The organism is Sporanaerobium hydrogeniformans (assembly GCF_002735925.1).
GTDB lineage: Bacteria > Bacillota > Clostridia > Lachnospirales > Cellulosilyticaceae > Sporanaerobium > Sporanaerobium hydrogeniformans.
Genome location: NZ_PEDL01000003.1, coordinates 1 through 115,343, shown reverse-complemented (window position 1 = coordinate 115,343; position 115,343 = coordinate 1). Strand labels below are relative to the sequence as shown.

92 protein-coding genes, 2 pseudogenes, 1 riboswitch and 1 other annotated feature (1 of these 96 running past the window's edge) are annotated in these 115,343 nt (G+C 36.1%); of the genes and pseudogenes, 16 read left to right on the top strand and 78 right to left on the bottom strand.

What is annotated here, in order from left to right:
* Window positions 1-1,081: the 3' portion of a tyrosine--tRNA ligase gene (gene tyrS, locus CS063_RS05275; RefSeq protein ID WP_099448648.1), read on the top strand. The gene continues 146 nt to the left of window position 1, outside the view; the window shows 1,081 of its 1,227 coding nt (coding positions 147-1,227); its start codon lies beyond the left edge, outside the window; its stop codon occupies window positions 1,079-1,081.
* A gap of 62 nt (window positions 1,082-1,143) precedes the next feature.
* Here tyrS and CS063_RS05270 read toward each other — a convergent pair whose 3' ends face one another.
* From CS063_RS05270 to CS063_RS05145, 27 genes are all read right to left on the bottom strand, one after another.
* Window positions 1,144-2,346, bottom strand: coding sequence for an AI-2E family transporter (locus CS063_RS05270; RefSeq protein ID WP_099448647.1), 1,203 nt, complete (start codon window positions 2,344-2,346; stop codon window positions 1,144-1,146).
* A gap of 12 nt (window positions 2,347-2,358) precedes the next feature.
* Entirely contained in the window at window positions 2,359-3,810 is a 1,452-nt protein-coding gene (locus CS063_RS05265; RefSeq protein WP_099448722.1) for an aminoacyl-histidine dipeptidase, read from the bottom strand.
* A 35-nt stretch (window positions 3,811-3,845) separates the two neighbouring features.
* Window positions 3,846-5,204 carry a PFL family protein gene (locus CS063_RS05260; protein ID WP_099448646.1) on the bottom strand — a complete coding sequence of 453 codons (1,359 nt, stop codon included), beginning with the start codon at window positions 5,202-5,204 and terminating at the stop codon, window positions 3,846-3,848.
* Between the two features lie 31 nt (window positions 5,205-5,235).
* The gene (locus CS063_RS05255; protein ID WP_099448645.1) at window positions 5,236-5,505 is read right to left on the bottom strand and encodes an ACT domain-containing protein; all 270 of its coding nucleotides are present in this window, start codon (window positions 5,503-5,505) and stop codon (window positions 5,236-5,238) included.
* A 16-nt stretch (window positions 5,506-5,521) separates the two neighbouring features.
* Window positions 5,522-7,549 carry a cell division protein FtsA gene (locus CS063_RS05250; protein WP_099448644.1) on the bottom strand — a complete coding sequence of 676 codons (2,028 nt, stop codon included), beginning with the start codon at window positions 7,547-7,549 and terminating at the stop codon, window positions 5,522-5,524.
* 4 nt (window positions 7,550-7,553) lie between these two features.
* Window positions 7,554-8,474 carry a galactose-1-phosphate uridylyltransferase gene (locus CS063_RS05245; protein ID WP_180270701.1) on the bottom strand — a complete coding sequence of 307 codons (921 nt, stop codon included), beginning with the start codon at window positions 8,472-8,474 and terminating at the stop codon, window positions 7,554-7,556.
* 65 nt (window positions 8,475-8,539) lie between these two features.
* Window positions 8,540-10,162: a peptide ABC transporter substrate-binding protein gene (locus CS063_RS05240; protein WP_180270700.1), complete on the bottom strand. Its 1,623-nt coding sequence runs from the start codon at window positions 10,160-10,162 to the stop codon at window positions 8,540-8,542.
* 10 nt (window positions 10,163-10,172) lie between these two features.
* Window positions 10,173-10,712, bottom strand: coding sequence for a lytic transglycosylase domain-containing protein (locus tag CS063_RS05235; RefSeq protein WP_099448641.1), 540 nt, complete (start codon window positions 10,710-10,712; stop codon window positions 10,173-10,175).
* A gap of 12 nt (window positions 10,713-10,724) precedes the next feature.
* Window positions 10,725-11,318, bottom strand: a complete 594-nt coding sequence (gene coaE, locus CS063_RS05230) for a dephospho-CoA kinase (RefSeq protein WP_099448640.1) — start codon at window positions 11,316-11,318, stop codon at window positions 10,725-10,727.
* Window positions 11,319-11,329: 11 nt separating this feature from the next.
* Window positions 11,330-13,978, bottom strand: a complete 2,649-nt coding sequence (polA, locus tag CS063_RS05225) for a DNA polymerase I (RefSeq protein ID WP_099448639.1) — start codon at window positions 13,976-13,978, stop codon at window positions 11,330-11,332.
* 134 nt (window positions 13,979-14,112) lie between these two features.
* Window positions 14,113-14,880, bottom strand: coding sequence for a DNA repair protein RecO (gene recO, locus CS063_RS05220; RefSeq protein WP_180270699.1), 768 nt, complete (start codon window positions 14,878-14,880; stop codon window positions 14,113-14,115).
* On the bottom strand, window positions 14,877-15,020 hold the full coding sequence (locus CS063_RS17600; RefSeq protein WP_180270698.1) for a hypothetical protein: 144 nt from the start codon (window positions 15,018-15,020) through the stop codon (window positions 14,877-14,879). The genes recO and CS063_RS17600 overlap by 4 nt, the downstream gene beginning before the upstream one ends.
* A 98-nt stretch (window positions 15,021-15,118) precedes the next feature.
* Window positions 15,119-16,030, bottom strand: a complete 912-nt coding sequence (era, locus tag CS063_RS05215; protein ID WP_099448637.1) for a GTPase Era — start codon at window positions 16,028-16,030, stop codon at window positions 15,119-15,121.
* Between the two features lie 12 nt (window positions 16,031-16,042).
* Window positions 16,043-16,450, bottom strand: coding sequence for a cytidine deaminase (locus CS063_RS05210; protein WP_099448636.1), 408 nt, complete (start codon window positions 16,448-16,450; stop codon window positions 16,043-16,045).
* Between the two features lie 11 nt (window positions 16,451-16,461).
* Complete coding sequence (ybeY, locus tag CS063_RS05205) at window positions 16,462-16,962, bottom strand: rRNA maturation RNase YbeY (protein ID WP_099448635.1); 501 nt, start codon at window positions 16,960-16,962, stop codon at window positions 16,462-16,464.
* Window positions 16,963-18,957, bottom strand: coding sequence for an HD family phosphohydrolase (locus CS063_RS05200; RefSeq protein WP_099448634.1), 1,995 nt, complete (start codon window positions 18,955-18,957; stop codon window positions 16,963-16,965).
* Between the two features lie 79 nt (window positions 18,958-19,036).
* Window positions 19,037-19,993, bottom strand: a complete 957-nt coding sequence (locus CS063_RS05195; RefSeq protein WP_099448633.1) for a PhoH family protein — start codon at window positions 19,991-19,993, stop codon at window positions 19,037-19,039.
* On the bottom strand, window positions 19,986-21,206 hold the full coding sequence (gene yqfD / locus CS063_RS05190) for a sporulation protein YqfD (protein ID WP_099448632.1): 1,221 nt from the start codon (window positions 21,204-21,206) through the stop codon (window positions 19,986-19,988). Before yqfD ends, CS063_RS05195 begins: the two co-directional genes overlap by 8 nt.
* A gap of 14 nt (window positions 21,207-21,220) precedes the next feature.
* Window positions 21,221-21,526, bottom strand: a complete 306-nt coding sequence (locus tag CS063_RS05185; RefSeq protein ID WP_099448631.1) for a YabP/YqfC family sporulation protein — start codon at window positions 21,524-21,526, stop codon at window positions 21,221-21,223.
* Window positions 21,527-21,634: 108 nt separating this feature from the next.
* Window positions 21,635-23,188: an ABC transporter substrate-binding protein gene (locus CS063_RS05180; RefSeq protein WP_099448630.1), complete on the bottom strand. Its 1,554-nt coding sequence runs from the start codon at window positions 23,186-23,188 to the stop codon at window positions 21,635-21,637.
* Window positions 23,189-23,246: 58 nt separating this feature from the next.
* Window positions 23,247-24,152, bottom strand: a complete 906-nt coding sequence (locus CS063_RS05175; protein WP_099448629.1) for a carbohydrate ABC transporter permease — start codon at window positions 24,150-24,152, stop codon at window positions 23,247-23,249.
* Window positions 24,153-24,167: 15 nt separating this feature from the next.
* The gene (locus CS063_RS05170; RefSeq protein ID WP_099448628.1) at window positions 24,168-25,151 is read right to left on the bottom strand and encodes an ABC transporter permease; all 984 of its coding nucleotides are present in this window, start codon (window positions 25,149-25,151) and stop codon (window positions 24,168-24,170) included.
* A gap of 213 nt (window positions 25,152-25,364) precedes the next feature.
* Window positions 25,365-26,981 carry a response regulator gene (locus tag CS063_RS05165; RefSeq protein WP_099448627.1) on the bottom strand — a complete coding sequence of 539 codons (1,617 nt, stop codon included), beginning with the start codon at window positions 26,979-26,981 and terminating at the stop codon, window positions 25,365-25,367.
* A complete protein-coding gene (locus tag CS063_RS05160; RefSeq protein WP_099448626.1) occupies window positions 26,974-28,761 on the bottom strand; it encodes a sensor histidine kinase in 1,788 nt (595 codons plus the stop codon). Before CS063_RS05160 ends, CS063_RS05165 begins: the two co-directional genes overlap by 8 nt.
* 21 nt (window positions 28,762-28,782) lie before the next feature.
* Window positions 28,783-30,117 (bottom strand): ABC transporter substrate-binding protein, encoded by a 1,335-nt coding sequence (locus tag CS063_RS05155; protein WP_180270696.1) that lies wholly within the window; start codon window positions 30,115-30,117, stop codon window positions 28,783-28,785.
* Between the two features lie 163 nt (window positions 30,118-30,280).
* Window positions 30,281-32,881: an ATP-dependent chaperone ClpB gene (gene clpB / locus CS063_RS05150; protein WP_099448624.1), complete on the bottom strand. Its 2,601-nt coding sequence runs from the start codon at window positions 32,879-32,881 to the stop codon at window positions 30,281-30,283.
* Between the two features lie 21 nt (window positions 32,882-32,902).
* On the bottom strand, window positions 32,903-33,550 hold the full coding sequence (locus CS063_RS05145) for a hypothetical protein (RefSeq protein WP_099448623.1): 648 nt from the start codon (window positions 33,548-33,550) through the stop codon (window positions 32,903-32,905).
* A 160-nt stretch (window positions 33,551-33,710) separates the two neighbouring features.
* Between CS063_RS05145 and pdaA the strand changes: the two genes are divergently transcribed.
* Entirely contained in the window at window positions 33,711-34,511 is an 801-nt protein-coding gene (pdaA, locus tag CS063_RS05140; RefSeq protein ID WP_099448622.1) for a delta-lactam-biosynthetic de-N-acetylase, read from the top strand.
* 116 nt (window positions 34,512-34,627) lie between these two features.
* On the opposite strand, the gene CS063_RS05135 is transcribed toward pdaA, so the two are convergent.
* The 6 genes from CS063_RS05135 to CS063_RS05110 form a co-directional block, all read right to left on the bottom strand.
* The gene (locus tag CS063_RS05135; protein WP_330400978.1) at window positions 34,628-35,995 is read right to left on the bottom strand and encodes a [Fe-Fe] hydrogenase large subunit C-terminal domain-containing protein; all 1,368 of its coding nucleotides are present in this window, start codon (window positions 35,993-35,995) and stop codon (window positions 34,628-34,630) included.
* 494 nt (window positions 35,996-36,489) lie between these two features.
* Window positions 36,490-38,478, bottom strand: coding sequence for a methyl-accepting chemotaxis protein (locus CS063_RS05130; protein WP_099448621.1), 1,989 nt, complete (start codon window positions 38,476-38,478; stop codon window positions 36,490-36,492).
* A gap of 124 nt (window positions 38,479-38,602) precedes the next feature.
* The gene (locus tag CS063_RS05125) at window positions 38,603-39,271 is read right to left on the bottom strand and encodes a helix-turn-helix domain-containing protein (protein ID WP_099448620.1); all 669 of its coding nucleotides are present in this window, start codon (window positions 39,269-39,271) and stop codon (window positions 38,603-38,605) included.
* 1,256 nt (window positions 39,272-40,527) lie between these two features.
* The gene (locus CS063_RS05120; protein WP_180270695.1) at window positions 40,528-40,818 is read right to left on the bottom strand and encodes a TnsA endonuclease N-terminal domain-containing protein; all 291 of its coding nucleotides are present in this window, start codon (window positions 40,816-40,818) and stop codon (window positions 40,528-40,530) included.
* Between the two features lie 185 nt (window positions 40,819-41,003).
* Window positions 41,004-42,833: a glutamine--fructose-6-phosphate transaminase (isomerizing) gene (glmS, locus tag CS063_RS05115; RefSeq protein ID WP_099448618.1), complete on the bottom strand. Its 1,830-nt coding sequence runs from the start codon at window positions 42,831-42,833 to the stop codon at window positions 41,004-41,006.
* 312 nt (window positions 42,834-43,145) lie between these two features.
* Window positions 43,146-43,550 carry a hypothetical protein gene (locus CS063_RS05110; protein ID WP_099448617.1) on the bottom strand — a complete coding sequence of 135 codons (405 nt, stop codon included), beginning with the start codon at window positions 43,548-43,550 and terminating at the stop codon, window positions 43,146-43,148.
* Window positions 43,551-43,709: 159 nt separating this feature from the next.
* Here CS063_RS05110 and CS063_RS05105 point away from each other — a divergent pair, with 159 nt between their 5' ends.
* Entirely contained in the window at window positions 43,710-43,904 is a 195-nt protein-coding gene (locus tag CS063_RS05105) for a hypothetical protein (protein ID WP_099448616.1), read from the top strand.
* A 55-nt stretch (window positions 43,905-43,959) separates the two neighbouring features.
* Here CS063_RS05105 and CS063_RS05100 read toward each other — a convergent pair whose 3' ends face one another.
* The 4 genes from CS063_RS05100 to CS063_RS05085 form a co-directional block, all read right to left on the bottom strand.
* A complete protein-coding gene (locus CS063_RS05100) occupies window positions 43,960-45,273 on the bottom strand; it encodes a transglutaminase domain-containing protein (RefSeq protein WP_099448615.1) in 1,314 nt (437 codons plus the stop codon).
* Window positions 45,274-45,301: 28 nt separating this feature from the next.
* Window positions 45,302-45,859, bottom strand: coding sequence for a GerMN domain-containing protein (locus tag CS063_RS05095; RefSeq protein ID WP_180270694.1), 558 nt, complete (start codon window positions 45,857-45,859; stop codon window positions 45,302-45,304).
* 119 nt (window positions 45,860-45,978) lie between these two features.
* Window positions 45,979-47,634 carry a SulP family inorganic anion transporter gene (locus CS063_RS05090; protein ID WP_099448613.1) on the bottom strand — a complete coding sequence of 552 codons (1,656 nt, stop codon included), beginning with the start codon at window positions 47,632-47,634 and terminating at the stop codon, window positions 45,979-45,981.
* 172 nt (window positions 47,635-47,806) lie between these two features.
* Complete coding sequence (locus CS063_RS05085; RefSeq protein WP_180270693.1) at window positions 47,807-48,970, bottom strand: ATP-binding protein; 1,164 nt, start codon at window positions 48,968-48,970, stop codon at window positions 47,807-47,809.
* Between the two features lie 173 nt (window positions 48,971-49,143).
* Between CS063_RS05085 and CS063_RS05080 the strand changes: the two genes are divergently transcribed.
* Entirely contained in the window at window positions 49,144-50,310 is a 1,167-nt protein-coding gene (locus CS063_RS05080) for an aminotransferase class I/II-fold pyridoxal phosphate-dependent enzyme (RefSeq protein ID WP_099448611.1), read from the top strand.
* Between the two features lie 115 nt (window positions 50,311-50,425).
* On the opposite strand, the gene CS063_RS05075 is transcribed toward CS063_RS05080, so the two are convergent.
* Together CS063_RS05075 and CS063_RS05070 are read right to left on the bottom strand one after the other, a co-directional pair.
* Entirely contained in the window at window positions 50,426-51,847 is a 1,422-nt protein-coding gene (locus CS063_RS05075; protein ID WP_099448610.1) for a L,D-transpeptidase, read from the bottom strand.
* 58 nt (window positions 51,848-51,905) lie between these two features.
* Window positions 51,906-54,824 (bottom strand): insulinase family protein, encoded by a 2,919-nt coding sequence (locus CS063_RS05070; protein WP_099448609.1) that lies wholly within the window; start codon window positions 54,822-54,824, stop codon window positions 51,906-51,908.
* Between the two features lie 163 nt (window positions 54,825-54,987).
* Between CS063_RS05070 and CS063_RS05065 the strand changes: the two genes are divergently transcribed.
* On the top strand, window positions 54,988-55,413 hold the full coding sequence (locus CS063_RS05065) for a Fur family transcriptional regulator (RefSeq protein ID WP_099448608.1): 426 nt from the start codon (window positions 54,988-54,990) through the stop codon (window positions 55,411-55,413).
* Here CS063_RS05065 and CS063_RS05060 read toward each other — a convergent pair.
* The 5 genes from CS063_RS05060 to CS063_RS05040 all read right to left on the bottom strand — a co-directional run bounded on the left by CS063_RS05060 (window position 55,410) and on the right by CS063_RS05040 (window position 60,837).
* Window positions 55,410-56,264, bottom strand: a complete 855-nt coding sequence (locus CS063_RS05060; protein WP_099448607.1) for a metal ABC transporter permease — start codon at window positions 56,262-56,264, stop codon at window positions 55,410-55,412. The two genes, CS063_RS05065 and CS063_RS05060, sit on opposite strands and share 4 nt — an antisense overlap.
* Window positions 56,261-57,019, bottom strand: coding sequence for a metal ABC transporter ATP-binding protein (locus CS063_RS05055; protein WP_099448606.1), 759 nt, complete (start codon window positions 57,017-57,019; stop codon window positions 56,261-56,263). Before CS063_RS05055 ends, CS063_RS05060 begins: the two co-directional genes overlap by 4 nt.
* A gap of 21 nt (window positions 57,020-57,040) precedes the next feature.
* Complete coding sequence (locus CS063_RS05050; RefSeq protein WP_099448605.1) at window positions 57,041-57,937, bottom strand: metal ABC transporter substrate-binding protein; 897 nt, start codon at window positions 57,935-57,937, stop codon at window positions 57,041-57,043.
* A gap of 164 nt (window positions 57,938-58,101) precedes the next feature.
* Entirely contained in the window at window positions 58,102-59,835 is a 1,734-nt protein-coding gene (locus tag CS063_RS05045) for an ABC transporter ATP-binding protein (RefSeq protein ID WP_099448604.1), read from the bottom strand.
* A gap of 117 nt (window positions 59,836-59,952) precedes the next feature.
* Entirely contained in the window at window positions 59,953-60,837 is an 885-nt protein-coding gene (locus CS063_RS05040) for a fumarylacetoacetate hydrolase family protein (protein ID WP_099448603.1), read from the bottom strand.
* A gap of 181 nt (window positions 60,838-61,018) precedes the next feature.
* Between CS063_RS05040 and CS063_RS05035 the strand changes: the two genes are divergently transcribed.
* The 3 genes from CS063_RS05035 (at window position 61,019) to CS063_RS05025 (ending at window position 64,380) form a co-directional block, all read left to right on the top strand.
* Window positions 61,019-61,411, top strand: a complete 393-nt coding sequence (locus tag CS063_RS05035) for a hypothetical protein (protein WP_099448602.1) — start codon at window positions 61,019-61,021, stop codon at window positions 61,409-61,411.
* Between the two features lie 93 nt (window positions 61,412-61,504).
* A complete protein-coding gene (locus CS063_RS05030) occupies window positions 61,505-63,109 on the top strand; it encodes a peptide chain release factor 3 (protein ID WP_099448601.1) in 1,605 nt (534 codons plus the stop codon).
* A 161-nt stretch (window positions 63,110-63,270) separates the two neighbouring features.
* Window positions 63,271-64,380 (top strand): glucosaminidase domain-containing protein, encoded by a 1,110-nt coding sequence (locus tag CS063_RS05025; protein WP_099448600.1) that lies wholly within the window; start codon window positions 63,271-63,273, stop codon window positions 64,378-64,380.
* A 5-nt stretch (window positions 64,381-64,385) separates the two neighbouring features.
* Here the strand turns inward: CS063_RS05025 and CS063_RS05020 are convergent, their stop codons facing one another.
* Complete coding sequence (locus CS063_RS05020) at window positions 64,386-65,216, bottom strand: helix-turn-helix transcriptional regulator (RefSeq protein WP_180270692.1); 831 nt, start codon at window positions 65,214-65,216, stop codon at window positions 64,386-64,388.
* A gap of 164 nt (window positions 65,217-65,380) precedes the next feature.
* On the opposite strand from CS063_RS05020, the gene CS063_RS05015 reads away from it, so the two are divergent.
* Window positions 65,381-66,778, top strand: coding sequence for an MATE family efflux transporter (locus CS063_RS05015; RefSeq protein ID WP_099448598.1), 1,398 nt, complete (start codon window positions 65,381-65,383; stop codon window positions 66,776-66,778).
* Between the two features lie 55 nt (window positions 66,779-66,833).
* On the opposite strand, the gene CS063_RS05010 is transcribed toward CS063_RS05015, so the two are convergent.
* The gene (locus CS063_RS05010; RefSeq protein ID WP_099448597.1) at window positions 66,834-67,817 is read right to left on the bottom strand and encodes a D-isomer specific 2-hydroxyacid dehydrogenase family protein; all 984 of its coding nucleotides are present in this window, start codon (window positions 67,815-67,817) and stop codon (window positions 66,834-66,836) included.
* Window positions 67,818-67,964: 147 nt separating this feature from the next.
* On the opposite strand from CS063_RS05010, the gene CS063_RS05005 reads away from it, so the two are divergent.
* The 3 genes from CS063_RS05005 to CS063_RS04995 all read left to right on the top strand — a co-directional run bounded on the left by CS063_RS05005 (window position 67,965) and on the right by CS063_RS04995 (window position 69,830).
* The gene (locus CS063_RS05005) at window positions 67,965-68,498 is read left to right on the top strand and encodes a cupin domain-containing protein (RefSeq protein WP_180270691.1); all 534 of its coding nucleotides are present in this window, start codon (window positions 67,965-67,967) and stop codon (window positions 68,496-68,498) included.
* 175 nt (window positions 68,499-68,673) lie between these two features.
* Window positions 68,674-69,267, top strand: a complete 594-nt coding sequence (locus CS063_RS05000; protein ID WP_099448595.1) for a chromate transporter — start codon at window positions 68,674-68,676, stop codon at window positions 69,265-69,267.
* A gap of 2 nt (window positions 69,268-69,269) precedes the next feature.
* Window positions 69,270-69,830 (top strand): chromate transporter, encoded by a 561-nt coding sequence (locus CS063_RS04995; RefSeq protein ID WP_099448594.1) that lies wholly within the window; start codon window positions 69,270-69,272, stop codon window positions 69,828-69,830.
* A gap of 9 nt (window positions 69,831-69,839) precedes the next feature.
* Here CS063_RS04995 and CS063_RS04990 read toward each other — a convergent pair whose 3' ends face one another.
* From CS063_RS04990 to hcp, 16 genes are all read right to left on the bottom strand, one after another.
* The gene (locus CS063_RS04990; protein WP_099448593.1) at window positions 69,840-70,718 is read right to left on the bottom strand and encodes a LysR family transcriptional regulator; all 879 of its coding nucleotides are present in this window, start codon (window positions 70,716-70,718) and stop codon (window positions 69,840-69,842) included.
* A 92-nt stretch (window positions 70,719-70,810) separates the two neighbouring features.
* A complete protein-coding gene (locus CS063_RS04985) occupies window positions 70,811-72,409 on the bottom strand; it encodes an amidohydrolase (protein ID WP_099448592.1) in 1,599 nt (532 codons plus the stop codon).
* 167 nt (window positions 72,410-72,576) lie between these two features.
* Window positions 72,577-74,058 (bottom strand): xylulokinase, encoded by a 1,482-nt coding sequence (gene xylB, locus CS063_RS04980; protein WP_099448591.1) that lies wholly within the window; start codon window positions 74,056-74,058, stop codon window positions 72,577-72,579.
* Between the two features lie 24 nt (window positions 74,059-74,082).
* Window positions 74,083-74,754, bottom strand: coding sequence for a fructose-6-phosphate aldolase (locus CS063_RS04975; protein WP_099448590.1), 672 nt, complete (start codon window positions 74,752-74,754; stop codon window positions 74,083-74,085).
* Window positions 74,755-74,952: 198 nt separating this feature from the next.
* Entirely contained in the window at window positions 74,953-75,723 is a 771-nt protein-coding gene (locus CS063_RS04970; protein WP_099448589.1) for a DeoR/GlpR family DNA-binding transcription regulator, read from the bottom strand.
* Between the two features lie 200 nt (window positions 75,724-75,923).
* On the bottom strand, window positions 75,924-78,563 hold the full coding sequence (locus tag CS063_RS04965) for a translation factor GTPase family protein (protein WP_099448720.1): 2,640 nt from the start codon (window positions 78,561-78,563) through the stop codon (window positions 75,924-75,926).
* 332 nt (window positions 78,564-78,895) lie between these two features.
* Window positions 78,896-79,507 (bottom strand): nucleotidyltransferase family protein, encoded by a 612-nt coding sequence (locus CS063_RS04960; protein ID WP_099448588.1) that lies wholly within the window; start codon window positions 79,505-79,507, stop codon window positions 78,896-78,898.
* On the bottom strand, window positions 79,504-81,783 hold the full coding sequence (locus CS063_RS04955) for a xanthine dehydrogenase family protein molybdopterin-binding subunit (RefSeq protein WP_099448587.1): 2,280 nt from the start codon (window positions 81,781-81,783) through the stop codon (window positions 79,504-79,506). The genes CS063_RS04960 and CS063_RS04955 overlap by 4 nt, the downstream gene beginning before the upstream one ends.
* Before the next feature lies 1 nt (window position 81,784).
* Window positions 81,785-82,237 (bottom strand): (2Fe-2S)-binding protein, encoded by a 453-nt coding sequence (locus tag CS063_RS04950; RefSeq protein WP_099448586.1) that lies wholly within the window; start codon window positions 82,235-82,237, stop codon window positions 81,785-81,787.
* A gap of 59 nt (window positions 82,238-82,296) precedes the next feature.
* Window positions 82,297-83,073: an FAD binding domain-containing protein gene (locus CS063_RS04945; RefSeq protein WP_099448585.1), complete on the bottom strand. Its 777-nt coding sequence runs from the start codon at window positions 83,071-83,073 to the stop codon at window positions 82,297-82,299.
* Window positions 83,074-83,086: 13 nt separating this feature from the next.
* The gene (locus CS063_RS04940) at window positions 83,087-83,884 is read right to left on the bottom strand and encodes an ABC transporter ATP-binding protein (RefSeq protein ID WP_099448584.1); all 798 of its coding nucleotides are present in this window, start codon (window positions 83,882-83,884) and stop codon (window positions 83,087-83,089) included.
* Complete coding sequence (locus CS063_RS04935; RefSeq protein WP_099448583.1) at window positions 83,881-84,882, bottom strand: FecCD family ABC transporter permease; 1,002 nt, start codon at window positions 84,880-84,882, stop codon at window positions 83,881-83,883. Before CS063_RS04935 ends, CS063_RS04940 begins: the two co-directional genes overlap by 4 nt.
* Window positions 84,879-85,958: an ABC transporter substrate-binding protein gene (locus CS063_RS04930; protein ID WP_099448582.1), complete on the bottom strand. Its 1,080-nt coding sequence runs from the start codon at window positions 85,956-85,958 to the stop codon at window positions 84,879-84,881. The genes CS063_RS04935 and CS063_RS04930 overlap by 4 nt, the downstream gene beginning before the upstream one ends.
* Window positions 85,951-86,484, bottom strand: a complete 534-nt coding sequence (locus CS063_RS04925) for a nucleoside-triphosphatase (protein WP_099448581.1) — start codon at window positions 86,482-86,484, stop codon at window positions 85,951-85,953. Before CS063_RS04925 ends, CS063_RS04930 begins: the two co-directional genes overlap by 8 nt.
* 230 nt (window positions 86,485-86,714) lie before the next feature.
* Window positions 86,715-87,446, bottom strand: a complete 732-nt coding sequence (locus tag CS063_RS04920; protein WP_099448719.1) for a ZIP family metal transporter — start codon at window positions 87,444-87,446, stop codon at window positions 86,715-86,717.
* A 214-nt stretch (window positions 87,447-87,660) separates the two neighbouring features.
* Window positions 87,661-89,313, bottom strand: a complete 1,653-nt coding sequence (gene hcp, locus CS063_RS04915; RefSeq protein WP_099448580.1) for a hydroxylamine reductase — start codon at window positions 89,311-89,313, stop codon at window positions 87,661-87,663.
* A gap of 230 nt (window positions 89,314-89,543) precedes the next feature.
* On the opposite strand from hcp, the gene CS063_RS04910 reads away from it, so the two are divergent.
* A complete protein-coding gene (locus CS063_RS04910) occupies window positions 89,544-90,428 on the top strand; it encodes a hypothetical protein (RefSeq protein WP_099448579.1) in 885 nt (294 codons plus the stop codon).
* Window positions 90,429-90,514: 86 nt separating this feature from the next.
* Window positions 90,515-90,752 (top strand) — a binding site (T-box leader).
* An 86-nt stretch (window positions 90,753-90,838) separates the two neighbouring features.
* Window positions 90,839-92,176: a sodium-dependent transporter gene (locus tag CS063_RS04905; protein ID WP_099448578.1), complete on the top strand. Its 1,338-nt coding sequence runs from the start codon at window positions 90,839-90,841 to the stop codon at window positions 92,174-92,176.
* A 104-nt stretch (window positions 92,177-92,280) separates the two neighbouring features.
* On the opposite strand, the gene CS063_RS04900 is transcribed toward CS063_RS04905, so the two are convergent.
* On the bottom strand, window positions 92,281-93,627 hold the full coding sequence (locus CS063_RS04900; protein WP_099448577.1) for a diguanylate cyclase domain-containing protein: 1,347 nt from the start codon (window positions 93,625-93,627) through the stop codon (window positions 92,281-92,283).
* A 172-nt stretch (window positions 93,628-93,799) separates the two neighbouring features.
* A complete protein-coding gene (locus CS063_RS04895; RefSeq protein WP_099448576.1) occupies window positions 93,800-94,417 on the bottom strand; it encodes a cyclic nucleotide-binding domain-containing protein in 618 nt (205 codons plus the stop codon).
* Window positions 94,418-94,519: 102 nt separating this feature from the next.
* Between CS063_RS04895 and CS063_RS04890 the strand changes: the two genes are divergently transcribed.
* Window positions 94,520-95,194 (top strand): YjjG family noncanonical pyrimidine nucleotidase, encoded by a 675-nt coding sequence (locus CS063_RS04890; RefSeq protein ID WP_099448575.1) that lies wholly within the window; start codon window positions 94,520-94,522, stop codon window positions 95,192-95,194.
* A 156-nt stretch (window positions 95,195-95,350) separates the two neighbouring features.
* Here CS063_RS04890 and CS063_RS04885 read toward each other — a convergent pair whose 3' ends face one another.
* Entirely contained in the window at window positions 95,351-96,091 is a 741-nt protein-coding gene (locus CS063_RS04885) for an alpha/beta fold hydrolase (RefSeq protein WP_099448574.1), read from the bottom strand.
* A gap of 99 nt (window positions 96,092-96,190) precedes the next feature.
* Window positions 96,191-96,805 (bottom strand): class I SAM-dependent methyltransferase, encoded by a 615-nt coding sequence (locus tag CS063_RS04880; RefSeq protein WP_099448573.1) that lies wholly within the window; start codon window positions 96,803-96,805, stop codon window positions 96,191-96,193.
* Window positions 96,806-97,251: 446 nt separating this feature from the next.
* On the opposite strand from CS063_RS04880, the gene CS063_RS04875 reads away from it, so the two are divergent.
* Entirely contained in the window at window positions 97,252-97,668 is a 417-nt protein-coding gene (locus tag CS063_RS04875; protein WP_099448572.1) for a pyridoxamine 5'-phosphate oxidase family protein, read from the top strand.
* A gap of 67 nt (window positions 97,669-97,735) precedes the next feature.
* Here CS063_RS04875 and CS063_RS04870 read toward each other — a convergent pair whose 3' ends face one another.
* The 12 genes and pseudogenes from CS063_RS04870 to CS063_RS04815 form a co-directional block, all read right to left on the bottom strand.
* Window positions 97,736-98,374 (bottom strand): YcxB family protein, encoded by a 639-nt coding sequence (locus CS063_RS04870; protein ID WP_099448571.1) that lies wholly within the window; start codon window positions 98,372-98,374, stop codon window positions 97,736-97,738.
* A gap of 437 nt (window positions 98,375-98,811) precedes the next feature.
* Window positions 98,812-99,669 (bottom strand): AraC family transcriptional regulator, encoded by an 858-nt coding sequence (locus CS063_RS04865; RefSeq protein ID WP_099448570.1) that lies wholly within the window; start codon window positions 99,667-99,669, stop codon window positions 98,812-98,814.
* A gap of 104 nt (window positions 99,670-99,773) precedes the next feature.
* Window positions 99,774-100,040 (bottom strand): annotated as a pseudogene (locus CS063_RS04860) (glyoxalase); the annotation flags it as partial.
* Window positions 100,041-100,056: 16 nt separating this feature from the next.
* Window positions 100,057-100,464, bottom strand: a pseudogene (locus CS063_RS04855) (YoaP domain-containing protein); the annotation flags it as partial.
* Window positions 100,465-100,487: 23 nt separating this feature from the next.
* Window positions 100,488-101,015, bottom strand: coding sequence for a DUF2284 domain-containing protein (locus tag CS063_RS04850; protein ID WP_099448567.1), 528 nt, complete (start codon window positions 101,013-101,015; stop codon window positions 100,488-100,490).
* A 381-nt stretch (window positions 101,016-101,396) separates the two neighbouring features.
* Complete coding sequence (locus tag CS063_RS04845) at window positions 101,397-103,346, bottom strand: S-layer homology domain-containing protein (RefSeq protein ID WP_143452447.1); 1,950 nt, start codon at window positions 103,344-103,346, stop codon at window positions 101,397-101,399.
* Entirely contained in the window at window positions 103,328-104,731 is a 1,404-nt protein-coding gene (locus CS063_RS04840) for an Ig-like domain-containing protein (RefSeq protein ID WP_099448565.1), read from the bottom strand. Before CS063_RS04840 ends, CS063_RS04845 begins: the two co-directional genes overlap by 19 nt.
* A 5-nt stretch (window positions 104,732-104,736) precedes the next feature.
* Window positions 104,737-105,006, bottom strand: a complete 270-nt coding sequence (locus CS063_RS04835) for a hypothetical protein (protein ID WP_308415431.1) — start codon at window positions 105,004-105,006, stop codon at window positions 104,737-104,739.
* A gap of 8 nt (window positions 105,007-105,014) precedes the next feature.
* Window positions 105,015-105,569, bottom strand: coding sequence for a LemA family protein (locus tag CS063_RS04830; RefSeq protein ID WP_099448564.1), 555 nt, complete (start codon window positions 105,567-105,569; stop codon window positions 105,015-105,017).
* 386 nt (window positions 105,570-105,955) lie between these two features.
* Window positions 105,956-107,518 carry a bacterial Ig-like domain-containing protein gene (locus CS063_RS04825; RefSeq protein ID WP_099448563.1) on the bottom strand — a complete coding sequence of 521 codons (1,563 nt, stop codon included), beginning with the start codon at window positions 107,516-107,518 and terminating at the stop codon, window positions 105,956-105,958.
* Window positions 107,519-108,406: 888 nt separating this feature from the next.
* Window positions 108,407-110,020: a methyl-accepting chemotaxis protein gene (locus CS063_RS04820; RefSeq protein WP_099448562.1), complete on the bottom strand. Its 1,614-nt coding sequence runs from the start codon at window positions 110,018-110,020 to the stop codon at window positions 108,407-108,409.
* Window positions 110,021-110,157: 137 nt separating this feature from the next.
* Window positions 110,158-110,245, bottom strand: a riboswitch (cyclic di-GMP riboswitch).
* A gap of 702 nt (window positions 110,246-110,947) precedes the next feature.
* A partial coding sequence (locus CS063_RS04815; protein ID WP_180270690.1) for an S-layer homology domain-containing protein occupies window positions 110,948-115,343 on the bottom strand: 4,396 nt, incomplete at its 5' end.

The window sequence follows — 115,343 nt, the reverse complement described above, 5'->3', positions numbered from 1 at the left end:
TGTAACTGTTATGGCAATGAGTCATATGCAAAAAGCTGGTCATAAACCTATTGCTTTATTTGGAGGCGGTACTGGTATGGTAGGCGACCCTACTGGAAAATCGGATATGCGTCAAATGTTAACTGTAGAAATGATTGACCATAATGTAGAGTGCTTTAAAAAACAAATGTCACGTTTTATCAGTTTTGAAAATGATGAGGCCATTATGGTCAATAATGCTGATTGGTTGCGCCATTTAAATTATATTGACTTCTTAAGAGAGGTAGGTGTGCACTTTTCTGTTAATCGCATGCTCACCTTTGAATGTTTTAAACAACGTCTTGAAAAAGGTCTTTCCTTTTTAGAATTTAATTATATGCTTATGCAATCCTATGACTTTTTAGAACTCTACCGTCGTTACAATTGTAAATTACAACTGGGTGGTAACGACCAATGGTCTAATATATTAGGTGGTGTAGAACTTGTTAGAAAACTTCATGGAGATCAATCTTTTGGTATGACCTTCTCCCTGCTTACTAATAGTGAAGGTAAAAAGATGGGAAAAACAGAAAAAGGAGCTATATGGCTTGATCCTGACAAGACATCTCCTTATGAATTCTACCAATATTGGAGAAATGTAGCTGACGCTGATGTTAAACGTTGTTTATCTCTTCTTACTTATGTTCCAATGGAAGAAGTAAATGCTCTTACAGCCGTAGAAGGTTCTGAGATGAATAAGGCTAAAGAGCGCTTAGCCTTTGAAGTAACTCAAATTGTACATGGAGAAGAAGAAGCTCAAAAAGCTCAGGTGGCTGCTAAATCTCTCTTTGGCGGCGCAGCTTCAGGTGGTTCTATCCCTACCACTACTTTGGAAGCAAGTGAATTCGAAGGTGGTATGGACATTATTACTCTTCTTCAAAAAACAAATCTTGTTCCTTCTCGTTCAGAAGCAAGACGTCTTATCCAACAAAATGGTATAAAATTAGACGGTACACCTATTACAGATATAGACTACCTTATTAAAGCAGATGTGGATTTTAAAGAAAATACACTTATGATTCAAAAAGGTAAAAAGATTTTCCATCGTGTAACTCTTAATTAAATAAATTTCTTATCGGTTATAAGAATACGCCTGTACCCTTTCGAAAGTGGTACAGGCGTATTTTATTTTTTATTTGTATCAAAAAGCTGTACATAGCGCAGTAAAAGCACACGAATAAAGGCAGCTATAGGTACGCCTAAAAGCATTCCTAAAAGTCCAAATAAGTTCCCACCAATAACAACAGCTAATAGAACAACCACTGGATGTAGCTTTACACTTTCCCCCACTACTTTAGGTACAATGATCCACCCGTCTAGCTGCTGAATAATCATCAGTGCAATTACACCATAAACGGCTTTCATTGGATTGGGGTCAAGAAGTCCAATAAGTCCTGCAAGTATAAAGCCCACTACTGGTCCAAAATAAGGAATCAGATTAAAAAGACCTGCCACAAGACCAATGATTACTGCAAAATCCAAACGGATTAAAGTTAATGCTAAGCTAGTAAGCACAGCTATGATGACGGTATCTAACAATTGTCCTCTAATATAACCTGAAAAAACACTATCAACATCTCTTCCTAGACTCCTTAAATTGTCACTTGCCTTCTTATGAAACACTGTCTTTAATGTTTTACGCCAAAAGCTCAATACACTTTCTTTATCTTGCAAAAGATAAAAAGCAATAACAAAAGCTAAAACAATATTCATTGCATTGAGTCCTATTGCTTTGATATAATAGAGAAATTTAGCAGATATTAAGTTAAAAATCGCATTAAGCTCACCATATATTCTTTGTACCATTTCTACCTTATTAAGTCCTACTGGCAAGTTTTCTGCCACTTGGGCAACCTGCATGAGCATATTTTCAAAGTATCGTATATATCTATCCATACTTTGCCTAATATTTCTAATAGATGCTGAACCTAACACTTCTTTCATATTGGTTACAATAATTAAAACAAAAAGCCCCACTAAGGCTAAAAGTGTTAAATACGCAAGAAGGGTGGCAAGTGTCCGATGTGAACTCTTTTTAGCCATCTTCTCTTTTTTTGCTTGAATCCCCCCATGAATATTCCATTTTTTAAAATGTGTACTTTGACATTTTCTATGGTAAAAAGAAACAATAGGATCGAGTAAATAGGCAATGATAATGCCTAATAAAAGCGGCATTAAAAGTACCCAAATTCCTACTAGAAGCTTTTTAATGAATAGTGTTACAGCTTGATAATGCCAAATGCCAATAGTTACTGCAACAAAAATTAAAGCGGTAACAAGCGTATAAACTGCTAGTGTAAAGTAATGGTCATTTTTTTCAAATTTCATGGGGTTTCCTCCTTACTGTATACTTGCGAGTAAGTGAAGCAAGTAGTCATAGACTCTTGCCATTGAGGAAATACTTACACGTTCTTCAGGTGAATGAATATCTTTTACATTGGGTCCAAAAGAAATCATATCTAGGTCTGAAATCTTCTCTGCAATAAAGCCACATTCTAGTCCTGCATGAATAGATGTCACATGTGGCTCTTGATCATAAAGCTTTTTATATACTTTTAATGCTAGGTCACGAAGAGTGGATTCCTCACGGTATTCCCATGCTGGATAATCCCCTTGTACAGTAAGCTCTGCACCTAGAAAACGACTGAGTGTTTCCAGTTTAGCTACAATTTCTAATTTTTTAGAAGGCACTGAGCTCCTCACTGCACTTCCTAAACGCACCTTGTCATCTCCTACTTGAAGGATTCCAAGGTTTAAAGAGGTTTGTACAAGTCCCTTCATATTTTGATCAAAACCCATAATACCATTTGGAATGAGCACAAGGGCATCAATTATTTGATCGGTTAAAACTTTTGTAAAAACTTCATCCTTTAAAGTAGTCTCTTCACAGTAGAAACAAATTCCTGCATCTTGAGCTGCAAATTCCTTTTGTATTGTTTCTTGAATACCTAAAACAAGACGTTTTACACGTTCCTTTTGTTCCTTGGAAATAGCTAATACCACTTCACATTCACGAGTAATCACATTATCCTTAGAACCACCTATTAACTCTTGAACTTGGAAAGGAACCTCCTCACGCAAGTTATAAAGAAGTCGCCCCATTAAAAGATGAGCATTCGCTCTTTCAAAATGAATATCTGCTCCCGAATGACCACCTAATAATCCTTTTATAGTAATGCGTAATCCTTCTTCTAATAAAGTCTTCTCTGTTTGTAATGGCAAATCAATATACGCTTTTAATCCACCTGCACAACTTACTAAAAATTCTCCCTCTAAATCTGTATCCAAGTTAATCAGGAGTTTTCCCTCTAAATACTCAGGATGCATATTAGCAACTCCAGTCATACCACGTTCTTCATCTGTTGTCATCAGTATTTCAAGTGCAGGATGTGGATGCTCTGTGTCAGCTAATACTGCCATTTGATAAGCAATGGCAATCCCATTATCTGCACCTAATGTCGTACCACGCGCACGAATATAATCTCCCTCAATATAAAGCTTTAATCCTTCTTTTTCAAAATCATGCACTGTTTCTTTATTTTTCTCACATACCATATCTAAATGCCCTTGTAAAATCACCGTTGGGGCTTTCTCATAACCAGGCGTTGCTGGCTTCTTGATATAGACATTGTACGCTTCATCCTGTTTTACCCAAAAACCTAGATCTGTTGCAAATTGTACCATATAATCACTAATAGCTTTTTCCTTGCCTGACCCTCTGGGAATGCAGCTTATCTCTTCAAAGTAATGAAAAATGTTTTGGGGCTCTAAACCTTTAAGTTGTTGTGTCATTTCCATTCACCTTATCTTCTCTTAATTTTTAACTGTCAGTTTTTAAAACTATGAATTGGAGCAGGTATTCTGCCTCCTCTTGCAATAAAGGCATCACATTTATAGTTATTAACGGGCATAATAGGTGCATAACCTAACAAACCACCAAATTCTACCTGATCACCTACACGCTTCCCTTGAACAGGAATAATACGTACAGCCGTTGTCTTTGCATTAATCATCCCAATAGCCATTTCATCTGCAATAATACCTGAAATAGTTGCTGCACTTGTATCACCGGGAATAGCAATCATATCAAGTCCTACTGAACAAACACAAGTCATCGCTTCTAACTTTTCAAGTGTTAAAGCACCCTTTTCAGCAGCACGAATCATGGCGTGATCTTCACTTACTGGTATAAAGGCACCGCTTAATCCTCCTACAAAAGAAGAAGCCATTACTCCTCCCTTTTTAACACAGTCATTGAGAATAGCAAGTGCTGCTGTTGTCCCTGGAGCACCTGTCATTTCGAGCCCCATTTCTTCTAAGATTTCTGCAATACTATCTCCTACTGCTGGTGTTGGTGCTAATGAAAGATCAATAATGCCAAAAGGTGTATCAAGAAGTCTTGATGCTTCCCGTGCCACCATTTGACCTGTACGTGTAATCTTAAAAGCTGTTTTTTTAATGGCTTCACAAACACTTTCGAAATCTTGTCCTTTTACAGCTTCTAAAGCTTTTTTAACCACACCAGGCCCACTAATTCCTACATTAATGACGGCTTCCCTCTCTCCTACACCATGAAATGCACCTGCCATAAAAGGATTGTCTTCTGGTGCATTACAGAAAACTACAAATTTTGCACAGCCAATACCATCACGATCAGCTGTACGTAGGGATGTCTCACGTATAAGTTCTCCAACACGTTTTACTGCATCCATGTTAATCCCTGTACGCGTGGTTCCTACATTAAGAGAAGAACATACATTGCTTGTCACATCCAGTGCCTCTGGGATAGATTCCATAAGGACAGTATCTGCATTTGAACAGCCTTTATGCACAAGAGCAGAAAATCCACCGATAAAGTTAACACCTACCGTTTGAGCTGCACGGTCGAGAGCCTTTGCAATGGGTACATAGGAGGAACTTTTAGTAGCTCCCCCAATTAAAGCTATAGGTGTAACAGAGATTCGTTTATTTACGATAGGAATACCATATTTCTTAGAAATATCTTCACCTGTAGATACTAATTTTTCAGCACGCTTTGTTATTTTATCATACACATTGTCACACAATTTATTCATATCATCTGTAATACAGTCCATTAAGCTAATACCCATTGTAATCGTACGAATATCTAGGTTTGCTTCCTGAATCATTCGATTAGTTTCTTGTACTTCATATCTTGAAATCATCTTTTTTCCCCTTTGTCTCTTTTATTTCTTTCTAAATACGATGCATACTATTGAAGATATCTTCATGTTGTAATTTAATGTCTACCTCAATGTTTTTTCCAAGTTCACTTAGTTTATCTACGATTTGTGTAAATTCTGTTTCGGTTGCTCCTAAATCCACAATCATCATCATATTAAAGTATCCTTGAAGAATGGTTTGTGATATATCTAATATATTTACATTTTCTTCACTCAGCAAAGTACATACCTTGCCAATAATCCCTACTTTATCTTTTCCTACTACTGTAATAACACCTTTCATTTTCTCCTACCTCCTACTAATTTTTCCAAAATATATCTAATTCATCCTGATTGCATAAATTATCTGTTAAAGCTGCAGCTTTTCCGTTACGTATAAGCTGAATAGTACCTCTTGGTGTACTCAAATCAAAATCTATGTAATCAAAAATATTAGCAAACATATAAGGTACTCCTTTTTGGGGGAGCTCAATAGTTTGTCCATTAACCTTAAGGATTAGTTTTTCCTCTTTCAATTCTTCAGTTGCTACCATAAACTCTTCTTGTGGCTCCCCTGCTGCTCCTTTGAAAGATCCATCTAAAGAAAAACTTTTATTATCTATTAAAAAAGAGTCTTTGTTTTGAAGGATATGCGTTCCTTCTACTAGCTTAAAATCAGAAGTAATTATCTTTTTACTGCCCTCAATTTGTAAAGCATTTAAAAGCTCATCTAAAGTAGAAGGACAAATCACTTCTACTTGATCACCTTCTTGAATGCGATAATTAGTTGGTACATAATCACCATTAACTAAACAAAACGGAATTTGAATCGTTTCTCCTTCCATAAATACAGTTAAATTCTTACCTCCCATATAATCTTTAATAAAGGCTTCTCCATCTTTCCCTTGCAATGCTAGCTCTAAAGTAATCTCATCACCTTCTGTAATGAGGTCATTTATAGTAGCCTTCTTCTGATTAAGCCAGATTTGAGCAGGTATACCTGCTTCTCCTTTAATGCGTACACGTTGCCCATTTAATCTAAACATTAGCGTATTTCCTCGTTTAGGGAAAATAGCTGTATGGCTAATACCTGCTGCAATAATAGCATCACATATTGTTAATTTTTTAGCATTTAGAAGTTGAATCTTTTGACCATTTAAAGTAAGAGTAGTAAACTCACTGTACTTATTTTTCATACTTGTTAAGCAAATTCCTATTGGTGTAATCATATCTGGTGAATTGGTTAAAGAGGCTTCATCCTTTATGGACGATACATGAGATACCTTTCGCATAGCTACTCTTTGAGAGGGGAGCCCTAGTTTCTCTGCTAGCTGACTTTCTACCCCATACATCTCACTTCCTCCACCTACACAAAATACCGCATTAGTAGGTTGTCCACCATTAAGTTCTACCATTTTTTCAGCAATACTTGTAGTAAGAGTTTCTAACGTTGTATGAATGACCTGCTCCAGTTGTGAGACTGTTACCTCTTGTGGGAAGCCTAAAATATCTTCAAAGGCAATCAGTTCACTCTGTTTCATTTCATATTTTATTTTTTCAGCAGTATTAAAATCAACTAAGTAATGATGTACAATGGCTTCTGTGACCTCATCCCCAGCAATAGGAATCATCCCATATGCAACTACACTTCCTTCTCTTGTAATGGCAATATCTGATGTTCCTGCTCCAATATCTACTAAAGCTAAGTTAAGAAGTCTTAAGTTTTCAGGAATAATAGCATTAATGGCTGCAATGGGTTCCAAGGTCAAATGGCTTACTGTTAAGTCACAACGTTCTACTACTGCATACAAACTATCAATAACAGGTTTAGGTAAAAAGGTAGCAATAACCTTTGCTCCAATACTATTTCCCTTATGCCCCTCTAAATTACCCATAACATAACCATCTAAATAATAGTTAATCACTGAATAGGCCACGCAAAAGTATTCTACTTGATGATTCTTTTTTTCCTGCTCCTTCTTAGCTTTTTCTACACCAAATAGCTCTAAGTTATGTATGTCTGTTAAAGCAATTTCTTGTATTTCATTAAAGCTTGTCTCTACAGAAACAATTTGTGTATTCAAGGTTCTACCTGCCGCAGCAATTGCGACCTCTCTCAATGAAATATTTAGTTTCTTTTCAATTCTATTTTTTGCTTCTGCTACAGTTTTAGCCACCTTATGTATATCATGAATTTGACCATCTAGCATAGCTCGTTCTTCATGTGCAATGCGCTCATAAGCAATGGTTACAAACTGCTCTCCTTTTTTATAGCCTACTATGCCAATAACAGTACGTGTACCGATATCTAAGCCAAAAATAAGTTCTTCATTGGTATATTCTTGCATTTGTCTACCTCCTTGTTTCTACTAATTGCCTTAAAGCTGTCGCATGGGTTTTAGGGTGAACAGTGTTTATATAGCATCCTGTAGCTACCTCAAAGCCGCCCATTGGGACTAATCTTGGAATAAGCTGTATATAAAAATGTAAATACGGTTCTTCGTTCATTGCATTACTCATAAAACATATATTATAAGGCACCTTGGGAAGAAGCTCATTATAAGCATTAAGTAACTTCTTTAAGAGTTCTCCTGCACCCTGTAATTCTTTAAGATTAAGCTGACCATATTGAGATTTATGCGTTTTTAGAATGAGCCATGTTTCATGTGTATATTGAGAGACGGCAGGCGCTACAGCCTGCCATTCACTATTTTCTATAATCAGCTCATGTACCTTATCATGAAGCTGCTCACAGATATAACACTGTTTTTCCTCTTCATAATAGTGCATTAAAGCAATGTTTTGTTCTTTTTGTTTTAAAGGAAGGGTATCAAAAGCAGCTATTTGCCAGTGAGAATGTATAATGCTTGCACCTGCACCACTGCCGTTATTCTTAAAAATTTGAGTAAACTTCACTTGAGCATCTTTTTGGAGTTGATACCATCTTTTTTGCATCACTTCTAGAAGAAGTACCCAATGCGCACTTGAAAAATCTTTAGGTTCTTTTTTATGAGACAAAGTATCAATAACTACATCATGAAAACCATAATTTCCTTTAATTGGTTCGCAAAAAGGATACTTATTTTTAACAATACGAATCCTCTCTCTCTCCTCTGGCAAGTGGACTTCCAAGTAAATCTCCTCTAATTGTCTTTCTTTCCCTTTACAAAAAGGACATTTCTCCTTCTCACCCATTATAAAAGGACGTTTTGCTCTATTTTCCGTAATCTTACTATTTCTTTTTAGATAGCTATCTTCTTGAAGCATAGGCATCTTATTCCTCTCCTTCCCCATTTTACATCAATGCTACATTATTGAAAAGTAAACACGCAATAAACTTATTCAATCATCCATTTTTCAATATTTGCAAATACTTGTAAAGGAAGAGGTTGAACAGGACCTTTAATCTTCTTGTGTGTAATAAAAACATTCTTTTTAAAATACAAGCTGATATAAGGTGTTTGCTCCACAAAATATTTTTGTAAATCAGAATAAATACCTATTTTACTAGATTCTGTTGCTAAAAAGGCTTGCCTTAACACTTCATCCATCTTAGTATCATTGAAGCTTACATAATTTTCACCACTTGTAATCATACTAGAGTGTAGGGCAAAACTCAAATCTTCTATATAAGAAAGCTGCCATCCTCCTAAGAAAGCATCAAATTGTTTTGTCTCTATTTTTGATAAATAGGTTTCTTTATCTACCGCTTCAATATGCATATCAATGCCTATCTCTTTATATTGTCTTTTTATCTCTTCTGCTATTTTCATTCGATCCTCATTCTCTATGTTTACTAATAAAGAAAACGAAAAGGGTATACCATTTTTACTTAAAAGTCCTGTTGTTGCATCTTTTTCATAACCTTCTTGTGCAAATAAAAACTTCGCTTTTTCTTTATCATAGTCACAGGGTACTAATGATTTGTCTGCTAGATAAGAATTGGGACGAATGGGAGTATCCGTCACGACTGCATGATCCAAATAGTATAGATTAATCATTTTTTCTCGATCTAGAGCATAAAGTAGTGCTTTTCGCACATTAGGATTTTGAAACATTAAAAGCTTCATATTCATTCCCATAAATTCATAAATATTACTCAGCATCTCATAGGAAGTGGAAGTTTTATCCTTAACATATTTCCCCCATTCTGTTACTTCTGTAAAAATAGCATCTATAAGACCTTGTTTATAAGCATGCAGACTACTCGCTTCATCAGGCACAATCATTACTTCAATTCTCTGTATAGAAGGCCTTCCTTTAAAATAACTTGGGTTTGCCTCTAGTTCTAATTTTTTAGAAGGTGTTAAAGTCACAAACTTATAAGGACCAGATCCAATGGGTGTTATGCTTAAGGAATTATTATCAGGCACATCATAAATATGCTTTGGAATAATAGGAAAAAATAAGGTTTGCAAAATACCACTAAAAGACTGTTTGTAATTAATTTTAAGGGTCGTATCATCTACCTTTTCTACACTAGCAATGTTTTCTACTGCAAGCTTATAAGGTGTCTCCTGTATACTCTGTATTTGATGAATGGTAAAAAGTACATCTTCTGAAGTTAAAGGTTCTCCATCTTGCCAGCGAAGCCCTTGATTTAAAGTAAGTGTTAAAGCTGTATTTGTCTCATTAATTGACCATGAACTTGCTAAGTTTCCACTTATTCGCCCATCTTCTTCGATATTAACAAGGGGATTAAAGATAAGATAAAGAATTTGCTGAACACTTTTTTGTGCAGTATAGAGTGGATTAAGGGAAACAGGTGCTTGCATAGAAAGCTTTAATAGAGGATCTTTCTCAGATACTGTTTGCTTTTTCATTTCGTCACCTTGCTCCTTTATTTCTGGAGAAGTTACTTCATTTGTCTTACTCCCACCTACCTCTTGACTGGTACATCCCATAATTCCTATACATAGACTTAATAGAATTGCTAGCAGTTTATATTTTTTTTCATTCATTATTGCCTCCTTAATCCCCATATAAACATTTATAAAAGGTATAGTACCTCTTTACTTTGTTGATATATTTTTCTGTTTCTTTAAAAGGAATGGTATGTAAATGCTTGCCGTCCAAACTATATGCTAGATTACTACGCCACCTTGCAACATGACCTGAACCTGCGTTGTACGCTGCTAAAGCAAGTTCTAAATCTCCATCATACTGTTTTAAAAGTTTAGCAATATACCAGCATCCAATCTGAATATTAACATCTGGCTTAAAAAGCCTATCATTTGCATAATCTACCAATCCTATTTCTTGAGCTACCCATTCTCCTGTCTTGTCCATAATCTGCATAAGCCCTTTGGCCCCACTTCTTGAAATAGCATCTGTATCATATCTACTTTCTGCTTTTATAATGGCATAAACAATAGCTGGATCCACTCCGTAAAGCTCTGAGTAGTTAAGTACTTGTTGTTTATAGGGTCTTGGATAAATTACAAAAGGAAGAAGAAGTCCTAAACATCCCCCTATGACAAGATAGACTATTAAATACTTTCTCTTTTTCACAAGGTTCTCTCCTTAAAATTGTACAACTATTTTTTTTATCTGTTCACAAGTTTTTTCTAAAGAAATACCATTATCAATTACAAAATCAGCAGCCTCTTGAAATTCTTCCCATTTTTTTTGTGCTTTAAACCGACTGAGGACTTGTTCCTTTGTAAAACCTTCTCTTAGCATTACACGTTTAATGCGTGTCTCTTCATCAGCATAAACAGCTATAATAATATCCATTAATTTACCCAGCCCTACCTCTAAAAGTAGGGCTCCTTCTACTACAATAAAATCATAAGCTGCTTGTTTTTTACACCAATTAATTTGTCTTTCCACTTCTTCACAAATTAAAGGATGGGTCAAAGCATTCAGCTTTTCTAGCTGCTTTGCATCCTTAAAGACAATTTCTCCTAAAGCTTTTCTGACGATTTCCCCTTTACTATCTAGGATACCTTCTCCAAAAGTTTCTATAACTGGTACATAGGCAGGCTGTCCCTTTTTTAAAATCCCATGACCAATACAATCTGCGCTAATTACATAGGTTGCAGTATATTCTCTTATTTTTTCAATAACGGTACTTTTTCCAGCTCCTATTCCACCGATAACACCTATTACTTTCATTTTCTTAACTCCTACTTCACTTCTAACCAATTTTCACCACTATGCACTTCTACCTCTAAAGGTACCAATAATTTTACTGCTTGCTCCATCTCTTCTTTTAAAAGCTTTTTAACAGCCTCTACTTCTGTCAGATGTGCTTCAATCAACAGCTCATCATGCACTGTAAGAATAAGACGTGACTTTCTTTTTTCTTTTTTTAACCTTTGATACACTTTTACCATAGCAATTTTAATAATATCTGCTGAGGTCCCTTGAATAGGTGTATTCATGGCTACACGTTTACCAAATTCACGCATATTATAATTACTTGCTAATATTTCTGGAATCTCACGTTTACGATTAAATAATGTTGTGACATATCCTTTTTTCATAGCAAGGGCTATACACTCTTCTAAATATGCTTTAACCTGTGGATATTTTTCAAAATAGCCGTCAATATAAATTTGAGCTTCCTTAGTAGAGATTTTTAGATCCTCGGAAAGAGAAAAAGCTCCTATCCCATAAATAATACCAAAATTAACGGCCTTTGCATTGCTACGTTGTAAAGGAGTTACTTGATTAAAAGGTATATGAAAAACTTGAGAAGCTGTTAATTTATGGATATCTATATTTTCTTTGAAAGCATTAATAAGCACTTCATCCTGTGCCATATGGGCTAGTACCCTTAGTTCGATTTGTGAATAGTCACCATCTAAGAAAATATAATCCTTAGAAGAAGGAATAAACATCCCTCTAATCTTCTTACCCATTTCAAATTTAACAGGAATGTTTTGCAAATTAGGTTCAGTGCTACTCAAACGCCCTGTTGCTGTAATCGTTTGATTAAAAGTAGAGTGGATTTTATGCTGCTCATCCAATACAGCCATTAAACCATCAACATAAGTAGATTTTAGCTTAATATACTGTCGGTACTCCAATATTTTAGCTACAATAGGATACTCTTTTTGTAAGGTTTCTAGAACTTCTGCCGCTGTGGAATAACCTGTTTTCGTTTTTTTAATAACTGGTAAGTTAAGCTTTTCAAAAAGAATACTACCTAATTGTTTAGGTGAATTAATATTAAAGGCCTCTCCTACTTCTTCATAAATGGTTTTTGTAAGGTCTTCTATTCGTATATCCAATTCCTTACCATAAGCCATTAATCTTTCTTTATCTACTGAGATACCTTGAATTTCCATACTAAAAAGAACTTCAATAAGAGGGAGTTCTATTGTATAGAAAAGTTCCTCCATATTTTCCTGTACTATTTTTTCTTTTAAAAGAGGATAACACGCCCAAAGAAGAGCTGCCGCTCTTCCAAAGTAATTTAGACGCACTCCTTCCTCTAAATCCATCCAACTTTTTTTATTTTTACCCTTTCCTAAAAGAGTTTCTTCTGAAGCTAAGGTTTCTGAGCCTAGCAAATGTTCTTCTATTACTTCCATTGCATAAGAAGACTCTGTTGGATAAAGAAGGTAGGCTGCTATAAAAGGATCAAAACATACACCTTCTATATTGATCCCATAAGGATAAAGTAAATGTTTTAACTTCTTACTATCATGAATAATTTTGGGATAACATTTGTCCTCAAAAAAAGTCTTTAAGAGCTTCTGCATCTGCTCATTTTGAGGACCTACCTCAAAATAAGCAATCTCTTCTTGGGTAGCTATCCCAAATCCCCATTTACTTTCTTCTATAAAATAAGTGACAACAACTTCTTTATCCTTTTGTTCTTCTATAAATTTTTTGAGTTCTAGAAATTCCCAACGACTTATATTTACTTCCTTTTCTTTCTCTTGTCTCTCTTGTGCTTGACGTGGCAAGCGATTTAAAAGTGATTTAAACTCTAGATTTTTAAGAAGATCATAGGCCTCCTCACTTAAAGTGAGGTCATAATGAAAGTCATCCCATTTATAATTTAAAGGTACTTCACAAACAATCGTTGCAAGCATTTTACTATCCCGTGCATCTTGGCTATAAGCTACTAGATTTTCCTTTAACTTTTTTTGTTTTAATTCACTTACATGGTCAAGTAAATTTTCCATACTTCCATATTCTTGAATAAGCTTTATTGCTGTTTTTTCACCAATTCCAGGAACCCCTTTAATATTGTCCGATGTATCTCCCATAAGTCCTTTTACATCTATAAATTGAATAGGAGTTACACCATAAGTAGCTTCTACATCTTTGGCGAAGAAACTTTCAATTTCTGTTCCCGTTTTCTTTGTGCGAGGGATTTTAATTTGAATGTGATCACTTGTAATCTGAAAAAGGTCACGATCTCCTGAAACGACTACTACCTCCATCCCTTCTTTCTCCGCACTTTTAGCAAGTGTACCTAAAACATCATCCGCTTCAAAACCTGGTTTTTCTAACATATGAATAGACATAGCCTCTAATACTTGTTTAATCAGTGGAATTTGGGGCCTTAACTCTTGGGGCATTCCTTTACGATTTCCTTTATATTCTGCTGAAAACTCATGTCTAAAGGTAGGCGCACTTACATCAAAGGCAACTCCCAAATAATCAGGTTTTTCTTTCTCTATAATACTTAATAATATATTTAAAAAACCATAAACAGCATTTGTATAAACGCCCTCTTTGTTAGTTAATAGCGGGATTCCATAAAAAGCGCGATTGGCCATACTATGTCCATCAAATAAAAGTAATTTAGATTTCATTTTACACCTCATCCTCAATCATTACGTCCATTTACATTCCTATAATTTTTATTTATTATAGCATATTTAGTACTTATTTAAACATTAATTTCCAAAGATTCTCCTAACAAAAAAAGAAGTAGTACCTTTTTGACCTACTTCTTCTCTAATTGATGCAATTTAGAAATGAAATCTAATGTTTTAAAAGACTTATCAATATAATAGGATCGGTAATCCTCACTAATATGCTCTAATTCCTTTAATACCTGCTCACTTACTTCAAATTTAAATAATCTCTCAACAGGAGTAGCCATAATATATCGTAATGTATAAAGAGTTCCATAGCTTATTTTTAAAGTATGAATATAATGTTTTTGACAGTTCGAACATAAAATTCCTCCTGCTTCCACATGAAAATCATACGTTGTTTGTTCTGTTTCAGTTAAGAATACTTCACAATCTACACATTTTTTTATTTGTGGCATAAATCCTAGTAATGAAAGAGCTCGTAGTTCAAAAATACGCCTTACTAAACGTAACCTCTTCTCTTCTTGCGATAGATTTTTAAGTGTTATGAGTGTCAGTAGCAAGAGCTCCTCTTGTACTAAAGCTTCCTCTGTAACAGCAGCCACAAACTCTACAATATAACTACTATACGTTAAGCAAAAGAGGTCTTTTCTAAGATCATGAAACATATCTAAGATATCTACACTGAGCAAACGATATGTATCCTTGTATTGGGTGAGCATGAATTCACCATACACAAAAAGTTGAGTGCCCGTAGCTAACCCTCCACTATACTTTTTAGCTTTAGGCGCTAATGCTTGTATTTTTCCCAAATCCTTTGTAAAGAGAGTGACATATTTGTCACTCTCGCCTACAATATATTCTCTTATCACCAGTGCTTTTGTTTTTATTGTCACATCATCTCTTCCACTTCTTGAGTAGACTGAAGAGGCAATGCCTCTATTCTACTATTGTATAAACTTTCATATTCTTTAAAGCCTAAGTACAAGTTAATGTCACCTGTTTTCAAAAAGTAATTCCATAATTCTTGTAACATTTGAAAGACCCCCTATAGAATATCTTACTTATTAAGGTGTACAAATTAAGTCTTTCTATCCTACAAAAAATCTACCAGTACTAGGACCCTTGACATTTTTATTCATCTAACTCTCGTTTATTATAACCGTAATTTTTAATTAAAAAATCACTATCTCTCCAATTTTTCTTAATTTTTACCCATAAAGTTAAATAAACTTTCGAGCCTAATAAACGTTCCATATCAAAACGTGCCTTAGAACCAATCTCTTTGATCATCTGCCCATTCTTCCCAATTACAATTCGTTTATGTGAATCACGCTCACATACAATGGTAGCTTCAATATCCACAATCTCTTTACCTTCTCTTTTAGTCATGGTTTCAATTTCTACTGCAATCCCATGGGGAATTTCTTTATCTAAAAGATGAAGCGCTTTTTCACGAATAATTTCAGCTACTAATTGTCTTTCTGGTTGATCTGTAATCATATCCTCTGGAAAGAACTTAGGCCCTTCTTGCAAATAGCGAGGTAAACACTCTAAAACTGCTTGAATATTGGTCCCTTCATAGGCTGAAAGTGGAATAATTTCTGCAAAATCATATAGGCTACGATAAAGATCTATCGTTTTTAAAACGGCTTCCTTTCCCACACTATCAATCTTATTAATACATAAGAAAACAGGTGTTTGAACAGTCTTTAAGCGTTCAATAATCTCTTCATCACCTTTACCAATATAGGGTTCTGGCTCCACAAGATAAAAAATAGCATCCACTTCATTAAGGGTAGTGGTTGCAGCTTTTACCATATACTCACCTAACTTATTTTTAGGGGTGTGGATACCAGGTGTGTCAATAAAAATAGCTTGAAAAGCATCTGTTGTTAGGATTGTTTGGATACGATTACGTGTTGTTTGGGGTTTGTTAGACATAATGGCTATCTTCTCCCCTATCAATTGATTCATGAGTGTAGATTTACCTACATTGGGTCTTCCAATAATAGATACAAAACCTGATTTAAATGCTAAATTCATTTTTTCCTCCGTTTATTGTTTTTCTTTTATTAAGTCCTTCTTCGTAAAAGTATAGGGAAATACTGTACTAAGTGGCATGGTTTGCATCTCACCCTTTTCATTTTCAAAGATGAGTGTCCCTTCCTCCATAAATTCTGCAATAACTTGTCTGCAAATACCACAAGGATAGGTGATCGCCCCTGAGCTGCTGACAATAGCTATAGCTATAATCTCCTTCTCACCTTCCGATACCGCTTTAAAAATAGCTGTTCGCTCTGCACAGTTGGTGGCACCATAAGAGGCATTTTCAATATTACAACCTGTATAAATTTTTCCTGACTTGCTAAGTACTGCAGCACCTACTTTAAATTGAGAATAAGGAACATAGGCATACGCCATTGCTTCCCTTGCTTTATCTAAAAGTATGTGATAATTTTCCATATAAATCCTCCTTATCGACTTATATCAAGGGTCTCTAAAACTGCTTCTTGCTTTTGCATCATCTCTTCTTCATCCTCTTCATTCATATGGTCGTATCCGAGAAGATGAAACATACTATGTGCTACTAAGAAACATATTTCTCTTTTAAGAGAATGTCCATAGTCTTCTGCTTGCTCTTTTGCCTTATCCACACATAGAACAATATCACCTAGCATCAATTGCTGTGTATCTAGGTTCATGACTTCCATCTCATCGAGATTGCTCCAATCGATTTTACCTTGACCAGTGGCTTCCAACTGAGGAAATGATAGGACATCTGTTGCCTTATCTATTTGGCGATATGCTTTGTTCATTTTTTGTATCTCTTCTTTATTCACGACTGTTAAACTTAATTCTACCTCATAAGGTACCTTTTCCCTTATAAGACACTCTTCTATTACTTGATAGATAAGAGATAGTATCTCCTGATTACTTTCAAAAAAATCATTTTCATCTTCTATATAAATTTGCACTTATTTTTCATCCCTTTCTGGATATTGTACTCTTTCATGATACATACCCTTTAGCATCTTTGTAAAGGACTGTATAATCTTCTCAATATCAGAAATATACAGTTCACATTCATCAAGTTGTCCTTCATCAAGCTTCTGTTTTACCATTTTACGTACTAATTGTTCAATTGTTAAATCTGCACCTAATTTTTCTTGCATGGCTCTTACAGTTGCCTCTACGACATCTGCTAACATCACAAGAGCTGCTTCTTTCGTTTTAGGTTTAGGGCCTTTGTAGCTAAATTGCTCTTCTTTTATTAAATCCCCTTTTTCTTTTTTGGCTTTTACATAAAAAAACTGCATAAGGCCTGTTCCATGATGCTGTGTAATCATATCTTTAATATAGCTCGGCAAACGATACTCATTTGCTAATTTTACCCCACTTGTCACATGAGAAGAAATAACTTCATAGCTTTTAAAAGGATCCATTTGATCATGCGGATTGCCAAGTACCTGATTTTCTTTAAAATAATTACTACAAGTTAATTTTCCTATATCATGATAATAACCACCTACGCGGGCCAAAAGTGGATTCGCCCCAATTACACTCGCAGCTGCTTCTGCTAAATTAGCTACAAGCAAACTGTGATAATAAGTTCCTGTAGCTTCTAAAAGCAAACGTTTTAAAATAGGCTGATTGGGATTTGTAAGCTCTAATAGTTGCATGGGCGTAATATAGCCAAAAGCAGATTCTAAAACAGGTAAACTTCCTACTACAAGTACTACTGAAATAACACCTATTACAAAGGCTATACTTGCTTCTACCCCTATACTCATAGTCATATCCGTTCCGATAAAAAGCTTTAGTGCCATATAAGCTCCAAACTGAATACCTCCTACAAATAAAGCACTTACCATTGTCTTTTTGCGTTCTTGCATATGACTAATAATAAGAATATCTATAATACCTGTTAAAACAAAATAGATAATCGAGATACTATCACTCTTTAAAACCAAAGCACTAAATAATGTCAAAATAATATTTAAAACAATAGCTACTGGTATGCCCATAAGTACTGCTACAAGCATAGGAGCAATACTAAGGGGGATATATACAAAGGGGGCCTTTACTAAAACTCTTACCATCATAATGGATACACTATAGAGAATAAGTAGTAGATTTATTTCTTTCACAGGTAATAATTTAGAATCTAAACCAGACTTATTCGTATAGATTGTCCAAAAGTAAACAACAAATGCTATAAGGAGGAGAACTCCTGCATATTGTTTATAACGGTCATTTTTATTAGTGTCCAGATAACCTACTTTTTCAAGTAATGTATAAATCTCTTCGGTTACAAGCTTTCCCTTTTCTACAATAATTTCTCCAGGTAAAATACAAATGGCTTCTACCTTTTCACGTTCTAACTTTTTAGCTTCTTCTGTAGCTATTTCATCTAATATCACATTGGGCTTAATCACACTTAAGATAATACTTTTAGCAAGACGTTGATGTGCCATACTTAATGTACTTTGGCTTAAAAGACTTCTGATTTCTGCTTCCTTATTGTCATTTTCCTGTATCCCCGCTTGAAAAAGCTCTGCTGCAAGGGCAATGCACGTTTCCTTTATAGCAGCTAGTTCCATTTGTGAGGTGGCTAAAAGATTCTCGAATTCTTCGTTATACAGTGCAACAGGTGCCCTTGCCTTTAGGGCTTCTAATGGTGTTTTATTAAGACGCTCTGCTATATCAGTTGTCTGGATTGTTTGTGTAAAGTTAAATAAGGTTTCCATATCTGAGATGGCTTTTTCCTGTACTTTGATATCCGACTTATAGACAGGCTCTACACTTTTTTCTTGCAGTGCACGTTTTCTTTCTGTTGCTATTTCGTTTTCTACTAAGAAAGGGGCATAATAGGATTCACTTGCAATCTGTCCAACCTGTATGGATACACGTTTTGCAAAAAAGTTACCTGTAATAACTGAAAAAAATGTGGTGCACAATGCAATCGTCAAAAATAAAAGCCACCAATAACCTTTTTTTTTTCATCATTTGTCCCCCTCACACATTTAACACTTTCTTACTTGACTAATCCTATTTTTTCTCGAATGTTTCATACGCCTCTACAATTTTTTGCACAATGGGATGACGTACAACATCTTGCTTCCCTAGATAACAAAAACCTATCTCTTCTACTGGAGCGAGTATCCGCTCCGCCTGTTGCAAGCCACTCTTTTTCTCATTCGGTAAATCAATCTGAGTCAGATCCCCTGTAATCACAACTTTAGAATTAAAACCAATACGTGTCAAAAACATCTTCATTTGCTCAGGTGTTGTATTTTGTGCTTCATCAAGTACGATAAAAGCATTATTCAGTGTACGCCCTCGCATATAAGCCAGTGGTGCTACTTCAATAAGTCCTTTTTCCATATTTTTTTCAAAATTATCAGGTCCCATGATTTCAAACAAAGCATCATAAAGTGGACGTAAATAAGGATCTACCTTACTCTGTAAATCACCTGGTAAAAAACCCAACTTTTCACCCGCTTCAATAGCAGGTCTTGTTAAGATAATCTTACTTACCTCATTTTTTCTAAAAGCGCTTACTGCCATAGCCATAGCCAAATAAGTTTTTCCAGTTCCAGCAGGACCTACTCCAAAAACAACTGTCTTCTTTTTAATTTGCTCCACATAATGGTTTTGACCTGCTGTCTTGCATTTAATGGGTTTGCCTAAATAAGTAAGTGCCACTACTTCATTATTTATTTTTTGTAAATCTTGTTCGTGACTTTTTTTAATCGCATCCATTGTGTATTTGACCATCTGCAAGTCTATCGACTCTCCCTGTTCACAAAAATCCACTAGTTTTTTAAACAGTTGCTTTGCTTTTTTAACAGCTTCTAGATTGCCTGCCAGTTTGATTTTATCATCTCTTAAAATCACACTAACCTCTAATTCTTTTTCAATCAACTTTATATGTTCATCAAACTGCCCAAATACCCCTGCTATATAATAAGAAGGGATTTCAAGTTTTTCTTCTACTTTATTCACTTTGTTTGTCTCCTTCATTTTGCAATTCTACAGCTTGTAATTCTATAGCATATCCAATATCTTCTTCAGCTACAACTTGAAAGCTTGCATGTATAGCATTGCCATTTTTCGTAAAAATGATTTCTCTTTTTAAAATCTCTGCATTAGGAGAGAGTTGCTTACTTATTGCCTCCCATAAACTAACTGTTAAATAATCCTTCGCTTCTTCTTCTGTAATCTTCTTTTTTATAGGTTCATACTCTACTCTTTCTTCCACTTCTAGAGCAAAGGGTAAAGGGAATAGCTTTGTAATACTTAACTGATGACAGGTAATCATTGAATCCCAATTTTTGAAGGTATTCTTCTGGTTCTTCAGAACAAATCTTTGATTAAAAAACTTAAAGCTCCACTTTTTATTAGAACGAGAAGTATAGTTTTTTTCAACTTGTTCTAATTGATAAGCACCTTCGCTACGATAAAATGTCTTACCTTTAATTTGTGCTTTTGCCTGTGTCACATAAAGATTAGGATTATCTGGTCCTAAAGGCATTTGCCCTGATACAAGAACCTCTCCCTTCTTAACAATATCACCTTTTTTAACATAAGGTTTTCCCTTATAAGTAGCAATATAGGTTACTAATGCATCACGTTTAGCTACTAAATGACACGGTGTATGATCTGTATGCATTTCTGGCTTTTTTACCATCTCACTTACTTGTACGACTAAACGTGTTCCTTGAAATTTAATTCCTGTCCATATAATCTCAGGATACTTATTTACAAGAAGTGCCTCGGCTTGTCTTAAATTAAGGCTAGGCTTAAATTGTCCCACGCCATATCCTGCTTCCTCTAAAGTAAGGACAATATCTAAAGCTTGAACCTGTTCATTTCCTTCTACATCCACAAGCCATATAAATGAAGATAAGGCCCACAAAATAGCAATAAATACAAAAATACCTAGTGTAAATACCTTTCTTTTCTTATAACGATGCAGCTTAAAAGGTATACCTATCTTTCGGGCAATGTGTAACTTACAACGTGATTTTTTTGCATAAGGTTTTAGCTTTTTAAAATCACCAATGCTTATCTTAAAACAGAGTCGGTCACTTTGTTTTTTAACATCCCATAAATAAATGCCACCGTGAACAGCTAAATTAATAAAACGCTCAAGTGCAAGGCCTCTTACTTCTACTATAACATACCCACGTAAATAATTCCATATTCCTACAAACAAAGTCCTTACCTCCTTTACAGCTTACTAAAATGAATAACTTGAATTCTTCCCTTAATCGTTAACATTTCAGCGGTCATGCTTTTTGCTTCCAAGGCTTTCCCTTGAATGGTCAATAGACCACATTTTGTTTCCAAACGCATTATTTCCTCTGTGTATTCTATTAAGCGACTGAAATTTTCTATGTTGAGTTCTTTATCACCTACTAAAGTGATAACGGGCAAATCACTTACTACTTCTCTAGGCACCTCTAATGCTTCTGTGAATTGCTCACGTAAATTATAATTTCGCTTAGCTTTATGTGACTTTGCTTGTTTCATCATTGATCCCCTCCTTTTTTATCATATGCATGCCTAAGGACAAGTAGAATAAAAAAGACTTCTAAGCTATAAAAATATAGCCTAGAAGTCTTTAAAGAATAATTTACTTTATTATTTAGCTGCTAACCATGCATCTAATTGAGCTTGTTTTTCAGCCATAATAGCATCTGAACCAGCAGCTTTGAAAGCTTCAATTGCTTTTGGAAGCTCTACTTCTGGGTCAGCTGTACCTGTTTCAAGTGGAGCAACGTATTGATCCCAAATACTTGCACATTGAGCAATTTCTGTTTTAACTTTATCAGGATTGAATACAAAACCTAATGTTTTTGTAGGTGTAGCAGCAGCGTTAAATGCTTCAAATTTTGCCCATTTTTGAGGATCTTCATTATCCATTAAATAGTTGATAAATTGGTTACCATACATCCATCCAAGACCACTACCATATTTTGCACTATCTGGAAGGGCTTTGATTACATTGTCACTTACTTTTTCATAATGAATACCTTCAATACCATAGTTAATTAAGTTATTAAGTGCTGGATCTGTGTTAAATAATTCTAAGAACATTAAAGCTCTTTCAGGATTTTCAGATGTTCTAGAGATAGCTTGCATAGAGCCTGTTGTTTCTCTGTTTGACATAACAGGAGGTGTTAATTCTAATTGCATATATTGTTGACCCATTGCGTTACTTTCTTCTGCATCTTTTCCTGGTTTTAATGAACGAACAGCTGCAAAGATTTTACCTGCTTTTTGGTCAGCAGAATAGTCATTTACAGAAGCTGCATCTTCTCTGATATAACCAGCTTTGTAGAATTTATGCATTAATTTGAAGAATTCTTTTGTTTCTGGAGCTTCAAATTGATTAAATACTTTCATATCTGTTGAATCATTTTTAAGTACACCAATTGTTTTTTCAGCACCAATGAAGTCAAAGTCTAATGTACGGAATGCTGATTCACCAATACATGATTCAAAAGCATACATGTTTGGCTCTTTTTCTTTAATGGTTTGGAAAAATGGTTCCATATCAGCAAGTGTTTTTACGTTTGAGAAATCCATATTGTATTTTTCTGCAATATCTTTACGAATCACTAAGCCCCATTGATGAGCTTTTTCTTTGTTAGCTGGAATAGCGTAGTTAATACCATCAATTTGAGAACCTGCTAAGAAATCTGCGCCTAATAACTCTTGTGTTTTAGGAGCGTATTTAGGAAGTAAATCATTGAGTGGTAAGAATGCACCTTTAGCTGATTGTTGGAAATAATCATTTGCCCAGTTAGCAGTAAAGCAAATATCAAATTTTTCACCTGATGCAATCATTGCTTGTAATTTGTCTGGATAAGAACCCCAGTCAAAACAATTTAATTTGATTGTTGCATTAAGTTTAGTATTATCTGCAAGATATTTGTTAACAGCTTCTTCTACTTTGCCAACATCTTCTTGTGGTCCATTTCCAATAAAGTACCATGTCAATTCTACCTTTTTAGAAGTATCTACGCCAGCTGCATCTGTAGCAGGTGCTTCTGAAGCAGGTGCTTCTGATTTGGTGTCTGCACTTGGTGTTGGTGCTGCTTCCTCTTTCTTTGCGCCACATCCTGCAAGTAACATACTCATTGCACAGATTGTTGTTAACCCAGCTACTAACCCCTTTTTCATTAACTTCATACAATCTCCTCCTAGTTTAACTATAATTTTTAAAATTAAATAGTTTATATCAAACCGCTTATTCTTTTACCCCACCCAACGTAATTCCTTTTTCAAAATAACGTTGAAAGAAAGGATAGCAAAGAATAATGGGTCCAATAGCAACAATTGCCATTGCCATTCTGGCAGCTTCTGATGGAATATCTTTTACAGACTCTGGACTGTTGGCAATAAGTGATAGGTTTGCAATTTTAGCTTGAATCTGATACATCAAATATTGCAAGTTATAAAGCTCTTTTTTAGTGATGTAAAGAAGTGGACCATACCAGTCATTCCAGTACATCAGCATACTAAACATAAGTACGGTTGCTAAAGCAGGTTTAGCAAGTGGTAGTACAATCTGGAAGAAAATTTTAAATTCTCCTGCTCCATCAATTTGGGCTGCTTCAATAAGAGATGTTGACACATTTTGCTTATAAAAAGTTCGGATAATCATAACATAATAAGCACTGAATAAATAAAGCAAAATAAGTGAAAATAGACTATCTTTTAAATGAAGTATGCGTACATAAACCATGTAAGTTGGAACAAGCCCACCTGAAAACATCATGGTAACAACTGCTAAAAAGTTAAAAAAGGCTTTATACTTAAAATCTTCTCTCGAAAGAGGGTACGCGTACAGGGCCATAATCAGTAGTCCAATGGCGCTTCCTACGATTGTAACGAAGATTGTTACACCATAGCCACGTGTAATAGCTGCCATGTTTTTTGCTATATATGCATAAGCTGATAAACTTAACTTTTGCGGAAATAAGGTATATCCTGCCATAGAAATTTGTGTTTCGTCAGTAAATGAAACAGCAAACACAAGAAGTAGAGGATATACACACATAATTGCTGTTATAAAGAAGATGACATTCCAAATTGCATTTGCTGGTTTGGAAATTTGGATGCCTGCTTCTGAAGGTACTTTTTGCTTAGCCATTTGTTCTCCTCCTTCTTAAATCATTGCGCTGTCTTTGTCATATTTTCTTACAATGGCATTGAATGTAAGAATAACTACTAAACCTAAAACTGCTTGATAGAAACCAGCTGCTGACGCGAGTCCAACATCCCCTGTCATAACGAAAGCTCGATAAACATAGGTATCAATGGTGTTCGTCACTGGATGCAAGGTTCCTGTATTACGAGGTACTGTGAAGAATAGTCCCATATCTGTATAAAACATTCTTCCTAATCGAATAAGGACAAGTACTATGGCAAGCGGTATTAAACTTGGTATAGTAATGTGCCAAATTTGCTGAAACCGAGAAGCACCATCTACTGCAGCTGCTTCAAACAATTCTTTGTTAACCCCTACAACAGCTGCAAGATAAACAATAGTATCATATCCCGTCCACTTCCAAGTGTTGACGATAACTAATATATAGGGCCAATACTGAGGTGCTGTAAACCATTGTACACGCTCTTTTCCCATAGCTTGAAGGAACCTATTAACTACACCATATTCGTTACTTAAGAAGCCCCATGCTAAATAACTAATTACAATCCAAGATAAGAAATAAGGGATAAAGAATAAGCTTTGATAAATTTTAGCACCTTTCTTGTTTCTTAATTCATTCAATCCAATTGCAATGGTAACAGGTAACGTTAATCCAATTAAAATAAAAATGACATTGTACCCAATTGTATTACGTGTAATAACCCATGCTGCATCTGTACCAAATAGATACTTAAAGTTATTTAGGCCATTCCACCCGGAACCAAAGAGTTTGGTCACTGTATCCATTTTTCTAAAAGCGAATAAAAGACCAAACATGGGTAAGTAGTTATTAATTGCCATCACTATAAGCCCTGGCAATAGCATAATAAAAAGTGCCTTGTTTTTTACTAATTCATGAAGAAATCCTGTCTTTTTTCGGCTCTTCACTTTAGTCTGTTTATTTTGTCCTAACTCCTGTGTCGTTCTTGTTTGACTACTCATTAGCTCTCACCTCTCCTCACAACTATCTTATAACTTTTGTCTAAAATTCGTAATAGACGATGTTGCTTTTTGTGAATATTTATATAATTACACATTGTATAAAAATTACAACAATTATTTACACTCCTAGTTAGGCATTTTGATACTTTTCATCTCACAAAAAAGCCAATAAACTGTAGTTCATCTCTTCTCTACAGTTTATTGGCTTTTCTTCTAATGATTAAAGTGCTTTTCCTTGTATTCAGTTGGTGTCATATTCGTATACTTTTTAAATATCTTTGAAAAGTAGTGTGGATCTTGCACTCCTACTAACTCTGCAACTTCATAAGTTTTGTATTTATTATCTTGCAAAAGCTCCTTTGCTTTTTCAATACGTACTTCATTTAAATACTCTACAAAATTTTTACCCAATTCCTTTTTAAACATCCGACTCAAATAATAAGTACTCACATAGGTATGCTCTGCTAATTCATTTAAAGTAATAGACATTGCATAGTGATCACCTATGTATTTCATTGCATTTTGGAGAATCTGATTAATATTTTTCTTATTGTATTTATTAATTCGATTAACAATATTGCTAGCCACTTCCTCTAGAAGTTCATGCAAGTCTCCAATATGGGCAGCTGATTCTATCATTTTATAGAGCCCTGATATATCCTTACTAATTTCTCGTTCTGAAGTTTCGAGATTTTTAATAGAAATACGAATGTTGTTGATCTCATAAATTAGATTCCAATAAAAACTTTTAATTTGTTCAGGGTCTCTTCCTGTGTGTAATACTTTGTTTTTAATTTGTTCCAATATTTGAACTACATTTTCTTCATTACCTGTTTTTATGGCTTCACAGAGAATTTTATCATATCCTTCATACTGCCAATTATCTTGATCTTTATAGAAACCATCTAAGTCACGATAAAGAATAATTGAACTATCTCCCATGTAAAAACGATAAGAAAGACCATTTTTACATTCTATTAATTTTTGATGCAAGTCCTCTACAGACTTCCCTTTTGTACTAATGGCAATGGTTACAGTAAAATCAAAGCAACTTTCAACTAATTGCTGTATACTATTTGCCTTTTTATAGACACTATCTACTAGCAATTCACCTTTTTCCATTGGAAGAATGATAAATGCAATTTGTTTATTACTTAGTACAATTTTTTCCACTTTAAAGTCTTCGGCAAACATTTCTTCTACGGTATTAATAACCCCAAATTGATAGAGCTGCCTTTGATACGGTTCCTTTCTCTCTGACTCTTTATCCATTTCAATAATCATCATTACAAAATCATGAATGTCTATTCCATAAAGCTCAAAGCCATCGTTAATTTCGTCTTCATTAATATTAATTTGAAAGATAATATCGTAAAGTAGCTTTTCTTTCAGTAAAGGAATACTCTCCTCAAAGCATTTCTTGAGCTTTGTAATTTCTAATTGGTCTTCTTTTTGATATTTAAGTTCAATAACTGCTCGCTTGACTACTTCACAAATTTCTTCAATACTGGAAGGTTTTAAAATGTAATCAAATGCACCAATCTTAATAGCTTCTTGCATATAAGAAAATTCTCTATAGCCAGATAAAATAATAAACTTACTGTGGGGTACAATGGCTTTTGCCTTTTTTATCAGACTTAAACCATCGATCTCAGGCATGTTAATATCTACAAATACAATATCTGGCTTAAATTCTTCTAACTTCTCAAGCCCATCTACCCCATCCCATGCCTCTCCACATACTTCACATTGAAATTTTTTCCAATTAATAATATTAATTAGTCCTTTTCTAATCGTTGGTTCATCATCAATAATTAGTACTTTAAACATTTATGTGTCCTCCTAACTCATTGTCTAATGGTAATGTCAACTTTATTTTTGTATAGCTTCCATATTCACTTTCTACATTTAATCCATATTGTGGACCAAAAAAGAGCTTAATGCGTGCATTGACATTTTCAAGTCCAATTCCTTTGCGATGCCCCATTAACATGTAATCTGGATTTACTTCTTGGAATTTATTATTAAGCAGTTGTAACTCCTCCTCTTCCATTCCCTTTCCATTATCCATTACTTCTATATATACGGAATCTTCTTGTTTCCTTACAACTAAACGTATAAGTCCCTTTTTACGACTCCGATCAATACCATGGTAAATAGCATTCTCTACTAGAGGCTGTAGTAAAAGTTTTGGTACTTGATGCTGTATAAGATTCTCATCTATTTCTGCTTCATAAGTTAGTCTTTCACCATAACGATTTTTCATAATAAGTATGTAGCTTTCTACATATTTAAGTTCTTGTCTAAGAGGAATGAGGGGACTTCCCTTTCCTATACTTGCTTCCATTATAGAACCTAAAGATGTCACCATATCTCTAATCTCAGGAACATTATTCAGCTGTGCCATCCAATTAATAGATTCTAAAGTATTGAAAAGAAAATGTGGATTAATTTGTGCTTGCAAAGCTTTTAATTCTGCTTCTTTACGCGTTAATTGTTCCTTGTAGACACTATTAACAAGTGTATCTATCTGTATGGACATTTTATTAAAACATTTATTTAAATATCCTAGCTCGTCTTCTCTATCAACAACTACCTCTTGATGTACATTTTCTTCTTCAAATTTTTTAATTCCTTCTACTAATTGCTTAATAGGTGTAATCATATCAATTGCCATTAAAATACTAAAAATAGAAAGAATAAGAATCGTACAAATTACTAAAAGGATAAACCATGTCCTAAAACGATATAGTTCTTCATTCAGCTTACCTAATGAGCTTTCTGTAACAATTTTCCATTCTGGTTGTCCTACTTGCATGTAGCATAAAAGTACGCCATGACTTTTATCTGTATAATAATCACTATTTTTACTACCATTTATGATAAAGTCACTTTTAAAATTGCTTTCTTCTAGCGATGTCGTACCTACAAGCACCTCTTGACTTTGAGTAAGAATAGCTATATTTTGCATGAATTCTGTAGAAAGATCACTGTATACACTACGTAAATAATCACGATTAATTCCAATCACCATAATACCTATCTCATTAAATGTATCTATATCTCTAATAAGTCTTACAAAATAGATATTTTTAACGGCTCCACTTTCTTCTTTATCCAAAAACCAAATAGGCATTTGTTTCCCTTTTACTTCTTTAAACATTTCATCATAAGGTAATTGATCATCTAATCCCACTCTTCCACTACTCAAACTATAGCTATAGCGTTCTCCTATTTTCGATACAAGAGCGATGGATTGAATTTCTTTACGCGACAAGCAAATACGTCTTAATACATTATTAGCATGAATGAATGTATCATATTGATTATCTAATTCCTTTTGACTTAAGGCTTCGTAAATACCTGGATCACACAATAAATCATCTGAAATATCTTCTAGATTACTATAAAAATCATTGAGTCGTAATTTTACCATACTTAGAATATCAATAGAATATTTAATAGACTTATCTTGAATAATCGTACGTGTGTTTCTATAAATCATGATTCCCATAAAAGCGATTGGAATAATAATTTGTACAGAAAAAAGCAAAAGTAATTTTGTTCTAATAGATATTTTTTTATAAAATCTAGAAATCCGATTGAGCATTTAAGCCTCCTAGTCCTTACTTTATTGCACTGTTTTATTTTGCATCTCTTTTTTTACTTGTTCATAAATCTCCTCAGGTGTTATTTCCCCATTAAGCATTTGAGTAAATTGACCAATTATGACTTCTTCCCAAATCACACGGTCAATAAAACTATCTACTGGTCCTACTAACTCTTTTGCAGTTTCCATTAGCTTATCTCCCTTTTGTGTCATGCTCGCTTTATCTTTTTGTTCTGAAGTAAGCTGAATATTGGTTATAAATCCCGTACGTTCAGTAAAAATATCAGAAGCTTCTTTTGAAGTAAGCTTCTTCAAAAGAGCGATACTCTTCTCTCGCAACTTTTCATCCTCCCATGCTTTTTGGCTAATGTGGAAAATACCATTACCACACCCATAAATAATAGCTGTTGGATCAGCCTTCCCTCCCTCTAAACTTGGAAAAGGAATAATATCTACAGTCGTATCGTAATTACTAAGAGCAGAATCTCCAATAAACCAAGATCCTTGTACAATCATAGCTGCTTCCTTTTGAATAAAAAGATCATTTCGGGTTTTATCATCCAGAAGAAGTGTCTTTTCTGGAAAAGCACCTGCTTCATAAAGTGCTTTCATGTAATACATCCCATCAATAAAACACTGTTTAATGCTCCCATCTGGATAAAAAGGATTTTCTACATCTTCTTTTCCACCGAGCTTCATTACAATGTTTTGGTAAATATAACTTCCTTCTGGCGTTGCATTATAAGCAATAGGCACAATATCATGTGCCTTAAAAATTTTAACAGCCTCTAATAATTCCTCAAAATTAGTAGGTGGTTTAACATCATAGGCTAAAAATAAATCTTTATTAATAAATAAACCTTCATAAATAATTTCTAAAGGAATCCCATATATCCGCCCATCTTCTGTGACATAATCCCATGTAGCTTCACGATACAGGTTGTACCAATCAGGATTTGCCTTTAATAAACCTGTTAAATCAGCAACTTCTCCTTTTTGAACGAGAAGCCTAATATCCGAACCAGGCCAAAGGCCAAATACATGAGGCGGATTACCACTTGCGAAATCCGTTTTTAAGATAAATAAAAAATCCTCTCCTGCCATAGATTTATCTTCAATTTCTACATCAGAATGTGTCTGAGTAAACTCCTTTAGAAGCTGCTGGAGTGGTTGAGATTTTGTATCATAAGATGCCCAACTACTAATAAATTGTAATTTTGTTTTTTGCTGAACAGAATCTAAGGATTTCACATTCATTTCCTTCTTTATTTTTGTACTCCCTGACAAATAATAAATAAAGATAAAGATAATACCTAAAATGCTCCCCGTCAAAAAAAGAATATGTTTTTTTCGCATAGATACTCTCCTCATTTTTTGTTAGAAGATTTTTATTCTAAAAATAAAATATTTACTTAATATTTTATCATATAAAATATGATTTTCATATAAATTTTATTGCTTTATTTGACACGTAAAAAAAACCCTGTTCTTTTCCTTTCAAAAGAACAGGGTTGAAACCTTATTGTTTATTTATAATTAACTCACCCTCTTTATAATCTACCTTAAAACAAGAGAACGGTTCAACATCTTCTTGAATCAAATAACGTGCAATGAGTGTCTCTACTTTGCGCTGTAAAAAACGCTTAAGAGGCCTTGCACCAAAAACAGGATCAAATCCCTGTTCAGCAATATACTTTTTAGCTATCTCTGTTAACTCAAGTTCAATCTGTTGAGGCGCTAACCGTTTTTGTAAATCCTTTACAAGAAGCTCCACAATTTGAACAATTTCTTCTTGACGAAGTGGCTTGTAGAGCACAATCTCATCAAGTCGATTTATAAATTCTGGTCTAAAATGTTGTTTGAGTAAGGTATGCACTTTACTTTCTGTTGCTTCACTTAAGCGTCCATCCTCTTCTAATCCCTCTAAAATCATATTGGAACCTATATTAGATGTAAGAATAATAATTGTATTTTTAAAGTCTACTGTACGTCCTTTCGAATCTGTAATATGTCCATCATCTAACACCTGTAACAAGACATTAAATACATCAGGATGTGCTTTTTCTACTTCGTCTAGCAAAAGGACAGCGTAGGGTTTACGTCTTACTGCTTCAGTTAGTTGTCCACCTTCCTCATAGCCTACATAACCAGGAGGTGCACCAATAAGTCTTGCCACTGAATGTTTCTCCATATATTCACTCATGTCTATACGAATCATATTCTGCTCATTATCAAATAAAGCTTCTGATAAAGCCTTTGCAAGCTCCGTTTTACCTACACCTGTTGGTCCCAGAAAGAGAAAAGAACCTATAGGCCTTCTTGGGTCTTTTATACCTGCTCTTGAACGGATGATAGCATCTGTTACTTTTTGAACAGCTTCTTCTTGGCCAATAACACGTTGATGTAAGATGTTATCTAGTTGTAATAATTTATGTCGTTCCCCTTCCATCAACTTGGTTACCGGAATATGTGTCCAACGAGCAATAATCTTTGCAATTTCTTCCTCATTTACTTTATCTCTTAAAAGAGTTGCCTCACCTTTTTTAAAAATCTTTTCTTCTGCCTCTTTAAGCTTATTTTGAAGCATTGGAAGCGTCCCATATTTTAATTCTGCCGCCTTATTGTAATCATAATTACGTTCAGCACGTTGCATCTCATTAGTTGTAGACTCAATCTCTTCTTTTATACGCCTTACAGCTAAAATCATTTCTTTTTCATTTTCCCATTGTGTACGAAGTGTATTAAATTGATCTCTTAATTCAGCCAATTCTTTTTGAGTTTCTTTTAGATTTTGCTTGGAAAGAGTATCTTCTTCCTTCTTTAAAGCAGTCTCTGCAATTTCAAGTTGTAACATCCTTCTAGAAATTTCATCTAATTCAATAGGCATTGAATCCATTTCTGTACGGAGCATAGCACAGGCTTCATCAACAAGGTCAATGGCTTTATCCGGCAAGAAACGATCAGAAATATAACGATTTGATAAGGTTGCTGCTGCAATAAGTGCATTATCCTGAATCTGCACACCATGATAGATTTCGTACCTTTCTTTAATACCACGTAAGATAGCAATGGTATCTTCTACTGTAGGTTCCTCTACCATAACAGGCTGAAAACGTCTTTCAAGCGCTGCATCCTTCTCTATATACTGTCTATATTCATTAAGTGTTGTAGCGCCAATGCAATGAAGTTCCCCACGAGCAAGCATGGGTTTTAAAAGATTTCCTGCATCCATAGACCCTTCTGTCTTACCTGCACCTACAATCGTATGAAGCTCATCGATAAAGAGGATAATTTTACCCTCACTCTTTTTAATCTCTTGTAAAATAGCTTTTAGACGGTCTTCAAATTCACCACGGTACTTAGCACCTGCTATAAGAGCACCCATATCAAGGGCAAATATTTTTCTCTCTTTTAAACTTTCAGGTACATCACCCTGCACAATACGTTGTGCTAACCCTTCAGCAATAGCTGTCTTACCTACTCCTGGCTCACCGATTAAAACAGGATTATTTTTTGTTTTTCGTGATAAGATACGAACAACATTACGAATTTCATTATCTCGTCCAATAACAGGATCAAGCTTTTGGCTTCTTGCACGTTCCACTAAATCATATCCATATTTACTAAGCACATCATACGTTGTTTCAGGATTTTCACTAGTTACTTTGACATTTCCACGTACTTGTTTAAGAACAGCTTCAAATGTTTTTTTCTGAATACCGTAAGCTTTAAGCAGCTGATTTACTTCATAATTGGCATTTTCAATAAGTGCTAACATAAGATGTTCTACTGAAATATAAGCATCTTGCATCTTATTGGCACATTTTTCACTGGCTACTAATACTTTATCTACATCATTTGCTACATAAATTTTATCTGGCTCACGTCCAGGACCACTTACAGTTGGTTTTTTATTTAAACCTTGTTCTGCTTTCTGAATAAAGGACTCTACATCCACATTCATCTTTTCCATAAGTTGTGGAATAAGCCCTTCTTCCTGTGTCAAAAGCGCATACAAAAGATGCTCCTGCTCTATTTGCATATTTTGTTTTTCAATGGCCAGTTGTTGTGCCCGATTGATAACATCCATAGAACGTACTGTTAATTTTTGCATGTTCATTTTCTATTCCTCCTTCTTTATTTAAAGCATAAAGGGTGATTTCTTGATATAATCCCTATAATGTTCGTAGACCTTAAGTCCTGTATAATCAGAATCTTCTAGATGTGAAAAATAAATTTTAAGTCCATCATCAACAGCTTTAATATAACCTGATAAGGCTCTTCCTAATTCTTCTGCACCTATTCCTTGCTGTCTCTGTGTGGATAAAGGTCTTACCCATCTCGTACCTTCTTCTTCATACCAACCTGGTAAAGCCTGTTTTCTCTCAAAGCTCGACCAAATAGTAAAAAATCCCTTTAAATACTGATGAAGTATAGCACTCTGCGTACGTGAAATAACCTTCACCTCACCATAAAATTGATTGCCTTTCCTTCCTAATGTAACTGTATACCGAATAGTAGGGTTATATTTATATTTGAGAATACTCCTAATCGTACATAAACTATCTGAAAGCTGTTCTTGAATTTGGAAATTTTGATAAACCCGTAAAAGTCCTACCATTGTCTCAAAAACTTCCTGCATATGCTGTTGAGGTGTGACAAGAGCAACCTTTTCCGCTAAAATTTGGTTAATTAAATTGGATCGACTCGTATTCATAGAATAAGCAAGCGCATCTACTTGTTCAATAACCTCATCCATCAATACTAGGCTATAAACACTTTTTTTCACTTTCTCACCTCTTTCTAAACAAATTGTAACTTTTTATATTTAATTTGTCAATACTATTATATAACAAGAAAGTCAAATTATTAAATTCTCTTTTTATTATAATTCCCTTTGAATCGGGTAAACTATCTTTAATCTTATTTTGTTAAAAAGGAGTTTTATTATGTATTCATTTTTTACACTTTTTTTATTATGGTTTTCTTTTTTCCCTCTTTCTTTACAAGCAGGCCCTATCCCTTCAAATTCTTCTACCAAAGAGCAAGGTTTACCCATAAATAATATGAAAATTGATTGGTGGCTTGTTCGTGCTAAAAATCATGAACTTCCTGGCTTTAACACTCAATTATCCTTTAAATTAGAGGACTATGATGCCCTTTGTTTAGGTGATACAAGTCGTAAAGTAATTTACCTCACCTTTGATGAAGGGTATGAAAATGGTTATACACCCCAAATATTAGATATTCTTAAAGCTAAAAATGTCCCCGCCATGTTTTTTGTAACTGATCCTTACCTTACTCAGAATCCAGCTATCATTACTCGTATGACGGATGAAGGTCATTTAGTGGTTAATCATTCTGTTCATCATCCTTCTATGCCTAGTATCGCCAATGACCTTGAAAAGTTTAAAAATGAACTTTTAACGGTAGCTACTCATTATAAAGAAATAACTGGAAAAGAAATGCCACCTTTCTTCAGACCACCTATGGGACATTATTCAGAGCGTTCATTGGCACTTACTCAGCAGCTAGGTTATAAAACTGTTTTTTGGAGTTTTGCCTATGCTGATTGGGATCCTAAAAAACAGCCCGAACCTTCCCACGCTAAAACAGTTATGGTAAATGGTCTTCATAATGGTGCCATTTATCTTTTACATGCTGTTTCTAAAACCAATACAGAGGTTCTTGATCCTTTTATTGACGATGCACGTAGCTTGGGCTATACCTTCGAACTATTACCCTACTAAAATTTTTTTGAGCTTTCATTGCTTTGAAGTAATGCTCTATTTCTTACTTATTACAAGAAAGGCTGATGACACTATTTAAGTAAATTACTCTAGTGTTATCAGCCTTTCGTACATCATTACCTAAAATCTCTTTCAAACAAACTTTGTTCTTTACTCAGTTCTTCTAACCTCTCTATTCCCAATCGGCTTAGTAGAGCCTGTAGAACTTCACTATGAATAGGTATTTTTATAACAGATTCATAAGCTGTTTGATTCACAGCTTGTTTTCCTTCTTCCACTGAAATAATCGCCTTAGGGCCTCCCACACAGCCACCTTTACAACCCATTCCTTCGATGAAACTTGCCTTTACTTCTCCTTTGACTAATTCTTCAAGAAGGGACTTACACGCCTTCATTCCATCTGCTTGTTGAGCTGTAAAAAGCTCTCTTTTTTTAGGAAATACCTGATCCACAATATCCCATACCGCTTGTGATACTCCACCTGTTCGTGCATAGAGACGTCCACCTGTGGAAGCATAATCAATAGCTGGTACACCTTTTAAAGACTTTACTTCTATTTCAAAAGCCTCAAAAATAAGTTTTAGCTCTTCAAAAGTTAAAACAGCATCCACTGCACCTACCAAATCTTTTTCCTTAGCTTCAGCTTTTTTTGCCATACAAGGTCCTATAAAAACAACTTTTATTTCTGGAGTAAGAGTCTTTAGAACTCTTCCCATAGCAATCATAGGAGACACAGAAGGTGAAACGTCTTTAATAATACTAGAGTAAACCTTCCTAAGAGCAGCTACCCACATAGGACAACAGCAAGAAGTAATCATAAAGTCACCTTTTTTAGCAACATGCTCACTAAACTCAAGAGCCTCTTTAAGGCTCAGGATATCTGCTGCTATAGCCACTTCCACCATATCTGCAAAACCCAGCTTAATAAAGGCTTCTCTTAATTGATCTAAGCTGATCTCTTTACCAAACTGTCCTGCAATAGCAGGAGCTACAATAGCGATTACCTTTTCTTCTCCTTTAAGCCAGCTTATAAGGGGTAAAAACTGAGGGGTCTCCATATAATTTCCTTTTTCACAAACACTCACACAACACCCACAACTGATACATAAACTTTCATCAATCCATTTCTCCCCTGCTCCATCTCGTATAATTGCATCAAAAGGACAAACACTCTGACATTTACTTTTCTCCCCTTCTCTCTCGCAATCTTCTTTACAAATCCTTACCTTTTGTACAATCTTTTTCCTCACCTGCTGGCGTGTGATGGCATCTAAAAGCTTCTGAGTAAAGAGATAGTCCTCTTCTTCCTCTAAATCTTCCACTCCACAAAGTATACTTAGAACATCTTTTGCTTCTTGCTTATTCTCGAACTCTTCTTTAAGTATTTTTTTAAAGGTTTCTTCAAAATGATTAGTATAATAAGCTTTGATTAGTTCTTTATACACTCTTTGATGTTTCTCCTGCATCCCGTTTCCTTCTTTCATCTTTTTTCTTCTATTTTTAATAAATGACTACTATTTTATTCAAAGCTTCCAACAGAAGAACGCTTATTGTATACGCTTATTATAACCTTAAATTCTTAATTACATAATAATCTTTACTTCAAGGTAATACTGCACTGGTACTATGTCAAGAAGTTAGACACTACAAAAAGAAATTTTCTACTTGAATTTCTGATTAAGTCATTTTGGTGAAATGAAGTAATAAACTACTTTAGGTCTTTCACAAAAATACCCATAGCCTTTTTTAAAATAGCATTTTCTTCTTCAAGGTCACGGAATCTTCCCTCCATGTCACGTACAGTTTATTCATCACTTCTAAGATTACCACTACCTATAAAAGGTGCTATTTGATTTTATTTGTACTTTTGTATCCACTTGCATAATTTTTTATAAACAACACTAGTTCTCTTACAAATTTTGCTGTAGGTTTGTTTAATTCTACTACTTATTTTACAGCATGAAGTTTCTATAATATATTAAAGTTTAAACCGCATAATAATTGCCTGTAAATTCTGTGCTAAATTTGATAATCCATCACTTGAACTTGCTATTTCCTCAACAGAGGCAGTCTGTTCTTCCATGGACGCTGATGCTTGTTGGGTGGCCGCAGAGTTTTCCTCTGCAATACAAGAAAGATTTTGTAAGATAAGGAGTATTTCATTCTTCTTTATTCTCATTTCATCACCTGAAACATTTAATTCTCTAATGGCTTGTTCTGCCTCTTCCATCGCTTGGGCTATTAATTCATATTTATTTTGACTGCTAACTACACTACTTGCCTGTTCTTTTGATATAGAAGATACTCTTGCCATAGTTTTTACAGCGTTTTTAGAATTACTTTGTAATTCATTTACCAATTTATCAATTACCTTTGTAGATGTTCCTGATTGCTCGGCTAATTTTTTTATCTCTTCAGCAACTACTGAAAAGCCTCTTCCCGCTTCACCTGCTCTTGCTGCTTCTATAGCGGCATTTAAGGCCAATAAATTAGTTTGCTCTGCAATAGAAGCAATTACACTACTTGCTTGTCCTATTTCATTTGAACTGTCGTTTGTTTTTAAAACAACTTCATAAATTTCTTTTGTAGCCACATTACTTTCTTCAGTTATTTTTATTAAATTATCAATTTCTTCCAATCCCTTGTTAACAAATATAGTAACCTTTTGATAACTATCGTTCAATTCTCTCATCTGTACTTGATCTTTTTCAATTATTTGTCCTAATACATCTACATTAATGGAACCCTCTTCTGTATTTCGTGCTTGTTTTGTTGCACTTGTTGCTATTTCTTCTACTGTTTTTGATATCTCTTCTGTTGCATTAGCTGATTGTTGAGAGATAGCCGTTAGTTCTTCTGATGCAGCAGTAACTTTCTCTGAAGAATTACTAATCTCCATAATAGTCTCTCTAATACTCACAGTTATACTTTGTAACGCTTTTGCTAGCACCCCTACTTCATCTTTTCTTTTTAAAAATACTTCTGAAATGTTTTCTGTTAAATCCAAACTTGCTAATTTTTTCGAATGATATATTGTGTTTATAATTGGTTTTGTAATAGAATTGCCAATTAAGTAGGTAATAATAACACTCACTATTAAAATAGGAATAATAACTATAAAAATTTCTTTTTGTAGTATTGGAATTGAAGATAAAACTTCATCTTTATTAGCAGTTATAACAAATATCCAATTACTATTTTGGATAGGAGCATATCCAGCATACAAATTGTTTCCATTAATGTAATATGTACCAACACCCTTTTTATCTCTTAATATTCTTTCAAATAGTGTAGCCACTGAAGTCAAATTATTATCAGTTTTTGCTTCTTCAATTGGTGTAAAATGCTTAATTACTTTTTCTCTGTCCGGGTGACCAACCACTGTCCCATTATTATTTATTATGTATCCATATCCCTTATCACCATATGCTACATTATCTGAAATTTCACTCAATGTACTTCCGTCTCTACAACCTAATAATGCCCCTACTACTTTTCCATTTCTTTCAATTGGAGTAGCATACATTAAAACAAGTTCATTGTTTACTTTATTGACCAACAAGTCAGATATATTTATCTCACCATTTAAGGCTTTTTTTACATATTCATCATCACCTAATTGAGTTGTAGTTCCATCTGAATAGTAGGTAGTTCCATCAATTTGAACCACTGCTATATCAAGGAAGTTTGTCCGCTTTACTTGTCTTTGTAATATAGGCTGTTGTATCTTCCAATCCATGCTTCTAATATCATCTCTCAATGCTATCATTTCTAAAGTTTTCTTTTGAATTTCAATTTGGCTACTTGTAAATTTCGCAGCTTCTAGTGACAGTGATTCTAATGATTTTTCTGCTTCTTTTGTAAGAGATTGCCCTGCTCTGTATATACAAACAAGGCCTGTAGAAAAAGTAGATACTAAAATTAATATAGAAAAGCAAATTACTAATTTTATTTTAATGCTCTTCATTTCTGTTCTCCTTTTATTATATCATTTGTTTAAATTCTAATTTAATATAAATTAAATTTTATCCTTTAACCTCAAATTTTTTTGCACAAAATTATTCTTAACATATATTCTTATTATAAATTATCTATACACTACTTAAATGTACTTGCTGCACCCTTGAATTCAGATAAACCTTTCCACCTATAATAATAGGTCTAGAGTATACTTCTATTTCCTTAATGTCACCACTACCAATCTTATGTTTAAAATGAAAATTTTTTCTTGATTCTAATTTTACTTTTCTCATCTCTTCAAATATTTCTTCTTTAGGTAATATATTTATATCTGTTATATTCATCTGCTTTAACTTATCTAAAGTATATTGGTAAAACTCTATAGCACAATCATTAGCATCAATAATACCTCCAGTATTAGGATCAATAATTAACATTACTTCATTACTTTGATTGAAAAATACTCGATAGTTATGTTCTTTATCTTTAATTAAGTTCTTGAATTCACCTAATAAATGATCATTGTCTTGTAAAAATCTAATAAATTTAAAAATCTCTGGTTCATTAATAATAAAGTTTTTAAAGTCTGGTGGGAGTCTAGTGGCTTTAATAAACAATTCATCAATACTAATATTTAGAACTCCTGCTATCTTTATCAAAAGTTCGTCACTCGGAGTAGATTCAATATTATTCTCAAGTTTACTTATATATGGATATCCTACCCTTACCTGTCGTGCAAGTTCTCTCTGTGTCATTTTGCTTTTTCTAACATTTCTTAAATAATCACCAAATTGTTCCATTTAAAATCACTTCCTTTTCTTAATTATACATAATATTGCGTTAATACACAACATAAACAACATTTTAAAAACAAATTTCGACATTAAAACTTTTTTAATCCCTTTCCTTAAAATTTAATCTAAATTAGTAAAATAAATTCCTAAGAAACCTAATTATAAGTGTCAAGATTTAAGAGGTGAAATTTTTTATTCTTTTCTGATATTATACCTTTTTATCTATTATCAATATCTCAATACAATAATCACTCATTAACACAATATCAATATTTATATGGATATCCCTTATCCATTGTATATAATTCATATAAATATATTTCTATAACTTTTTTCCTGTAAATGGCTGACCCTATTTGATTGCGCCCCAGTTCTTTATGCCTCCTTTATCATTTAGTCTTCTTAGACTTGTAATGGTATAGTGAATTTGTAACACTCCTATCTAACAGGTTATAATACCTATACAGATAAAGGAGAGATTACAATACAACGATTTAAGAAAAAAGTAGTAAAACTTCGTATTCAAGATGGTTGTATCATCGCCAGTTTATCCACTGAATTTGGAGCATCTAATGCTACCATTTCTAACTGAGTTGAAAATTAACGACAAGAAAAGGCTAAATTTGAAAAAGAAAATAACTTTCTAAAAAAGCGGCGGCATTCTTTGCAAAGGAAATCCATTAGTGACTTATCGATTCATAGAATAACATCAAGAAGAGTTTGGCATCCGTTGGATGCTTAAAAATGTACGAATGCATGCTACAACTATTTAAAACTTATAAAAACTAAATACCACAAGCAAAAAAAGACGATATGTACCGATTTCTGTATTACAATAAAGCTGACCGAAAGAACAGGTATAAGAGCCCAGAATTAAGGGGTAGGATTAGAATCTTCTATTCAATAAATCAATAAAATCAATATATAGCTCAATTCCTTTATTTTCAATGGTTTTATCAATACTCTTTTGTAATTGCTTCAAAAGGTGACGTCTATAAAAAAAGACACTATCTTGTTAAAATCAGATAGCATCTATTGGAGGCGCTTTTTAGTTGTATGAGTCAACCTACATTCCTGTGGCAGTTCTTCCGACCCTGGTAGGTAGGCATTTAGCTTTTCGGATTGATTCCTAAAATCTGTGTTTGGCATTATTATTAGCAAATAACTGAGATACTCATAAACATTGAGTTTATTAGCTCTTGCAGTTTCTACCAAGGTATAAAGTACAGCATTGGTAGCTACACCCTTAGGTGTATCGACATCTAGCTATGCCCTTCTTGTAACTTACCTGTATTAACTTCAATCTCAAACTTTTCTAGCACTCTTTTCTTCAGGAGCTCTTTCTTATATTTGAAGGTTCTTACAATGTCTCTTACTTCTGCTTCAGCGTCTTTTATAGTAATAAGAAAATCTGTCGTCATCACAATTGGCTCTTGTGTTTTGGGATGCTTAGGATGCTGAATGCCTAATTCTTTTGTAATAAGTAACGTTTCTTGAAGTGGAAAAAGCGGATACTGTTCTCGAATATCAATAACATTCTCTGAGAACTCCAAAAAATAAAAATAATTCCGTTCTATATTAAGTGTTGTATTTCTTTTAGCAATAAAAAAATCATCTTTTAAGCTATTATAGCTCTCAAGATGATTTTTATACAAACTTTATTTAAAATATACAATCTTTGTTTAAAATATATAGGCTTTGTTTAAATCCCACAAATTTTGCAGGTTTTTATTTTAACTTATTCTACTGTTACAGATTTAGCTAAATTTCTTGGTTTATCCACATCATTACCACGTGCGATTGATACATAATACGCAATCAGCTGAGTTGGAATAACTGAAAGTACAGGCATAAGCAAGTCTTCAGTTTCTGGGATGTAGATGATATCATCTGCTACCTTGCCTACTTCACTATGGCCTTCTTTTGTTACAGCAATAACAAAAGCACCTCTAGCTTTTACTTCTTTAATATTTGAAATCATTTTTTCTTCTAGTGCCTTTTGAGTTACTACACAAAGAACAGGAGTACCTTGGTCAATAAGAGCAATGGGACCGTGTTTTAGCTCACCTGCTGCAAAGGCTTCTGTATAAAGATAAGAAATCTCTTTAAGTTTAAGTGCTGCTTCACGTGCTGTTGTATAGTCTATGCCTCTGCCAAGATAGAAAGCACTTGATGTATCTTTAATATCTTCAGCAATAGTTTTGATAGCTTCTTTATTTTCTAGAATTTTTTCTACTAATGGCGCTAAAGCTTCAATGCGATCAATGAGTTCGTGATATCTTTCAAGAGTCACTGTTCCTTTTTTATAAGCAAAATCTAAAGCGATCATATAAAATGCAATCATCTGAGCTGTATACGCTTTAGTAGATGCAACAGCAATCTCAGGTCCAGCCCATGTATAAAAGACATCATGCGCTTCTCTAGCTACTGAAGAACCTACTACATTTGTAATAGCAAGTACTCTTGCCCCTTTAGACTTAGCAAGCTTCATAGCTGCTAGCGTATCTGCGGTTTCTCCTGATTGAGAAACTACAATAAGCAAGGTGTGTTCATCGATGAATGGATCACTGTATCTAAATTCTGAAGCAATATCTACTTCTACTGGGATTTTTGCTAACTTTTCAATGGCATATTTACCTACAAGACCTGCATGAGAAGCTGTACCACATGCTACCACATACATTTTAGTAATAGCTTCCAAATCTTCTTTTGTAAGCTTAATATCATCTAAGTGAATCATACGATTGTTATCTAAACGACGAAGTAGTGTGTCACGAATAGCTTGTGGCTGGTCATAAATTTCTTTCATCATAAAGTGTTCAAAACCACCTTTTGATGCAGCTTCAATATCCCATTCCACACGTACCACTTGTTTGTTTACAGGTTGACCTGTTGCATCTAAAATAGTAATTTTGTCACCTTTTACATAAACAACCTCATCATTTTCTAAATAATACACATCTCGTGTATACTTTAAAATAGCTGGTACGTCTGAAGCAATGAAATATTCACCTTCTCCTAAACCAACAATAAGTGGGCTTTCTTTTCGCACAGCCACTAATTCATCTGGATGTTCTGCGGAAACAACACCTAAGGCATAAGCCCCCCTAAAGCAAGCAACTGCTTTATAAACAGCTTCTAAAAGATCGCCTTCATAAAATTTATCAATTAAATGTACAGCTACTTCTGTATCTGTTTCTGATTGAAAGGTATAACCTTCTTCTAAGAGCATTTCTTTGATTTCCATATAATTCTCAATAATACCATTGTGAACTACTGCAAGCGTTTTTGTAGTATTTAAATGAGGGTGAGAGTTTGCATCAGATGGTGCACCGTGAGTTGCCCAACGGGTATGCCCAACACCAGTACATCCTTGAATGGGACTTTCTTCTAAAACTTCTTCAAGCTTACTGAGCCTTCCTTGTTTTTTAGCAAAGTTTACGACACTTTCTCCATTGACAATAGCCACTCCTGCTGAGTCATATCCTCTGTACTCCAGCTTTGCTAAACCATCCATAATCATTTCTACTGCTTGTTTTTTTCCGATATAACCTACAATTCCGCACATAACAAATAAACCTCCTGATTTTTTAATTTTTAATCAGGGAAATTCACGATAAACCCTTTGTTCTAAAAGTTACCCTTTAGGTTTGTGAGTTTATTTAGGCTGTGAGACCTCTAGAGCATCCGCCGAATTTTCGATCACTCTAGTCCTCGTCAACTTGGAAGCCTCCAAGTTCTGGCGCTTGATATTTTTTATTTCCCATTTGCCTATTATACCATATTATTCTATGTTGAACAGTCTTAATTTTAAAATTGTCCTTTTTAAAATCTTTTTCACTTATATTTGACACTATAAAAAGTAAAACACCGGAGTGCTTTACTTTTTAGGGAGCCAACCTTTAACCGTTTCCTGAATGGCTGCTTTTAACTGTGCAGCTTGTTCTGCACTTAGTTGTTTCATAGCTACACCTTCATCCACTACTTTGAAATACTCATTAAGAACTACTTTTTTAAATTTTTTTGCAGAAATTTTACGTAGCGCTAATACATCTTCAAGCTTTTTACCTTCTTGGATATATGTTAGTAGGTCTTCTTTAGAAACCCCTAAACGGTTTAATGTGGTGGCAATCACTTTGAAGTTGTCTAAAACAAAAGGTTTTGACTGAATAGATTCCTGCGTTGTAGGTGCAGATGAAGGAGCAGGCGTTGTAGATGCTGCTAAACTTGGTAGAGCTAAAAGTCCTGCTAAAGCAATAACACTTATTTTTTTTATTAGTTTCATAAAAGCCTCCTTCTTTTGTGTCTCTAATAGGGTATGATATCTGTCATTTTCTATACTGTAAAAAATACCCAATTTATAAAGTTATTGTATAAAAACACTTTCTTTTGCACAAATTATCACTAACCTCATAGGATTGTATAAGTAAAAGGAGTGCTTTTTATGATGAAACATCTACAATGCAGTAATTGTGGTTATGATATGTACGGTGCAGAGTATATTGCAAATACAGTAGACTCTTCATTGGCTAAAGAGGGACCCATTTATTCCAATGCAGCACTTTTAGACTTAAATACTCGCCCTTACCAAGATATCATCTGTCCTTATTGTAAAACAGTAGGGAGCTGGACAACTTAAATGCAAAAAGAGCATTCTCTCTTTCTTAAATGCAAAGAGGAATGCTCTTTTTTATCTATATTTCAAAGGTCACCACAAAACAATTGTATTTATAATAGCAGGTATAACTTATACTGCGCCCCAACTCATCTACCATTTGTTTCAAAATTTGCTCAGGTTTCCATCTTTGTTCATTGACATTTTTTAAAATAAAGGTTCCTGCCTGTAGCTTCTTTTTCTGAAAATCAGAGATGGCCTCACTCACTTGATTATTTTTTTCAATCTTATAAGTAGCCTTAAAGTTAACAGGCATATAAGGAATTGTATAAGCTAAGGAAATAGCTTTAGGATATTTTATACGTTCCCAAGTATGTGTATTTTCCATAAAACTATCTTGTTCATTAAAATAATTGTAGACTCCTTCTACGGGTTTATCCTCATCTGCCCATGTTGTATCCAAGTGATAATAGGCACCTTGAATTTTAACTAAATTCCATGCATGCCCTACATTACCTAGTGTTGTTCCTATAACAAGTTTAGTAGGTACACCTGCTGCATTTAAAAGATAGCGCATGGCATGGGCATATCCGTCACACACAGCTTTTCCATCTATAAGTGCTCCGTACAAGGTGTGAGAGAGTAAGGTTGGGTTTGCATAACTTTCTCCTTTTACTTCATTGTCAGAATACTCTACATTTTGAATGATATAGTCTGCTAGGGCAAGTTCAATTTGATAGTCTGACATCCCCTTTTCTAAACAGCTCTTTAAAATCTGCACAATCTTTTGGTTCGCTGATTGATCATAAAGCTTTAACGTATTTTTTACTTGTAAAGGATATATAAAACTTAACTCTACTACAGGTTTTTCAACTTTTAAAGAGGGATTATTATACGCTGCATATTTCATACGATTCCCTTGATAGGTTAGCTTAGGATAAGTTTCTACTAAGCGATCAATTGTCTTATTAATAAGTGCACTTAACTCCTCCATATTATAGGTACCGTATGCAAAATTTAATTTTAAAGTAGGTATAAAATCCTCTAGTGCTCCTTTAAGCACCTCTTCTAACTCCGTTTCCTGCTTAATTGTTACTGTTGTAGCTGTTTGTTGACGTAACACTGTTACTTTGTGAATACCTTCTAACACACCCTTTTCATAAAAGCTAATAAAATAACTACCTGGCTTAGAAAGTATTGTCCCATTCTTAACAGGAGTAGCCTCACTCCCATCACGGCTTATAAAAGCCACACCTTTTTCAAAACTTACCTTATATTTCCCTATTGCACTTGTATTTTCGGTTAATAAGCTTGTCTTCCCATAAACTGGAAGAATCATACACCCCCACAAAACGAGAAAAAAGAGATGCTTTTTTATCTGATAACTTTTCATTTTTTCATCCTCCTTACTTGTTTTGCCTTTACTCGCCTACTTTGTTTAGATCTTCAACAATCCATACATCTTCTGTTGTAAAAAAATAATGACCAGATACATAAGGTTGCCCTTCTAAGGTAATACATATCTTACCTATGCCATAGTAGTGACCTATTGTATAGGCAAGACTTTTTAAGGCTAAATACTCCCCCATATGTCCCCAATTCATTTGTGCATAGTTATTACTCATATCAATAGTCACTTGATTTTTTTCTTTATCCACTCTCATATCTAAAAGTTTCGCCTCATTACTTATAGGAGGGATTAACTCTCTATTATGTATCTTATAATAAGCAAAAATCTCATTCCAGCCTTTTATATTCTCTCCATTTGTATAGCTCAGAACTGCCTTCTCGTATTCTAATGCTTCAGTTTCCATATTCCCCATATAAACAGTGATAGATTCTTCTATTTTAGCATCTTTATTTCTTTTTGTTAAGCTACTGTTTTCCCACTTACTACCATAAATGGTACGACACTCTAGACATAGCATGAGAAATGTGATAATAAAAATAAGTACTTTTAATCCTTTTTTATAGACCATGCTGCTCTCCCCCTCGTCCTCTTTATAAAATAACATAAAATCCATAAATTGGAAATATATTTTACTAAATATTTCCAATTTATGGATTTTGAATTTTTAAGAGAACAATAAGGCTACTTTTAACTACATTTATCTATGGGTTCAAACTTTTTTTCTAGTGCCATTAATGCATCCTGTACACTCCAAAAGAATTGCTTTCTTCCTAACCGTTCTTCAAAACCACTACGCTTCATCATGTGATGCACTTTAGGTTGTACTCCCGCAAACATAACGTGTGTACCTTGTTGCTTTAAACTATCACACATTTCTTCTAAAAATTGTACACCTGTTGTATCAATAAGTGGAACGCCACGCATTGAAAAGATAAGTATTCCTAATTCATTAAGACCTAGAATTTGCTCACTAATCTTTTCAGTGGTTGTAAAGAAAATAGGACCTGTCAGGTAAAGAACTTTCGCCTTCTCATGATAGTCTTGCAAAACTAAACCTTGCTCTTTGAGTTTGTCATTCTTAATTTCACTCGCACATATTTCAATATTAGAAATCTTTACCATGAAAATAAGAACAGAAAAGACAACACCAATGACAATAGCAATGGTTAAATCAAAACAAACCGTTGCTATCATTGTAATTAAAAACTGTGCAATAGCTGTTTTAAACTTTTTGTTGAAGATAAAGGCAATACTTTCCCATTCATTCATACGCCAAGCTGTTACTATAAGCACTCCTGCCAAAGCTGAGAGTGGAATTTGCGACATAAGAGGGCCTAGTAAAAACATAGAAAGCACTAAGCCTACTGCATGAAAAATACCTGTTAAACGCGTTTCAAGCCCTGATTTAATGGCCACACTTGTACGCGCAATAGCTGCTGTTGCAGGAACCCCTCCGAAAAAAGGAATAAGTATATTTCCAATGCCTTGAGCAAAAAGTTCACGATCTGCATTAAGCTTTTCACCTTTCATACGTCCTGCTGCTGCCCCACATAATAAACTTTCAATAAGTCCTAATGCAGCTACACTTATAGCTGGTAAAATCAAATCATTGATCTGTCCCCAATGAATAGTATTTAGATGAAGACGTGTACCAGCTACCAATGTTTTAGGGATGGCTCCAACAATGGCTACATCCCATTTAGCAAGTGCGCTTATACCGGTTGCTACACTAATTCCTACTAAAGAGGAAGGGATTTTAGTCCCCCATTTTTTAGGCCATATTAGCATTGTTAGAATGACACTACCACCTAATAGTATGGCATACCTATTAGGGGAAAAGTTTCCATTAAAGTAAGAAAAAAACTTAGAAATAGCATCTCCACCTTGAGATTGAACACCAAAGAAATTATCAAGCTGCCCAAGGGCAATAATAATAGCAATACCTGAGGTAAATCCTGTAATAACAGGTGCTGGTATAAACGAAACTATCTTTCCAAACTTAAAAAAACTAGCTAATAATAGCATAATACCTGCTAATAAGGTTACAACAAAAACACCTTGCATTTCATACTTCTGAACTAATCCAATTAAAATAGCTGTCATTGCCCCAGTAGGCCCTGATATTTGATAAGAAGCACCTGAAAGTGCACTAATAATAAAACCTGCTAATATGGCAGTAATAAGTCCTGCTGCTGCATCTGCACCACTGCTCACACCAAAAGCAAGTGCTAAGGGAAGTGCTACAGCAGCAACTGTTAACCCAGCTAATATATCCTTTGAAAGACGTTTAGCGTTATATCTCCCAAACTCTTGCTTTAAATCCAAAACAAATTGCTTTACCACTTAAATCACCCTATCTCATTTTTTCTTGTTTTCATACGATTTCCATTATACGCCACCCTTTTCATTTTTTCTACTTATACAAAAAATCCTCTTATTTTCGTCTTTTTTACTAGCTTTACACAAAAATGACCTCTTCAATTGGCAATCATTCACCAAATAAAGAGGTCATTTGTTATAGAAGTGATAAAATAAACTGTTTAGCGACTCGCCCTGAACGTCCTCCATGCACCAGCTCCCATTGAATAGCCTTTTCTCTTAATACGTTTTCTGGTAAAACAATACCATGCTTTTGGGCTAAATCTTCTACAATAGTAAGGTAAGCTTTTTGGTCGGGTGATGTAAAGGTTAGTGTCATACCAAAGCGCTCCGATAGAGAAAGCTTTTCTTGACGTGTATCCTTGATATGTACATCTTGTCCCACTCTTTCATCCCATGTCTCACGAATCAGATGACGACGATTCGAAGTGGCATAAATCAGTACGTTATTCGGTTTAATTTCTACACCGCCTTCAATGAGAGCTTTCATATATTTATATTCCGTCTCGAATTCTTCAAAGGATAAATCATCTAAGAAAATAATAAATTTTAGTCCCCTTTTTCTAAGCTCATTGCTGATGGAGTTAAAGTGAAAAAAGTCTGCTTTGGAGAGATCTATCATACGCAACCCCTTCTCTACATAGGTATTTAAAAGTGCCTTAACTAAAGAAGACTTTCCTGTCCCACTATCTCCAAAAAGAAGGACATTATTAGCTACTTTACCTGCCAAAAAATTCTCTGTATTTTTAATAAGTGCTTCTTTCTGATACTCACACCCAATCAGTTCATCTAACATAATAGGATCACATTCACTGATTCCAATAAAACCTGCCTTTTCATTCCACTTAAAAGCTTTATAGCCATTCATCTTTCCTGCTCCATAGAAGTGGTAATACTCTGCTAACTGACGTATGCACATCTTACTATCCGTCACTGTCTCTAGCAATTTTTCTAATACCTCTAAATTCTTCGTCTTATTTCCCTTTATTTCCTCTTTAAAAGGCTGGTGCTTATATAAATAGCATAGCTTTTCTAAATCCCCCCTGGCTAAATCTAGCACCTGCTCATCCATTTGAGCACCTTTCTTTTCTGCCCAAAGAGAAAAAGGATTTTCACTCGTTGCTATGCAATACACTAAATAACTCTCAAAAATGTTCCCTACCAAATCCCATTTATAGCTTTCTTCTAATAAAAGACTTAAGGTCTTCGTATAGAGTGTTTCTTCTCTTTTCATAATAAGTTGCTCTACATTTTGAATAATCGTATTGTTGTTAAATCCCGTATAAAATAAAAAGGACATTTTCTTCTCCTCCTCGTTTTTTCTACTCATCATAGCATAAATTGTCAAATTGTAATAGATTAAATAATAATATTTATATTTTATTGACTCTTTTAAAGTGTATTTATTATAATAGCAAAATAGAAGGTTTTTTATATACCTTTCTGATTAAATCAATAAAAGGAGTATACAGCATGATTTTTTCAAAAAAAATGACCAGCTTGTCTTCTGCAATTTTCTCTGAACTTAACTATAAAAAAGCAGAACTTATGGCTCAAGGTTATGAAATGATTGACTTTAGTATTGGCACCCCTGACATTCCTCCTTCTCCTCAGGTGATGACACTCTTACAAGAAGAATGTAGCAAGCTATCTAACTATAAATATGCCATTAATGATACACCAGAACTTCTAGAAGCAGTGACTTCCTGGTATAAGCACCGTTATGATGTTAATATTTCTTCCCAAGAAGTTGTTTCACTTTTAGGCTCACAAAGTGGTTTTGCCGAACTTGCTCTTTGCCTTATTGATCCTGGTGATACTGTTCTTGTTCCTGTCCCTAGCTATCCTATTTTTAGAATTGGGCCACTTTTAGCAGGTGCACAGCTTCATAAAATGCCTCTTTTAAAAGAAAATAATTTCCTAATCGATTTGGATGCTATTGATGAGGAAGTGGCACGCAAAGCTAAACTCATGATTGTTTCTTATCCCAATAATCCCACTACAGCTATCGCACCTCGTGATTTCTATATAAAGCTAGTTGCTTTTGCTAAAAAATATGATATTATTGTGCTCCATGATAATGCCTATAGTGAGCTCCTTTTTGATGGCTCGGTAGGTGAAAGCTTCTTAAGTATTAAAGGTGCAAAAGATATAGGTATTGAATTTAACTCTCTCTCTAAAACCTATAGCATTCCTGGCTGTCGTATCGCCTTTGCCATTGGTAACCAAGAAATTATTAAGGGACTTCGCATTCTAAAATCCCATGTAGATTATGGGATGTTTCTTCCTTTTCAAAAGGTTGCTACTGCCCTTTTAACAGGCTCTCAAGATTATGTGGAGGTTGTACGTCATACTTACTATGAACGTGGCAAAGTTTTGGTAGAAGGCCTAAGAGAAATTGGATGGGACATCCCACTTCCCCAAGGAAGTATGTTCGTCTGGGCTCCTATCCCTAAACACTACACTTCTTCCCTTGACTTTACTTATGATTTAATGAATAAGGCCCATGTAATGGTGGTACCTGGTATAAGCTTTGGAGAAGAAGGTGAAGGCTTTGTACGCATTGCCCTTGTTGAAACAGAAGATACCATTCGCCGTGCCATTAAAGCCATTAAAAAAAGTGGTTTACTAGAAAAATAGAAATACTTGTTACATAGCAAAAAATTTATAAAGTTAAGCAAAGCACCTTTTAGCCATTTAAGGCGATAAAAAGGTGCTTTATTAGCTCTATTACTCGTTGTCTTTTTAGTTCATTTTAGTCAATCCATACTGTTGTTCCTAAAGGTACATTGTGGTAAATCCATGCACTATCTTCTTCCGAGAGACGAATACACCCATGCGATGCGCGATGCCCTAACTCATACAGCCCTCTGATAATGTATCGTCCTTCTCGATCAAAAAGAACGGAATGATACATGTAGTCTCTAAAAAAAACCATAGCATTTTTGCAACGGTATCCCTTATCCATTCCTATATAAGGAATGGAATATTCTACTTTAAAAATTCCTCTAGGTGTAGGATAACTGTTTTTACCACTGGAGCAAATAAAATTTTTAATAAGCTCCCATCCCTCTTCTTTTTTCTTTAATACATAAGTACGCTGTCGCCTTAAATCCGTCCATAATAGATAAGGTGTACCGCTTTGAAGCTTGTTCAGCTTAACATAGGCTTGTATTTCTTGTGGGGTTGGTTTAGAGGATAAAGTACCACTATCTGGTTCAATCACCAGGCTATTCCATGGTAAGATACGCTTTTCACCTTTTTCATCTAAAACTACATAATAATTTCTTTTTTCTGTACGCCAAACAGGCACTTTCTCTCCTTCCTTCAACATACCTATACTATATTTAAGGGTACCTTTTACGATATAAGGTTTAAAAAGTTCCTTTAAATGTTTGACCTCACTAAGATACGTATAGGCTTTAAAGAGCCTTTCACTTGTCTGTCCATAAAACTCTTTCTCTTCTTGAAATGTTAAACCATTGAGTTTTATCACTATACGTGTGACCAGTCTTTCCCCTTCTAAAAGGGGTTTGCTAAATGTTTCTTTTTCTAAAGTACTATGAGGAGCTATCACAAAGGTAGGCAACTGCTTATAAAGGAACTGCTGGCCATTCCAATAAATCTCTATAAGATCTATCCTTAAAGGATAATCCATTAAATTGGTAATACCGTTTTCTTTTAAAGTATATAAGGCTTCTAAGTTGTCGTAGCGCCAAGTCACCACATAAAGATCGCCTTGCAGACTTACTTGCCACAACGCCTTTAAGGTTTCTATAGGGATAAAGGTATATGCTCCACATTGAAGGCTATAGCTTCTTATATTTCCTACATAAAGCGGGAGTGGATTAAAGTAAGCTATTGCTTGTTCAGCTGGGATAAGTGTTAAGGGTAAAGCTATACTTTCCGAAGGTAAATACCAATAAGTTAAACCTTCTTCCTTTTTATTTGCCACACCCATAGCTTCCAAAGTATTTAAAGAAATATAGGTCTGTCCATAAAATTGATAGGTTGGATAACTCTTCCCTTGATACAAAATCACCTTTTCACTTTCTTCTAAGACATCTAAAGCTATTTTTTCTTTCCAAATAGCCGAATCCTGATTAAGTGGCTTGGCTTCTAAAACTCCCCAGATTAAAGCCCAAATTATAAAAAATAATCCTACTTTTCTGCTCATCTTTCACACTCCATTCCTTTTTAGAATTCCCCAAAAAGGTAACATCTATGAAGTTTTTTTAAAGAAAAGTTATTCGAAATTTCATTAAACTATCCCCTGTTAAAGTCTCTTCTCTTAGTATTTTTTCATTTCCCATTACACAAAGAGAAGCAGATCTCAGAGCTTCTTCTAGATAGACAGCGTAAGATTTTAAATGCTCTGGTGTAAGGCTTAATATTTCTTTACGTTCCTTGGCTAATATCTCCCACGTTATGTCACTTAAAGCATAACTTAAAGCTCTTTCACTACGTTGCTCCGTTGTAAGTGGCATATCCATCGCACCAATGGTACCTATAATCAGTTGATCTAGTTCCTCTTGCTCCATTGAAAGCTCACGCAAAAAAGTGCCTATCTTCTCATAAACTTCCAAAGTTACTTTAAGGTGAGGGTCAGCATAAGAACAAAGAAGTACATTACCTGTGCGATCAATAACTAGATCACAGCCATAGGCTCCCCCTTGCATACGTACCTTCTCCCATAAATAATTACTTTCTAACAAACCACTTATGACATACAAGGCACCATGAAAAGGATACCCTTTCTCTACAAAATTACCGCCCATTGCAACAGTATATAAGGCATGAGAGGTGATATAGGCCTCTTTTTGTGGAGCAAATTGAAAGAGATAGTCTTGCTTCATCAATCTTATGTGTGGTAAAGCCCTTTTAATACGTTCTAAACATCCTCTCACTTTCTCATAATAAGATGGTAAGCTTGTAAAACTTATTGTAAGTGCATCTTGATGAAAAATGCAGCGATAGACCTTCTCAAGCTTTTCACACACCCCTTCAATCCGTTCTTCAAAATGCTCTTCTAACTCTTCTAAAAAATAATAATAAGCCATTCCTCCTACTTGATCCTCATAAGCACCTGCCCATGTAAAATGTTTAAAAAGTCTTTTCATTGCGCGATATTCTGGAGCACTTTCAAAGCTGCGCTTCATTTCATAGTGTACAAAGCGTATCATTTCTTTTATTTTATTTTTTTCTTTAAAGATGGTAGCCGTTACAATCTGTAGCATAAGGTTTGCAAAGTCTTCTAGAACCTCTTTTTCAACCTTTCCACTTATTTTTAAATAAGGTGTTTGTGGACTTTTTAAATAACCTTTTGTATACGTATTTAAACTACAATTAATACCACCCGTTAAGCTGTTAATCCGATTTTCTAAAGCCTCTGCTGAAAGAGTCGTTGTTCCTACATATGTTAAAAGCTGGGTTAGAAGTCCTACATAAGGTAAATCTTCCTCCTGCACATAGGTTGTGTTAAATAGCAAGTGGACGTATACAATGCCCTGTATACCTGCTGTCTCATAAATCACTGGGGTTTGTCCCCAGTTTTCTTGTTGAAAGGTAAAAGAGGGAACTTCCTTCTCTAGATCCTCTTTTTTAAGACAAGGCAAAAGCCCTCTTACTTCTTCTAGCGGCTCCTCTTCTAAACGCTCCTTTAGCTTGCAGATAGCTTGAAGTTCACTAGGTAAAAGTGTTTTTCTTTTGTGATAAAGAGCTTTTCGTTTTCTTTTCTGAAGAGCTTTTGCTTCTTTTTTAGAAGGTGTTAAAACTGTAAGAAGTTGATGAGGATTTTCTAAAAAATAGGTTTGAATAAGAAATTCAAAATACCCTTTATCTACTAAATCTTTAAGTTTATCAAAAGACTCTTCGTAAGCAAGATGTCCAAAAGGCTCTCCCTCATATAGTGCACTATTTAACACCATTTCACCATACAACACCCCTTTTGCTTCATAGGCGTATTCTGCCTCCTTCAAAGAAAAACCTATGGTATGTAAAGAAGCATTGAGCAGTTCCCGATCGATACCTTCTTCTACTAAAGTTTTTAGAGTCTTTTGTATACGCTTTTTGAAAGTTTCTACTTGTTTTTTATCACTTCCTTTTAAGATAATGGAAAAGGTGGGTTGCCTTTTAGCTGTATCATAGCCTCCTTCTTCTAAGCTTTTTCCTATGGGGTTTTCTCCCACTAGTGCCTTGGTAAGAGGAGATGCTGCACTTTTAAGCAGAAGATGTTCTAATACTTCAAAACCTAGTCTAAGCTGTGCATCTTCTGCTTTACCTACGACAAAACTCCATGCCAAATAAGCTTCATCCTCATCATAAAAAGAAGGATAAACTGTATAGTCTATTTGTGGTGTCTTAAAAGGTACTTGCCATAAACGAGACTCTTCTACTGGTTCACTCCTCACACCTCTTAGTGTTTCATTTAAAAGCTTAAGCTGAGTAAGTAAATCACCATTTCCATACAGATAGAGATAGCTATTAGCACCTTGATAATATTTTTGATGAAAAGCTAAAAAATCTTCTTCTTTTAAAGTAACAATTTTTTCTGGTATACCACCCGAATCATAGGCATAGGGCGTATCTGGAAAGAGTTTACGATGGATACTTCTCTGAAGATAAGCACTAGGATCACTATATTCACTTAACATTTCATTATAAACAACACCACTATATTCAAGCCGCTTATGTGATGCATCTAGCTCATAATGCCATCCCTCTTGCTTGAAAAACAAATCATCTTTATAAATAAGAGGATGAAAAACCAAATCCATTAAAACTTCTATTATATGCTGCAAATCTCTTTCATGTAAGGTTGCACCATAATACATTGTCATATCTGGATACGTACAGGCATTAAAGGTCGTACATAAAGAACCTTTTTCAAAAGCTACAAAAGCATCTTTGAGTGGATATTTCTCGGATGCACAACAGACTGCATGCTCTAAAATATGCGCTACACCCGTATCATCACTAGGAGGTGTTTTGAAGCTTACGCTAAATACTTTATGAGGATCTTTATTTTCTAATGCCACAAGTCTTGCACCACTTTGTACATGCTTAAAAACACGACCTATGCTTTCTATTTCCCTGAGTTCTCTCTCTTCTAAGAGCTCGAACCCTTCATATATCTTAAAAACTTCCCAGACCATTCGTTAACCCTTTCCCTCTCTAAGACTGCTCTTATTTTTCTCTATTATAACATACTTTTTACAAGAAGGTGTTTTCGCCTTTTCTAAAGGAAAACATAGCTTTTTTTATCAAATAGACTATAATAATAGTATCTTTAATTTTGTTTTTGAAAGGAGTTATTTCATGACAGTCTCTAATAAAGAACTTCTTCGCCAACATGGCATCAAATATAGTCAGCAAAGAGATATTGTATTAAATCTTCTACGTCATCTTACGAGACCAGCTTCTGTTGAAGAACTCTATACCAAAGCCCTTCCGCTGCATCCTACCATTCATCTTTCCACTGTCTACCGTATTTTAGAAAACTTTGAAGCCCACCATCTTGTAGTACGAAATACTTTATCTGAAGATAAAAAAAATGTTTATGAGCTCTATACACCTGCTCATAAACATTATATGGTTTGTCTTAAATGTCATCAATGCTTTCCTATTCCTGACTGCCCTTGTAATATTCTAGATGAGGCTGTTACAAAAGCTACTGACTTTGAAGTAATTGACCATAAAATTGAAATCTTAGGTTATTGTGCAACCTGTCAATTAAGACATTAGGCACCCTCTTGGGTGCTTTTTATTTTAAGCATATAGGTAATACAAAAGAATATCCCTAATACAAGCACAATGGTTGCACCAGAGGCAGATTCTATAAAATACGAAAGGAGTAGCCCGCTTAGCCCTGCCACAAAAGCAAGTCCAATAGAAAAACCTACATATTGCTTTGTATTGTGGGCAATGTTACGCGAAGCTGCTGCTGGCAAAATAAGTAGGGAACTAATAATGAGTGTACCTACCCATTGAATGGATAACGTCACAATCACTGCCACTAGTAGTGTAAAAAGATATTCCCAAACAGCTAAGGACAGCCCTCTGCTTTTAGCAAGAGAAGGGTTTAAACTTACTAAAAATAACTGGTTAAAACCCAACATCCAAAACAAAAGAACACCTATAAAAGCGAGTGTTAAAAGTCCTAAATCCGTAGGTGTTATGCTAAGTAAATCTCCTATAAGATAAACGGTATACTTTGAAAACCCTCCACGATACGATAAAATAACAATGCCTAAAGCAACTGCCATGGCAGAAAAAACTCCAATAATTGTATCCATAGACGCTGTTTTGGCATTCTTTACCTTCACAATCCCTAATGTAAGTAGGAGAGAAAAAGCCATCATAGACCAAAGGGGCTGTTTAAAGCCTAAGAGTACACCTATGGCAATTCCTGTTAATGCTGAATGACCCAGTGCATCTGAAAAAAAAGCCATCTTATTATTGACTACCATGGTACCTAACATGCCAAATAAAGGACTTACCAATAAAATACCTAAAAGTGCATTTTTCATAAATGTATACTGAGCCCATTCAAAGGGTAGCAAAATATCCATTAAAGCATATATTTTTTCCATCATCCCTTCGCTCCTCCTGCCTTTGAGAAGCTTTGCTTAAAGATAGCTTCTACTTTTGGCTTTTTAAAAACTTCTTTAGGTTTCCCTTTGGCAATTAACTGGCCTTGATGTATTACAATCATTTGATCTGCATAGTGTGCTACTAATTCTAAATCATGCGAAACAAGGACAATGGCTAAATCATACTTTTCTCTAATATGGGATACGGTCTCATAAAACAACTTCAACCCATTTGCATCCATTCCTGCTACAGGTTCATCTAACAATAAAATATTAGGCATAGGCTCTAAGGCAAGCGCCAGCAAAACACGTTGTAGTTCGCCTCCAGAAAGTACCCCAATACGCCTATCCATTAAATACTCTGCTTCTACACGCCTTAAACTTTCCTTTATTTGCTCGCGCATCTTTCTACTCACCCCTAACCAAACAGGGCGTTTGCTCTGAGTTGCAGCAAAAATATCTAGGACACTCACAGGTGAGCTTAAGTCAAATTCTAATTTTTGTGGCACATACCCCATTATAGGTGGATGCATGCCTATCTTATTCGTATTTTGAAAAGCAATCTCTCCTTGGTAAGGTACTTCACCTAAAAGTGCCTTTAAAAGTGTGCTTTTTCCTGCTCCATTCACACCAATCACTGCTACTAATTCTCCACAATGGATGTCCCAATTAATGTTCTTTAAAATACTATTCTTCCCTTTTTTTACAGACATATTGCGAATTTGTGTGAAGCAATGCCCACATGTAGGTTTTTCCATTGTTATGTTCCTTTCTTCTCTTTATTCAAGAGCTTCTTTTAATACAGCTAAATTATTTCTCATAATTTCTAAGTAAGCATCCTCCATCATCGGACCTGTTACAGCAGGATCAAGGACATATACCTGAGCTCCTGTTTCTTTTGCAATGGTTTCTGCAGCTTTAGTTGGATACTGTGGTTCGGCAAAAAGAGCTTTTATACCATAAGCTTTAATTTGTTCTACAGTATCTGCTAACTCTTTAACACTTGGCTGAGAACCAGGCTCTCTTTCTACTACACCAATGATATCAAGACCAAATTCTTCTGCAAAATAAGGAAAAGCTTCATGAAAAGTAACAATTTCTTTTTGGTCAATCTTATCTAGTGTGCTATGCATCTCTTGTTTTAAAGCTTCTAGTTTCTCAGTATAAGCCTTCGCATTGGCTTCATAAAGGGCACTGTGCAAAGGATCTAATTCTTTTAATCCTTCTGCAATGTGATTAACCTGCATGATAGCTTTTGAGATGCTTACCCAAACATGGGGATTGACCTCTTCCCCTTCTTCAATAAGAGGTATTCCTTTACTTGCTTCAATAATAGTTAAGTTCTGAAGCTGAGTAGTTACCTTGTCCATAAAAGCTTCCATATCTGCTCCGTTTATAATAAAGGCATCTGCTTTTTCAAGAAGCTTCATATCCTTTGTCGTTAAACTGTAATCATGTAAGCAACCTGTAATAGGTTCTGTCATGTTAACAAGCTCCACATTGGGTACATCCTTTATCACATTTAATGTAGCAATATATATGGGATAAAAAGAGGTTACTAGCTGCAACTTATCCTCTTTTGTAGAAGGTTCAGCCTTTCCTTGGCAACCTACTAAGCTCCAAACTAATCCTAAGCAGAGTAAAAATATCCATCTTTTGTTCTTTCTTTTTTTCATTTCTTCACTCCTTGTTGCGAATCATTTGCATTTTTCATTATTATACTCTTCTTCTATGAGGTACGCAAGTAGCTCCTTTCTATTCATTCCCTTAAAATTTCCTTTACAAACAGATAGCTCTAAAAAAACACGCCCTCCTTATTTTTAGGAGAGCGTGTTTTCTATTATTGTTCAAATTGCATGTGATATAAATAGGCGTAAACACCGTCTTTAGCAAGAAGTGTCTCATGACTTCCTTTTTCCTTAATCCCTTCTTCTGTCAATACCACAATTTCATCGGCATGGCGAATGGTACTTAAGCGATGTGCAATCACTAAAGTCGTCCGATTCTTGGCAAGCTCATTTAAAGACTGTTGAATAAAACGTTCACTTTCATTATCAAGTGCTGATGTGGCTTCATCTAAAATGAGAAGAGGAGGATTTTTTAGAAAAACACGTGCAATAGAGAGACGCTGCTTTTGTCCACCCGAAAGCTTTACACCTCGTTCTCCAATATACGTATCATAACCGTGAGGTAAACTTTGAACAAAGTCATGAATATGTGCTTTTTTAGCAGCTTCAATAATTTCCTCATCTGTTGCCTCTTGTTTACCATAGGCAATATTCTCTCGTACTGTTCCTGCAAAGAGATAGACATCTTGCTGTACAATGCCTATAGCCTTACGCAATGACTTTTGTGTGAGCCTACGAATATCTCTTCCATCTAGTGTGATACGCCCTTCACTTACCTCATAAAAACGAGGAATAAGTGAACAAAAGGTAGTCTTTCCTCCACCTGATGGTCCTACTAAAGCAATCGTTTTACCTGCTGGGATATGCATATCTATTTGAGATAACACATGTTCTTTATCATCATAGCTAAAAGAAACTCCTTCAAATTGAATAGTACCCTTTACTTCTTTTAATTCTTCTGCATCAGGTGCATCCTGAATATCTGGATGTATATTCATAATTTCTAAAAAGCGTTCAAAACCTGTCATTCCTTTCTGAAATTGCTCTGTAAAGTTTACTAATTTCTCAATAGGGTTTAAAAAAGTATTGATATAGAGAATATAAACGGTTAAGTCAATTAATTGAAGAGAACCTTGTGTGATGAAGATCCCTCCAGCTAGCACAACAGCTAAATAGAGAATTCCTTGAAAGAAGCCATTTCCACTAAAGAAACGACCCATAATTTTATAGCTATCACATTTAGTAGCTAAAAAAGCCGCATTTCCTTCTTCAAACTTAGCCATTTCCTGTTCTTCATTGGCAAAGGATTTCACTACACGTATGCCTCCTAATGCATCTTGAGCAATAGCGTTGACATTGGCAATTTTTTCGCGATTGATGCGAAAAACTTGGCGCATGCGCCGATTATAGGTTGTTGAAAAGATAAGCATTAACAGAGTAAAAAACAAAAGAATGGCTGTTAGCTTATAATTAATAAAACTTAATATGCCAAAGGTCCCTATAAGCTTAATAGCAGAAATAAAAACATCCTCAGGCCCATGATGGGCTAATTCCGAAATATCAAAAAGGTCATTGACAATACGTGACATTAATTTTCCTGTATTGGTTTCATCATAATAAGAAAAGGAAAGCTTCTCCAAGTGTCCAAATAGGTCGCGACGCATATCTGCTTCCATCTTAGCCCCCATAATATGTCCCCAAGAAGTAATAAAATATTGACAAAAATATTTTAAAATGTACAATCCCAGTAGAAGTGCCCCCATAACTAATGTATAGTTTAGCATTACCTCTGGGTTACGGAGTGTATAGACATCCTCCATGAGAAATTTCACAAAAAGCGGAAAGGCCAAATCAATCCCTGATAAAGTAAGGGCACAACACATATCCATCCAAAATAAACCTTGATAGGGTTTATAGTACTTAATAAAAGATTTTAAAGTATTCATTGTTTCACCTACGTCTCTTAAATGTTGTTATCTGTTCTATTATAAAATATTTTTATTCTTTTTTCCAATGACAACCTTTCTAAGTTTTCCTATAAAACCCTTCTCTTTTTAGTTAATTTATAAAATATGATTTGTTAACTTGCCAATTCCCTCTATTTCACATTCAATGACATCTCCCGTTTTTAGGAACTTAGGTGGTTCAAAGCCCATTCCTACTCCTGCTGGCGTCCCCATAGCGATGATCGTTCCTGCCTCAAGTGTCATTCCTTGAGAAAGTTCACTAATCACATGTGCTATGTCAAAAATAAGTAAGCTGGTATTAGCCTTTTGTCTTAGTTCGCCATTTACCTTCGAGGAAATAGCTAAATGGGGTGGTAGGGGAATTTCATCCTTGGTTACAATCCAAGGTCCCATTGGGCAAAAACCATCCAAGCTTTTTCCAAAGTACCACTGCTTATGTCTGGTTTGCAATGTACGAGCACTTATATCATTGATAATAGTATAGCCTAGTACATAATCAAAGGCTTCTTCTTTGCTTACCTTTTTTGCCTCTTTTCCTATGATAATAGCAAGCTCTACTTCATAATCCAAGCTGTCTACAAGTCCTTCATAGCTAGGAATAACCCCTCCATCTTGTACTGCCTCTCTAACACGTTTAGAAAAATAGATGGCATAAGGACGTTCACCACCAAAGGCCTCTTTTTTATAACGTGCTGATTCTTCTGCATGAGCCAGGTAGTTAATCCCTAAGCAAATCACATCTTGTTTTGGTCGAGGAATAGGTGCAAGTAGTTCTACCTCTTTTAGTAAAAAACCTCCCTCTAAATTTTGTTGAAGCTTTTTTTCTATCTGTTCCCACTCTTCTTTCGTTCCTTTTTCAAGCCATTCATTCATGTCTTTGTAGTGAAGTCCCAAAGTACTTAGGCTATATACCTTCTGCTCCTCTTGGCTCAAAACACCTACTTCTTCTTTTTCTCCTCGCTTAAAAGTTAGTAATTTCATTTTCTTTCTCCTTTATGTATAAAATTAGGATTAAACTTTATTATCTCTATCTTAAAGACTCTTCTTCCTCTGTGCAAGATTGCACCCTCTATTTTCTACTTTTTTTCTATATACGTACTTAATCTTTTTAGGTTATAATCAATTTAAAATTAAAGTGTATCTCTATGAAAGGAGTTTTTTTATGGAATGGTTTAAAAAATTTATGCAAGGACGTTACGGTGTGGATCAACTGTCTATCTTTCTCTTGCTTCTCTCCCTACCACTTTCTCTTATTTTAGCATTTATAGATTTCCCCTATCTCTCTCTCATTACGTATGTACCTCTAATACTCTGCTACTTACGTATCTTTTCTAAAAACATCTCAAAAAGACAACAAGAAAACTTCCGTTTTTTGCGTTACTGGTACCCTACTAAAAAGAAGGCTCTGGGTTATTGGTCGCGTTTAAAAGGGATGAAGACCCATCGCTATTATCATTGCCCACAGTGCAAACAAGCTTTACGTGTCCCCAAGGGTCGTGGGAACATCCGTATTACCTGTCCTAAATGCAAAGCGGAATTTAGTAAAAGAACTTAATGACTCTTGACATTTTATCCCGTCACATAGGATAATAATATGTTGTATTGTGAAGAATAAATTTAGTGTGATAAAAAGATAAGGACGGATAAAATGGCGATAGAAAATTTAGAGCATCAAGCTGAAATACAAAAACGTAGAACCTTTGCGATTATCTCTCACCCCGATGCGGGTAAGACAACTTTAACTGAAAAATTTTTACTCTATGGTGGAGCTATTCGTTCCGCTGGTTCAGTTAAGTCACGTCGTTCTCAAAAATATGCTGTGTCTGACTGGATGGAAATTGAAAAGCAAAGGGGTATTTCTGTTACCTCCAGCGTACTTCAGTTTAATTACAACGGCTGTTGTATCAATATCTTAGATACCCCAGGTCACCAAGATTTTAGTGAGGATACGTATCGCACACTGGTTGCTGCTGATAGTGCGGTCATGGTTATTGACGCTGCTAAAGGGGTAGAAGAACAAACCAAGAAACTATTCAAAGTCTGTAAAATGCGAGGTATCCCTATCTTTACTTTTATCAATAAGATGGATGCTCACGGCAAGGATCCTTTTGATCTTTTAGAAGAATTAGAAAATGTCTTAGGGATTCGATCTTACCCTATGGACTTTCCTATTGGAAGTGGTAAAGATTTTAAAGGGGTCTATAATCGTCGTAAAATGCAAATTGAGCTTTTTGATGACAACAATCACGGGGAGTCTATTGCGCAGGCTATAAAAGGAGATCCTTCTGACGAAAAATTTAGTAGCCTCTTAGGAAGTAGCCTTCACGAAAAGCTCCTAGAAGATATTGAACTTCTTGATACGGCAGGAGATGCTTTTGACCTTGAACAAATTTTAGCTGGCGAGTTAACACCTGTTTTTTTTGGAAGTGCCCTGACTAACTTTGGTGTAGAACCTTTCCTTGAAGCCTTTCTAGAGATTACAACCTCTCCACAGCCTCGCCAAAGTAATCTTGGTCCTATCAACCCTACAGCTCCTTATTTTTCTGGATTTATTTTCAAAATCCAAGCTAATATGAATCCTGCTCATCGTGACCGTATTGCTTTCCTTCGCATTTGTTCTGGCAAATTTGAAAAAGGCATGCTTGTTAACCATATACAAAAAGGTAAAAAGGTCAAACTTGCACAACCTCAACAATTTTTAGCTCAAGATCGTGTGACTGTGGAAACTGCTTATGCAGGAGATATCATTGGACTCCATGATCCTGGTATTTTTAATATTGGTGATACTTTGTGTAGTGATGCTATTAACTTAAGGTATGAAGGTATTCCTCAATTTGCTCCTGAGCATTTTATGCGTGTATCGACTCTGAATGCTCTTAAGCGTAAACAGTTTATTAAAGGAATTACTCAATTAGCAGAAGAAGGATCTGTGCAGGTTTTTAAACCTCACTTTTCTGGAACGGAAGAATTAATTATAGGGGTAGTTGGTGTGCTTCAGTTTGAGGTATTAGAATACCGTCTTAAAAATGAATATGGTGTAGACATTAAAACCCAGATGCTTCCTTACCATTTTATTCGTTGGATTGAAATGGAGAACTTTGATTACTCGAGCTTCAAACTCACCTCCGATACGCTCTTAGCCGAAACTGAAGATGGCGATCCTGTTTTGCTTTGCCAATATGAATGGTCCATTAAACAATTAGCTGAACGTAACAGCCAAGCTATCTTTAGAGAAACTCATCTTAAAGCCTAAAAACCAAAAGGTACGCTCCCTCAAAAAGAGGACAGCGTACCTTTTGGTATATATGTTCTATATTTCCCTATTTTTTACAATTCTTCATTTACATTTTTTCTAAAATTGTATAAAATAAAGATACTTTAAGCAAACTAAGACTTATGAAAAGGAGAATGAAAATGAACGTTTTAGAAACCTTGCAAACCAAGGAACTGATTACTGACGACCAAATTCATATCCTAAAAACGTCTATTCGTCAAAAATATCCCTATATCTCCTCTCATGATTCTGCTTGTCTCTTTGCCAAAGCTGTCCACGAACTCCTAAATCAAAATCTTAAAGCCTTTAATAAAGAGGAGTGTCAACGTATTAAAAGAGCTGTGCTTGAGCAAGCAATTACTAGAGATGCTTTTTCTATTAACTACTTGGACATCTTTAAAGTATGTTCTATTTTGCAAGAGGAAAATCCCCTCTTATTAACCCCTATTGCTACTTGGCTAAGTGCCCATCATCCAAAGGCACTGTCAATGAACGAGGTGCAAAATCTTTTAACAGAGCTTACACCTTCTAGGCAGCTTACTCCATCTATAGCTTCTACTAGGCAAACTTCTTATCTACCTCTTTTTATGGAGTTGGTTCGTAAGGTCTGGACTTACTTGAAAACGCATAAAGTCTTGATGCTTCAGAGTGTCACCCTTATCTTTCTTACCTGCACCTTATCTTATTCTTTATACCGTAGCCATGAAGAAAAGCAGCTCTATATAGAAACGATGGAAACCCTAGCGATCCAGCCATTAGCTCCCCCTATCCGTACTGAAAGCAATGAGGAGACTCCTTCTTTAGAGAGTCCATTGCAGCCTGAGCTCCGTTATAAAGACATTGATGAACTTGCACTTACTAATTGGCTTACCAACAAACAATCTCTCCTTGCCAAAACACCTTACTTTGATAGTATCATGGCTGTAGCAGAGGAGTTTAATATCAATCCCTTGCTTCTTTTTGCCATTACAGGTCAAGAACAAGGCTTTGTACCAGTTGATCATCATAAAGCCTCTACTATTGCCAATAACCCCTTTAATGTTTATGGAAGCTGGCAAGACTTCAATACCAATATTACAGATACGTCCCGTATTGCAGCGCGTACTATCTTAAATCTTAGTAAAGATTGTCCACCTGATGAAGATCCTATCAAATGGCTCAATCGCAAATATGCAGAAGATCCTAATTGGCATATTGGTGTTTCTCAAATACTGACACAACTTGAAGAAGTAGCTGGTCAATCTAAGTAGGGCTCTTAAAGAGCCCCTTTATTTTGTCTATATTTATAGGGTGATATCCCTTTTAGTTTTTTAAACACATCTCCAAAATAGTTGCTATCTGAAAAACCACAGGCAAGGGCAATGTCTGTAATGGAAGCCTTGGTTTCTAGCAATAAATGAGAAGCTTCCTTTATGCGTACTTGCCCTATATACTCCTTGAATCCAAACCCCGTTACTTTTTTAAATTTCTTTGAAAAATAAGTTGGACTCATATGCACACGTTCAGCTATTTCTTCTAATGTGAGGGCATCCTCATAATGCTCACAAATGTATTTTGCAGCTTCTTGCATCTTAACATCAACCACATCTTTCACTACATCTTCTTTTTTTTGGAAAGCCTGGCATCTCATTAAAAAAACAAGTAGTTCATAGAAGTGATTACGCTGAAGCATCTCTGAAAACCTATCATGCAGCTCTCCTTCATAAGTTATCTTATCTAAAAGCTCTTCTACATACTTCTTTCTCCCTATAGGGATGGCTAAATGTGCAGTCGTCAAAGCGCTCAAGCTTCCTTCCTTTCCAATATTTTTAAATAAAGGTTCCAAAAAGCAATCTGTAAAATTAATAACTATACGTTCATGAGGTCCATCTCCAATAAAAGTTGTACGATGTAATTCTCCCTTATCAATAATAAGTATATCTCCCTTATCTACTGTGTAAAGTGTATGATTTATAAACATTTTTCTCTTACCTGAAAGAAGATAGTAAATTTCATAATAAGGATGCACATGGGCTGTAGACATCTTAAAAAAAGGCTCCCTTTTAATTCTGTCCATAAAAAAGCTTTGATTTTCCTTCATTAACATCTCTTCACCCCTTTCTCTATTTATTATACAATGTATGGCAAAAAAACAGTAGTGTCTTCTTAAATCCATAGGAAATTCGTAGTACTCCCTTTCTTTTTGTTATATCCTTTAAAAGTAACTACATTGAGAATACCTTTAGGGTATCTTTTAGAAAGGACTTGACTATGAAAACTCCCGAAGCCAACTTGTCTCAAAAAGATCAACAATTTCGTGTTTTTGCCTTAACTGGAAATATGTGGCGCGTTCTCTTACACGTTTGTATGCCTCTTGCACTTTATCAAAGCCTAAACCAGCTTTTCAAAATTTTAGATACTATGATGGCAGCTTCTATCAATGCAGAAGCTGTTTCTGCCGTTGCTTATTTATCACAAATCAATCTAACCCTCTCTGCTATCGGAGGAGGCTTAGCTGTTGGTGCCAGCTTAAAAATTAGTGAGGCCTATGGCGCTGGTAATTATGCCTTGGTTAAGGCAAGAGTGAGCAGTCTCTTTGGTTTATGTGGCTTGCTCAGCGTTATTATTTTGCTATTACTGCCCTTTACGCCTTCTTTTTTAGCCTTTGCTAAAACACCACCTGAACTTATTGCTATTGGTACTTCTTATTTTATTGTTGAACTTATTAGTATGGTTATTAGCTTCTTTAATAATGTTTATATCGCTATTGAACGAGCAAGAGGAAATTCAAAACGCATTCTTTATCTTAATTTCCTTGCTATTTTATTTAAGCTTGCTCTTACAGCCTATTTTGTCTATTTTTTAAATACAGGTATCACTATGATTGCTGTAGCTACAGTGCTTTCTCAACTCCTTATTCTAATAGCTGCCCTTGTTAATTTACGTGAGAAAAACAATGCTTTTAGCTTTTCTTTTAAGGAGATTACCTTTAAAGGTCCTGTTACATGGCCTATGCTAACACTTTCTTTTCCAGTTATCGTAGAAAAAGTAGCTTTTTCCTTAGGAAAGGTAGTTGTCAATTCTATGAGTAGCCACTATGGCACACTTACAGTAGGTGCTTTAGGTATCTCTAACAATTTAGGTGGGATTACTACTAATCCTCAAAATGGCTTTCAAGAGGGAGCAGCAGCTGTAATTAGCCAAAATCTAGGAGCAGGACAGCCTAAAAGAGCCTTAGAAGCTTTCTGGAAACTCCTTGTTCTTAATATCCTCTTAGGCATAATAGGCCAGTTTTTAACACTCAACTTTCTTGCCCCACTTAGTATGTTGTTTGCAGGTTCAGATAGTGAATTCGCTTACCTTATTGCTAAAATTTACCGTTATGAAGCATTAGGTTGTATCCCATTAGGGATTAATGCTGCTGTTATGGCGCTACTCTATGGCTTTGGCTACACTAAACTCACCTTGCTTATTAACTTTTGTCGTGTGTTTATCTTTCGTATTCCTGTTTTATGGTATTTACAAAACTATACCCTACTTGGAAGTGAGAGTGTCGGTGTTGTCATGATGATTAGTAATATACTTACCGGTGCTTTTGCTCTAGTAATTGCTCTTTTAGTTATTATTAAGCTCAAGAAATCGTTAACTTTTACCCCTTTGCCCCTTTAATATTTGACTAAAAATGTCCCTTCGTAACCAAGAAAGTCACGAAGGGACATTTTTACTAAACAACCTGCCAAGGATTTTCCTTTCCTTGTTCCATATAATAGCAAGACTGTAAAGAATGCAAAACCATATCACTAATAGCTTGATCCGTATAAAAAGCCATATGAGGTGTTACTACTACATTAGGAAAGCCTCTGAGTATAAAAAGTTCTCTGTTTTCTACTCTATTATCTTTTAAGTCATAATAATATAAATTAAATTCATTTTCTATCACATCTAAACCCACTGCACCTATTTTCCCATTTTCTAAAGCTTCAATAAGAGCCGTTGAATCAATAAGGGCACCTCGTGCAGTATTGATAATCACTACTTGATCCTTCATTTTTGCTAAACTTTCTTTATTAATTAAGTGATAGTTATCCTTATTTAAATCCATATGTAAAGAAAGTAAATCACATTCTTTATAAAGTGTCTCTAAATCCACATAATCTGCATATTTTTTAGCTTCATCATTAGGGTAAGCATCATAAGCATAGAGCTTACATCCAAAACCGCTTAGATACTGTAAAACCTTTGTTCCAATTTTGCCTGTTCCTAATATGCCAACAGTAAATTGAGAAAGTTCTCTTCCTTGGATGCCTTTTAGTGAAAAATCATTTATCATTGCTCTTTCCATAATGCGTTTCATTTTACGAATAGCCATAAGCATGAGCATAATCGTATAATCAGCGACTCCATGTGGTGAATAAGTGACATTACTTATGTGCATCCCCACTTCTTTGGCACGCTTAATATTCACATGATCATATCCAATGGTACGAGTAGAAATCATCTTTACTCCTAATTCATAAAATTTATCTATGAGAGCGCCATCAATAGGTGTCGTAATAATACTTATATAAGGATAGCCTTCCGCTAAATGAGCATTTTCTAAAGTAGGTGCCTCTCTTGAAATCCCTAATTCAATCCCATATTCTTTAGCATATTTCTGAAAAAATATCTCTTCATCAAAATCTCTATAACTATATACAAATACTTTCATGTTCTTTCCCTCCTTTTTCCTATCTATCATACTACAACCTCTCTAAGTGTTACAACATTTATGAATGTTTATATTATTCCTTTATCACCCTATTTGAAGCCCCCACATATACTAGTAATATATTGCTTATATAAAAGGAGAAAATACATGAATTTTAATCGCAGGCCTTCTACTCAATCCACACCCAACATAACTGGTACACGTACTCAAGGCTACAAAATACCTATCTCTCCCCGAAACAGTCAATCTGCTTCACCTATAACACAGCAGTTAAAAGACTATGGGGCTTATCCTTTTGTTGTAAATATTGATAAAGTAACTGAAGCCAATCAAAATTTCCGTACTACTTTATGGACGGGAAAACACTTACAACTTACCTTAATGAGTCTGCTACCGGGTGAAGAAATTGGCTTAGAAATGCATGAGAATGTAGATCAGTTTTTTCGAATAGAAAAAGGAAAAGCTATTATCATGATGGGAGATAATAGCAGCACTCCTAATTTTCAACAAACTGTATTTGATGATGATGCCTTCATTGTACCAGCAGGTACTTGGCATAATGTAGTAAATATAGGTGTTACCCCCCTTAAGCTTTATACAATCTATGCACCACCCCAGCATCCTTTTGGTACGATCCATCCAACTAAAGCAGATGCACAAGCAGCTGAAAAAAATAAATAAGGAAATAACTAAAGAGGATTTCGAAATGGAATCCTCTTTAGTTATTTCCTTATTTATTTGCTTTTAGTAAAATAAGTTGATAGTTTTTACCTATCAACTCTATAATATATATATGTTTTACTTATCAATCAAAATAGACTATGATAACTATAGAAATATCTTTGGGAGGTAAACAATGAAAAATTCAACAACTGATAAAAATATTTTATGGAAACTCTTTCACGCTACTTTTACATTAAGTGCTTTTACCTTTGGTGGTGGGTTTGTTATTGTTTCTTTAATGAAAAAGAAATTTGTAGAAGAGCTAGGTTGGTTTCAAGAAGAGGAAATGTTAGATATCACAGCTATTGCCCAATCTTCTCCTGGTCCTATTCCTATTAACGCCTCTGTCATTATTGGTTACCGTATGCATGGTCTATTAGGGGCATTAGTTGCCATTTTAGGGACATCCCTTCCCCCTATGATTATCATTTCTATTATTTCTGTTTTCTATCAACAATTTAGAGAAAACACCGTCATTGCAACAGCTTTGCAAGTCATGCGAGCAGGTGTAGCAGCCGTTATCTTTGATGTGGTTCTTAATCTTGCCAAAAATGTGATTCATACACGAAGATTCGTTTATATCTCCGTCATGCTTATTGCCTTTATTTTAACTTTCTTTATGGATGTTAGTGCGATGCTTATCATCTTAGCTTGTCTTGCCATTGGAATCATTGAATTATTATTGGATTTAAATGCAAAAAAAGAAACTACAGGAAGTGAGGGATAAACATGCTCCTTAAATTATTTTTTAGTTTTATACAAGTAGGCTTATTCAGTGTAGGAGGAGGCTATGCTGCTATCCCCTTAATTCAAGACCAAATCGTCAATACCCTCCAGCTTATGACACTGGCTGAATTTACAGATTTAATCACCATTGCTGAAATGACCCCTGGACCTATTTCTATTAATTCAGCTACTTTTGTGGGAACAAGGATTGCTGGTATACCTGGTGCCATTATCTGCACCCTTGGTTGTATACTACCTGCCTTTATTATTTGTTTAACTTTAGCCTTTTTCTATTATAAATATCGACAATTTTCAGGTGTACAAAAAGTACTTGCTGCACTTCGTCCTGCTGTTGTCGCTTTAATTGCTTCTGCTGGTATGGCCATTCTTCTTTTAGCCTTATTTAATGGTGGACTATCTGATATTTCAAGCTCCAATTTCCGTGGTATTGAATGTCTGCTCTTTGTAACTGGCCTATATTGCTTACGTCGATTTAAAGTAAATGCTATTGCCATTATTTTTGGAAGTGGTGTCATTGGCACTTTGCTCTATACTTTTATTTAAATTTATTTTCTATTTAATCATTCTTTTAATCAGTTCTATAAACTGATTAAGCTGAGGAGATATAAACTTGTCTTTATGGTAGATAAGTTGTATCTCTCTTGTTACTTGAATCCCTTTAACAGGAATAACCTTTAGGAGCCCCTCCTGTATCTCTTTTTGAATAATAAGTTTTGACAAAATAGCCAATCCTTTGCCTCCTATTACAGCTTTTTTAATAGGCTCTATATTAGAACTACTCCATTTATGCTCTAATCTAATATTATGCTCTATTAGCAAAAGTTCATATTGGTTTCTAAGGGTGCTACCATCTTCTCTTGCAATATAATTTTCTCCTTCTAATTCAGTTAAGTGAATTTCCTCTCTAGTGTAAAAAGGATGCCCTTTCCCTACCACAATGACCAGTTCATCCATTTGCAATTGACTTCTCATTAAGTCCGTGCTTTGCACTACACCCTCTACAATAGCTAAATCCAACTCACTCACTAGCAGCCTTTTTTCTATATATTCCGTATTGTTAATAACAACACGCAAATCCAATCCTGGAATTAACTTCTCAGCCTCTGACATCAGAGGTTCAAAAAAGCAACTTCCCACGGAGACACTTCCTCCTAGTCGTATTCTTGCTTTACTTCCTACAAACTTCATCGCTAAGTCTAGATTTTCAAAATCTTCTACAATATGCCGAGCATAGCTTAGAAGCTGCTTTCCACTTACTGTTAAATAAATTTTTTGTGCTAATCGCTCAAATAATTTAACTCCATAATACTGTTCAAGCTCCGCAATGGCTTGACTTACAGTAGGCTGAGAAATATATAAAAGCTCTGCTGCCTTACGCATCTTTCCACATTCTGCAACTGTTATAAATATTTTCAAATGCCTAATTGTCATTGGCTTTCCCCCTTTTTCACCTTCTCAGTAGACCTCTTTTACTAGCGTATTTTAACCCCTAATAAATCTTCCCCTTGTTTTAAAGCCTCTCTTTACACTTCACGCCTATAAATGGTTTCTCCTTCTTTAATGGTTTCAAGGACTTGAATATTTTTAATTTCTGCCGGAGCTACTTTTAAGATATTTTTGTCAACGATTACTAAATCAGCTAATTTCCCTTCTTTAATCGTTCCCTTCCTATCCTCTTCAAAGTATTGATAAGCTACATTACAGGTTACTGCTTTCAGCGCATCTAATGGACTTATTTTTTCATGAGCTCCTAATACAATGCCCTTTTGTGTGAGTCTATTTACAGCACACCATATGGTCTCTAACATATTCGGCTCAATAACAGGTGAATCTTGATGGAAGGTATAGCGTATTCCTTTTTCTAAGGCTGATTGGGCAGGACTGATTCGACTTGCTCTCTCTTTTGTAAAATTTTTAATATGAATATCTCCCCAGTGATAAATATGAGAAATAAAAAAGGAAGGAAGCATATCAAGGGCTTTTACTCTTTCCAATTGATCAAGATCAAGTAATTGTGCATGAATCATCACAGCTCTAATATCCTTATTGGAAGGATTTTTTTCTTTAGCTTTTGCATATTGCATGATATATTGTTCACAAGCTGCATCACCATTACAATGAACAAGTATTTGCATATTATCCTTTAATGCACGTTCTAACTTCTTTTCAATTTGTTCATCCTTTTGTGTCCCATAACCATAATAATCCTTTTGCTTACCTACATAAGGAGTACGCATCCACGCAGTACGCCCCTGTGGTGAGCCATCTAAAAAGGTTTTATAACCTCCTATTTTAAAATGATGTGTATAATTCCGTAAACAATTTGCAAACTTTTCTTTTAAAATTTCAACTTTTGATATATCTATATAACCAATAAGATCTATCTTTAACAGATTGGATTGCATTAAATAGTGATAACTTGATACCAGCTGCTCACTTAAGAAACCTTCCTGAGCTGTTGTAATACCATAGCTTGCATAAGCATTTTGTGCCTTCCTCATACTTTCTAGCATTTCTTCGTTAGATACCATAGGAAGTTGTTGGACAGCATGTATATATGCCGTTTCTTCCATATACCCTGTCAGTTGGCCTTCCTTTTTTTCAATTATTCCACCTTCTGGATTGGGCGTTTCAGGTGTAATCCCTAATTCGTTTAAAGCAAGCGTGTTAAAGACACCCATATGACCTGATTTATGTTTAGCAAGAACTGGATTATGGGGTGCTGCTTCATCTAAAAGCTGACGTGTAGGATGTGCTTTTTCATCTAAAAAATGGGGATCATAGCCTTCTGCTTGTACCCATTTACCTGGCGAGATATGATTTTTTTCTATAAACTCCTTAATCGCATCGGCTATTTCAGCAAAGCTTACCATTTCCCTAAGATTTACTTGGTTAAAAGAAATAGCATAGCCAGAAAAATGACTATGTGCATCCATAAAAGAAGGCATTATTGTTTTACCCTCTAAATCGACCTGTTCAACCTCCTTACTCGCTACTTTTAGTAGTTCTTCCTTTGAGCCCACCTTATAGATCTTTCCTTCCTTGATCAGTAGGGCCTCTACATATAAATTTTCTTCCAATGTGAGTATATCTCCATTAAAATAAAGCTTTTCTTTTGCCACCTTATTTGCTCCTTCTATGTCTCTTTTATTCACTCTATTAATTAGTGTGTGCAGTATAGGGAAAAATATGAAATTCTCTCTTTTTCATATATAGAGACATAAAAAGCCAAGGATTTCTCCTCGGCTAATAAAATAATAAAAGGTAACGCTAAGACAAATGCTTCTCTTTATTCAAACATCTCAAATAAAGGCTTAAGGGCTTCATATCCTGTATCAAAAATCTTCTTTGATTTTTCATAGACCTTTTGATTTTCTGAATGGGGTAAGTATTCCTTATTCAACTGAAGAAAGCGTGTCACCTCTTCAAAATCTTTATAAACACCTACCCCTACACCTGCAATCATCGCTGCTGCAATAGAAGTTGCTTCTTCTACATAATTAGGCGTTTGAAGCTTTGCATTAAAAATATCCGATAAAATTTGACAGATGATATCACCTTTGGCGCCTCCACCTGTAAGAATCAGTGTGTTAACGGAAAGGTATTTACGATAAGCCTTTAAAATTAATTCTAGGTTGTAACCTACTCCTTCAATGACTGCACGTATATAATCTTCCTCTTCATGGTGCATTTTTATACCTAAAAATGCACCACTTGTCTGCTCATTCCAACGTGGACTACGTTCACCCAACATATAAGGAAGAAAGATTAGCCCCTTGGCTCCTGCCGGTGAACTCACTATCTTCTCATTTAATTCTGCATAGGACTTATTCTTTCCCATTACTTTTCGAATATAGGCATAGGCACTACCAGCTGCTTGCATCGTCCCACAGGGCATATAATGTCCAGGGATAACATGTGCAAAACAGAAAAATATCTTATCCTCATCTAAGCACTTTTGAGTAGTTGTTCCACCAATCCATGCAGAAGTACCAAAAGTAGCAAACAATTGATTTTCCTGTATACATCCAGCTCCAACTGCGGCACAAGGCCCATCTCCACCTCCACAAACTACTGGAGTTCCTTCACATAAGCCTGTTTCTAAAGCTGCTGCTCTTGTTATTTTTCCTATAATATCTGTGGCGCTATGTAATTCTGGTAATAGCTCTTTTTTGATACCTGCCGCCTCTAATATCTCATCTGACCATTGAAGCTTTTCTAAATCTAGCGCCTGAGTACCAGAGGCATCCGAGTAATCCGTTACGAATCGCCCTGTCAATCGGAACAAGATATAGTCTTTTGCTTGTAAAGATTTATAAGCTTTCTGATAAACCTCGGACTCATTTTCCTTTAACCACATTAATTTTTCAAGTGTATAGCTCGGACTTAGACGATGACCAGTCATCTCATACATTTTATCAAAACCGATTTCTCTTTCTAAATGCTTAGTCTGTTTTATCGCTCTCTGATCTGCCCATATAAGAGAAGGTCGCAATGGTAGCCCCTCTTTATCTACCAAAAGACAACCTTGCATCTGTGCAGAGAAGGAAATCGCTACAACCTCTGTAGGAGTGATCTCCCGCATCACAGTTTTTGTAGCCTCACATACTGCCTTCCACCAGTCATTAGGATTCTGCTCTGCACAGTTTTTTCCAAAGAAATGAACAGCATAAGGAATAGTGCAGCTTGTTACAAGCTTGCCATCTATTGTAAAGAGTGTTGCCTTATTACCAGATGTTCCCAGATCATGTGCAATAATATAATGCCCCATACAAAGCCCCCTCTTCATTGTTTTTTAAAGTTCAAAAATACGTTTACCACCATATGTTTTTTCCCAGTCTGCTGTAAAACCTGTAATTGCTGCATCAATCATTGGATTTTCAACCATTTGTGAATAAAGCTCTGGTGTAGCTGTAACTGCCTCAGCCCCTGCCATTAAGGCATCCATAATCTGTTGTGTATTTTTAAAGCTTGCTGCTAAAATCTTTGTTGAGCAATGATGCAGTTTAAATAAATGGGCTATCTCACTTACTACATTTTTACCTTCCACATTCATATTACTTATACGATTAAAATAAGGTGCTACATAATCTGCTCCTACTGAAGCCGCTATCATAGCTTGCTGAGGCATATAAATGGCAGTTGCCGTAATTTTATATCCTTGCTCTTTCAATCGTTTCATCGTTTCAATACCTACTTCATTTGTAGGTACCTTCATATACGTTTCTTTCCCTAGCTTGCGACTAATAGCCTCGGCTTCTTTTAGCATGTCTTCACTTGTATTTCCTGTTAACTGTACATGTAACTGCTTATGTCCAATAAGTTCTCTAATGGCTTCAAGAAGTGGGAAAAAATCACCTTTCTCACGTGCAAGAATTGTTGGATTAGAGGTCACCCCTGTAATATGATAAATCTTATGATACCTTCTGATATCCTCTAAATGTGCAGTGTCCAATAAAATCTCCATTATCTCAGCTCCTTTTAAAAATAAATCCTTGTAAAGTAAATTATTTTTTAAAACTTTCGTTCGAAATATAAGAATATTACTTTTATAAATAAATTATATTTCGTTATATTTTAATTGTCAATTAAAATTTCCAAACAAAAAAAGAACTTTTTCTTTTTAACTCTTAATAAAGAAAAAGTTCTTTTTACATTTTATCATTTATTTTTCATTTAAAGGAATAGTTATTAACTTTACCTGCGAATTTTCAAGTTCCTTTTGTATCTCTTTTGGGATACCCGAGTCTGTAATTAAGCAGTGGGTTTCACCTAATGTAAATAAAGGCACAACACCACGTCGTAAAAATTTTTCTGATTCTGTAACGACTACTACTTGTTCTGCACTCTCAGCCATATTGCGGACTGTATCCATCACCAAATGGTCAGTACTTGTAAATCCATTCCCCAATAGGTAACCATCTGTTCCCGTAAAAAGTTTATTAACATGAAATAAACGTGCTCCCATCTTGGCAACGGGTCCCACTACTGCTTGTGCTTCTTCAAGATAGTCTCCACCTAGCAATACCAAATTAACATGGGGGTTTTTACCAATATAATCCATCATAAATACTGAGTTGGTTATTATCGTTACCTTCTTCTTTGTCCTACTAATTTCTTCAGCAACTAAAATACAGCAAGACCCCCCCTCCATCATAATTGTTTCCCCATCAGAAACCAAGGAAGCAGCTTTTTTTGCTAAACGACACTTTAGCGCATAATGTCTAGCTAGGCGCTGATATATCCCTTTTTCCTTTACTAAAAAGGCAAATCCCTGCTCCCTTTTAAGAAGCCCTCTTTTTTCTAGTTCACTTAAATCTTTTCGCATAGTAACTAGAGAGACATGACATTTTCTTGCCAGTTCAGTTACTTCCAGTTTTTCATATAGGCTTAATACCTCTAAAATTTCTGATTGTCTCTCTTCAACTTTTCCCATAATTCCTCCCATAACATCACTTATTACTATTTTTTGTTTTTACAGTTATAACCATTTTGTGGCTTAACTTTTTGATCTTCTTTGATTTGAAGTTTTGCTTCATTAGGTGTTAAGCTTGCAAAGCCTTTTTCTTTTGCCATCCTATAACCTCCCATCTTTAATTTTTAGTTAGTATGAAGGTAAATAAGAAATCCTATACATTAAAATGGCTTCTCTATCTGCTGTTTTATTTCATCAGGTACTATCTCACTTAAATAATTGCGTTCTATTATTTGCTTCTCCTGATAGGCCTGCATCATCCTTTTATGAGCTCCTTCTATTTCCTCCTTTAGTTCTCTAGCAGAAAACAAACTACATCCTTGCCCTCTAATAATAACTTGTTCTAATCCATCCGATGTTGCCACTGTTACATGATATTTTGCCTTATGGTCATGTACAAATCTTTCAATATACTGATCTGCTGTTTGTGCTTCTTTGGTATAGACTATATGGATGTTATAATAATCAATTATTTCCACACGGTGTCCTTGCACACGGTAGGCATCGAATACAACAATAACTTGACATTTACGAATACCTTGATAATTACATAAATACTCTAATAATTTTATTCGAGCACCATCCATGTTTTCATTAGCAAGCTCTTTTAGCTCAGGCCATGCAAAAATAATATTATAACCATCTATAAGAAGATATTCTTCCTTTTTCTCTCGATTTTGCTTTGCTACATAGCTAGTAGGTTCGTAATAGCTTTCACGAGCTGTTTTACGTTTCTTCCATACAGATTTTGCTCCTTGATTAGCATAAAAAGTTTTATTTATAATTTGATCTATTTCATCTAACCCTATCCACTTCTCTTCTAACAGTCCTTCTTGATATTTGGCTGTTTGATCTACTCTCTCTTCTTGCCCTTGCTTTAAATAGCTTTCAATATGCATATAGTCTTTTACTTTATCCCAGCTCACTAAAAAGCCACTGCCCTGTGTGCAAAATACGGAACCTGTGGGATTTTCTATATCTCTTTCAGAATCATATCCTATACGCTCTCTCACTTCTTCTGTATTATGACAGGGTTCATATCCTTTTAATGTACAAAATAATCTTCCTTGCCCTTTGGTATAAGCTACTACCTCTTTTTGATAGTTTCTCATGGTAACAACAGGTGCACTCCCAACGAGAGTGATGAACTCACCTTCTGTCTTTAAAATTTCACATGTGCCATGCATCTTTTCAATATCAGTCATCGCACGTCCTACCATTTTTTCGGGTACCTCTAACTGAAAGCCATAATAGGGTTCTAACAAAATGGATTCTGCTTGTTTTAAACCTTGACGTACTGCACGGTAAGTCGCCTCTCTAAAGTCCCCACCCTCTGTATGCTTTTTATGGGCCCTTCCTGAAACAAGAGTTATTCTCATATCTGTAATAGGGGAACCCGTAAGTACACCTTTATGAACTTTTTCTTCTAAATGAGTTTGAATAAGCCTTTGCCAATTTTTTTCTAACAAATCTTCGCTACATTCAAGGGCAAACTGGAGACCACTTCCAAGTTCACCAGGTTCCAACAACAAGTGAACTTCTGCATAATGCCTTAATGGTTCAAAGTGTCCTACACCCTCGACTGTATGAGCTATGGTCTCTTTATAGACAATTTTCCCCTCACCAAATGTAACACACGTACTAAAACGGCTTTCTATAAGGTTCTGTAAAATTTCAATTTGCACTTCTCCCATAATTTGGGCTTGAATTTCCTGTAACTGTTCATCCCAAACAATGCGTAGCTGCGGGTCCTCTTCTTCTAGTTGTCGTAACTTAGGGAGCATAAGTCTTGGATCATGACCCTCTGGAAGTATAATCTGATAAGATAATACAGGCTCTAATAGAGGCTCAAAGCAGGCACTCTCTATACCTAAGCTCTCTCCTGGTCTCGTTTGAGTAAGCCCTGTTACTGCACATATAGAACCTGCTTCGACTTCACTTACAGTCTCAAATTTCTGCCCCGAATAAAGGCGAATCTGAGTTACTTTTTCTTCCCAATTAGAATGGGATAAAATATCTCTTACCTTAAGTTTTCCTCCTATGAGTTTCATATAGGTTAAGCGGTTACCTTGCTCATCTCTAGCTATTTTAAATACCTTGGCTCCAAAAGCTTCTGGATAAGAAGGGCTACTTGTATACTTTTCAATGCCTTGTATAAAATTTTCAACACCTTCTAACTTCAAAGCTGAACCAAAATAGCAAGGAAATACCTGGCGCCTCTTAATGGCTTTGACAATGTGCAACCTATCCATATGCTCTGTTGCCAAATAAGCTTCCATAAGTTCTTCATCACACATAGCTAATTGCTCACTAAAAACAGCTGTATCCTCTTGTTCAAATTCTATACACCTATCATCTAGAGATTCCTTTAGTTCTTTCATTAATTTTTCTTTATGGGTTCCCTGCTGATCCATTTTATTAATAAATACAAAAACAGGTATTTGATACCTGGCAAGAAGTCGCCACAATGTTTGAGTATGTCCTTGCACACCATCTGCACCATTGATCACTAAAATCGCATAATCTAATACTTGAAGTGTTCTCTCCATTTCAGCCGCGAAGTCTATGTGACCTGGTGTATCCAGTAAAGTTATTTGCATTCCTGCTACTTCCAGTATTGCCTGTTTAGAAAAAATGGTAATACCCCTTGCTCTTTCTAAATCATAGGTATCTAGGTAGGCATCTTTATTATCTACTCTTCCAAGCTTACGAATCTTACCACTTAGATAAAGTATACTTTCTGACAAAGTTGTCTTACCGGCATCTACATGTGCTAATATTCCAATGACTAATTTTTTCATACGCTCTTTCAAATCCTTCATTTATGTTATCTATTTCTCATCATATGAGTAACCTCGATTACTATCGCTTGTCTCTTATTACTATCATACCAGTAAGTTGCCCATCTGACAAAGCAAAAATAACCTCTCTTCTTTAGTTATTTTTATTTTCGTTAAGAACTCAGTTTTTTATATCCATAACCTATTCTAACACTGGCATTAATGACTGTTTGATTGATTCCTTTCTACTCTTTACAAAAAGGACTTTCAGGCTTTGAAATTTATAATAAAACTTCAAAACCTGAAAGTCCTCCTTAACAACATTTCTTTAAATTTATGAATATAATTAATATTTAATCTATTTGATTCATTTGAAGCAGTTGATTAAAATCTAGCTGCGTGTCAATATCAAACAGTTCCTTGTGATGGTCTATCTCATACCCAATCACACGCTCTTTATGTCTAGCTATAAGCTGTTTTCCTCCTTCATCCCCACTTAGTCCCATAAGTTCTTCTTTATAGGTCTTAGCAAAGATAACAGGATTGCCCCTTTCTCCTTCATAAACTGGACAGAGTATGGCTGTTTCTTTTGCCTCTAGGGTTTTATACATACCTATCATATTTTCTATTGTTTCTCCTCCTATAAGGGGAGCATCTCCTACAAAAAACATATAAGCATCACAAGGCTGACTTACCTTAACCCCTAATTTAATGGATTCACTGATGCCTCTTTGTGGATTGTTATTTTTTATAAATTTGATGATGCCCTTTATGCTTCTAGCACTACTTACTAAACTAAGAATTTCATCATACTGTGATACGATAATCACTTCATAAAAATCTTGTCTTATTACCTTGTCAATAACATGCATAATAAGTGGTTTTTCTTCATATAAGGCAAGAAGTTTATTTCCTTTAAAACGCTTACTAAACCCAGAAGCTAAAATAATAGCAGTTATTTTCATTGCTTCAGCATACCCATAACAATTTTTTCAGGTGTAATAGGTAATTCCCTAACTGCAACACCTGTTCCATTAAATACAGCATGCGCTAAGGCCGGCGAAGGTGTATTAATAACAACTTCTCCTATGGACTTCGCACCAAATGGTCCTGTTGGTTCATAACTGCTTTCAAAGGCTACACGTATTTTTCCTACATCTAAACGTGATGGGATTTTATACTGCATAAAGGAGTTATTCATCATTTTTCCTTGTGCATTATACTGAATATCTTCATAAAGGGCCATACCGATTCCTTGTACAATACCACCTTCAGCTTGAATTCTAGCTAAAGACGTATTAATCACAGTACCACAGTCTACTACCCCTACATAATCAATGATTTCCATTTCACCTGTTTCTGTATCGATTTCAAGCTCTACAAAACCAGTCATAAAGGGTGGTGGTGAAGTTGGACTGGAATGAGATTTCGTAGCTGATAAATATTCACTCATATTACCGACTACTTGCCCTTCCCCTAATTCTTTAAGGGTTAACACTTTATTTCCATCTGATGTTTCAAATTGTTCTCCTGTAAAAATAATTTCTTCTTTTGAAACCTCCAATACCTTAGCTGCTGCCTTAATCATTTTTTCTTTTAAGGCTTCACACGTATTAATAACTGCTTGACCAGTTAAGTAAGTGGTACTAGAAGCATAGGATCCGGCATCAAATGGTGAGATATCTGTATCCACACCTGTTACAACAATTTTATCCATCTCACAATCTAAACATTCTGCTGCAATTTGAGCAAGGATAGTGTCACAACCTGTTCCCATATCTGTTGCACCAATCATAAGGGTATAAAAACCATCATCTCCAAGTCTAATTTCTACTGCTGCTACGTCAATATTAGCAATAGCTGAACCTTGCATGGTCATCGCCATACCCACTGAGCGCACTTTATTTTTACCTACTTGTTTATAAGGGTATTTCTCATCCCAACCAATGAGCTCTTTTCCTTTTAAAAGACATTCTTTAAGTGCTGTACTTTCCAGCCTATTATCATAATAAGCAGGCATCACTTCGCCTTCTTGTGCAATATTCTTTAAACGCAGTTCAACAGGATCTATACCGAGTTTACTTGCCAACTCATTCATAATACTTTCTAAAGCAAAAATCCCTTGTGTTGCCCCATAACCTCTAAAAGCACCGGCTGACATAGTATTGCTATAAACCACATCATAACTAAATTTAAAGGCCTTTGCTTTATTATAGAGAGGTATGGTCTTATGTCCTGAAAGCCCCACTACAGTAGAAGCATGCTCTCCATAAGCTCCTGTATTGGATAAAGTATAAAGGTCAATAGCTTTAATATTACCTTCCTTATCACTTCCTACTTTAACACGTATTTGCATTTCATGACGGCTTGTAGAGGCTTTAAAAGTTTCTTCTCTTGTAAAGATCATAGCCGCAGGCTTGCCTGTTTTTTGAGTGACAAAGGCTGGGTAAATTTCTGAAACCATGGTTTGTTTCGCTCCAAAGCCACCGCCAATCCTTGGCTTAATGACACGCACCTTTGTTTTAGAAAGTCCTAAAGCTCTTGCTACATGTCGTCTGACATGGAAAGGAATTTGAGTACTAGATACTAAAGTAAGTCTTCCATTATGGTCTAAATAACTATACGTTCTAAAAGTCTCCATCATGGCTTGTGCATTGGCTTTCGTATGATAAACATTTTCAACAATTACATCACTTTCAGCAAAGGCTGCTTCTAAATCCCCATATACCATACTTTCGGAAGCACATAGATTACGCATTCTATCTCCGCCTATTGGGAAATTGTTATGATAATCTTCTTCTGGATGAATAACTATTGGGTGATCTAAGGCCTTAGTAAAATCAAGAACAGGTTCGAATACTTCATACTCTACTTTAATGAGCTTAAATGCTTTACTAATAGCTTCCTCACTTTCCCCCGCTACAATAGCTACTACATCTCCCACATAACGTACATATTCTTCTAATATATAACGGTCATATGGACTTGGCTCTGGATAAGACTGACCTGCCATAGTAAAACGTATACGTGGTACATCTTCATAAGTATAAACTGCTTCTATACCTGGCACCTTAAGTGCAATGGCTTTATTAATACTTTTTATTCTAGCATAAGCATGTGGACTTCTTAATACTTTAACCACGAGGCATTCTTTAGGCAACATATCTGCTGTATAGACTGGTTTTCCTGTTACAAGAGCTGTAGCATCTATTTTCTTTACATCTTTACTTATATATCTCATTTTATGCTTCCTCCTGCAAATAAGCTTGAATGGCACGCAGTTGCCCCATATACCCTGTGCATCTACATAAGTTGCCCGCCAAATATGCTTTGATATCCTGTTCACCAGGATTTTTAAGTTCTCGCTTCATGGCTAATACATTCATAATAAATCCTGGACTACAAAAACCACATTGCTCTGCACCTTCCTTAGCTAAAAAATCACCAAAAACGCGTGCTTCTTCTTCTAATCCCTCTAAAGTGGTCACTTTTTTTCCATGAGCTCTTACTGCTAATACAGCACAGGATAACACAGGTACTCCCTCTAGCCAAACTGTACAAAGCCCACAGTTTGTCGTTTCACATCCTCTTTTTACACTGTAATACCCTTTTGAACGTATATAGTCAATTAGCATCAGGTCTGCTGCTACTTCATCTTCATAAAGCTTCTCATTAATCCATACCCTTATTTTCATTTATCTACCATCCTTACCTCTGTATGATTTATAATCTAAATCGTTTTTCTATTACTAGGTTAAATAAGTTCCTCTAAGCCTCTTCTCACTAATACTTTTGCTAAATGCATGCGATAATCTTTGCTAGCTCTTATATTCGTCCCAAAGTTAAGCTCTCTTACAACAGCTTCTGCAACTTCATCTATTTCACATCCATCTTGAAGCTTTTTCATCCCGCTGTATGCAAGTTTTGCTTTTGATGGTCTAGCACCTACTACAATTTTATAGTGATGGTCTGTCTTACTGATACAAACTGTTAAATTAGGAAAATCTGTGGCTGTCTGACGTTGACATTTATACACAGCTTTTAGGTTTTGTTTCCTTAAAATAAGTTTGACTAAAAGATCTTTCTTAGGAGGTAATTTCATAAATTTTTCTAAAGACATAATGCCTGCCCCGTACAGCTCAACCTTTACATCTAAAGCTAATAAAACTGTTAGAGGATCTGAAAAGCCAAAACGTGAAAAAACACTTCCCCCAATAGTTGCTGTATTTCTAAACTGTGTCCCTACAATATGAGAAAAGGCTTCTTTAAAGAGAGGACCAAAATAGGCTTCTAATACCTTGCTTTCTTCCATTTGTCTCAGGCTAGTCATGGCACCAATTTCAATGACATCTTCTTTTTCTTCAATTTGATTGAGTCCAAGCTGAGATAAATCAATAGCCACAGGCACCCTTTTGTTTTGCATTCTAAGCCACATCATGCCACCTAGAATGCTATTGTTCTTTCCACTTACCAGCTTGTTATAAGCTTCTTCTAAGCTATTTGCTACAAAATACTCCTTAATTGTAATCATATCTACTTCTCCTCTACTTCTGACGATATAAAATACTACTTTCTATGTCTTGATTAAACTCTACCTCTTCCCCATAAGCTTTCTTTAAAAGCTTAATAAGTACTCTTTTAGCCTCTTTTCTATCTTTATCTCCCTCTTCAGTGAGACAAACTACTCCAAGCATTTGCTTATGATGAAGGATAACAATCCGGTCTGCATACTGTAAAGCCAGATTCGGATCATGAATGGCTATTAAAATGGCTTTATTAGCCTGCTCCTTGACCTTCTTTAAGGTATGTAAAAATTCATGCTGGCGTTTAAAATCTAGATAAGCAGTCGGTTCATCTAATAGCATTACACTTGCCTTTTGCATAAGTGCCCTAGCTAGGTAAACCATTTGTCTTTCTCCACCACTTATCTGACTAAGCCGGCTTGCTTTGAGATAACTAAGATTTAAAGCATTTAAAACTTTCTCTACTTCCTCATCATCACTTCTCCTAGGTGTCTGCCAAAAATCTAAATAAGGTGTAATGCCCATTAAAATAAAATCACTTACTGTATAGGATAAGTCATATGCCATCTGTTGTGGCATATAGGCTAGGTTTTGGGCACGCTCCTTAGGTTTCATCTTACTAATAGGTGTATTATTCAAAAAGATGTCTCCTTGAACCACTGGTAAAAGACCAGCTATAGCCTTGATAAGTGTTGTCTTTCCTATTCCATTCAGCCCTAAAACTGCCACAAGTTCACCTTGTTTGATATGTAAACTAAAATCCTCTATAACTACATTTGATCCACGTTTTAGTTTGATATTTTTTATATAAAGACTCATTGCTCTGCCCTGCCTCTTTGATACAATAAATGTGTTAAGAAAGGAGCACCTACAAAGGTGGTTAACACACTTACTGGGATTTCTGCTGCATACAAAGATCTAGCTAATGTGTCTGCCACTAATAATAAAATGGCTCCTATACATAAACTCATAGGCATTTCTTTCTCTAAATTATTACCCACTAAAAGTTTAACAATATGTGGTGCCACTAAGCCAATCCAACTAATCACACCTGCTACTGATACAACAGCTGCTACAAGCAGTGTGACTGCACCAATGGCTATTATTCTAATAGACTTCACATTCACACCTAAAGTGGCAGCTTCTTCATCTCCTAATGTTAAAACCTTAAGAGGCCATCTCAGTATAAATAAAGTAACAATACCTACGCCTATACTAGGCCATATGAGTCCAAATCTTTCCCAGTTTGCTTTATAAAAACCTCCCATCAACCAAAATTCTATAGTAGGAAGTTGTTTATAAGGATCTGCCCCATACTTAAGAAGCATGGTAATGGCTGAAGCAACAGAACTTATAACAATGCCTGCAATAACAAGTCCTAATAACTTATTAGCCTTACTCATCCTTGCCATAATAAGTGCAAGGATAACAGCTACAATACCTCCACAAAAAGCCATCATTTGAAGCGCATGAGGAAACCGTGGAAAAAATAAAATAGCTAAAATAGCTCCCACACCGCATCCTGAACTAACACCTAGTACATCTGGAGACACCAAAGGATTTTGAAATAAACCTTGGTAAATGGTACCAGCCAAAGATAATGCACCTCCACTAAGTATTACAATAACTATACGCGGCAAACGAATTTGCATGATTAAGGTATAAAGAGAAGAGGTGGTATCTCTTCCCAATAGCACCTCTCCTAATTCTTCAAGTGACATAGGATATCTTCCTATCATAAGTGCCATACCGCTTAAAGCTAAAAGTATACCTATTGCAACTAATAACTTCCGCTTATATGGGCACCTCTGAATCATAGTCCCATATCCTCCTGTGTAATCTCGATATCATAAAATGTCTTATAAAAATCTTGTGCATCCTTTGTATAAGCTTCTACTGAATAAAGCTCTGGGTGAAGCTTTTGTGTGAGCCACAATATGCCTAAAATAGATGATGGTGTTGGATAATCCCAAGCTTCTAATACAGAAGGGAAGGTATACACTCTCTCTTCTTTAATAGCACTCACTGATGTTAGCTGTGCATCGCCCGTTAATTCACTCTTATCATAGCTTGCGTAATTCACATTAAATATAAATTCTGGATCCCATGCTAAGATTTGTTCAGCTGATACATTCGCCCAATAACCATCTGTTAACTCTTCAGATACATTTTGACCACCTGCAAGATGAATTAAATCATTTTGATACATATTAGCTGTACAAGTGGTAAAAGCACTTGAACCACCTGACATATAAACGCGAGGTCTTTCCTCTAGCCCTTCAGTTAATTGACGTATTTCACCTATTTTTTCTTCATAGTAACTTAAAAGGGCTCCTGCTCTTTCTTCTTCCCCAATAGCTTTTCCAATTAAGGTAATACACTCTAAAAATTGATCCATACTTTCTGGTTCTACAACGATAATAGGTATATTTAACGCTTCAAATTGTTCTACAAATTCTTCTAAACGGTAAGGTAAGATGACAAGGTCTGGTTTAAGGGCAAGTGTTTCTTCTACACTAATACTCTTACTTGTCCCCACACCTGGTAATTCTAAAAATTCTGGTGCTGCCTTTTTATAAATTTCACGTGTATCTGCTTTCATTTCAAGCCCTACTACTTTATCTTCTGCACCAAGTGCAATCAGTAAGGAGGATGAAATATAATAAGATGATACAATACGATTTATTTCTCTTGGAAATTCTACTGTTCGCCCTAATTGATCAACTACTGTAACTGTTGCTTCGTTTTGCTCTGGCTTACTACTTGCTTGTACATTTTCTATAGGAGCTGATGCTTGCGACTCATCTGTAGATGTATTATTATTAGCACAACCTACTAGACTTGTTCCTATAATTACTAAACTTAATAGTAAACTTACAATTTTTTTAGACATTATTTAAAATCCTCTCTACTTCTTCTTTTATTTTTATATGTACATCAAGTGCATTCTGATGATTTAATATTAAAATCAGTGTATCTTGTCGTTTTTTAATGGCTTCTAACAAAGGAACCTGAACTTGTTGTAAGACACCTAGCACCAGTTTGTTACTATCTAACACTTGCCATACTTGGTGATTAAATCTTGTAGCCATCCTTTCTAATCGTCCTAATTCATCCATTAGTATAATAGACCCAGAGTCTTCCAAACTCTTTCTTAATACCTCAACACCTAACGACTCAAAAGTCTCTGTTACTGGCATGCAGTTTGTTTCACTGGTCTGAATAGATATGGGCATACCATTTCTATACTCCTTCGTTTCTACTCGACCTTTTAAGTAAAATCCCATACGCTGATTTTCTATTTCATACGGCAATGTTTGAAAACCACTTACTTGAAACTTCATTTCTTTAATCAACTTATTGATGAGTGTTGATTTACCGATTTGTTTCTCTCCCGTAATAAATATATTTTTAATCATCTCCTTATACCTCTATAGGTTTCTCACCTCATGTTTATTTTTCCACGAATTATAATAGCATATTTTATATATTGATGTAAATTTTTATCAAAATTTACTATTTTCTGTATTATAACAAAAACATAGAATGTTGATAATTAACAGCATTCACTTTTTTAAAAAGAGCCTTTAGGTATTGAAATTTTATTATAAATTTCAATACCTAAAGGCTCTTTTTAAAAATACAAAACTTATCCTAAAGCTACGTCAAGTAGCATCATTAATGCAAATCCAAGTGCCACACCAATGGTACCTATATTACTATGCTCTCCAGCTTGTGCTTCTGGAATAAGCTCTTCTACTACAACATAAATCATGGCTCCTGCTGCAAATGAAAGGATATAAGGAAGGATTGGCGTAACCAGTGATGTAAGAAGAATCGTTACCACTGCACCAACAGGTTCCACAACTCCCGATAGAAAACCATATTGGAAAGCCTTCTTTTTTGATAATCCACTACTCACCAGTGGCATAGATATAATGGCACCTTCAGGAAAGTTTTGAATAGCAATACCTATTGCTAATGCAAAGGCACCTGCTGCTGAAATAACAGTTGAACCACTGAGCATACCTGCTAATACTACACCAACTGCCATCCCTTCAGGAATATTATGCAAAGTTACTGCTAGCACTAACATAAAAGATTTTCCTAGTTTACTAGGTCTGCCTTCAGGTGCTTCTGAAGCAAAATGAAGATGCGGAATAAGCGTGTCTAGTAGGAGTAAAAAACCAATACCTAGCAAAAAACCAACTACAGCTGGAACCCATGCAATCTTACCATCTGCTTCTGCCATATCAATTGCTGGTATTAGGAGTGACCAAACAGATGCTGCAATCATCACTCCAGATGCAAAGCCAAGTAAGGCCTTTTGCAAACGTGATTTCATTTCACCTTTCATAAAAAACACCATTGCCGCACCCATAGTTGTACCAAATAACGGTATCAAAACACCGATTATAACCTTTATTATAGCATTCAAAGCTCTCACATCCTATTCCTAAATAATTAAGTAATTTTTCTAAGCTAATTCTATACTAAAATCAAAAATTTTTCAATCAACTACCTACTCTTCTATGTAATAAACAAAAATTTTTAGCCTCTCTTTAGCTGAAGAGAAGCTAAAAATTTTTACATCATTAATTCAATTGTTGAAGAGCATTTTTCAAATCCTCTTCCGGTGTACTAATAGGTTTTATATCAAAGGTATCTACTAAATATTGTAAAACATTAGGAGATATAAATGCTGGTAAGCTAGGTCCTAAATATATTCCTTTTATTCCAAGAGACAATAATGCCAATAAATCAGCAACAGCTTTTTGCTCATACCAAGAAAGTACAATAGTTAGTGGCAACGAATTTACATCTGTATCAAAAGCATCTGCAAGAGCAGTAGCTATCCTAACAGCTGAATAAGCATCATTACACTGACCTATATCTAATAATCTTGGTAATCCAGCTACTGTTCCAAATTCTAACTTATTAAATCGATATTTGCCACAAGCTAATGTGAGAATAACACAATCTTCAGGAACCATTTTTGCAAAATCCGTATAATAATTTCTTCCTGGTCTCGCCCCATCACATCCACCTATTAAGAAGAAATGCCTTATTTTTCCTTCTTTAACTGCATTAACAATGGCTTCAGCATGAGATAACGTGGCATGATGCCCAAATCCAACAAGTATTTCCTTTTCCTCTTCATCTTCTTTAAATCCACCTAATGCTAATGCCTTATTAATTATTTCACTAAAATCCTTTGTACCATCTTCTAAAGTATCAATATGTTTTATACCATCCCAACCTACAACACTTGTTGAAAACAGTCTATCTTTATAGGTTTCTCTTGGTCTCATTAAACAATTAGTCGTCATTAAAATACATCCTGGAATACTATCAAACTCACTTTGTTGATTTTGCCATGCAGAACCAAAGTTACCTACTAAATGCTTGTATTTTTTTAATTCAGGATACCCATGTGCTGGGAGCATTTCGCCATGGGTGTAAATATTAATTCCTTTACCTTCTGTTTGCTCTAAAAGCATTTCTAGGTCTCTTAAATCATGTCCAGATACTATAATAAATGGACCTTTTTTTATATTTACATTTACCTTATGAGGTGAAGGATTTTTGTATTGACTTGTATTGGCTTCATCTAAGAGCTGCATTACTTGTACACTCATATCTCCTATCCTCATAGTCATACGTATCATATCCTCTAGGCTTAGATTATCATTTGTAGTAGCTTCCAAACCTAAGAAATAAATAGTATCTACTTGGTCATTGCTATAGTGAATAAACCTTGCTTGATGTCCATAAGCAGCTATGCCTTTTAATCCATATAATACAGTTGACCTTAAGGAGCGAATATCTGCATTCAAACTCTGATCATACATAATCCCTGCTTTTACTGAATCCTTTAACATAGCCTCTTTCGTTTCACTTAGATTATAGGTAGCCTCATTCGGGTACTGTCTCTTTGGTGCTAGGTTTCTTAAATGCTCTTTTATGTTTTGTGATTCCTTCAATAATCTCACATGAACCTCTGCATCAAAGTTCACATTGGTTAATGTGGTAAATAAACTATTTTCTACAAACTTCACGATCTCCTTATCGATGCTTTTGCCTTGCTCAATCAAAGGCTTTGCATAACAAGAGATACCCTTTAATTGATAAATGAGTAAATCCTGTAGATTTGCTATCTCCGGAGTTTTGCCACATACACCACTTTTGGTACAACCTTTTCCTCCTACAGTTTGTTCGCACTGATAACAAAACATTGCATTTTCCATAAATGTGTTCTCCTACTCTCTATTAATTTATTATGCAGTTTCTCCTAATTCCATCAAATCTATCCTCTATTTTTCTAGCAACTCTTTATTTGTAAATAACTATAAACTTAGAATAATTTTATTATTTTAAATATTTAAAATTAATTTATTGACTTTTATATCTTAAGTGCTATATGCTTTTAATAGATTCTATTGTTGGATTTGTGATATGCCCTACAAGGAGATTGTCTATGCTAAGTAAAATTAAAACTAGGAAAATTCAAAAAGTTATTCCCTTCATTCTCTATTTATTTCTAATAGCTCTATTAACTGGCTGTAAGTCTGAGGAAACAGATTTATCTGTAGCTTTAGAACCTAAAATTGAAGATTTTTCGAAGATGGACCACTATTTTAAGGATTATACCTTTGATGTTTCCTATGATGAAAGTATGGAGTACTATCAGCGAACCTATAATATTCAGGGTCAATATGACTTAAATGGCGATGGAAAAGCAGATACGATTAAAGCTGTGTTAAAGGCTAACTATGAGGAGGGATCTTTTATAGAGGTAAATGGTTTAAAGATGGCATTAGAGCCATTCTACCCATCTGGTGAAGTGCGGATTATAGACTTAGATAAAAGAGATAGCTACACAGAGCTTGCTGTATTGGATGACGGACTAAGTGCAGACCCTGCTTTTATATTCTTTCGCTATGATGGAAAAGAACTATGTTCCTTAGGAACAAAAGACAGATATGCAGTGATGGATGGACAAGGAAAATTCATCTCGTGGTTTGACTTAACCAATCATTTTAAACCACAATTCTTTTCTGCATGGGGAGAATATAAAGATAAAGAATATGTTCTAACTCATCATGATGTCGAGCAATACATAGGGAAAACCTATGAAGTGAATGGTACTGGATATTTTGTACCCTTAGCTAAAAGTCCAGAAAACTATTACGAGTACTTTGAGCATATGATATGGGATGCTGAAGCCCTAAGAGAATTTAAAGCAACGAAAATAAAACTCCTTGCTATCTATGTTACTCCTGAAAATCGCACTTTAAACTATTTCTATGTTGAACTACCAGATGGTGAAAAAGGCTTACTCTATTTTTGGATAGGTGATTAATCGTATTAACTAGTTTATAGAGTAAGGGATGACTTAGTGCACTGCTTGACTTTTATTAAACAGTGTGATAGTGTAAAATACAATATTGTAATGCGAAGAAGGAAACAAGTAGAGCAGAGAACGTTTTGCAGGGAGCGTCCGGTTAGTGAAAGGACGTAAACGGGCTGTCTTGAATACATTCCGGAGCAGCTGCCTGAAGACATAATGAGTAGGGTAAGACGGGTATGCCCGATATAGCATTGCGTGTGTGTTGGCACACAAAGAGGAGTATTTTGTGAGAAATACTTAAACCAGAGGTGGTACCACGAAATTTTCGTCCTCTGTCCCTTTTATTAGGGACAGAGGACTTTTATTTTTTACCACATAAACAAACCAAAATGAACGAAGAAACTTATTTAGGAGGCATTTATATGGACATTCAAAAGAAACAAAAGACTGAAGGATTTCATAGTCGTTGGGGATTTATTTTAGCATCTGTAGGCTCTGCTGTAGGAATGGCAAATGTATGGGGATTCCCTAATAAATTAGGAAGCAACGGTGGTGGTGCCTTTTTACTGGTCTATCTCTTTTTTATTTTTATTTTCAGTTATGTAGGTTTACCTGCAGAGTTTGCAATTGGACGCCGTTCCAAAACAGGTACTTTGGGGTCTTACGAAAATGCTTGGAACACACGAAATAAAAAAGCTGGAAAAATAGGTGCCCTTTTAGGCTGGCTACCATTAGCAGGATCGATGTGCATTGCCATAGGCTATGCCGTTATTGTAGCCTATGTATTAAAGGCTCTTGTTAATTCTTTAGACGGCACTTTAATGACAGTGAACACAGGTACATGGTTTGAATCCTTTTCACTTGCACCACATTCTGTGATTCCCTATCATATTATTGTCGTAATCGGTACACTACTCACACTGTTTTTAGGGGCAAAGAGTATTGAAAAAACAAATAAGCTAATGATGCCTTTATTCTTTATAATCTTTATTGTCTTGGCAATCCGTGTTGCACTACTTCCCAATGTAATGGCTGGTTACTTATTTATGCTTATTCCTCGTTGGGAGGCACTCAAAGACCCAATGGTATGGATTGGGGCTATGGGACAAGCCTTCTTTTCTCTGTCCATTACGGGTAGTGGCATGATTGTTTATGGTGCTTATCTAGGAGAAGAGGAGAATGTTATTTCTGTGTCTCGTCAAACTGCTATTTTTGATACCATTGCTGCACTGGTTGCAGCCCTAGTCATTATCCCAGCATGCTTCTCCTACCAACTTGATGTTGGTGCAGGTCCCGGTTTACTTTTTGTTACACTTCCTACTATCCTACAAGATATTCCTATGGGTCGTATTTTTGCAATTATTTTATATGTTGCTATGATTTTTGCAGGCATCAGTTCTTTACAAAATATGTTTGAAGCCGTTGGTGAATCTTTATTACATAAATTCCCTAAATTGAGTCGTACAGCCATCCTTTGTATTTTATGTTTAATTTGTTTAGGCTTTGGCATAAACATGGAGGCTATCTTCCAGTGGGGACCATGGATGGACTTTGTATCTATTTATATCATCCCCATTGGTGCAACATTAGGTGCTGTTTCTTGGTTTTGGGTCATGAAAAAAGAGGATTTACTTACTGAAATCAATAAGGGAAGCGCCAAAAATCAGGGGAATACCTGGTACTTCATCGGTCGCTATGTCTATGTTCCTTTTGCCATACTCCTTTGTTGTGTCGCTTTGTTTATGAAAGTAGCCTTTTAAGAGATTTACAGTCTTTTATTAAAAAAACTATAAGAGGATACCCTACGAATTGCAACGTTGGGTATCCTCGCTTTTTCACTTTATTTATCTTTTAAATCAACTTACTAGCTTACTTCTTCTCTTTTTTGAGTCGGCTTATTTGAATACATCATCTTATCCGCTTTTTTATATAGCTCTTCGAAATTCACGCCATCCATGGGATATAGCGCATATCCTAATGCTACTCTTGCATTTATAGAAACTCCACTAACATCAATAGGCGCTTCTACTTCGTGATAAATTCTTTTTATTATAGTATTCATATCCGTCAGGCTGCTTAAATTACATAGATAAATAACAAATTCATCTCCTCCCCATCTTGCAAGAAGGTTATTACCCCTTATTATTTCCATAAAACGTTTCGATAACTCAATAATCACACCATCCCCTACAAGATGACCATATGTATCATTGATTGATTTAAAGTCATTAATATCTATTACTATAATTGCTTGTACCTTATTCTTTTTATATTTTTTTAGATTTTTTATTACACTTTTTTTAAAAGTACTTTTATTTAAAGCACCTGTCATTATATCTATTTTAGACCTTGTATAACTTTCATAATATTTATTAAGATGCCATAGTATAAACATAAACAAGATAAAACTCAAAAATAGATAGAGTTGATCTGTCGCATCTAATACATATAATTTCTCACCAATGGCTTTCCATCCCTCTTTAGGGTAAATGGCTAATTCCCATTTTTGATTTTCAAAGTTAATGGTATGAGTTATTGAATCGTTTGTATAACATTCTGTATTTCCCCATACAAAATCCTGAAACCCATCACTTTTTTGAGCTTTTATAGCAAAATAATAATCAGGATCATCTGTACTAATACCACAATAGTCCATAACCTTTTCAAAGTCTACCGATACGACACATAGTCCCCAAAACTTTTCTACATTGTCTTTTGTTATAAAAAGAGGTTTGCGATTAAAGATTAATATTCCACCTTGAACAGCTTCTACAGGCCCCTGGATTGTTGTCCGTTTTTCATTTATAGCTTTTTGAATAAATGGATAACGCAGTGGGTCTAGCATCAAATTATGTCCTATTGCTCTTTGGTTTTGCTCTGTTGGGTAAATGAACTTTACAATTCCATTTGGTGCAATAGCAATATTTTGTATAGTACCATGTTTTTGTAAAATCATTTCCGCATATGTTTTTATTAATTCAGAATCATTGGGGTTTATTTTTATAATAAGTTCCAATACTTGAACATACTCAAAACTTTGATTAAGTACCTCCACCAATTGTTGTGAGATATCGTTTATTCTTTGTGAAGCTATGTATTTATTCTTCTGAACTTCTGTTTCAAGCTTTTCTTGTTTCAGTGCTAAATAGGGAAGTAAGAATGATAGAGTAATCAGCATGGATAAAAAAATAGTTATTAATTTTTTCAACATCTTTCACTCCTTTACTTATCTTCACTTCTTAGCATGCATCGTTTTATGTAAATAGTTTGTGTTGTGTTATGTATAAGCATTTTCTCACCTCAATAAAATCTTCTATCTTAATCATACCACAAATATTCTAATAATTATATATTTACACAATACCTTATATATTTCTGCATAGCTAGTAGCTTTTATGTCGCTTCAATTTATCACTATCCATAATACGATACCCTTTCTCTTTATCTTTTTCCAAAATTCCCGACTCACGAAATTGCTTCATAACATATAATACATGACGATAGCTAACATTTAAATATTCTGCGGCATCTGTATGTGAGATCTCATATTTACCGCCTTGTTGATATTGAAGAATAAATGCTGCAAGACGCTTATTCAAAGAATAATTTAAGCTTTCGCTCATCCTATAACTTCTTGATAACAACTTATTAGAAATGTATGTAGCAAAATAAAAGGAAACACTCGCATCTTCTTTACATAGTTTTCTCAATGCTTTTAAATCAAATTCTAAACACGCTATTTCTTGAAGAACTCTATTCTCTTTTATCTCCTTTTCTTCACTGAACAAGGAGATCTCACCTAACCAATCATTTGTCCTAGCAAAGTCAAGAATTGAGCGCCTTCCATTATCATGATCAATATATATCTTTGCAATTCCCGATAAAATGAAATAGCAATTAGTTACTTGGGTATTTATTTTATAAATATTTTCACCTTTAGTGAAAATCCTTTTTGTTCCTTTTTCAGCAATTACTGATGGTATTTCATTGTTAAAAACCATTTATTTTTCTCCTTCTCTATGAGATTTCTCATACTTTATTTTCTGCTTTTATTCTATTATAGAACTACTAAAATAAAATATTTACAAAAGGAGCTACAGATTATGTATGATATCCTCTTAATGGACTTAGATAATACTATTTTAGATTTTAATGCTGCTGAAAAAAACAGCTTTATAAGAATCATAGAAAAATCAGGACTCAACTATACGGATGACCTGTTGCAGAAATACAAAAAAATAAATACTGCTTTATGGGATGACCTTGAGCAAGGGAAAATTACAAAAGAGCTTGTTCTTAATACACGCTTTCAAAAATTCTTTGAACTTTATGGTCTTGAGGTTGATGGTAGGGTTTGGGAAGAAAAATATAGATTTTATCTGGATAACTCTTCTGCACTCATTCCACATGCAAAACACACCTTGGTTGAGCTTAAGAAAAGGGGAAAAAAAATATACTCCGCATCTAACGGCATATACACTACACAGTTAAAACGCTTATCAAATGCTGGCATTATCGACTTGTTTGATGGACATTTTATATCAGATAGAGTAAAACATGAAAAACCATCCTTATATTTTTTTGAATCCTGTATCAAAAATATAGGTACGGTTTCCAAAAGCTCCATACTCATGGTGGGCGATAGTCCCTCTTCTGATATGATAGGAGCAAGGAATTTCGGAATTGACTCCTGTTTTTATCAGCATAAGAAAGATATTACATGTACATATGCTACCTATACTATACATGACATTTCTGAACTTTTAGATATCGTTTAGAGCCGAGCATTGGGTAACAGGAATAATTGCAGCTTATAGGGTAAATAGTACGATATGTGAAATTCTATATAGAGTGGTGGAATAGGATATTTCTTGCCAAAAAAGTCAGTAAGTTGTCATAAACAAACTACTGACTTTTGAAGTGGTTCTGAGGCATCAACTATTTGGATTTATATAAGTTACTATTAAATCTATTATTTTATCTTGTTGCTCTTTTGCTGATATTTCTGCTTGTTTATCTCCCTTTTGTTCTCCATAAAACCCAAACTGAGCATGATTTCCTCCATCAATTTCTACGAAAATAGTATTTTTAGGTAAGTTTCCTTTACTTTCTTCAATGTCCTCTCTAGATGTTAAACCATCATTTTCAGCATATATACTTAATACTTTTTGATTATTGTCTGATAAATCCGTTTTTTTTGCAGGATATGAAGCTAAAAATATTACACCATCAACTATATCTTGCTTTGCTTCTGCATAATACGCTGCACTTACACCCCCCATAGAATGTCCACATACATACCAATTTTTAATTTCATTATTTTTTAATATGAATTCATCTGCCTTATTATTTTCAGTTACTGATAAATTTAAATTCACTTCTGGTATAGCTACTAAATAACCTTTTTTAGATAATTCATTAGCTATATAACTATAACTAAGAGGTTCAACTAACGCCCCTGGATATAGGACAATACCTTTTCCATTGGGCCCATTTTTTGGCTTAAAAACATAAAAGTCATTTTCCTTTGTGCAATCTGTTTCTCCTACTAAAGTAAACACTTCTGAAGTTGGCTTATAGGTATTACTTGTCCATATAAATATACCTACTATACTAAATAGTATCAAAGCTATTAAGCTTGAAATAATATATTTAAATAGTTTTATCTTTTTCATTTTACTCTCCTTGTATAATAAATGAACACTTTCTCTTTTAACTTGATTTTATATTATGATTAAGAAATTTTCAATCAACTAGCCTTCACTTTAATGAATTTATTTCTTATAAACGACCATAAAACTCTTCCCTTTTACAATGTCTTGAATAGTGATTTCTGTAAATCCAACTTGTTTTCCAAATTCTATAAAATCCTCTTGTTCAAAAAATTGGAATCCCTTTTGGGTATAAGATAATTGTTGAAGCCACACTTTTGTATAGACAACATTATAAAATACACCACCTGATTTAAGCGTTCTAAATATCTCTTTAAGACCTTTAAGAGTATCGTTCCAAAAGTAGATTGTATTTATAGATGTCACCACATCAAAAAACTCATTTTCATAGTTCAAATAGCAACAATCACCAATTGATAAATGTATTTTTCCTCCGTCTACTCCTCTTTGATTTCTCTTATTTGCACTTTTCTTCATGTCTTCAGATATATCAATACCAAAAATATTTGCTTGATAGCGTTTATAGAGTTGTTCAACTAGATATCCATTTCCATACCCAATATCAAGAACTTTTGCCTGTTCATTTAAATGAATGTTTGACACAACCTTTCGATACATTGCTTTGTTTATTATATTCATTATAATACAACAACACTTGCCAACAATTCCTCTAGGATTACCAAATTGTGAACCTATATATTCTGAAAATCTGCTCATATTGCCTCCACCACTTACTATTTATCTGTTTCCATAATCTTAAATAATTTTAACATACTTGTAAAGCATTACATTATATCCAAAATAACATCGATAGATTCCTATGTTTTTTAAATGCAAGGCTATCTTTTTTCTTGCCATCTCTTTTTCTCCCTTTCTATTTTTGAGTATACTAAAAACCACCACATTATGCGATGGCTTGAGATATACTGATTCACTTAAGGGCTATCCGCTAAAATCGCAATATTGTTTGACTGAACGAGGCCATCAACTGCTACAAGCCATAACTATCATGCAGAATGTTAGAATTGATTTTATGGAAGAAAACTGTATGGATCACATCTTGTGGGAAAAGGGATTTATTGATTAACCTTACTCACAAAAAAGTGGCTACTTTACTTCTCTGCATTATGCTCTTATAATTTACATATAAGGAGGATGATAATATGAAAGATACAGAAAAAACGATCGGAAATTTAATTGATAAACAAGCCGTTTCGTTCATAAGCTCCATGGATTCGGCTGGTTTCCCTAATACAAAAGCAATGCTACCGCCAAGAAAGAGAGAAGGAATCCGAGTTTTCTATTTTACAACCAACACATCATCCATGCGTGTGACACAGTATAGAGAAAATCCTAATGCCTGTATTTATTTTTGTGATAAACGATTTTTTAGGGGAGTTATGCTAAAGGGCACAATGGAAGTCCTTGAAGATAGCTTAACCAAGGAAATGATTTGGCGTAAAAGCGATACGATGTATTACCCAAAAGGGGTAGCTGATCCAGACTACTGCGTACTGAAATTCACTGCTAATCAAGGACGGTACTACAGTACTTTCAAGTCAGAAGATTTTAATATTTAATGTGCCAAATAAGCTAAATGGAAGCTGAGAAATAAATCTCTGTTTCCATTTTTTACTTTTGTTCGTTTTATTCACTGATATTCACTATTTCAAATAAATTATGTGATTTGTATGTAATAAAGCTTATAAATTCTTCTACATTATAAGACGATAAATCCTTCTTTTGTAAAACAGCAATTCTTTTATTCCAAATTAAGATAAACAAATCCTCTGTGATGAAAATTTTTTCTATTTCACTATAACCAATTGTAACATTTCCTACTAATTGAACTTTATCATTAGTAAAGGTAACTGTAACCATAGGGATTTTTTCATATTCACTAAATAGCTTTATTGCAGCTTTATCAAATGATGTTAGCTTTACCTTTTTCGATTTTCTTGCATACCTAAAATTTAATATTCCTATACCAATTGTAAAGGTACTTACTAGTAACGGTATTAGCATTTCCCTAGGTTCCATTAATGAAGGGATTAATAGAAAAAAACCTAGAATCAGTAATAATATTCCATATAGCTTATATCTACTATGTCGCTTTTTCAGCACTTCTTCGGAGGCTTTTGCCTTCAAGTTCATTTTATCTACACATTTCCACATCTGGGGGTGTTCTGTTCTTGAAACTAATTCTGTTCTCTTTTCTAATGCCTTACTTACTTGTGGCTTGAATGATTTATCATTATACTTAGTTAAAATAAAAATAAACTCCATACATTTCCTCCTATTATATAAATAATCTCTATTCTTCCTTTAATTTTAGAATGGTCTATTTCTTTTACTACTTCAGATTCTAGATTTAATTTATTAATTCTTGTTATTCTGTTTTTTTGTGTACAGAAATCCTTATCCGTGTAGTAACTATAATTATTATCAGTATGAAAATATCTTACCGTCTATAACATATGTACGCTGAGAATACATGTTATTTTCTAATACCTCATATCTATATTATAAATCATTATGCAATAATAATATTTATTAGCTTTTGATACGACATAAGTACATGATCTAATTGAATAGGGCGGGAGAAAATTGGGGTAAGGGTAAGGGGAACTATACCTATTTTTAGGAAAAACCTCATAAATATCTGAATAGACAAAAAACCTCTTGCGGTTATCAGAAATGATAGTCGTAAGAGGTTTTCTTTTTTATTTACGTTTAACCGGTATCCAAATCTCGCTGTAATAATTTTCGTCCTGGACACCGTTTGGATATTCTGTTGGGTCTTCATACATCTCGATACAGTAACCTGCGGCAATTTCGTACTCCTTACAATTTGGTAGCCACTCAGAATAGATTTGTTTATTGACCTTTTGCATCACATCAGGCATCTTGCCCTTGCAGGTAAATACCGCCCATGTGAATTTCGGGATTACCTTTATGGTGAAGTCATCGGGAATTTCCTTTGATGCATCGTAATTATCAGCGATGGTGTATTCAAACTCATTTCCCTCCATAAATTCATCTGCATTGATGCCGTACATGGGGCAGATCGCCTTGCCCTGTGCCATTTGGTGAAACTCGCTCCAAAGCTTTGGTACTTCAGTCATTGCCTCATCATACTTAAATGTTCTTTGCAGTCCCACAACAGTAAAAGCTTCTTTTTCTATAATTTTGTAGTCCATAGAATAGCCTCCTTCTAAAGTGAATTTGACAGAAATCGGTGCAAAAGATTTGATGCTCGCACCGTCTTTCCTCACAGCGGTAGGAGTGCAGCCATGAAAACGAGTAAATGCCTTTGTGAAGCTGTCAGGAGAATCGTAGCCATATTTGACCGCAACATCAATGATTTTTGCTTCTGTTGCCGCAATTTCACTTCCGGCAAGGGCAAGTCGCCTATTTCGGATATAATCGCTTACCGTAAAATCACAGAGCATAGCAAATCCCTTTTGAAAATAGAAGGGCGAGAGGTGCACCTCTTTTGCTATATCTTCCACTGTGATTTCTTCAGCGATATTGTCCTCAATAAAAGTGATAGCATCGCTGATACATTCTGTCCATCTCATGGTTTCACCTCCTATCTGTGATCTCAGTATATTACTTTAGAAGTTATTACTCCCGATTTTTTGTGCTGAGTTTTGTCTTAATCATTTAAAAGTATTTTCAAATCCTACACGGACACATCCATGCGTTTCGAGACTTCATCCATTGACATACCTGAATCCAGAAAACGTTTCACAACCATTTTCATATTTTCGCCAACTTCTATAATATGCCCATCCGGATCATAAAACTTGATGGATCGCTGCCCCCAACTTGCCTCTTTCACTTCTTTATCTAAATACCGTATATCATTGTGGGCTTTCAGCTTTGCGATAAAACAGTCAAAGTCATCTTCCTCAAAATACAGCTCCATATTATGTGGCTCAGATTTTATCACCTTGATATTTCATTTATTGATCACCTTTCTTCAGAAGCCTTTTTATGTAGGCAACATCCACCTGATTCACCGTTTCAAATTCTCTCTTATAAAATATGCTGTAGTTGTTGAACACGCAGGGCAGTTCTTTCGCTTGCTCCAGCGTATCCACTTGATTGAAAATGGCACTGATACCTTCTGTTTCACAAAACACTTTCAGCTTTTCAATGTTTTGATAGACAAATGGGCACTGCATATCGTAGTAAATCGTCAATTCATCGCTGTCTATTTTGCTATTTTTCACTTTCTGTGTAAACCGTGGCATTGCTCCGTCAAAGGAGAGTGCAAGCAGCTCATAGCCGTAATCAGTACTGTCCACAACCTCAAACCCATATTTCTTCACAAACGACTGGTTCGAAAGCCAATTTTTCTGCTTTTTTGCTTAAGGGCTTATATATCCGGCTTTTAATAAAGTAGTAACCCAAAATATGTAACAGTATTCTCTCCGTTAATATATTTAATGTTTGCCGATTTAGCAAGAGCATCGATCCTTATTCCAAAACCCTCAACAGACGGAAAGAGCTTTTCAGGGAATCTACATGGATAATGTGGGTAGGTACAATTACTACATCTGATACAACCTTCATTTGATAATAACAAATAATCCGTTAGTTTCTCTTTCACTAAACTAGCTAGATTGTCACAAACTTTTTTAAACTCTTTGTGCCCAAATAACATACCTTCATAATCAAAAGAATCTTCCAAATTATATTTTGCATTAAAAACTAATGCCATGTCATATTCTAAACTTTTTTCTTTACATTCATCAAACGTACCAATAGCAGGTGGGCAGGCCCACGTAGTGCCGTAGTTTCTACAAACATTACCTTCACACAACCTACGAACTTCACCTGAAAAAATAATCTGTTTTGTATCAATTAACCCATATTGATAAATACCTATTTCTTGTAGTAAAGATTTTTGGAATATCATAATTTACCTCATAAAATTTAATCTTTCATTAAATATATAATTTTACCACATCTCTCCTGACCACACAACCTCACTAAATCCGAAAGACATCTAAATCACTCTGTCACGTCCAAAATCATATCTTTGGACGTGTTTTGCTTCTGGCTCGAATTCTCTCCCAAAAATATCTTATTCAGAAGCCTTCGAGAATATTTTTGTAATCCAATTGGTTCAAGCAAACAGAAAAGGCAGGCTATTCCCTTGGTGGGACAGCCTGCCTTTTCTCAGTCTCATAGAGCTATGTAAATGCTGACTTTCAAACTTATTTCTCTGGAACCTGCTGTATATCACCCTACTGGATAAGGTTAAACCTATTCTTATTATTTAGCCGTTCCAGTTCGCTCATGGTGCAGTCCAGCCTTGTGTCGTGTCACTGGAAATCGCCAGCTCCACAAAGTGGCACAGCACAGCAGATACCTCGGCTCTTGTAGCCGTACCCTGTGAGTCAAAGAGATTGCCATTTTTGCCGCTGATCACGCCTGCCATGTGCATCTGCTTCACGGCTTCCTTTGCGTAGGCATTGATTTTAGCGTTATCGGCAAAGATGTTTTCCACATGAACCTTCGGCAAAGTATAACCCATGGTCTTGGCATAGTTGCTCATAATGACGACCATCTGCTCACGAGTGATGGACTGATCGGGGGCAAACTTTCCATTACCAACCCCGCTTATGATGTTGTTTTTATTTGCCCACTCAATGCAGCCCATATAGTAGGCATCGTCCTTCACATCGCTGAAGCTGCTCTTTGCGTAACCGCTTACATCGGCGTTTGCCAAGCGTCCGAGGGCGGTGACGAACATTCCTCTTGTCATGGTGGTATTCGGGCTGAACTTGGTTTCAGAAGTGCCGCTGAACAATCCACGACTTACTACAAACTCAATATCTTCCTTTGCCCAGTGGCCTGCAATGTCCGTAAATGCCGTATTGGCCTGTTTATAGCCGATACCGTAGGTGGAAAAATGATCGGTGCTGAAACGCAGTACCTTTTCCACACTGTCATAGACCGAGTTTACCAGCCAATGCACCTTGCTGTCCACATACACAGCCTGCACATTCTCGGCCTTTTCATTTACACCGAGGGTATATGGGATGGTTATCGATACGCTGCCTACGCCGAAGCTACTGACTACCTTGCCGTTGCCGTAGTTTACCTTGAGGTCAAATACCGGACGGCTACCAATCGCCTTTTTCGCCTCGGCTGTCAGTTTACCACTATCTGTGCGGATGGCGGTGATATTTACATCAGATTTTGCCTGTCTGTTGATTTCTTTCACAGTTGCCAAGTCCATGCCGACTCTGATGTCAGGATTGTCCACCACCACAACGGTGTTGACGATTTTCTTCGCAATGATAGTATCTTGCACAGCTTTTGGTAGATTGACTGTAACATGAGACCCGGTCTTGCTTCTGGTATCCACATGGAGAACCACCGTGATGCCATTTTGTTCAATGCCGTTTTTCGTGGCTTCAACCAATGCCTTGTCAAAGGCGTCGGTCACACTTTTGTCAATGATGCTCACTGTGACATTGCCTTTGCTGTCCACTGCACCTGGAACCTTGATTTCCCCCTGTGTGGGTGAATTCGGCTTGTCCGATGTGGGTAGGGTGACGATGACAGGACTGCTGTTGTCATTTGAGGAGTTTCCTCCGCCACTTCCAGAGCCACCACCTCCTGTGTAAGTCCAATGGGCATAGTAGATCACATTTGCACTGACGGTTGTGCTTGCGGAGATCTGCGTTCCACCACTTGTCGCCGTGTACCAGCCGTTAAAGCTGTAACTGCCAAAACGTGTCGGTGTTGGGAGTACTCCTACCGCCGTATCGGGTGCAACCGAACGTGAAGCTTCACTGACCGTACCCCCATTCGGGTTGAAGATGACGGTATAGTTGCCCACTGCGTTTACAATGATGGAAACTGCTGCCGTTGCGGTGCGTCCGCCGTCATAAGTGACGGTGATGGTGGCGGTATATGTGCCCACCGCAAGACCCGTTGCAGCCCTTATTTGCCATGAGTTGATGCTGCTGTTGGCAGCAACGAAGGATTGGCCAGAATGTATCGAAAACACGGATGGGTGGTCAGTTGTCACACTGGTAATGATCGCCTGCGCATCGCTGCTGTTGGTGATGACGATATTTTGGTAGGCGGTCGACCTATAACCCACGGTAACGGCGTCAAGAGTGACATCGGTGACGGAAAGGTTGGGTGCGGGTGCAGGTGCACCTGCATTAATGACAACCGCTGTACTATTATTGCTTGCAAAGGAGATGCCCTCTACCGCCTTTTTGCGCACATAGTATGTGTCCGGGACCAAGTTTTCCTTCCATTCATTCTGGGGAATATCCAGCCAAATCCACTGTAGTGGTTCAAGGACCTATACTCGCAATCCGCGATGGTTACTTTTAGCTTGCCGTCATTTGCGCCTGCTGTGGTTTCATGCTCCACCGTATAGTCGCTGTTGGTGGGCGCGGCGGGGCGAACGGGAATGGAAAGCGTCTGAGCGGAGCTGTCCGAGGTGGTAGTACCGTTGCCCTTGCGGACAATGGATACACTTCTTCCCATCCATTGTGAATAGATGGGAAATACTTCGCCGTAGGATATCGTGAACGAAGCGCTGCCGTTAATACTATATTGTCCGTCCGACACAAAACCCGTCAGCGCCTCGCTGACATAGTCAATTTGGATGGAGGGTGTGGGCAGGGGGGTAAGTATGGGTGTCGGCGCGGTTATGTGGATGGTTCGCTCGTTGGATGCAATGCTTACATTGCCCGCTAAATCAGCGGCTTTGGCTGTAATTGTATGCGACTCCACGCTGAGAACAGACGAGGTTATGCTCCAGTTGCCGCCAGCATCGGTGTTCGCTGTACCAAGAACCGTAGCTCCGTCGGTGTCATAGAGACTTACCACGCTGTTTGGCTCCGCCGTTCCCGTAAAGGTTGGGGTAGTGTCGCTTGTTGTGCCGTCTGCACCGGATAATATGACTGGCGCGGACGGAGGCGTCCGGTCAATCGTCACGGAAAAGGGGCTGACAGTGCTTACGGTTATCCCGGAAGAGCTGGCACTCGCAGTGAAGGCATATGTACCCTCCGCCAACGTTGTTCCGGTATAATCGAAGCTCCATGCTCCGGACCCGTCTGCTGATGTGGTGCCGATCCAAATATTGTCTTCGAAAAGTTCGACCATGGCGTTTGGTGTAGAGGTTCCGCTTATGTTCAGCGTGGAATCATTTGTGTACCCGTCGCTCGCCGAAATACCACTATCGTCGCTGACAGCTGTGATGACGGGCCGGACGATGAGGGTCAGTTTTGCCGGATTTGAGGGGATGCTAATCCCTGTGGTGCTAACGACGGCGCGGTACTGATAGCCACCCATCTCTTGGGATGCCCCGGTGATAGATAGCGTCGCCGTTGTGGTGCCGCTGTATACGCCGCCATCCTCGATGTTCTTAAAGCCCGAGCCGTCGTTAAGCTGCCACTGGTATCTTAAATCTATTCCCGTTGCCGCAACTGTGAAGTTGGTATTGTCACCCACGGTGACCGCCGCGTCAGCCGGATGTGTGGTGATGGCTGGGGCATCGTCACTTACCATAACGTTTATATCATGCGCCGCCATTGCCTGCGCCGGTAGCATGATCACAACCATGCATAGCACCAAAAACATACTGAGTATTTTTTTCATAATGTCTATTCCTCCTTGATTCGTAAAATTGGTTTTCCTTGTTCTAAAAGCTTCTCCAGCCTCCCGGTTTCTTCCTCGGTGGCCAGGCGAATATGGTTCTTCTCGCAGTAGGGGCATTCCTTCGCCTCCCCCGCCCGACGGAATAAGAAGCCGCCGTCCTCGTAAATGCCAGCCTGAATATCCATGGTATTGAACTGATTTGCCGCAAAAGCCGGGGGAGGGAGGACAAATAATAAGGCAATGCATAGAATCAGGCCGCTCACTTTTTTGCACATCCGGAACCTCATTTCATGCTGGGCATATCCGCCTTGTCAGCCTGCTCCACAAGATATTCTCTTTGCCGAAAGCCCAGCATCCCGGCGATCATGGAGACCGGGAACATTCGGATTTCACGGTTCAGCTTTGTTACACTGTTGTTGTAGATCAGACGGCTAGTCCGCACCATATTTTCAAAGATCTGCACTGCGTCCATGGTTTTGATGTAATTTTGATTGGCTTTCAGGTCGGGGTACTGCTCCGTTACCATGGCAATCCTGCCCAAGGCTTCGGCAATAATCCCTTCCTGACGCATCACATCATCCGGTGTGGATTTTGCCGTGATGACGCTTCTTCTTGATTTGATTGTCTCAATCAACGTTTCGCTTTCGTACCCCGCATAGCCCTTTGTCAAATCCAAAAGAGCCGTCAGAGCGTCAAAACGGCTTGACAGCTGCACCCCGATCTGGCTCATGGCATTGCTGATATTTTCTTCCAGCACCACCAGTCTGCGCTGGGTGGAGATGATCCATAGAACAATGACCGCAATAATTACGGCGATTGTGATGAAAGTTGGCAGCATAATAAAGTCTCCTTTTTTTATTTTTTAATGGGCAGACAGACTGTGGTTTTGTCCGTCTGTCCATTTTGTTGCCTATATACGTGATTACTCCAATGTGATACTCGGAAGTATATCGGCTAGATTCGCCTCAAGGGAGGAATTTGCTCCTGCGGTGTAAGTAAAAATAATATGTTGCTCGCAATTGTTACGACAATGCTGGCGTTAGGACCTTCAGCCACAGCGTAGCCGTCTTTGTCGTTAAATTCACCAAAATCGCTGGGAACGAGGTAACTTTTTCATTTCTAAATCCTCCGTTTTCTGTTAGGTTGTATAGGGCAAAGTCCCATGCGTTTACTCTATCAAAACCCTGCCACCCAAAACCGTCCGCTACATGAAACATGATTTTTTCAACGCCGCGCAGGTGTCGGTGTGGATGACATGCTGAGCGGGATATACCCGGAGGATGTCAGATTCCACGGCGCGTCCAACAGGTGAGTCTCCACTTTGTATCCTAGCCCACTCTTTTCGCCGATTCTTACCCATTCTGCTGCCGCCCATTGGATGGTCTTATGTTGGAGGGTTGACGCCTGCTCCCATGTGATTTTTGCGTTTGGGCTAGTGTCACCGCCTATGGCAAAGCTTTTGATGGTGTCATTGGTGAAAGCGGAAAATTTGGTACTACTCTTGCTTTTGTTATAGTCCATGAGCTTAATTAAGTAAGAGGTAAACTCTCCATAGGTGGGAACCCCACGCCAATCCATGTTTGGATTGGTAAAGACCCGCCAACCGTATAACCGGTCTATTTTACCAATTAGCATGCTATTGAGTTTGTCATTGGGTATATCACTGTTCCATTTCAACAAATTCTCTTCAGAGTAGGGACCATAGAGCCCTAAAGTGAAGAACACGCCGTCGAGCAATTCTGCCATTTCCATATTATTAATGCTTCTTCCCCAATCCTCAAAGCTAATATTTTTAAGGTAGGGGATGTATTCAGACAGGATCGCCTTTGCCCCGTCCGGATATGTTTTTTCCGCAGGCTTGACCATCATTTTTGGGTTCTCGGCGGGGCGCATCGCAACCTGACTCGTGTCATAGGAATATTCTATTTGCCATAAATAAGGCTGATCCACAGCCGCCACCCGTGCGCTGCCCCCATTCACTTTTGTCAGTCTGGCAGCCCACATATAATACGCTTGGCCTTCATACTTTACCTTTGCCCAGTCGCCCTTTATCTCGGTCACTTCCAGAATGGTGCCTGCCGGAAGCTTTCCGACGATGTCGCCATCCGGCTTTGATCGGTAGACCGGGTTCGTACCGACCTTATACATCGCTCTGTCATCGATTTCGCCCAAAGTTCCCAAATAGCGCCCATCCGGCATTTTTATGGTTATTTCAGCCCAGTCACGATCTACAATGCGTTTTTTCTCAATATAAAATTTCGTATCTCTGCCGCCTTCGCGCAGCACCGCATTCCCTGCGGCATCGATAGTGATAAACGTGTCATGCTGGGTTAGGTAGCCAAGACGGATGCTGTACCAGCCGTTGTCCATCGCATCGTATAATTGATAAGTAGCCGCAACCGGCGTGGGCGCGACCTGCACTGGGGCAACATATTCGCCAGACGATGTAACAGTATACTTTCCCACGATTTGACTTGTTTTTTCGCCCGGAGCAGTCCACCGCAGAGTAATCTCCTGCTTTCCTGCTTTAGTCGCAAATACCGTACCTTGTTTCAACGTCACGTTACCGGAGTTTCTGAAACTGATTTCGTTAGATATGTCCTTTTTTTCGCCACCTATAGTAACCACCGCTTTAATCCCGGTTCGGTCAAATCCCTCGCCAACCGTATATTCGGTTTTTGCTGGGTAGGACAGTATGGTCACATTTATCGCCGCTAGCACCGTTGTGGGGAGCAGGGTTAATACCATGCACAAAGTAAGCAGTATGCCCATAAATCGCTTTTTCATAATTTTTCCTCCTTTATTAATTGAACCAAATAACATCTATTCTCCACATTCAATCTATCAGAAATCTTTCTACAAAACCATTCGCTGCATGAAACATGATTTTTTCGACATGAAACATGATTAGCTCTATATTAAAAATATAGGCTCTATAATAAATGTTGGGGTGTAAATAAAATATGTGTGCATAAAAGAAGAGCATATTCAACAATCCTAAGTATAACGACATACTAGAAAGGATTTGATGACTATGCTCTCTTCTTATTATTCCCAAAAGTTTCTTAAATTATTAGGTGTTTAAAAAAAGATATCTATGATGATGTGGTACCACCATTATAGATATCCAAATGGAAAGAAAACCTCACTGTTGCCCTTGTTGTGGTTATGTCACGAGCACTATACATGATTACCACCTTTAGCCGGTTAAGTATTTATCTGTCTTCGCCAGTAAGCTCATGGCATGAATTCTTCTATTACAACAGTTGTTCGTATATTTAATAATCTGTCTTATAACCCAGTAGTTCTTCCAAAATTACTAGCTATTGATAAATGTTATGTTTCACCCAGCTATAGTACTGCTAAAGACCGCCTAATCAACTGGATTGTTTGTGCTGAAAAGAGTGGTTTGTCTCATTTTGTTACTGCTACTCAAACTATGAATAGCTGAATTAAAGGTATTTTAAATTCATTTGCTACACTTTTTACAAATGGCTATACTTGGGATACCCCAACTGTTGACATAGAACTCCTAAAAAACTTTCACCATAAAAGTGAAAGGTTTTATCTAAACAAAAATTATTTGAATGGTTTATTTTCATCTTTTGGCCCAAGAGTTGCAGTGTATCCGATTCAATTGTAGCAAGAAGATAATTAAAAAAGCTAGCCCATTCCTTAGTAATTGAATCTAGTAATACTTAGATTAAGTTGTTCCGCCATTTCAGCCAAATTACTAGCCATTGCATTAATCTCCTGCATCGAAGCATTTTGTTGTTCCATGGTAGCCGCTAATTCTTGTGTACCGGCCGAAGATTCTTCAGTAATTGCTGCAATATTTTCAACTGCTTTGACAGCTTGTCCGCTTTGTTGATTAATTTGTTTTGCTGCTAATGAAACACCTTGAATCATAATAGACATTTCATCAATAATATCTACTATTGCTTGAAATCCTTCGCCAGTTCTATCGATCACATCAGAACCAGCCTGGACTTCCTGAACTACTTCATTCATAGCGACTTGAGCCTGTTCAGCTTCTGTTTGAACCGCACACGTAATTTGTACAATCTCGTTAGTTGATCTAGCTGCTTGTTCTGCCAACTTGCGTACCTCATCAGCTACTACAGCAAATCCGCGACCTTGTTCACCAGCTCGAGCTGCTTCAATGGCAGCGTTTAAAGCAAGCAAATTCGTTTGCCCTGCGATATCATTGATAACCTGTAGAATTTGGTTAATCTCTTCCGTTTTTTCCCCTAGCTCTTGAATAACAGAAGAAGTATGAGAAACTTTTTCTTCAATTATTCTCATTTGTTTAATCGATTGATGAACATTTTCCAGTCCATTTTTAGAAGCAGCATTTGCTTTTTTGGAACTTTCTGCCATTTCATTACTATCCTGATGAATTGAATCTATATTTCCAGCGACTGTTTGAATGACTGCTAAAGTTTCAATAGCATGGGTTGACTGAGCTGTAGCACCTGAAGCTAATTCTTCTGTTGTCGCTGATACTTGTTCAATGGCCTTTGTCATTTCGGTTGAGGAACCCATCATTTCTTCACTTGAAGCGGCAACTTTCTCGGAAATACTTGCTGCTTCTCGGACTAGATCCCTAATATTATCTGCCATCGTATTAATCGCATGAGTAAGTTGACCAATTTCATCCTGAGAGCGAACTTTTACATGTTCTATAGTTAAATCCCCATCTGCAATACGAGTCGTAACATCTTGTATTTCTTTAATCGGATTAGAGATTTTTCTACCCATAAGCATGGCAATACCAAAGCCCAAAATCACGGAAGTAATCGTTACAATAAACAACACAGGAATCGAGTTAACTACTCTGTTATAGGCTTGAGTGATCGCTTTTTGTTTTTCCTCATTGACCGTATTAATAAGTAAGTTTAAGTTATCGACAACTACTCTCCTTTGAGGTTGAACAATAGACTGATTTAATTCTTGTACCTTATTACTATCTCCCTTTTGAATAGACGGAATCATTTGATTCAAGAAAGTATCATTAAGGATTTGATTAGCCTCTATTACCTGTGAATATAGATTTTTCTGTTCTTCTGTTCTCATAAAGGATTCTATTTTATTAAATAATTCGTCCTGCTTTGTTACCCTATCCTTATAATTATCTATAAATTGGTCATTTGGATTTAAAATATAGTCTAACTGCTGTATACTTTTAGCTCTATGAAGACTAAGAATTTCAGACAAATCTAACGCTCGTTCGGACCTTCTATCCATTTCACCTACATTTTCCTCAATCCCTTTAAGCTGAATATACATAATCCCTAAACCTATTGAAAAATTAACAATAACAGCTAAAAGCCTAAAAATAACTTTCTCCCTATTTTCATTATTTCTCCTCCTAAGTTGCTTAATCTTTCTTATGTATTACCCGTTTAACCCTTATAAACTTAACATTTGGAAACCAGGCGATCATAGTTTACCTAAAACCTTATACCCTAGGCTTTATGTCTTATTCTTTCCAATAGTTTATCTTTATCAAATACAAAATTTTTCTTACGATGTTTTCTAGTGTTTTTAACCCTCTACTTAGAACCTGTATACATACTCCATATAACTATGGCATTACTAACTCCAAAAGTCAATATAGTTTACTAAATAAGAATACTCCAACTTTTCGGTACACCTTAAAAGATTTTTGCTTTCAAAATAATAGAAATTGTAGTCATCCTATCTCGGAAAAGTGTAGCTTCGTATTACTTTTTTGATATTTGTTTTTCTTTGTAATTAAAAAAGTTGTCCCGTACTAATTATTTTTATAACAGCTATAGCATCTGATAAGCTCTCTTCTAAGTAGTCTTTTACTTCTTCCATACTAAACTAGTTATCAGCGCCTGGCTCATTTATCTAATTCCACCTTAATGTACTAAGCTTTGACTATAAATATCAAAATTTTTATGCCATAAATATGTCGCCTTTCAATATATTTAACTCTATTTATTAACTACTTGATGATATTTGTTAATAACAGAAGATTTCTCCCTGCCTTTATCAAAACTTATATCCAGCCATCTACCTCATCTCCACAACCCTAAGCAGATTTTTAAGGTGGACTTGTTCTCTCAATAAATAAAAATAAGGATTCCCGAGGTTAAAAGATTCTGCCGGATAATAAGCAGAAAATCCTTTAATCTCGAAAATCCTATTTTTAACGCATTAGCATCGTCAGATACTTTTCGTATTTTGTTATTTCACAATGGTTTTAACAAACCTCTCAATTACCACTGCAACTTCGGCTCTTGTAGCACTTTCTTGTGGTGCGAAGCTGCCTCCATCTCTGCCTGAGATTATTGTTGTTTCCTGACAATATTTCGCTCCGTCAATTGCCCAAGATGAAATCTTTGTGCTATCGGCATATGTAAGGGAACTGCCAGTAGCCTCTGTCTTTTTTAGAAAGGTTGCAAAGTTTAGCATGATAACTGCCATTTGCTCACGTGTTACTTTATCGTTTGGCGCAAACTTGTTTTCTCCGATGCCCTTTATAATACTGTTTTCATTTGCCCATGCAACATACTTTGCGAAATAATCGTTTGCAGCAACATCAGAAAATGTACTTGTTCCTGAAATGTTACCATAAGAACGCTCATAAAGTCTGCCAATAACCGTTACAAACATTGCTCTTGTCATGCTTTCATTTGGTCCAAACTTATCTTGCGTTGTCCCAAGGAATATTTCTCGCTCAGTAACAAAATCAATGCTTGGTTTTGCCCATGCGATGGTATTATCCACAAAATTCTTTGGATTTTCCTTATACTTTACGTTAACTCCATTAGGTGCAATATATTTATAAAGATTTCCTGCAATCGAAGAAAAACCAATATAAACCTTTCCGTCATTTTGATCGTAGTAAAGAAGTGCAGTTTTCTTTACAAATACAGCATTGATTTTGTGAGTTTTGCTGTCTGTAAAGGTGTACTTTTCATTTGCACCTATGCTCTTTCCATCTACCATGACATCTGCTATTACATATCCATCATTAGGGGTAATGGTAGCAATCTTTTTATCATTGCTAATGGTAATTTTACCACCTTCACTTGGTTCTGTGGTGATTGTTGGTAATGCTACACTCCCCCCTGAATGACCGCCTGAACCGCCGCCCGTTGGTGGTATCACCGGATGCGTAATAGTTTGATATGCTATTGCATAGGTGGAGAATTTCTTGGTGTATATCGTAACAAAATTTCCGCTAACTACAAAATATTCTCCGTCAACTGCATTTGCTAAACCATTTGGCAGTGCTGCAGCTGTACCATTATGTACACGGTAAACTACGAGTCCATCCTTGCCTTGAAGCTCCTCTGGCAGTGGGATAATAATTTCAATTATGCTTGGCAATGTTGACATCTTCGTTGTGCTATTAACAACGCTATTGGTCGTAATTGTTTTTGTAACCGATAAATCAAGATAAAGCCCTACTGTTTTATTGCTTGCTACAGCTGCAATTTTATTTACATCTGCCTGCACGTCATTGACAGCCTTCTTCTCAGCAACGAGCCTAATTTCAACTGCGTTATTTGCAGTCTGGGCATGGATAAGATCCGAGCTGTCAAACTGTACATCAAGATTCCCAACAACAATATCAGGTGTGTTTGCTTCCACCTTAACAACACTGTTTATCTTGCCGTTTGGCATCTTAATTATATCTGATAAGGTATAGTCTGCACTGTTCACAACAATCTTTTTGGTAACAACCATACCATCTTTTTCTAACACAAGGTTATATGTTCCGTTCAGAACCCCTGTAATCGTAAACTTTCCGTCTGCTGTTGTGGTCACACCTTGCAAACCGATTGGAGTTTTCCCCTTCATCAGCTTCACGCTTACACCGCTTGCGTTTTTATCTGCGTTATCAGTAACTATTCCTGAAACAGAATAGGTCGTTTCTGTCCACTGGGCATAAAGAGTTACGTTTGTTCCTGCTGTTTGGGACGGAACGGTGCTACCGGAAGCATAGGCAATACCGCTGCCGTTTGCCGCTGAATTCCAACCGGCAAAGGCGAAGCCTGTTTTGGTAAAGGCATTTGCAGAGACGGTTGTAGCCGTGCCTACATTTGTGGTTTGTGCAATCATACTGCCTGTTCCGCCGTTTGCATGATAAGCCACGGTGTAGGTTTGGGTTGTAGGCTGCTTGATATCAAAGTTACTGCCTGGAATGGTGACATCCTTTGTGAAGCTTCCGCCGCCGTTCGGTAATGTGACTGTAATCGTATAACTGCCGTCCGGTACGTTGTCAATGGTATATTTGCCATCAGTTCCTGTCGTTGCAGGGTTTGGAGTGCCTGCGTTCGGCGTAAGGGTGACAGTTGCTCCGGAAACAAAATTGTTGTTCATGTCCTTAATTGTGCCACTCATTGTGTGAGTAACAGTGCCGCTCCAAAGGGTATTTGAAAATGTCGGGTAATCGTTTGAAACGGCTTTCCATGTATATAGGGTTGTGTTTGCAAGGGTATCAATATTTGCGTTCAGGGTTGAAACAAAGCTTGTGGCTTGCATGTCGCTTTGGTCCATACCCGCTACATTGTCAGTGCCATCTCCAACACCTTTTTTTGCTTGAACTGAGTTATTCACCGTTTGTGCAGCGTTGCTATTCCAATATCCGTTTGTAATTTTGTCGTCTGAATCACGCCCTACCAATCCACCGACCTTAGCATCGATTCCACCAATCAAATTGCTTGTTGCAAAGCAGTTGTTGATTGTTCCACCGAAATTCCAACCGACCAGGCCACCAACCAAGGCACCGTTTTCAGCGGTAATATTTCCGGTCGCATAGCAATTTTGAATCGTTCCTTTATTCATTGCAACCAAACCACCTACGAATGCACCATCCGCATTATAATTTGAATAAATGGTTACATCTTCTACGCCAAGATTTTTAATATCACTCCAAAGAATATAACCAAACAGACTTACATATTTATGTTTACTCTCTGGCTTGCTTACAGAACCAATTGTAATCCCTGTTATTTTATGTCCGTTTCCGTCAAAAGTACCTTGAAAAGGTCTAGAATTAAAATAATTATTATCATAATATCCAATTGGCGTCCAATCTTTTTCAGAAAGATTAATATCCTCACTGAGCTTAATTGTTTTTCCGACGTAATCTTTACCGTGATTAACATTATAGGCGAACTGTGCAAGATCTTCTGCTGTGGTGATGGTTCCACCGTTGTCCCATGTATCGGTAGTTTCGGTTATTCCATCTGCCCAGTTAGAAAGTGTTGCCTTTTCCCCCAGTTCGATGTTCACACCATTTTTCACAAGTATTTTCCCATCTACATTTGTGAATGTGAACTTTGATACATCTGCATAGCTGGCAACTGTCGCTGTTGCAACAGCAGTTCCGTTAGTTGTGGTTGTAAGCCATGCTCCATTGAGTGTAATACTGCCATCTGCCCCTGTAAGCTCTCCTGTAATATTCACCTTTTTGCTTGCCAAGGCATTTAAGGAAACGGTGAGTGTGGGATTCCCGGAAATGTTTAACACACTCGTATTTACACTCGCCAGTGTACCACCAGATATGTTTGATGTAGCCCCACAAACAATAGAAACATTTAACGTTGATGATATTGTGCCTCCAGAAACATTAACTGTGCCACTGTAACTCACTATTGCATATTCAATGCCATTGCCACCTGTCGAAGACACCGCACCACTTAAAACATTGACTGTTCCCACGCCATTGTTCCAGATTGTATAGGCAGTACCAGACACAGTCCCGCCGGAAACTGTAACATTTCCACTGCCCATGTTTAAAATGGTATAACCGTTTGAAGTCACTGTTCCGCCGGAAATAATAACACTGCCACTACTTTTGTTTTCGATTGTACTGGTGAAGCTACTAGTTGTAGACAATACACCGATGGCACCTACGCTTGTATCTTTGACTTCCAAGCTTGCAGTGCCGCTTAGTCTAATCGTGTTTGTATCACTTGAAAGGGTATGTCCGTTTAGGTCAAGAATGATGTCTTCGGCGTCGATGATTACAGGTGCGTTAACCGTAATGTCCCCTCCGAGTTGTATTGTTTCACCGCTTACTGCGTTTGCAATCGCAGTTCTCAGTTTGCTTTCAGTGTCAATGATATTGACTGTCTTTGTCACAAACTCGTTGTTGTCATTTTCCGCAACAGTACAAGTATATTTACTTGTGCCTACGGTTGCATTTACCTCTGTGCCTGTTGCAGGCAGGTAGAGATAGAAATTATCGTCGCCGTCGTGCTTGGCTGGAATATTAAACGCATTGTCATCTACCTTTACCGGTGTTGCCGTATCACTTGTAAAGCTGTCTGCTGGTAGTTTTGCAAGGTAAACAGGGTTTATGCCGTCGGCTGTTGGGGCGGGGTCAATACCCCCATTTGTCACTTTCACCGAACCACCGGTGATGGTGGTGGAACCGCCTTCGCTTCCCGATCCGCCGCCGATGTCTGCACCGCCAGTGCCGCCGATTGCAGTAACAGTACCGCCATTGATGGTAATTTTTCCACCTGTGCCGGCGTTGCCTCCGCCGATGCCCGCACCGCCAGTGCCACCGGTTGCAGTAACAGTACCGCCATTAATGGTAATTTTTCCGCCGCCTACTTCGCCG

Excerpts from the sequence above, each read along its gene's own strand:
- CS063_RS05270 (WP_099448647.1), bottom strand. The coding sequence starts at position 2,346 with ATGAAATTTGAAAAAAATGACCATTACTTTACACTAGCAGTTTATACG.
- CS063_RS05265 (WP_099448722.1), bottom strand. The coding sequence starts at position 3,810 with ATGACACAACAACTTAAAGGTTTAGAGCCCCAAAACATTTTTCATTAC.
- CS063_RS05260 (WP_099448646.1), bottom strand. The coding sequence starts at position 5,204 with ATGATTTCAAGATATGAAGTACAAGAAACTAATCGAATGATTCAGGAA.
- CS063_RS05255 (WP_099448645.1), bottom strand. The coding sequence starts at position 5,505 with ATGAAAGGTGTTATTACAGTAGTAGGAAAAGATAAAGTAGGGATTATT.
- CS063_RS05250 (WP_099448644.1), bottom strand. The coding sequence starts at position 7,549 with ATGCAAGAATATACCAATGAAGAACTTATTTTTGGCTTAGATATCGGT.
- CS063_RS05245 (WP_180270701.1), bottom strand. The coding sequence starts at position 8,474 with ATGCCTATGCTTCAAGAAGATAGCTATCTAAAAAGAAATAGTAAGATT.
- CS063_RS05240 (WP_180270700.1), bottom strand. The coding sequence starts at position 10,162 with ATGAATGAAAAAAAATATAAACTGCTAGCAATTCTATTAAGTCTATGT.
- coaE (WP_099448640.1), bottom strand. The coding sequence starts at position 11,318 with ATGAAAGTAATAGGTGTTATCGGTGGAATAGGAGCTGGAAAAAGTACC.
- polA (WP_099448639.1), bottom strand. The coding sequence starts at position 13,978 with ATGAAATCTAAATTACTTTTATTTGATGGACATAGTATGGCCAATCGC.
- CS063_RS17600 (WP_180270698.1), bottom strand. The coding sequence starts at position 15,020 with ATGTTACAAGAATTATGGAATTACTTTTTGAAAACAGGTGACATTAAC.
- era (WP_099448637.1), bottom strand. The coding sequence starts at position 16,030 with ATGAATTTAGCATTTAAATCAGGTTTTGTATCTATTATTGGAAGACCC.
- CS063_RS05210 (WP_099448636.1), bottom strand. The coding sequence starts at position 16,450 with ATGGAAAATTATCACATACTTTTAGATAAAGCAAGGGAAGCAATGGCG.
- CS063_RS05185 (WP_099448631.1), bottom strand. The coding sequence starts at position 21,526 with ATGATGAAACAAGCAAAGTCACATAAAGCTAAGCGAAATTATAATTTA.
- CS063_RS05180 (WP_099448630.1), bottom strand. The coding sequence starts at position 23,188 with ATGAAGTTAATGAAAAAGGGGTTAGTAGCTGGGTTAACAACAATCTGT.
- CS063_RS05175 (WP_099448629.1), bottom strand. The coding sequence starts at position 24,152 with ATGGCTAAGCAAAAAGTACCTTCAGAAGCAGGCATCCAAATTTCCAAA.
- CS063_RS05170 (WP_099448628.1), bottom strand. The coding sequence starts at position 25,151 with ATGAGTAGTCAAACAAGAACGACACAGGAGTTAGGACAAAATAAACAG.
- CS063_RS05165 (WP_099448627.1), bottom strand. The coding sequence starts at position 26,981 with ATGTTTAAAGTACTAATTATTGATGATGAACCAACGATTAGAAAAGGA.
- CS063_RS05160 (WP_099448626.1), bottom strand. The coding sequence starts at position 28,761 with ATGCTCAATCGGATTTCTAGATTTTATAAAAAAATATCTATTAGAACA.
- CS063_RS05155 (WP_180270696.1), bottom strand. The coding sequence starts at position 30,117 with ATGCGAAAAAAACATATTCTTTTTTTGACGGGGAGCATTTTAGGTATT.
- clpB (WP_099448624.1), bottom strand. The coding sequence starts at position 32,881 with ATGAACATGCAAAAATTAACAGTACGTTCTATGGATGTTATCAATCGG.
- pdaA (WP_099448622.1), top strand. The coding sequence starts at position 33,711 with ATGTATTCATTTTTTACACTTTTTTTATTATGGTTTTCTTTTTTCCCT.
- CS063_RS05135 (WP_330400978.1), bottom strand. The coding sequence starts at position 35,995 with ATGAAAGAAGGAAACGGGATGCAGGAGAAACATCAAAGAGTGTATAAA.
- CS063_RS05130 (WP_099448621.1), bottom strand. The coding sequence starts at position 38,478 with ATGAAGAGCATTAAAATAAAATTAGTAATTTGCTTTTCTATATTAATT.
- CS063_RS05125 (WP_099448620.1), bottom strand. The coding sequence starts at position 39,271 with ATGGAACAATTTGGTGATTATTTAAGAAATGTTAGAAAAAGCAAAATG.
- glmS (WP_099448618.1), bottom strand. The coding sequence starts at position 42,833 with ATGTGCGGAATTGTAGGTTATATCGGAAAAAAACAAGCAGTAGAAATG.
- CS063_RS05110 (WP_099448617.1), bottom strand. The coding sequence starts at position 43,550 with ATGAAACTAATAAAAAAAATAAGTGTTATTGCTTTAGCAGGACTTTTA.
- CS063_RS05105 (WP_099448616.1), top strand. The coding sequence starts at position 43,710 with ATGATGAAACATCTACAATGCAGTAATTGTGGTTATGATATGTACGGT.
- CS063_RS05100 (WP_099448615.1), bottom strand. The coding sequence starts at position 45,273 with ATGAAAAGTTATCAGATAAAAAAGCATCTCTTTTTTCTCGTTTTGTGG.
- CS063_RS05095 (WP_180270694.1), bottom strand. The coding sequence starts at position 45,859 with ATGGTCTATAAAAAAGGATTAAAAGTACTTATTTTTATTATCACATTT.
- CS063_RS05085 (WP_180270693.1), bottom strand. The coding sequence starts at position 48,970 with ATGTCCTTTTTATTTTATACGGGATTTAACAACAATACGATTATTCAA.
- CS063_RS05080 (WP_099448611.1), top strand. The coding sequence starts at position 49,144 with ATGATTTTTTCAAAAAAAATGACCAGCTTGTCTTCTGCAATTTTCTCT.
- CS063_RS05075 (WP_099448610.1), bottom strand. The coding sequence starts at position 51,847 with ATGAGCAGAAAAGTAGGATTATTTTTTATAATTTGGGCTTTAATCTGG.
- CS063_RS05070 (WP_099448609.1), bottom strand. The coding sequence starts at position 54,824 with ATGGTCTGGGAAGTTTTTAAGATATATGAAGGGTTCGAGCTCTTAGAA.
- CS063_RS05065 (WP_099448608.1), top strand. The coding sequence starts at position 54,988 with ATGACAGTCTCTAATAAAGAACTTCTTCGCCAACATGGCATCAAATAT.
- CS063_RS05060 (WP_099448607.1), bottom strand. The coding sequence starts at position 56,264 with ATGATGGAAAAAATATATGCTTTAATGGATATTTTGCTACCCTTTGAA.
- CS063_RS05055 (WP_099448606.1), bottom strand. The coding sequence starts at position 57,019 with ATGGAAAAACCTACATGTGGGCATTGCTTCACACAAATTCGCAATATG.
- CS063_RS05050 (WP_099448605.1), bottom strand. The coding sequence starts at position 57,937 with ATGAAAAAAAGAAAGAACAAAAGATGGATATTTTTACTCTGCTTAGGA.
- CS063_RS05045 (WP_099448604.1), bottom strand. The coding sequence starts at position 59,835 with ATGAATACTTTAAAATCTTTTATTAAGTACTATAAACCCTATCAAGGT.
- CS063_RS05040 (WP_099448603.1), bottom strand. The coding sequence starts at position 60,837 with ATGAAATTACTAACTTTTAAGCGAGGAGAAAAAGAAGAAGTAGGTGTT.
- CS063_RS05035 (WP_099448602.1), top strand. The coding sequence starts at position 61,019 with ATGGAATGGTTTAAAAAATTTATGCAAGGACGTTACGGTGTGGATCAA.
- CS063_RS05030 (WP_099448601.1), top strand. The coding sequence starts at position 61,505 with ATGGCGATAGAAAATTTAGAGCATCAAGCTGAAATACAAAAACGTAGA.
- CS063_RS05025 (WP_099448600.1), top strand. The coding sequence starts at position 63,271 with ATGAACGTTTTAGAAACCTTGCAAACCAAGGAACTGATTACTGACGAC.
- CS063_RS05020 (WP_180270692.1), bottom strand. The coding sequence starts at position 65,216 with ATGTTAATGAAGGAAAATCAAAGCTTTTTTATGGACAGAATTAAAAGG.
- CS063_RS05015 (WP_099448598.1), top strand. The coding sequence starts at position 65,381 with ATGAAAACTCCCGAAGCCAACTTGTCTCAAAAAGATCAACAATTTCGT.
- CS063_RS05010 (WP_099448597.1), bottom strand. The coding sequence starts at position 67,817 with ATGAAAGTATTTGTATATAGTTATAGAGATTTTGATGAAGAGATATTT.
- CS063_RS05005 (WP_180270691.1), top strand. The coding sequence starts at position 67,965 with ATGAATTTTAATCGCAGGCCTTCTACTCAATCCACACCCAACATAACT.
- CS063_RS05000 (WP_099448595.1), top strand. The coding sequence starts at position 68,674 with ATGAAAAATTCAACAACTGATAAAAATATTTTATGGAAACTCTTTCAC.
- CS063_RS04995 (WP_099448594.1), top strand. The coding sequence starts at position 69,270 with ATGCTCCTTAAATTATTTTTTAGTTTTATACAAGTAGGCTTATTCAGT.
- CS063_RS04990 (WP_099448593.1), bottom strand. The coding sequence starts at position 70,718 with ATGACAATTAGGCATTTGAAAATATTTATAACAGTTGCAGAATGTGGA.
- xylB (WP_099448591.1), bottom strand. The coding sequence starts at position 74,058 with ATGGGGCATTATATTATTGCACATGATCTGGGAACATCTGGTAATAAG.
- CS063_RS04975 (WP_099448590.1), bottom strand. The coding sequence starts at position 74,754 with ATGGAGATTTTATTGGACACTGCACATTTAGAGGATATCAGAAGGTAT.
- CS063_RS04970 (WP_099448589.1), bottom strand. The coding sequence starts at position 75,723 with ATGGGAAAAGTTGAAGAGAGACAATCAGAAATTTTAGAGGTATTAAGC.
- CS063_RS04965 (WP_099448720.1), bottom strand. The coding sequence starts at position 78,563 with ATGAAAAAATTAGTCATTGGAATATTAGCACATGTAGATGCCGGTAAG.
- CS063_RS04960 (WP_099448588.1), bottom strand. The coding sequence starts at position 79,507 with ATGAAAATAACTGCTATTATTTTAGCTTCTGGGTTTAGTAAGCGTTTT.
- CS063_RS04955 (WP_099448587.1), bottom strand. The coding sequence starts at position 81,783 with ATGAGATATATAAGTAAAGATGTAAAGAAAATAGATGCTACAGCTCTT.
- CS063_RS04950 (WP_099448586.1), bottom strand. The coding sequence starts at position 82,237 with ATGAAAATAAGGGTATGGATTAATGAGAAGCTTTATGAAGATGAAGTA.
- CS063_RS04945 (WP_099448585.1), bottom strand. The coding sequence starts at position 83,073 with ATGATTACAATTAAGGAGTATTTTGTAGCAAATAGCTTAGAAGAAGCT.
- CS063_RS04940 (WP_099448584.1), bottom strand. The coding sequence starts at position 83,884 with ATGAGTCTTTATATAAAAAATATCAAACTAAAACGTGGATCAAATGTA.
- CS063_RS04935 (WP_099448583.1), bottom strand. The coding sequence starts at position 84,882 with ATGATTCAGAGGTGCCCATATAAGCGGAAGTTATTAGTTGCAATAGGT.
- CS063_RS04930 (WP_099448582.1), bottom strand. The coding sequence starts at position 85,958 with ATGTCTAAAAAAATTGTAAGTTTACTATTAAGTTTAGTAATTATAGGA.
- CS063_RS04925 (WP_099448581.1), bottom strand. The coding sequence starts at position 86,484 with ATGATTAAAAATATATTTATTACGGGAGAGAAACAAATCGGTAAATCA.
- CS063_RS04920 (WP_099448719.1), bottom strand. The coding sequence starts at position 87,446 with ATGGGTGCGGCAATGGTGTTTTTTATGAAAGGTGAAATGAAATCACGT.
- hcp (WP_099448580.1), bottom strand. The coding sequence starts at position 89,313 with ATGGAAAATGCAATGTTTTGTTATCAGTGCGAACAAACTGTAGGAGGA.
- CS063_RS04910 (WP_099448579.1), top strand. The coding sequence starts at position 89,544 with ATGCTAAGTAAAATTAAAACTAGGAAAATTCAAAAAGTTATTCCCTTC.
- CS063_RS04905 (WP_099448578.1), top strand. The coding sequence starts at position 90,839 with ATGGACATTCAAAAGAAACAAAAGACTGAAGGATTTCATAGTCGTTGG.
- CS063_RS04900 (WP_099448577.1), bottom strand. The coding sequence starts at position 93,627 with ATGTTGAAAAAATTAATAACTATTTTTTTATCCATGCTGATTACTCTA.
- CS063_RS04895 (WP_099448576.1), bottom strand. The coding sequence starts at position 94,417 with ATGGTTTTTAACAATGAAATACCATCAGTAATTGCTGAAAAAGGAACA.
- CS063_RS04890 (WP_099448575.1), top strand. The coding sequence starts at position 94,520 with ATGTATGATATCCTCTTAATGGACTTAGATAATACTATTTTAGATTTT.
- CS063_RS04885 (WP_099448574.1), bottom strand. The coding sequence starts at position 96,091 with ATGAAAAAGATAAAACTATTTAAATATATTATTTCAAGCTTAATAGCT.
- CS063_RS04880 (WP_099448573.1), bottom strand. The coding sequence starts at position 96,805 with ATGAGCAGATTTTCAGAATATATAGGTTCACAATTTGGTAATCCTAGA.
- CS063_RS04875 (WP_099448572.1), top strand. The coding sequence starts at position 97,252 with ATGAAAGATACAGAAAAAACGATCGGAAATTTAATTGATAAACAAGCC.
- CS063_RS04870 (WP_099448571.1), bottom strand. The coding sequence starts at position 98,374 with ATGGAGTTTATTTTTATTTTAACTAAGTATAATGATAAATCATTCAAG.
- CS063_RS04865 (WP_099448570.1), bottom strand. The coding sequence starts at position 99,669 with ATGAGATGGACAGAATGTATCAGCGATGCTATCACTTTTATTGAGGAC.
- CS063_RS04850 (WP_099448567.1), bottom strand. The coding sequence starts at position 101,015 with ATGATATTCCAAAAATCTTTACTACAAGAAATAGGTATTTATCAATAT.
- CS063_RS04840 (WP_099448565.1), bottom strand. The coding sequence starts at position 104,731 with ATGAAAAAAATACTCAGTATGTTTTTGGTGCTATGCATGGTTGTGATC.
- CS063_RS04835 (WP_308415431.1), bottom strand. The coding sequence starts at position 105,006 with ATGTGCAAAAAAGTGAGCGGCCTGATTCTATGCATTGCCTTATTATTT.
- CS063_RS04830 (WP_099448564.1), bottom strand. The coding sequence starts at position 105,569 with ATGCTGCCAACTTTCATCACAATCGCCGTAATTATTGCGGTCATTGTT.
- CS063_RS04825 (WP_099448563.1), bottom strand. The coding sequence starts at position 107,518 with ATGAAAAAGCGATTTATGGGCATACTGCTTACTTTGTGCATGGTATTA.
- CS063_RS04820 (WP_099448562.1), bottom strand. The coding sequence starts at position 110,020 with ATGTATATTCAGCTTAAAGGGATTGAGGAAAATGTAGGTGAAATGGAT.